At 42.3% G+C, this 115,343-nt stretch carries 87 protein-coding genes and 1 pseudogene (2 of these 88 running past the window's edge); 46 read left to right on the top strand and 42 right to left on the bottom strand.

All coding sequences use genetic code 11. The annotated features are described in order from the left end of the window. The 6 genes from ACL6C3_RS14085 to ACL6C3_RS14110 all read left to right on the top strand — a co-directional run. A protein-coding gene (locus tag ACL6C3_RS14085) for a CHAT domain-containing protein (protein WP_413167822.1) crosses the window boundary here: on the top strand, positions 1-2,654 show its 3' portion. It extends 523 nt beyond the left edge of the window; 2,654 of the gene's 3,177 nt are visible here — the last part of the coding sequence; its start codon lies off the left edge, out of view; its stop codon occupies positions 2,652-2,654. Positions 2,655-2,780: 126 nt separating this feature from the next. Then, positions 2,781-3,422: a type I restriction endonuclease subunit R gene (locus ACL6C3_RS14090; RefSeq protein WP_413167824.1), complete on the top strand. Its 642-nt coding sequence runs from the start codon at positions 2,781-2,783 to the stop codon at positions 3,420-3,422. Positions 3,423-3,494: 72 nt separating this feature from the next. Further along, complete coding sequence (locus tag ACL6C3_RS14095; RefSeq protein WP_413167825.1) at positions 3,495-4,847, top strand: hypothetical protein; 1,353 nt, start codon at positions 3,495-3,497, stop codon at positions 4,845-4,847. Between the two features lie 24 nt (positions 4,848-4,871). Continuing rightward, entirely contained in the window at positions 4,872-6,002 is a 1,131-nt protein-coding gene (locus ACL6C3_RS14100) for a DUF1822 family protein (RefSeq protein WP_413167826.1), read from the top strand. Positions 6,003-6,019: 17 nt separating this feature from the next. Continuing rightward, positions 6,020-8,422 carry a CHASE2 domain-containing protein gene (locus ACL6C3_RS14105; RefSeq protein ID WP_413167827.1) on the top strand — a complete coding sequence of 801 codons (2,403 nt, stop codon included), beginning with the start codon at positions 6,020-6,022 and terminating at the stop codon, positions 8,420-8,422. Further along, entirely contained in the window at positions 8,422-9,189 is a 768-nt protein-coding gene (locus ACL6C3_RS14110) for a hypothetical protein (protein WP_413167828.1), read from the top strand. The genes ACL6C3_RS14105 and ACL6C3_RS14110 overlap by 1 nt, the downstream gene beginning before the upstream one ends. Before the next feature lie 212 nt (positions 9,190-9,401). On the opposite strand, the gene ACL6C3_RS14115 is transcribed toward ACL6C3_RS14110, so the two are convergent. The 8 genes from ACL6C3_RS14115 to ACL6C3_RS14150 form a co-directional block, all read right to left on the bottom strand. Beyond that, a complete protein-coding gene (locus ACL6C3_RS14115) occupies positions 9,402-12,509 on the bottom strand; it encodes a CHAT domain-containing protein (protein WP_413167829.1) in 3,108 nt (1,035 codons plus the stop codon). Positions 12,510-12,925: 416 nt separating this feature from the next. Next, entirely contained in the window at positions 12,926-13,261 is a 336-nt protein-coding gene (locus tag ACL6C3_RS14120) for a XisI protein (protein ID WP_046278325.1), read from the bottom strand. Continuing rightward, positions 13,249-13,668 carry a XisH family protein gene (locus ACL6C3_RS14125; RefSeq protein ID WP_413167830.1) on the bottom strand — a complete coding sequence of 140 codons (420 nt, stop codon included), beginning with the start codon at positions 13,666-13,668 and terminating at the stop codon, positions 13,249-13,251. The genes ACL6C3_RS14120 and ACL6C3_RS14125 overlap by 13 nt, the downstream gene beginning before the upstream one ends. 46 nt (positions 13,669-13,714) lie before the next feature. Beyond that, complete coding sequence (locus ACL6C3_RS14130; protein ID WP_413168324.1) at positions 13,715-14,506, bottom strand: Uma2 family endonuclease; 792 nt, start codon at positions 14,504-14,506, stop codon at positions 13,715-13,717. A 25-nt stretch (positions 14,507-14,531) separates the two neighbouring features. Then, positions 14,532-15,302 carry a Uma2 family endonuclease gene (locus tag ACL6C3_RS14135; protein WP_413168326.1) on the bottom strand — a complete coding sequence of 257 codons (771 nt, stop codon included), beginning with the start codon at positions 15,300-15,302 and terminating at the stop codon, positions 14,532-14,534. A 42-nt stretch (positions 15,303-15,344) separates the two neighbouring features. Next, a complete protein-coding gene (locus ACL6C3_RS14140; RefSeq protein WP_413167831.1) occupies positions 15,345-17,612 on the bottom strand; it encodes a caspase family protein in 2,268 nt (755 codons plus the stop codon). A gap of 237 nt (positions 17,613-17,849) precedes the next feature. Then, on the bottom strand, positions 17,850-18,026 hold the full coding sequence (locus ACL6C3_RS14145) for a hypothetical protein (RefSeq protein ID WP_413167833.1): 177 nt from the start codon (positions 18,024-18,026) through the stop codon (positions 17,850-17,852). Beyond that, positions 18,023-18,178 (bottom strand): hypothetical protein, encoded by a 156-nt coding sequence (locus ACL6C3_RS14150; protein ID WP_413167834.1) that lies wholly within the window; start codon positions 18,176-18,178, stop codon positions 18,023-18,025. The genes ACL6C3_RS14145 and ACL6C3_RS14150 overlap by 4 nt, the downstream gene beginning before the upstream one ends. Before the next feature lie 105 nt (positions 18,179-18,283). Here ACL6C3_RS14150 and ACL6C3_RS14155 point away from each other — a divergent pair, with 105 nt between their 5' ends. Further along, a complete protein-coding gene (locus ACL6C3_RS14155; protein ID WP_413167835.1) occupies positions 18,284-18,472 on the top strand; it encodes a hypothetical protein in 189 nt (62 codons plus the stop codon). Between the two features lie 318 nt (positions 18,473-18,790). Here the strand turns inward: ACL6C3_RS14155 and ACL6C3_RS14160 are convergent, their stop codons facing one another. Both ACL6C3_RS14160 and ACL6C3_RS14165 read right to left on the bottom strand, forming a co-directional pair. Then, positions 18,791-21,916 carry a tetratricopeptide repeat protein gene (locus ACL6C3_RS14160; protein WP_413167836.1) on the bottom strand — a complete coding sequence of 1,042 codons (3,126 nt, stop codon included), beginning with the start codon at positions 21,914-21,916 and terminating at the stop codon, positions 18,791-18,793. A gap of 189 nt (positions 21,917-22,105) precedes the next feature. Further along, positions 22,106-22,246, bottom strand: a complete 141-nt coding sequence (locus tag ACL6C3_RS14165) for a CHAT domain-containing protein (protein WP_413167837.1) — start codon at positions 22,244-22,246, stop codon at positions 22,106-22,108. A 159-nt stretch (positions 22,247-22,405) separates the two neighbouring features. Between ACL6C3_RS14165 and ACL6C3_RS14170 the strand changes: the two genes are divergently transcribed. Beyond that, positions 22,406-22,723 (top strand): RNA-guided endonuclease InsQ/TnpB family protein, encoded by a 318-nt coding sequence (locus ACL6C3_RS14170; RefSeq protein WP_413168327.1) that lies wholly within the window; start codon positions 22,406-22,408, stop codon positions 22,721-22,723. Between the two features lie 101 nt (positions 22,724-22,824). Here the strand turns inward: ACL6C3_RS14170 and ACL6C3_RS14175 are convergent, their stop codons facing one another. Further along, positions 22,825-23,241: a DUF2225 domain-containing protein gene (locus ACL6C3_RS14175; RefSeq protein ID WP_413167838.1), complete on the bottom strand. Its 417-nt coding sequence runs from the start codon at positions 23,239-23,241 to the stop codon at positions 22,825-22,827. 448 nt (positions 23,242-23,689) lie between these two features. Continuing rightward, positions 23,690-23,953 carry a hypothetical protein gene (locus ACL6C3_RS14180; RefSeq protein ID WP_413167839.1) on the bottom strand — a complete coding sequence of 88 codons (264 nt, stop codon included), beginning with the start codon at positions 23,951-23,953 and terminating at the stop codon, positions 23,690-23,692. A 58-nt stretch (positions 23,954-24,011) separates the two neighbouring features. On the opposite strand from ACL6C3_RS14180, the gene ACL6C3_RS14185 reads away from it, so the two are divergent. Further along, positions 24,012-24,299, top strand: a complete 288-nt coding sequence (locus ACL6C3_RS14185; RefSeq protein WP_413167841.1) for a hypothetical protein — start codon at positions 24,012-24,014, stop codon at positions 24,297-24,299. A gap of 561 nt (positions 24,300-24,860) precedes the next feature. Here ACL6C3_RS14185 and ACL6C3_RS14190 read toward each other — a convergent pair. Next, positions 24,861-26,411 carry an efflux RND transporter periplasmic adaptor subunit gene (locus ACL6C3_RS14190; RefSeq protein ID WP_413167842.1) on the bottom strand — a complete coding sequence of 517 codons (1,551 nt, stop codon included), beginning with the start codon at positions 26,409-26,411 and terminating at the stop codon, positions 24,861-24,863. Positions 26,412-26,448: 37 nt separating this feature from the next. After that, positions 26,449-27,960: a hypothetical protein gene (locus ACL6C3_RS14195; protein ID WP_413167843.1), complete on the bottom strand. Its 1,512-nt coding sequence runs from the start codon at positions 27,958-27,960 to the stop codon at positions 26,449-26,451. Positions 27,961-28,246: 286 nt separating this feature from the next. Here ACL6C3_RS14195 and ACL6C3_RS14200 point away from each other — a divergent pair, with 286 nt between their 5' ends. Further along, positions 28,247-28,666 (top strand): element excision factor XisH family protein, encoded by a 420-nt coding sequence (locus tag ACL6C3_RS14200; RefSeq protein WP_413167844.1) that lies wholly within the window; start codon positions 28,247-28,249, stop codon positions 28,664-28,666. Further along, on the top strand, positions 28,651-28,983 hold the full coding sequence (locus ACL6C3_RS14205) for a XisI protein (RefSeq protein ID WP_413167845.1): 333 nt from the start codon (positions 28,651-28,653) through the stop codon (positions 28,981-28,983). Before ACL6C3_RS14200 ends, ACL6C3_RS14205 begins: the two co-directional genes overlap by 16 nt. Positions 28,984-29,060: 77 nt before the next feature. On the opposite strand, the gene ACL6C3_RS14210 is transcribed toward ACL6C3_RS14205, so the two are convergent. Further along, on the bottom strand, positions 29,061-29,678 hold the full coding sequence (locus tag ACL6C3_RS14210) for a GNAT family N-acetyltransferase (protein WP_413167846.1): 618 nt from the start codon (positions 29,676-29,678) through the stop codon (positions 29,061-29,063). A 217-nt stretch (positions 29,679-29,895) separates the two neighbouring features. Continuing rightward, the gene (locus ACL6C3_RS14215; protein ID WP_413167848.1) at positions 29,896-36,768 is read right to left on the bottom strand and encodes a S8 family serine peptidase; all 6,873 of its coding nucleotides are present in this window, start codon (positions 36,766-36,768) and stop codon (positions 29,896-29,898) included. A 419-nt stretch (positions 36,769-37,187) separates the two neighbouring features. Here ACL6C3_RS14215 and ACL6C3_RS14220 point away from each other — a divergent pair, with 419 nt between their 5' ends. After that, positions 37,188-37,334 carry a hypothetical protein gene (locus ACL6C3_RS14220; RefSeq protein ID WP_413167849.1) on the top strand — a complete coding sequence of 49 codons (147 nt, stop codon included), beginning with the start codon at positions 37,188-37,190 and terminating at the stop codon, positions 37,332-37,334. A gap of 102 nt (positions 37,335-37,436) precedes the next feature. Here the strand turns inward: ACL6C3_RS14220 and ACL6C3_RS14225 are convergent, their stop codons facing one another. Continuing rightward, positions 37,437-37,583: a hypothetical protein gene (locus ACL6C3_RS14225; RefSeq protein ID WP_413167850.1), complete on the bottom strand. Its 147-nt coding sequence runs from the start codon at positions 37,581-37,583 to the stop codon at positions 37,437-37,439. A 452-nt stretch (positions 37,584-38,035) separates the two neighbouring features. Between ACL6C3_RS14225 and ACL6C3_RS14230 the strand changes: the two genes are divergently transcribed. The 5 genes from ACL6C3_RS14230 (at position 38,036) to ACL6C3_RS14250 (ending at position 41,212) form a co-directional block, all read left to right on the top strand. Continuing rightward, positions 38,036-38,782 (top strand): transposase family protein, encoded by a 747-nt coding sequence (locus ACL6C3_RS14230; RefSeq protein ID WP_413167851.1) that lies wholly within the window; start codon positions 38,036-38,038, stop codon positions 38,780-38,782. A gap of 1 nt (position 38,783) precedes the next feature. Continuing rightward, the gene (locus ACL6C3_RS14235) at positions 38,784-38,915 is read left to right on the top strand and encodes a transposase (RefSeq protein WP_413167852.1); all 132 of its coding nucleotides are present in this window, start codon (positions 38,784-38,786) and stop codon (positions 38,913-38,915) included. Positions 38,916-38,947: 32 nt separating this feature from the next. Beyond that, a complete protein-coding gene (locus tag ACL6C3_RS14240) occupies positions 38,948-39,217 on the top strand; it encodes a transposase (RefSeq protein WP_413167853.1) in 270 nt (89 codons plus the stop codon). Continuing rightward, positions 39,201-39,359: a transposase gene (locus ACL6C3_RS14245; RefSeq protein WP_413168328.1), complete on the top strand. Its 159-nt coding sequence runs from the start codon at positions 39,201-39,203 to the stop codon at positions 39,357-39,359. Before ACL6C3_RS14240 ends, ACL6C3_RS14245 begins: the two co-directional genes overlap by 17 nt. Positions 39,360-39,805: 446 nt before the next feature. Next, positions 39,806-41,212, top strand: a complete 1,407-nt coding sequence (locus ACL6C3_RS14250) for a cytochrome P450 (protein ID WP_413167854.1) — start codon at positions 39,806-39,808, stop codon at positions 41,210-41,212. Positions 41,213-41,636: 424 nt separating this feature from the next. Here ACL6C3_RS14250 and ACL6C3_RS14255 read toward each other — a convergent pair whose 3' ends face one another. Further along, positions 41,637-46,085 carry a CHAT domain-containing protein gene (locus tag ACL6C3_RS14255; RefSeq protein WP_413167856.1) on the bottom strand — a complete coding sequence of 1,483 codons (4,449 nt, stop codon included), beginning with the start codon at positions 46,083-46,085 and terminating at the stop codon, positions 41,637-41,639. A 320-nt stretch (positions 46,086-46,405) separates the two neighbouring features. On the opposite strand from ACL6C3_RS14255, the gene ACL6C3_RS14260 reads away from it, so the two are divergent. The 4 genes from ACL6C3_RS14260 to ACL6C3_RS14275 all read left to right on the top strand — a co-directional run bounded on the left by ACL6C3_RS14260 (position 46,406) and on the right by ACL6C3_RS14275 (position 49,579). Continuing rightward, entirely contained in the window at positions 46,406-47,110 is a 705-nt protein-coding gene (locus tag ACL6C3_RS14260; protein WP_413167857.1) for a hypothetical protein, read from the top strand. A gap of 324 nt (positions 47,111-47,434) precedes the next feature. Further along, entirely contained in the window at positions 47,435-47,896 is a 462-nt protein-coding gene (locus ACL6C3_RS14265) for an AAC(3)-I family aminoglycoside N-acetyltransferase (protein WP_413167858.1), read from the top strand. Positions 47,897-48,040: 144 nt separating this feature from the next. After that, on the top strand, positions 48,041-48,400 hold the full coding sequence (locus tag ACL6C3_RS14270) for a DUF427 domain-containing protein (protein ID WP_413167859.1): 360 nt from the start codon (positions 48,041-48,043) through the stop codon (positions 48,398-48,400). Between the two features lie 669 nt (positions 48,401-49,069). Then, positions 49,070-49,579: a GNAT family N-acetyltransferase gene (locus ACL6C3_RS14275; protein ID WP_413167860.1), complete on the top strand. Its 510-nt coding sequence runs from the start codon at positions 49,070-49,072 to the stop codon at positions 49,577-49,579. A gap of 33 nt (positions 49,580-49,612) precedes the next feature. On the opposite strand, the gene ACL6C3_RS14280 is transcribed toward ACL6C3_RS14275, so the two are convergent. The 7 genes from ACL6C3_RS14280 to ACL6C3_RS14310 all read right to left on the bottom strand — a co-directional run bounded on the left by ACL6C3_RS14280 (position 49,613) and on the right by ACL6C3_RS14310 (position 58,622). Beyond that, a complete protein-coding gene (locus tag ACL6C3_RS14280; RefSeq protein WP_413167861.1) occupies positions 49,613-50,449 on the bottom strand; it encodes a hypothetical protein in 837 nt (278 codons plus the stop codon). Positions 50,450-50,515: 66 nt separating this feature from the next. Then, on the bottom strand, positions 50,516-51,169 hold the full coding sequence (locus ACL6C3_RS14285) for a 3'-5' exonuclease (protein ID WP_413167863.1): 654 nt from the start codon (positions 51,167-51,169) through the stop codon (positions 50,516-50,518). After that, positions 51,166-52,680, bottom strand: coding sequence for a UvrD-helicase domain-containing protein (locus tag ACL6C3_RS14290; RefSeq protein WP_413167864.1), 1,515 nt, complete (start codon positions 52,678-52,680; stop codon positions 51,166-51,168). Before ACL6C3_RS14290 ends, ACL6C3_RS14285 begins: the two co-directional genes overlap by 4 nt. Before the next feature lie 165 nt (positions 52,681-52,845). Beyond that, positions 52,846-53,661, bottom strand: a complete 816-nt coding sequence (locus ACL6C3_RS14295) for a hypothetical protein (protein WP_413167865.1) — start codon at positions 53,659-53,661, stop codon at positions 52,846-52,848. Between the two features lie 150 nt (positions 53,662-53,811). Beyond that, a complete protein-coding gene (locus ACL6C3_RS14300) occupies positions 53,812-54,885 on the bottom strand; it encodes a DUF1998 domain-containing protein (protein WP_413167867.1) in 1,074 nt (357 codons plus the stop codon). Between the two features lie 126 nt (positions 54,886-55,011). Further along, positions 55,012-56,733: a helicase-related protein gene (locus tag ACL6C3_RS14305; protein WP_413167868.1), complete on the bottom strand. Its 1,722-nt coding sequence runs from the start codon at positions 56,731-56,733 to the stop codon at positions 55,012-55,014. A 98-nt stretch (positions 56,734-56,831) separates the two neighbouring features. After that, positions 56,832-58,622: a DEAD/DEAH box helicase gene (locus ACL6C3_RS14310; protein WP_413167869.1), complete on the bottom strand. Its 1,791-nt coding sequence runs from the start codon at positions 58,620-58,622 to the stop codon at positions 56,832-56,834. 243 nt (positions 58,623-58,865) lie between these two features. Between ACL6C3_RS14310 and ACL6C3_RS14315 the strand changes: the two genes are divergently transcribed. Continuing rightward, complete coding sequence (locus ACL6C3_RS14315) at positions 58,866-59,462, top strand: REP-associated tyrosine transposase (RefSeq protein WP_413167870.1); 597 nt, start codon at positions 58,866-58,868, stop codon at positions 59,460-59,462. Between the two features lie 72 nt (positions 59,463-59,534). On the opposite strand, the gene ACL6C3_RS14320 is transcribed toward ACL6C3_RS14315, so the two are convergent. From ACL6C3_RS14320 to ACL6C3_RS14330, 3 genes are read right to left on the bottom strand one after another with little or no spacing between them, the layout of a single operon-like run. Next, on the bottom strand, positions 59,535-62,153 hold the full coding sequence (locus ACL6C3_RS14320; RefSeq protein WP_413168329.1) for an Eco57I restriction-modification methylase domain-containing protein: 2,619 nt from the start codon (positions 62,151-62,153) through the stop codon (positions 59,535-59,537). Next, positions 62,129-62,857 carry a hypothetical protein gene (locus ACL6C3_RS14325; RefSeq protein WP_413167871.1) on the bottom strand — a complete coding sequence of 243 codons (729 nt, stop codon included), beginning with the start codon at positions 62,855-62,857 and terminating at the stop codon, positions 62,129-62,131. The genes ACL6C3_RS14320 and ACL6C3_RS14325 overlap by 25 nt, the downstream gene beginning before the upstream one ends. After that, positions 62,823-64,514: a hypothetical protein gene (locus ACL6C3_RS14330; protein ID WP_413167873.1), complete on the bottom strand. Its 1,692-nt coding sequence runs from the start codon at positions 64,512-64,514 to the stop codon at positions 62,823-62,825. The genes ACL6C3_RS14325 and ACL6C3_RS14330 overlap by 35 nt, the downstream gene beginning before the upstream one ends. 8 nt (positions 64,515-64,522) lie before the next feature. Between ACL6C3_RS14330 and ACL6C3_RS14335 the strand changes: the two genes are divergently transcribed. Both ACL6C3_RS14335 and ACL6C3_RS14340 read left to right on the top strand, forming a co-directional pair. After that, positions 64,523-65,233, top strand: coding sequence for a hypothetical protein (locus tag ACL6C3_RS14335; protein ID WP_413167874.1), 711 nt, complete (start codon positions 64,523-64,525; stop codon positions 65,231-65,233). A gap of 45 nt (positions 65,234-65,278) precedes the next feature. Continuing rightward, positions 65,279-66,359 (top strand): annotated as a pseudogene (locus ACL6C3_RS14340) (IS630 family transposase). Here the strand turns inward: ACL6C3_RS14340 and ACL6C3_RS14345 are convergent. The 4 genes from ACL6C3_RS14345 to ACL6C3_RS14360 are packed head-to-tail and all read right to left on the bottom strand — an operon-like array spanning position 66,347 to position 68,627. Continuing rightward, complete coding sequence (locus tag ACL6C3_RS14345) at positions 66,347-67,318, bottom strand: hypothetical protein (RefSeq protein WP_413167875.1); 972 nt, start codon at positions 67,316-67,318, stop codon at positions 66,347-66,349. The pseudogene ACL6C3_RS14340 and the gene ACL6C3_RS14345 sit on opposite strands and share 13 nt — an antisense overlap. After that, the gene (locus ACL6C3_RS14350; protein ID WP_413167876.1) at positions 67,315-67,458 is read right to left on the bottom strand and encodes a transposase; all 144 of its coding nucleotides are present in this window, start codon (positions 67,456-67,458) and stop codon (positions 67,315-67,317) included. The genes ACL6C3_RS14345 and ACL6C3_RS14350 overlap by 4 nt, the downstream gene beginning before the upstream one ends. Further along, complete coding sequence (locus ACL6C3_RS14355; RefSeq protein WP_413167877.1) at positions 67,445-67,879, bottom strand: ISL3 family transposase; 435 nt, start codon at positions 67,877-67,879, stop codon at positions 67,445-67,447. Before ACL6C3_RS14355 ends, ACL6C3_RS14350 begins: the two co-directional genes overlap by 14 nt. Before the next feature lies 1 nt (position 67,880). Further along, positions 67,881-68,627: a transposase family protein gene (locus ACL6C3_RS14360; protein ID WP_413167878.1), complete on the bottom strand. Its 747-nt coding sequence runs from the start codon at positions 68,625-68,627 to the stop codon at positions 67,881-67,883. 220 nt (positions 68,628-68,847) lie between these two features. Here ACL6C3_RS14360 and ACL6C3_RS14365 point away from each other — a divergent pair, with 220 nt between their 5' ends. The 8 genes from ACL6C3_RS14365 (at position 68,848) to ACL6C3_RS14400 (ending at position 72,535) form a co-directional block, all read left to right on the top strand. Then, the gene (locus ACL6C3_RS14365) at positions 68,848-69,054 is read left to right on the top strand and encodes a hypothetical protein (protein WP_413167879.1); all 207 of its coding nucleotides are present in this window, start codon (positions 68,848-68,850) and stop codon (positions 69,052-69,054) included. Further along, complete coding sequence (locus tag ACL6C3_RS14370; protein ID WP_413167881.1) at positions 69,054-69,482, top strand: hypothetical protein; 429 nt, start codon at positions 69,054-69,056, stop codon at positions 69,480-69,482. Before ACL6C3_RS14365 ends, ACL6C3_RS14370 begins: the two co-directional genes overlap by 1 nt. A gap of 300 nt (positions 69,483-69,782) precedes the next feature. After that, positions 69,783-70,112, top strand: coding sequence for a hypothetical protein (locus ACL6C3_RS14375; protein WP_413167882.1), 330 nt, complete (start codon positions 69,783-69,785; stop codon positions 70,110-70,112). A 6-nt stretch (positions 70,113-70,118) separates the two neighbouring features. After that, positions 70,119-70,631 (top strand): hypothetical protein, encoded by a 513-nt coding sequence (locus tag ACL6C3_RS14380; protein WP_413167883.1) that lies wholly within the window; start codon positions 70,119-70,121, stop codon positions 70,629-70,631. Positions 70,632-70,698: 67 nt separating this feature from the next. Continuing rightward, entirely contained in the window at positions 70,699-70,824 is a 126-nt protein-coding gene (locus ACL6C3_RS14385) for a hypothetical protein (RefSeq protein ID WP_413167885.1), read from the top strand. Positions 70,825-71,015: 191 nt separating this feature from the next. After that, positions 71,016-71,405 (top strand): aspartyl protease, encoded by a 390-nt coding sequence (locus tag ACL6C3_RS14390; protein WP_413167886.1) that lies wholly within the window; start codon positions 71,016-71,018, stop codon positions 71,403-71,405. Positions 71,406-71,598: 193 nt separating this feature from the next. Then, complete coding sequence (locus ACL6C3_RS14395) at positions 71,599-72,075, top strand: hypothetical protein (RefSeq protein WP_413167887.1); 477 nt, start codon at positions 71,599-71,601, stop codon at positions 72,073-72,075. 10 nt (positions 72,076-72,085) lie between these two features. Continuing rightward, positions 72,086-72,535 (top strand): hypothetical protein, encoded by a 450-nt coding sequence (locus ACL6C3_RS14400; protein WP_413167889.1) that lies wholly within the window; start codon positions 72,086-72,088, stop codon positions 72,533-72,535. 3 nt (positions 72,536-72,538) lie between these two features. On the opposite strand, the gene ACL6C3_RS14405 is transcribed toward ACL6C3_RS14400, so the two are convergent. Then, entirely contained in the window at positions 72,539-77,059 is a 4,521-nt protein-coding gene (locus tag ACL6C3_RS14405) for a filamentous hemagglutinin N-terminal domain-containing protein (protein ID WP_413167890.1), read from the bottom strand. A 274-nt stretch (positions 77,060-77,333) separates the two neighbouring features. On the opposite strand from ACL6C3_RS14405, the gene ACL6C3_RS14410 reads away from it, so the two are divergent. The 3 genes from ACL6C3_RS14410 (at position 77,334) to ACL6C3_RS14420 (ending at position 79,993) form a co-directional block, all read left to right on the top strand. After that, positions 77,334-77,741: a DUF262 domain-containing protein gene (locus ACL6C3_RS14410; RefSeq protein ID WP_413167891.1), complete on the top strand. Its 408-nt coding sequence runs from the start codon at positions 77,334-77,336 to the stop codon at positions 77,739-77,741. Between the two features lie 271 nt (positions 77,742-78,012). Beyond that, positions 78,013-79,260, top strand: a complete 1,248-nt coding sequence (locus ACL6C3_RS14415; RefSeq protein WP_413167892.1) for a hypothetical protein — start codon at positions 78,013-78,015, stop codon at positions 79,258-79,260. Between the two features lie 583 nt (positions 79,261-79,843). After that, entirely contained in the window at positions 79,844-79,993 is a 150-nt protein-coding gene (locus ACL6C3_RS14420) for a hypothetical protein (protein ID WP_413167893.1), read from the top strand. 719 nt (positions 79,994-80,712) lie between these two features. Here ACL6C3_RS14420 and ACL6C3_RS14425 read toward each other — a convergent pair. Next, positions 80,713-83,016: a filamentous hemagglutinin N-terminal domain-containing protein gene (locus ACL6C3_RS14425; RefSeq protein ID WP_413167894.1), complete on the bottom strand. Its 2,304-nt coding sequence runs from the start codon at positions 83,014-83,016 to the stop codon at positions 80,713-80,715. 832 nt (positions 83,017-83,848) lie between these two features. Here ACL6C3_RS14425 and ACL6C3_RS14430 point away from each other — a divergent pair. Then, entirely contained in the window at positions 83,849-84,181 is a 333-nt protein-coding gene (locus ACL6C3_RS14430) for a hypothetical protein (protein ID WP_413167895.1), read from the top strand. Here ACL6C3_RS14430 and ACL6C3_RS14435 read toward each other — a convergent pair. Both ACL6C3_RS14435 and ACL6C3_RS14440 read right to left on the bottom strand, forming a co-directional pair. After that, a complete protein-coding gene (locus tag ACL6C3_RS14435; RefSeq protein WP_413167896.1) occupies positions 84,164-85,447 on the bottom strand; it encodes an alpha/beta hydrolase in 1,284 nt (427 codons plus the stop codon). The genes ACL6C3_RS14430 and ACL6C3_RS14435 overlap by 18 nt on opposite strands. 24 nt (positions 85,448-85,471) lie before the next feature. Further along, positions 85,472-85,927, bottom strand: a complete 456-nt coding sequence (locus ACL6C3_RS14440) for a hypothetical protein (RefSeq protein ID WP_413167897.1) — start codon at positions 85,925-85,927, stop codon at positions 85,472-85,474. A gap of 356 nt (positions 85,928-86,283) precedes the next feature. Here ACL6C3_RS14440 and ACL6C3_RS14445 point away from each other — a divergent pair, with 356 nt between their 5' ends. Then, positions 86,284-87,579, top strand: coding sequence for a phthiocerol/phthiodiolone dimycocerosyl transferase family protein (locus ACL6C3_RS14445; RefSeq protein ID WP_413167898.1), 1,296 nt, complete (start codon positions 86,284-86,286; stop codon positions 87,577-87,579). 61 nt (positions 87,580-87,640) lie between these two features. Here the strand turns inward: ACL6C3_RS14445 and ACL6C3_RS14450 are convergent, their stop codons facing one another. Both ACL6C3_RS14450 and ACL6C3_RS14455 read right to left on the bottom strand, forming a co-directional pair. After that, entirely contained in the window at positions 87,641-87,823 is a 183-nt protein-coding gene (locus ACL6C3_RS14450) for a hypothetical protein (protein ID WP_413167899.1), read from the bottom strand. 243 nt (positions 87,824-88,066) lie between these two features. After that, positions 88,067-90,280: a transporter substrate-binding domain-containing protein gene (locus tag ACL6C3_RS14455; protein ID WP_413167900.1), complete on the bottom strand. Its 2,214-nt coding sequence runs from the start codon at positions 90,278-90,280 to the stop codon at positions 88,067-88,069. Positions 90,281-91,358: 1,078 nt separating this feature from the next. Here ACL6C3_RS14455 and ACL6C3_RS14460 point away from each other — a divergent pair. From ACL6C3_RS14460 to ACL6C3_RS14490, 7 genes are all read left to right on the top strand, one after another. Next, positions 91,359-95,354 carry a hypothetical protein gene (locus ACL6C3_RS14460; RefSeq protein WP_413167901.1) on the top strand — a complete coding sequence of 1,332 codons (3,996 nt, stop codon included), beginning with the start codon at positions 91,359-91,361 and terminating at the stop codon, positions 95,352-95,354. Between the two features lie 52 nt (positions 95,355-95,406). Then, on the top strand, positions 95,407-95,607 hold the full coding sequence (locus ACL6C3_RS14465) for a hypothetical protein (RefSeq protein ID WP_413167902.1): 201 nt from the start codon (positions 95,407-95,409) through the stop codon (positions 95,605-95,607). 46 nt (positions 95,608-95,653) lie between these two features. Beyond that, positions 95,654-98,092, top strand: coding sequence for a tail fiber domain-containing protein (locus ACL6C3_RS14470; RefSeq protein ID WP_413167903.1), 2,439 nt, complete (start codon positions 95,654-95,656; stop codon positions 98,090-98,092). Positions 98,093-98,260: 168 nt separating this feature from the next. Continuing rightward, on the top strand, positions 98,261-100,087 hold the full coding sequence (locus tag ACL6C3_RS14475; protein ID WP_413167904.1) for an anthrax toxin-like adenylyl cyclase domain-containing protein: 1,827 nt from the start codon (positions 98,261-98,263) through the stop codon (positions 100,085-100,087). 58 nt (positions 100,088-100,145) lie between these two features. Continuing rightward, the gene (locus ACL6C3_RS14480) at positions 100,146-104,531 is read left to right on the top strand and encodes a DUF6603 domain-containing protein (protein WP_413167905.1); all 4,386 of its coding nucleotides are present in this window, start codon (positions 100,146-100,148) and stop codon (positions 104,529-104,531) included. Between the two features lie 23 nt (positions 104,532-104,554). Further along, the gene (locus tag ACL6C3_RS14485) at positions 104,555-106,693 is read left to right on the top strand and encodes a hypothetical protein (RefSeq protein ID WP_413167907.1); all 2,139 of its coding nucleotides are present in this window, start codon (positions 104,555-104,557) and stop codon (positions 106,691-106,693) included. 110 nt (positions 106,694-106,803) lie between these two features. After that, positions 106,804-106,980 carry a hypothetical protein gene (locus tag ACL6C3_RS14490; protein ID WP_413167908.1) on the top strand — a complete coding sequence of 59 codons (177 nt, stop codon included), beginning with the start codon at positions 106,804-106,806 and terminating at the stop codon, positions 106,978-106,980. Between the two features lie 129 nt (positions 106,981-107,109). On the opposite strand, the gene ACL6C3_RS14495 is transcribed toward ACL6C3_RS14490, so the two are convergent. Both ACL6C3_RS14495 and ACL6C3_RS14500 read right to left on the bottom strand, forming a co-directional pair. Continuing rightward, positions 107,110-108,486, bottom strand: coding sequence for a WD40 repeat domain-containing protein (locus ACL6C3_RS14495; protein WP_413167909.1), 1,377 nt, complete (start codon positions 108,484-108,486; stop codon positions 107,110-107,112). Positions 108,487-108,528: 42 nt separating this feature from the next. Continuing rightward, a complete protein-coding gene (locus tag ACL6C3_RS14500) occupies positions 108,529-109,827 on the bottom strand; it encodes a hypothetical protein (RefSeq protein ID WP_413167910.1) in 1,299 nt (432 codons plus the stop codon). A 234-nt stretch (positions 109,828-110,061) separates the two neighbouring features. On the opposite strand from ACL6C3_RS14500, the gene ACL6C3_RS14505 reads away from it, so the two are divergent. Then, a complete protein-coding gene (locus ACL6C3_RS14505; RefSeq protein ID WP_413167911.1) occupies positions 110,062-110,448 on the top strand; it encodes a DUF4087 domain-containing protein in 387 nt (128 codons plus the stop codon). Between the two features lie 63 nt (positions 110,449-110,511). After that, positions 110,512-110,721: a hypothetical protein gene (locus tag ACL6C3_RS14510; RefSeq protein WP_413167912.1), complete on the top strand. Its 210-nt coding sequence runs from the start codon at positions 110,512-110,514 to the stop codon at positions 110,719-110,721. A gap of 9 nt (positions 110,722-110,730) precedes the next feature. Here ACL6C3_RS14510 and ACL6C3_RS14515 read toward each other — a convergent pair whose 3' ends face one another. Beyond that, positions 110,731-113,466 carry a filamentous hemagglutinin N-terminal domain-containing protein gene (locus ACL6C3_RS14515; RefSeq protein ID WP_413167913.1) on the bottom strand — a complete coding sequence of 912 codons (2,736 nt, stop codon included), beginning with the start codon at positions 113,464-113,466 and terminating at the stop codon, positions 110,731-110,733. 105 nt (positions 113,467-113,571) lie between these two features. Next, positions 113,572-115,343: the 3' portion of an Ig-like domain-containing protein gene (locus tag ACL6C3_RS14520; RefSeq protein ID WP_413167914.1), read on the bottom strand. Its footprint extends 1,507 nt past the window's final position; only the last 1,772 of its 3,279 coding nucleotides appear in the window; the start codon falls outside the window, past its right edge; it ends in the stop codon at positions 113,572-113,574.

A 115,343-nucleotide genomic window follows, 5' to 3' on the forward strand; every position in this document is an offset into this window, starting at 1 on the left:
GAAAAAGGGATTTCATTTTTGCCGGGATTCTTGAAGACTTAGCAGCGCTCTACGGTGAGCAGGGACGTCTTGATGAAGCTGTAACTCTTGTACAGCTTGCATTAGCTATCTATGAAAAAAAAGACTATACCTTTATTGTTCCCAAGCTGATCCGCTTGGCAAAATTATACGAGTTTCAAGGACGCTATGAAGAGGCTGAATCCCTTTTGAAAAGAGCATTGACTATCGATGAAAAAGACTATGGAACAGAATCACCCCATATTGTTCCTAGTCTTAATAACTTAGTAGCACTTTACTATTCTCAAGGGCGTTTTGAGGAAGCCGAAGAGATTAAACAACGTTTGAGAGCGATTCAAGGAGAAGATTTTAAAGTAAGAAATCCCCATGAAGCGATTAGCCTTTTGTATTTAGCAGACAGTTATTCTGAGCAGGGACGCTACCAAGAAGCTGAGTTAATCTATCAACGTGTTCTAGCTTTTGCTGAAAAAGATTTGGGCGCAGACCATCCCACTGTTGCTGTTATCATAGAGAAATTAGCAACCCTTTACTATCAACAACTACGCTATCAGGAAGCCGAACCCCTCTACAAACAAGCGCTGGAGATGTATCAGAAACTGCTGGGTGATGAACATCCCAATGTAGCCCGAAGCCTCAACAATTTGGCATTTCTCTACCGTTCTCAAGGCGATATAACTCAGACAATTAACTTTCTGAGTCGAGGACTAGAAGTGGAAGAACAAAACCTGAATATTCTCTTAGAAACAGGTTCGGAACGTCAAAAACAAGACTCGATGAACACAGTTTTGGGTACAACTGATTTTGCAGTTTCTCTTCATCTTCAAGATGCACCGAATAACTCAGAAGCAGCTCGTTTAGCTTTAACAACTATATTACGTCGTAAAGCTAGAATTCTCGATACTGTCACCAATGAATTACAACTGATTCGAGCAAATATCACCCCAGAAAATCAACAACTCCTCGATAAATTAGACATAATTCAACAGCAACGGGCAAGTTTACTGTATAATCCCCCAGAAGATTTACCGCCAGAACAATATCGTCAGCTAACCGAAGATTTAAGAGCGGAAGCGGAACAGTTAGAAGCACAATTAGCTGAACGCAGTGCTGAATTCCGAGTGGAAACTGAACCAGTGACTATTGAAACATTACAACAATTAATTCCAGAAGATACTGCTTTAGTTGAGATTATTCAGTACGAACCTTTTGATGCAAAAGCTCAACAATGGGGTAAACCTCGTTATGCAGCCTACATTATTTCTAGCAACAGTATCAACTGGGTAGATTTAGGAGAAGCTGAACCCATAGACAAAAAAGTGAATGAATTTCGTCAAGATTTGGGCGAACAACAAGCGGGTATTGAACGTTCTGCCCGGGAATTAGATGAAATCATTATGCAACCGATTCGAGAAAAGTTGGGCGATAAAACTCATATTTTAATCTCTCCCGATGGTCAACTGAATCTAATTCCGTTTGCCGCGTTAATGGATGAAAATAACGAATATTTAGTTAAAAATTATCTGTTCACCTATCTGACCACCGGACGGGATTTATTGAGACTACAACTCGACGCCCCCAGTCGTCAAGACCCGGTTATGTTAGCTAACCCCAACTACGAGGAACCCGGTAATTCTACAGGCGTTCAACTGGCTTCAACTTCCCCTCGTCTCGAAGATTGTACGTTTAGCCCCCCTCGCCCCCTAGCCCCCGTGACCCCCAACATTGGGGGTAGTTTGGGGGGAACCGGAGTTCAAAGTCCCTCACAATTAGCGGGAAATACAGTTCAAAGTCCCTCATCTATCAAAGCCCCCAATGTTGGGGGTTTGGGGGCAGGGGATTTAGGGGGCAGAAAAGACGGGTGTACACAACCCAACACGACCAGAACAGCATCGAAAAGAGGCAGCAACCAACGTTCAAGCGACTTCAACAACCTCGCATTCGGCCCCCTCAAAGGCACCCAACTCGAAGCCGACGCCATTCAACCCATCGTCCCCAATTTACAAGTGTTCACAGGTTCAGAAGCAACAGAAAACCTCCTCGAACAGCTACAAGCCCCCAGTATTCTGCATATTGCGACTCACGGGTTCTTCCTCGAAGATATTGAATGTACTCCGATGACGGGAAGCCGAGGGACTCCAGATGGTGGCTTTAAGGTGATTCTCAACCCAGATTTTCAACTCGACTGCAAACCCACTCCCAGTAATTTAGAAAATCCTTTGTTGCGTTCGGGGTTGGCGTTGGCGGGGTTCAACCGTCGTGAAAGCGGCGATAAAGATGGGGTATTAACCGCTTCGGAAGTGACTCGACTAAAGCTTTATGGAACGGAATTAGTGGTGTTATCGGCTTGTGATACAGGTGTGGGTTCGGTAAGAACGGGTGAAGGTGTTTACGGGTTGCGTCGGGCGTTTGTGAAGTCGGGGGCGGAAAGTCAATTAATGAGTTTGTGGAAAGTCGATGACCACGGAACCAGCGAGTTAATGTCAATGTATTATCAACGCCTAAAAAATGGAGAAGCGCGATCGCAAGCCATGCGTCAGGTACAATTAGAGTTGTTACAAGCGCCTTTTTATGAACATCCCTATTATTGGGCTTCGTTTATTTTCTCTGGAGATTGGCGACCGATGAAGAGTTTTTAGTTAATTATTAGTTGTTGGGTTTCATTGTTTAACGGAGAGTTTTTAGTTAAAAGTTAATATATCAGTTGTTGGGTTTCATTCTTCAACCCAACCTACAAAATAATTCAATAATTCTACCTATTAATTATGACTCAAACCGTCGGTATTAACAAAGCGATTACCAATCTGTACGAAGCCCACGAAAAGTTCGGACTAACTCCCACAACTGATTCTCACTTTTTTACGGAATGGTTGGAAGAATTTCCCAAACTCTCCTCAACTGAAAAACAAGTATTAGACCGATTGAAAAATCGCTATCGTTATTATGAAGCAGACGGGGCGATAACCGAAGGTACTGTTAATTTTATCATGGTTTCTCCATTATTGGAATTGTTGGGATTGTGCGACCCCCCGTTTAAAATCCGTAGCGAGAAATTTGTACAGGTAGAAATAGAAAATGGTGACACAACATTGAGAGGATTAATTGATGTTTTGGTGGTTCAAAACAAATTGTGGTTGGTATTAATAGAAAGCAAACGGTATGGGTTTAGCGTCATGCAAGCTTTACCCCAAACTTTAGCTTATTTAATGGGGTCTAATTCTCAACAGCCTGTATTTGGCTTAATGACAACTGGGGAGGATTTTCTATTTGTGAAGTTGGATAGTCAACAAAAACAGTATGATTTATCCGATAAGTTCACCCTTTCCACCCGCAGAGACAACCAACTTTATACCGTCGTTCAGATTATTAAACGATTATTGGGCATCGGAACCCCTACAATTGCATAAGGTCAGTTCCCCCTAAATATGTAGAAGTGGCAGGGCAAAATAAGCGTCTATTTGGAGGTCATTCAAAATCTCATGGGTTCTGCATTGCGATATTGGTGTTGGGTGAGGTTGGACTCGGGAGGAAGGCGCCAGGTGGAAGAAATTCCCACAGCCAAAGCCTTCTTTCAACAGCAGTTTACCCAATTAATTAACCCGGAAGTTCCGGATGGTGTCATTCAGCGACAATTGGTTCATCTGATGCGTTCGGAAACAACGCCTGAAGATTCACAAACCCGACTCGGGGCTGAATTTTGTTTGCGATGTTTTATTTCTCAACAAATTGAACAAACCTGTTCGGAATTAGCGAGAAGATTTGGAGAAATGGGCGGTTTTAATCAAATAGATTTACTCCCTTTTGTTCTCGATGATTTTGAATTGCTTCCCCGTTCTACCTCGAAAACTGATACAAACTACGAATCTTTGGCGGATAAAATTCTCCGAACGTTCAACCCGGAACGGGGTCAACTCAGCACTTGGACGGCGCGACTGGTGAAGTCTCATCCTGAACTGAATCGCTTTCTTTGGGACTGTGGAGTACACTTACAAAGTGACTGGTCAATTCTCAATAATTATCACCCCAAACAGTTGGAACGGTTGCTTACAGAAGTCTACAACTATAGTTCGATTTTAGCACAAAAATCGGGGGAAATTTTAGACAGTTACCAAACGGTTTATTTAAGCGATCGCCTGCAAAAAAACCGTTCCCGTTCCCGTTCTCGCTGTCAGCCCCCCAACTCCGAGCAGTTAAATAGAATTATAGCAGATTTGGAGGAAAAAGGAATCAGAAATTATACTCCCGATGATCTGTTAGAAGAGTTGGAATCTTTGGCGGAGTTCATTCGGCGTTCGCGTCAACCCCAACGAGAACCTCTTGTCGATAATACCCCTCAAGAAACAATTGATGAAACTGAAGGGGAAATGGGGGAGTTTTTGCAGCGTTACCGTCAATTACTTCTCACCCAACTCGACCAAGCGATTTTACAAGTATTGAATGACCGTTTGAGTTATTTTAAAAAACGCAAACCCCCGAAAGATAAAATTTTTATTCAAGCCTTGCAACTCTATTGTCTGAGTCAACCGATGAGTGATATTGCCAAGAAAGTTGGGTTACAAAAACAATATCAAGTCACTCGTTTGTTACAGTTAATAACCCTGCGACAGGATATCCAGAAACGGTTACTTGTTATCTTGAAAGAACAAGTTATCCAACTCGCGGGTTATTATACGAACCCAACTCAATTGGAACATTTGGAACAGGCTGTAGCCGCAGAAATTGACCGAATAATTGCCGAAGCCGAGCGAGAAACGATGAGTTTTAATTGTTCCCGCGAGAGCTTATTTAATCGCCGTCTCTGTCGTCTTGTCGAATCACACTTTCAACTTTAAACACTAGAATTGGACGTTAAAACCATGAAAAACACAACTATGGAATATGACAGCATGAATCTCGGAAACTTCCTGACCGAAGACAGTATTTTTCTGACGTTAGAACAGGTTAATTTGGCGGCAGATATGAGTCAAACTCTAGCCACTCATACCAGAAAACAATGGCAAGCTTACCTAAATATTTTAGCACGATTGGGCATAATTGAATGGCTGCGTCAACGCGCTCCCGAATTATCGATAGAAAAGGATTCAACTCAGTTATCAAACTCGTCTATCCATCAGCTAAATGTAGGTAACTTCAGACTCAATTTAATTGTTACGGACAGTTCCCAGAATTCGGAAGTTTGTGTTCCCAGAGTGATTCTCGAAAATTCTCAACCACAGTCTAGTTTTTATGTTCTGATTGAAGTCATAGAAGATGTACCTGTTTTAGAAGACGCTGAAGAACAAGTGAATGTTTCCGTTTTGGGATATTTGACTCAAGCACAACTTAATCAACAGAATCCCATTATTCTCGATGACGAACTGGCGTTGTTTTCAACCGAGTGGTTTGAATTTAAACCGGATAACTTGTTGTTATATTTGCGGTGTTTTGAACCCGAAGCGGTTAGCAGTCAACAAAGATTATCTCAAGCCATTAAACCCGCTTTAAATGTGGGTCACTGGTTAAAAAATCAGTTGGGTCAAATCGCCGAAGAATTATCTTGGACGCTACTCCCACCCCTAAGTTATAGTTCCGCTTTTCGAGACTTAAGAAGTCCAATGGAACTGTTTACAGATGCGGTAACTGAGTTAAGAAATCAAGCTCAATTGGTGATTCCTCTCGAAGCTAGAACCGCTTATAGAGATTTAGTTTGGGGTGAGATTGCCATGCGGTTGTATGTGACAACTTGGCAAATTAATACTAATATAAATTCTCCCGAATGGACGCTATTACTTTTGCTTACTTCTCAACCCAGTTCAAGTTTACCTGTGGGAACTCAACTAACCGTTCGAGATGAGTTGCAGGTCTTAGAAGAACCTGTACTAACTAATCCCACACAAGACTACATTTATGCTCAAGTGATTGGGGCTTATAATGAACAGTTTTTCGTGACGATTCACTTTCCGAACGGAACGGCTATCACTTTACCGCCATTCACTTTTATTGGTTAGTTTATAGGTAAACTATCATGCTGCAATTGTATATTCAACAGGTCGAACAATCTTGTCTATTTGAGTTAACAACGCAATCCGGACAACGACTTTCTACTCAGGTTCCATTTCCGCAAACGTTAATGGTTCTCTATGAAGATTGGCGGAGAGCTTACATCAATTTCTATCAAGCTCAACCCTCATTTAATCGAGATGACACAGACGATAACTTGCGGGGGAAATCGGGCGGAAGTGGAACAATTTCACCCTCTGTAACCGATTGGAAAGGTCGTTTGGTGGAAGCAGAAACTCGTTTACTCTATGATTTTAATCAATGGTTACGCAGCCATCAACTGTTTGAGATTCGAGCAAAAATTGCTGAAATTTGTCGTCAAGACTCTCCTCATCAAACTGTTAATCTGTTTCTAATTTGCGGTTCTCCTGAATTAGAAAAACTCCCTTGGGAGTCTTGGGAAATTGGCGTTGAGTTTGCAACTTCTGACTTGCTCTACATTTCTCGAATTCCTAACAATATTACCGCCCCTCCTTCTCCTCCAGTTAAACGTTCTCGTCCGCGAATTTTGGCGATTATTGGTGGGGATGGTCATCTTAATTTTCAGCAAGATTTACTCGCTCTACAAAACCAACTGAAACCCCTAGCAACGGTTGAAACGGTAGGTTGGAAACCGGGAAAATCTATCCCGAAGTTGGAAACAGACATCAAGCAAGCCATTACCGATGAAAAGGGTTGGGATGTGTTGTTTTTCGCCGGACATAGCAACGAAACTCAGATGACGGGGGGAGAATTAGGAATTGCACCGGGAGAGTTTCTGCAAATTAAAGATATTATCCATCAGCTAGAAATTGCCAAGAATAACGGATTGCAATTTGCACTATTTAATTCTTGCAACGGCTTGAAAATTGCCGAGAGTTTGATTAACTTGGGATTGAGTCAAGTTGCGGTGATGCGGGAACCCATTCACAATCAAGTTGCACAGGAGTTTCTGTTACAATTCTTGCAAAATTTAGCTAGATACAAAGACGTTCAGGAATCCTTAACTGCGGCTTGTAAGTTTCTCAAAGTCGAGAAATCTTTCACCTATCCTTCGGCTTATTTAATTCCGTCTCTATTTTGCTATCCTAATACTCAATGGTTTCGGCTTCAACCTTCGGGTTGGCGAGAACTTTTGAAGCAGTTTTTTCGTCCAAAATGGTATGAACTTGTTGCTTTGGCGGGTTTGTCTATTTTAAGTTGGCAACTTCCAGTTCAGTATCAATTACTCGAACACCGGGTAGGAGTTCAAGCCGTTTATCGGGATATAACCGGACAGATTCCTCAAACAAAACCGTCTATTTTATTAGTTGAAATTGATGAACCTTCTTTGGTTGCTGCTGGATTTTCTGACCCTATTTTAATCAGTCGTAAATATTTGGCTCAATTGGTTAATCAGGCGACTCAAATCAATCGGAAAATAATCGGAATTGATTATATTTTAAATACCCCGCTGCCGGAAGAAGACCAGGTATTAGAAACGGCGTTAAATCGTGCAAAGTCTTTGGATACTCTGTTCATATTTGCAACAAGTCGAGGTACAAAACCCGGATATCGACTCTGGACATTAAACCAATTTACAACTCATCAAACTTGGCAAGGAGATACTCGTCTTTGGCGAAACGGTCGTTTTATGACACTTTTACCGCTCTCAACAGAGGAACGCCCTTTTCCCCTTAGTTATTTGTTAGCTTTGGCAAAGGTTTATAGTGAATCCGAAAATGATTTATTTTGGCAAAAAAAACCTATAGAATTAACCGATAAATTATTAAAAAATTGGATGCAGCCTTTGGGTATAACCCAGATAGGTTATGGTTTTAGGCAATATTGGCTTCATCCAATTACCGATTTTTCGATTCCAGCCCAATCTGTTTATGAAACTATATCCGCCCAAGATTTTTTATCAAGTGAACCCGATGAACTGCAACAAAAATATCAACAATCTGTCATTTTAATCATACCGGGAGGATATCGAACGGCGGGAATTAATAGTTTTGGAGAAGATAATTTACCTCCACCTCCAGCGTTCTGCTATTGGCAAAAAATATCTCAATCTCAAGAGTCCTGTCCTTTATTTGTTGGGGGTAAAGTTCATGCCTATTTATTTAACCATTTCCTTCAACAACGTTCCGTGATTTCTGTGCCAGACTTATGGCTTCTTTGGTTGTTTATTCCGATTGGTAAAGGTCTGAATATTCTTCTAAAAAAAGCCGAGTTTTCTCGGAGAAAGCTGATACTATTGGTAACGGGTGGAACACTAATTTATGGATGGATTAGTCTACAACTTTATGTTTCGGTTTCTATTCTATTGCCAATCTTGATTCCCGTAACAATGATTTTGGTTTATGCTGTACCTAACTTACTTAATCGAAAAAGGGGTAAACTCTGATGAATTTATATCAACTTATTCTTGCTAAAGTTATTGCTTTCTCTCTAATCTCTGTAAGTTTTTCAACGATTTTTCAAGCCGAAGTTTTATCCGAAACTTCCTGGATGTTTTTAAGTGGTAGTCAACCCAAGGATGAAGAAGGTTTTGAAAGAGAAAGTCTTTGGCGTCGATTTTTTCCTCGGAGTGAACCCCCGCCAGAAGAAGGGAGTGAAGGAGGGAGTAAAGGGGATGATTTCTGTCCCATTGCACCCAATCAATTTTCTGAGGTTGAACGGGTTTGGAATGAACGTCCGACTTTCACCTGGACGGGAGTTTTAACTAAAGTTGAAATTCGAGAACAAGGTAATGAAAAGGTCGTTTGGAGTCAAGAGATTTCGGCGGAAAATCAGATAGAATTAAATACTGAAACTGAATCTTCTACTCCGTTGAAACTTTATCAAGTTACGCTTGGAACTGTACTCAAACCCGGTCAAGTTTATGAACTTCAGGTTTCAACCAGCCCTCCGATTGATTATCGTCCGATTTCGTTGAGGATAATGACTCCCGAAGAACGGAATTCTATTACTCAAGATTTACAAAAGTTAGAGGAAGAATTGGAGGATAAAAATATTACAGGTGATGGGGCAATCTTACAACGGGCCGATTATTTTGCGAGTCAGAAACTTTGGTCTGAGTTTTGGCAGGAAGTGTTATCTGTTGAGTCTCCTTCTGAGGATTTGAAAGGGTTAATAAACGAAACGGTTAAAGAACTTTGTTTACCTTCTTAAGAACCTTTCCCCCAACCCCTCTCCTACGAGGCGAGGGGAGTAGAAGAAGGCGAGGGGAGAATCAAGAACCTCTCCCCCAACCCCTCTTGACCTCTCCCCCAACCCCTCTCCTACGAGGAGAGGGGAGTAGAAGAAGGCGAGGGGAGAAGAAATTGGCCTCCTCCTTTTAGGGGGAGGTTGGTGGGGGTCAAGGGTTAGGGAGAGGTTAATCTTTATTGTGCTTCTCCAACGAGGGTAAACGCAGCCCAATTAATGGGTTCGGGATACTTTTCTTTTGTTTCTAATATCGCCCGACGTAACGCAACAATTTTATCGGTATCTCCCGTCCAATATTCATAAAATTTAGTCATTAAAAACTGGGTTGAATCATCGGGAACTTTCCACAACGAAACGATTAAACTGGGAACACCCGCCTGCAAAAATGCCCGAGATAAACCAATCACTCCATCCCCCGAAATTTTACCCCGTCCGGTATCGCAAGCGCTCAATACCACCAACTCGGCGTTGAGTTTCATGTTATAAATTTCGAGAGAAGTTAACAGTCCGTCCGCATCTGCTGAAGGCGCCAAAGCAATCGCTCCCGGCGCATCCAATACCCCAGATTCTTCGGGAATACCATATTCTAACAGTCCGTGAGTTGCCAGGTGAATTAATCGCGCATTCCGCATTTTTTGTGTTACAATAGATTCGGTAGCCTCGCCCCAAACTAACGGTTTAACTTGGAACTTCTCGGCGATCGCAAAGGCTTCATCTTCCGCCCCTTGTAAAGCTGAAAGTTGTTCCATTTGATCACTATTCGGGTTCCAGACTTCGGGCATGGTTGGATTGCCGACAATTAACACTTCAGAAGCGGGATTGTTCTGTTTTTCGGTGTGGGATTGACGGGCAACATCCAGCAATTGAATTGAGGGAGAAGTGAGAATAGTGTGTTTTTCAATTAAGTATTGGTTCTGCTCATCCATCAACGCCGGAAACGGAACTAAATATAATTCGCCCTGCGGCATAAATACCACTTTTTCTGAAGGATCTGTAGGCAATAAATCGGCAATCGGTTGAATTAAAAGGTCGTGGAGTTGGCGGAGATTGGCGGTTTGTTTGGCGAGTCGTTCTTGTTGAGTCTGTGGAGAGAGTCTAACAGCAAAATCACCATCTCCGTTGCGACCCCTCGCACCAATATCAATCCGACTATTATCAACAATTTCACGGAGGGGAGTATTGAGAGACAATAAATTAACTTCTTTAAAAGTAACTTCACCTGTTGTTGGTTGAACTACCCAAATATAGAGTAGTGACGAAATATCATCATCTTGAGAGCGAATAATAGAATACTGAACAAATGTAGAATTTTTATTTTTAGCAATCTGCTGAATTTGCTCAATGTTGAGAGGTTCAGCTGTGGGAACTAAACCCGGCTGACCATCATTCAATCGTTCGGACATCAGTTCAATCAAACTTCGGGCGCGACCTTTTTCGGAAATCTCTAAAGCCGCATCAGTTTTATTTTGAGCGATTAATGCCATTTGAAGGGAGCGAAAGCTATCAAGATAGGTATCAAAAATCGAAACTTTATCTGAGTCCTGTTCTAAGTCGATTCGGAGAGATTCATAAACATCAATTGCTTTCCTCAACTCAACTTCTGCTTCTGCTGGTTTGTCAAGGTTGAGTAAAGCTGCACCCAAATTGTTCAGAGAAAGTGCTTCCCCATTGCGATCGCCGATTTCTCGTGCAATGGTTAACTGCTGCTGAAGGTATTCTATGGCTTTTTGATACTGCCCCAGACTAAAGTAAACATTGCCCAAACCGCCCAGAGAACGGCTTTCCCCTAAGCGATCGCCGATTTCCCGTGCAATGGTTAAGTGCTGCTGATGGAATTCTATCGCCTTTTGGTACTGCCCCAAATTACGGTAAGCACCGCCCAAACCGCCCAGAGAACGGCTTTCCCCTAAGCGATCGCCAATTTCTCGAAAAATGACTAAAGACTGCTGATGGAATTCTATCGCTTTTTGATACTGCCCCAAAATCTCGTAAGCACCGCCCAAATTGCCCAGAGATCTAGCTTCGCCATTGCGATCGCCTATTTCTCGGGCAATGGCTAAAGACTGCTGATGGTATTCTATCGCTTTTTGATACTGCCCCAAACTAAAGTAAGCACTGCCCAAATTGCCCAGAGAAGTCCCTTCCCCATTGCGATCGCCTATTTCTCGTGCAATCGTTAACCACTGCTGAAGGAATTCTATCGCCTGATGGTACTGCCCCAAAAATAAGTAAGCATTGCCCAAACTGCCCAGAGAATTGGCTTCCCCTCTGCGATCGCCTATTTCTCGTGAAATTGCTAAAGACTGCTCGATAAATTCTATGGCTTGCTGGTACTGCCCCAAACTATTGTAAGTATTGCCCAAATTGCCCAGAGAACCAGCTTCCCCATTGCGATCGCCTATTTCTCGTTTAATGGCTAAAGACTGCTGATGGAATTCTATGGCTTGCTGGTACTGCCCCAAACTATTGTAAGTATTGCCCAAATTGCCCAGAGAACCAGCTTCCCCATTGCGATCGCCGATTTCTCGGTTAATTGTTAACGACTGCTGATCGAATTTGATCGCCTGATGGTACTGCCCCAAACTGTAGTAAGCATTGCCCAAATTGCCCAGAGAAGCCGCTTCCCCATCGCGATCGCCTATTTCTCGGGCAATGGTTAACGACTGCTGATGGAAATCTATCGCCTGATGATACTGCCCCAAACTATGGTAAGCATTGCCCAAATTGTTCAGAGAACTCCCTTCCCCAAAGCGATCGCCTATTTCCTGATATATTTTTAATGCTTGTTGAAAAGACTGCAACGCTTCTCGAAATTGGCTTGTTTTATGTTGTTGAAGACCTTGTTGAAATAATCGATCTGCTTCGACCTTTTTCGGATTGCGTAGATTTTCTAATAACTGCAAATTATGTCGAGCTAATTTTTCCAACTCAGAATTATTGGTTTCTTGTGCAACTTTCAAAAATAATTCAAAAAGTTCACTTGCTTTTTCAGTCTCTCCGAGATAAGCATAGGCATTTGCTATTTGAACAGTTGCTGCTATAATTCCTTCAGTGTAAGAGATTTCACGAGAAAGCAGGAATGCTTGTTGAAAAGATTGTAAAGCGGCTTGATATTGACCCGATGCTAACTGTTGATCTCCTTGCTGCAATAATCGATCTGCTTCTGCTTTTCGTTCATCGGGGGTTTGTGCGAGAACTTGAGGTACATTCAGAACGTTCATCGATAGAACTGGACTCAACACACCCACAACAACCGCCAGGGTTAACGCTTTGAGGTTCAACATGGGAATTCCGACCGGGGTAGATATCACTTCACTTCTAACCTATTTTTGGGGTTGAGTCAGATATGCAGTTTTGATTCTTCTCAGCTAGAGGAGGTTTGAAAAGTATAAAATGTTTTGTGTTTGCCCCCTAAATCCCCGCCCCCTAAATCCCCGCCCCCTAAATCCCCCAATTCTGGGGGACTTTTAAAAATGGGGGACTTTGAAATTTCCCCCCAAAGTTGGGGGGACAAAGGGGGGCTATCCCAAAGTTGGGGGGACAAAGGGGGGCAACCCCAAAGTTGGGGGGACAAAGGGGGGCTATTTGAGATTACATATAACACTTTTAAAATAACCTCTTGAGTAATCTTTTTTAGGGTAGTATTTGGTAATGCCATATTTTTAAAACTCCATTTTCATTCCGATTGTAAATTAACAGCTTAGTGAGTTGCAAATTCTGTATATTTTCGTTCGGAAGGCGGCTTAAAACCCAAGACAATTTTTTCTTTCGGAATTCCGGCGGCGACTAACTCCAAAGCCACCCCGTCTTCAGTCCCATCATGCTGAATCCAAAGTTGATCGTCAATCACATCAATATGTAATACTGTTCCGTAAATGCGATAATCATTTTGCCAGCCTGTTTCGACCAACAAATAGCGATCGCGTTCTCGATCAAAAACCAGTTCAAGTTCTATTTCATCGCCGGCCAAAAACTCGGCATAATTTTTCAACAGGTTTTCAATTACATCACGATAGGAAGATTTTAGCGAATCCATTGAATAATCACCTCTAAAGTTGGATCGAAACTGAATAAGCGGATAATACCATCCTCAATTAATGTTTGACCTGCTTCTTCTTCAAAGACTGTTTTTCGGATGTTATCACTCACGGCTAAATAAAGAGTATAGTCGGGATAATAGCGCTTTAATAAGCGAGAATACAGAACAAATTGACCCACAGCTTCTTCAAGGTCTTTCATTTCGGAAGGACGGGTAAAACTCTTGACTTCAACGGCTATTTTTTCAGTATTGCGTTCAGCAGCCAGCAACCGTTCAGCACCCAGGTCAACAAACAGGTTTCTACCTCTTGCCAATCGAATTCGTAAAGGATCATGAGTGATAGTCCAGCCATCTTTTATCAGTGCTTTTTTGACCGTTTGATGATAAATATCCCTAGCAGGCATAGTATTTTGATCGGAGGATGAAATCACTATCAGAGGAACATAAAAATTACAGGGTGTCCGGATCAATATTCAATTCTCGCAACTTTGCAGCTAACCGTTCATTGCGATCGCGTTCGGCTTGTCTTTGTTGGCGTTCGGCTTCCAGTTCTTCCTGAGTTGTTCGGGTTGTTTCCTCCGCTTCTGACGCTCGTTGTTCGGCGATTTCTCGTTGCTGTTTCTCCATTTTAGCTGCTTCTTCGGGAGTCGGAACCAACTCACCTTCCGGTGTAAAAAACCTCAATTTTCCTTCATAAACTCCCAGAAATAAGTTTAATTGTTTGCTCCAAAGTCTGCCCTGTTCATTGGGTTGGAGTTCTTCATAAGTTCCCTGTAACAAACCAAAACCCTTAAACTCTAACGTCTCTGGAGAAAACCAAAAATATTCGGGAGTTCGGAAGATATCTTGATAAATTTCTTTTTTGTCGGTGCGGTCTACATTTGCCGTCGAATTTGATAATAATTCGATAATTAAATTGGGATATTTTCCCCCTTCTTCCCACACCACCCAACTTTTGCGGGGTTTGCGTTCGGTATTGAAAACTACAAAGAAATCAGGCCCTCTAAAATTCTCCGTTTTCTTTTGTTCGGGACTATAATAAATCGTTAGATTTCCCGCCGCAAAATAATCAGTTCGTTCTTGCCATAACCAGTCCAAACACTTCATTAACAGCAATAGCTGTTGTAGATGCAAATAACTTTCCAATGGTGGCTCCTTACTATCTAAATCTCCGGGTGGATATTCGATTTCCTCTAGTTGATTTTCCGGTTGGAGTGTTTCTAAATCTTTAGCAACAGTCATCATTTCCTCCAGTTCAATATTACTATTATAAAGTATCTGGATCAATATTTAACTCTCGCAACTTAGCCGCTAACCGTTCATTGCGATCGCGTTCGGCTTGTTTTTGTTGACGTTCGGTTTCAGCTATTTCCTCCGCTTCTATTGCCCGTTGTTCGGCGATTTCTCGTTGCTGTTTTTCGGTTTTCGCGGATTCTTCGGGAGTCGGAACTAATACCCCTTCGGGTGTGAAAAATCTCAACTGTTGTTGATGTATTCCCAAAAATAGTTGTAACTGTTGACTCCACAATTGTCCTTGTTCATTAGGATAAATTTCTTGATATTCTCCTTGAATAATCTCAAACCCTTGAAATTCTAAGCTATCCGGTGAAAACCAGAAATATTCCGGCGTTCGGAAAGTATCTTGGTAAATCTTTTTCTTCGTTGTTCTATCTACATTTGCGGTTGAATTTGATAACAGTTCGATAATAACGTTGGGATATTTTCCCCCTTCTTCCCACACCGTCCAACTTTTGCGGGGTTTGCGTTCGGTATTGAGAACCACAAAGAAATCCGGCCCTCTAAAATCATTGGTTTTGACCTGTTCTGTACTGTAGTAAATCGTCAGATTTCCCGCCGCAAAATAATCGTTTCTGTCTTGCCACAACCAGTCCAAACACTTCATTAACAGCAACAACTGTTGTAGATGCAAATAACTTTCCAATGGCGGCTCCTTACTTTCTAAATCTGTGGGAGGACATTCAATTTCCTCTAATTGGTTTTCCGGTTGGAGTGTTTCTAAATCTTTGGCAACAGTCATCATTTCCTCCAGTTGAATACTTTATAGTATAATTCATCCAAATCAAGCCGTGACTTCCAGCACAGCCGAAAGCACCGCCATTGTTGAGGTTTGATAGGGGATTGAACCTTGGCTACCCTCATCGCTTCCTTGTCGAAATCCACCATCTCCACTGCGTTTTAGTTCTGTTAAATCTCCCAGTAAACTATCAATTACCCCCAAAGATTCATCTCCTCGAAGACCTCCCAACCGACCCCGAGATTGTCCGCGACTGGCTGCAATTTGTTGTAAGGCTTTGAGGGTTTTTCGCAGGGGTTCTTGACTCGCCAAAATTAGAATTTCTGGAAAACCTGATGTTCCTGTTAGTTCCAGAGATTCTCCAGGAGGAGGTAGTTCTTTTACCTCTCCCGCACTGAATAACGATTCTTCTTCAGGCGCATCCCAGTTTGTTGGATGGAACGTGTTCATATCTCCTTGTGCGCTAATGAGTAAAATTGCTAGATAAAGATCCTGATTACTTTCATTACTGACTTGAACTTGTAACCGAGTTCCCGAACGAAATTGAACCGGAATATTTGCATTTTTAACCTCATCAATTCCTCGACTCGCTACTTCTAAGACTTGCCCACCTCCAGACACTTTTGCTTTAACTTTCAGCGTTGAACCTTGACCCGCATTCAACAATTGTCCTAAAATTTGATTGACTAATAACCGTTGAAATCTCGGCTGCAATCGATTAATAGCAACCACAATCGGTTCATCCAAACGACCAAAAGATTGACTCTCCGGAGTTAAGTCAGCTTGAAACAGTCCCACACTACTTACTGCTGGAAGTTCAAAGTCGGGATTAATTTCGCTTTGTTGCTGTTGATGTTCTTCGGTAAATCGTCCTAAGAAATATCCGCTCTCTGTGAGTTGATTTTGAGGAACTAATTCAATTCTTCGATTGGATTGCAATTCGGCCTGTGCCGTTGCTAAATCGGCTCTCAAAGATTCATCTAAAGCCAGTTCAAGCTTAGGATTTGCTGGAATTCCAACAATTTTTTCTCGTAATAGCCGACCCACTTTAATCGCTGATGAGTCTCCGGAAGTTTGTTTTCCGATTCCAAATAACCCTTCAACCCGAGAGTTTTGTTGAATTTCTGCTACTATCTGTCCCGACTCATCTAACACTGAATAAACTGCGCCTTCTCCTGAAGTTTTTAGGTTTTGCGATGCCACACCGCCCAACCAAAACTCTATTGTTTCTCCCTTTATGTTTGTAATTACGGCTTCAGCAGCGGGTGTTTTTAAGTCTAGAAAAAATAACGGCTCTTGCTTAAAACTACTTCCTGCTTGATATTCAAATGTTGGGAGTTGCTGTCTGATTGTGGATTCTTTTGCAGTCGCTAAACTGTTTGTACTCCGCTTCAGATTGACGTAAATTGCTTCTACGGGTTGCTCGGAGGTCAATTGCCAGAGATAACGGGTTAATAAATAAGTAAAGACTCCGGCATGAAACCCCTCAAATAGAGCATCAATTGCCAGTTGATTTCGTTGAGCAGAACCCAAAGCAATCCCTTTAGCAATTCCCGTTTGTCGCCGTTTGAGAAATTCATCTTCAGACCAATTCAACTCGGCGATAAGTTCTTTTTGTAGTTCTAATTCACTCGAACTCGGTACTAAGATTTGTTCGCTCCCAACCTGCCGACGTGCAGCCCGAACCACAACGTTTCCTCGTGTTCCTGCACCCGAATGACAGCTATCTAATATCATTGTAAATTTTTCGGTCTGAAGCAAGCTTGTCAACAAAAATAAGGTTTGTCCCATAATGTGGGAGACTTCTACTTCTGATGCTTCTATGTTTACAGGCTTGGCGTTTTGAGGTACGATTGTGCCATTGAAGCTACAGTCTCCGGCTAGACGACAAGCTTCAAAATCTAATGGAGATGGGTCTTTTATGCGATCGCCATGACCGGAATAATGAAACACCACAACATCATTAGGTTTGGCTTGTTTGATTAAATGTTCTCGAAAGGCTTGAATAATATTCTCACGGGTGGGTTTCATGTCAGAGTTATCCGACACAATTTTAATATCGTCCGATTTAAACCCGAAGCGATGAATAAGTAAATTTTTCTGTAACTCTACATCAGTAAGACAACCATTTAATTGATTGGCTCCTTGATATTCATTAATTCCTACTAACAATGCTAATTTACGGGGTGTACTTTGAGCAAGAACTCGACCATAACCTTCTGCATCTCGAAAAAAATCCAGTTGACTTAGACCTAGTGTCGCCAGCGTCGATCCGGCGAGTTGCAGGAAATGACGGCGTTTGAGTTGAGACATGGTTCCTCCGATACAACCACAACTTTTAAACCACAAAACTTTAACTGTATTATCACCTATAATCTATTTTTGAGGGTTTTCGGCTTATGCAATCGTTTTCTTGAAATTTTGTCAAATTAGAATACTAAAAATGAAGTTGGGCGCTGTTTCCACTCAACCCAACTTCTATGGATATTAACCCTGCCATTTTTCAAATATTTCAACAGTTTACGGTCGATTTCTCAACTCCCGAACAATTTATTCAGCCAAATTTTTTGACCACAACGAATCAAAAGGACAAAGAATTTGTCGGTTTTCCGGTGATATCCAAACTAACGCATCTTCTACGTCTGAGATTTGATAGGGTTCATTCAACAGAACACAAGTTAACAAGCGATGAACTGCATTAGCCTGTTCGTCTGTCAATACAATCATTTTTCTACCCTCCGTTTGAGAATTTTGGTTTTAGCCGTTTCCCCTTTCGACAACATGACCAACGCTTGATCGATATCGCGAACCTTGATCTGTCTGAGTGCGATTAGGATGGATTTGATCAACGCTGCTTCATCATCAGTGAGTGTAACCATCGGTTTAGCCTTGATAAGATTTTACTGATTATACACTTATAGTCACATAAGCACAAGTGACTAAGCTAATGTGAGATTATAGGTCAGTGTGTCTTTATACTTTTTATGTCTGCTGGTAAGAAAAGCCTGAGAATCTATCTCACCTCTGATATCGAGAGAATTCTGAGGGTTCTGAGTGCTATCAAAAATCAGAGCATTAGCGAGACGGTGCAGATTGCTCTAGAAGAACATTTCAGTAAACCGGATAATCAAGATTTAATTGAGCGTCATCGAATTGACGAAATTGAAGAGTAGATCAACTTATGCCGAGGAAAGCGGATCACAAGGAACTGAGGCTAACCGTGTCTCAGGAGGTTTACAGCCTGTTAAAGCGACTTGCTGGAGTTAAGGAAACTTCGATGAACAAGCTCCTGAATTTAGCAGTTGATCGCTTTTTGGAAGATGATGACATTCAAGAATTGATAGAGCGATACAATTTGGAAGAATAGCAATGCGATCGCCTGTTCGTTCGTCAATATAATTATCAATTTGTAGGGTGCATCAGACCGTTGATTAAATGTTAATATCATTAACCTCAAAATCTGATGCACCCTACGGTACTTTTATCAAAATTTATAAACCATTTCCAATTAATATAAACGCCGCCCAATAATAAGGATGACTGAAACTATTGCTCGCATTATTAATCGGCAATCGGGTTCTAGTATCGAGTTGAATAAATCCACCATCTCCCGTTCGTTCATTATTTTCTGTTGCGGTTTGACTCTCATTGATCAAACTTAATTGGGCAAATTGTAACGCTTCGGCTTTTGTTTTTCCATCGGATAAATAGCGGTAAAATTGTTGCATTAAACGGCTCGTCGCCGGGTCGTTAACCAGCCACAAAGAAGCCATTACCGCACTCGCACGTCCGGCTTGGAGGAAATAAGAACTAATTCCGGCAATTTCAATCCCCTCCGCATCCGGCCCGCCCAACGCCGTTTCACAGGCCGATAACACCACTAAATGAACCTCTTTTAACTCCGAACCGATACTATTAATTTCGGGAATAGTCAGACGTTCTCCGGTTCCTAAAACGATGAAAGAATTCTCGGGAACTCCGGGTTCAAATTTGCCGTGAGTCGCAATATGTAAAATTCGATGGTCGGCAACATTTTGAGCGAGACTATCGAAAGTAAAAGCTTGATTGAGATATTTTTGACCCCGATAAATTCCCTCCGGGTCCCTTTCATCGCTGCGAACAATTTTATTCAATTCGGTTTCAACATTCGGTAACGGGTCAAACTCAGCAACCGCATCAGACAGTCCCAACCCCAACACCGAGTTTTCTTCAATACCGGGAGAAAGTTTATCGTTCATATCGGTTAATTGGGCAGACAAAATCGAATGAATGGTGTAACGTTGAATCAGATATTGTTCGCCATCGTGCAATGCCGCCATCGGAATATAACGAGTCACCCGATCTTGAGCAAAAACTAACCGTTGAATCTGATTTTCTCTCAGTTCGGACTCTATCGGTTGAATTAACCATTGATAAAGTTGTTGGGCGGTGGCCTGTAATTCCTGTAGATTTGAATTGGGATTATCTAACAGCGCTCGAAATTTGACCACCATGTTTCCTAACTGTTGCTGACTGACGGGAATCTCTTTGCTTCCCGCCACATTTCCGGCAGTTGTCCACAGAATCCAGAGTTTATCTTCTAACACCAAAGGATAGATTAACACCGTTCCCGGTTGGGCTTCGACAATATCCCGGGCGGTTTCATTGAGATAACGCGGATCGTAGAAACTATCATCAGTTTGGCGATTTTCTCGAATAACGGCGATCGCATCCTCTATTTTTTGATTAAATTGTTCTGAAAGGAGGCGTCGCTGTTCTTTGAGTTGTGGCAATTGCTCACACCGGTTTCGTTCGCAGTCATAAACTTTGGCTCCAAACGCAATTAATGTACCGTATTCATCAATAATTTTCTGTTCAAAATCGTTGAGGGAAATACTCTCGGTAGACTCTCGAATATTGGTATTGCGGGTAAACTCTCGCAGTTCTTCAACTTTCAATAATTCTAAAACCTGTTGGGCTTCGGCAATGCGTCCTTGAGAGAGTAATAAATCGGCAAGACGACGATATCGACCCGCAACAGTATCAATATAGGATTGCTGCAACTCACGGGATAAACTTTGAAGATCTTCACGAATGGTTTCTGTGACGTTGACAGATTGCTTTAGGAATGTAATCGCTAACTCAGGCTGATTTTGTTGTTCTAGTAAACTACCAATATTGCTCAGAGACTTGGCAACCCCATTGCGATCACCTATTTCTCGTGCAATTGATAAAGCCTGCTGATAGAATTCTATCGCCTGATGGTACTGCCCCAAACGACCGTAAGCAATGCCCAAATTGTTCAGAGAAGCCGCTTCCCCCTTGTGATCGCCAATTTCCCGTGCAATGGCTAACTGCTGCTGAAGGAATTCTATCGCCTGATGGTACTGCCCCAAAAATAAGTAATCACTGCCCAAATTGCCCAGAGAAGCCGCTTCCCCTTGGCGATCGCCGATTTCTCGTGCAATCGTTAAAGACTGCTGATGGAATTCTATCGCCTGATGGTACTGCCCCAAATTACCGTAAGCAATGCCCAAACCGCCCAGAGATTTCCCTTCCCCTGAGCGATGACTGATTTCTCGTGCAATCGTTAAAGACTGCTGATAGAATTCTATCGCCTGATGGTACTGCCCCAAATTAAGGTAAGTACCGCCCAAATTGTTCAGAGAACTCGCTTCTCCTTCGCGATCGCCGATTTGCCGTGCAATGGCTAAAGACTGCTGATGGAACTCTATCGCCTGCTGGTACTGCCCCAAACTATGGTAAGCATTGCCCAAATTGTTCAGAGAAGACCCAACCCCTGAGCGATCGCCTATTTCCCGTCTGATGGCTAAAGACTGCTGATGGTATTCTATAGCCTGATGGTACTGCCCCAAATTAAGGTAAGTACCGCCCAAATTGTTCAGAGAAGCCGCTTCCCCCTTGCGATCGCCGATTTCCCGTGCAATTGTTAACTGCTGCTGAAGGAATTCTATTGCCTTCTGATACTGCCCCAAACTATGGTAAGCAATGCCCAAACTGCCCAGAGAAGCCCCTTCCCCTGAGCGATCGCCGATTTCTCGTGCAATCGTTAACGACTGTTGATGGAATTCTATCGCCTGATGGTACTGCCCCAAACTATTGTAAGCATTGCCCAAATTGCCCAGAGAACTCCCTTCTGCGTTGCGATCGCCTATTTTTCGTGCAATCGTTAACGACTGTTGATGGAATTCTATCGCCTGATGGTACTGCCCCAAACTATTGTAAGCATTGCCCAAATTGCCCAGAGAATTGGCTTCCCCCCTGCGATCGCCTATTTTTCGTGCAATCGTTAACGACTGTTGATAGAATTCTATCGCCTGATGGTACTGCCCCAAACCATAGTAAGCAATGCCCAAATTGTTCAGAGAAGCCGCTTCCCCTTGTCTATTACCGATTTCCCCATAAATTTCTAAAGCTTGTTGAAAAGACTGCAACGCTTCTCGAAATTGGCTAGTTTTGCCTTGTTGAATACCTTGATTCAATAATCGATCAGCTTCTATTTTGCGTTGCTGTTGAGTTTGGGCGAGAACAGGCGACTCAGAGAGAACGTTTGGGGGTAGAATCGGACTCAACACACCCATTACCACCGCCAGGGTGAGGGCTTTCGGGTTCAGCATGGGAGTTTGGCTTGGGGTAGATGTTACTTCACTTCTAACCTATTTTTCGGGGTGTTGCAGATATGCAGTTGGGGGGTGTCTGATGGACGAATGGGGGTCAAAACTGCGATCGCAGACCCATTTGAGTTTGACCTGTTCATCATCACCCAACCTGAACTCCCAACCTGACCACTGACGTTCCCTTACCAATTACTCAGCTTCACCGATTAAAGTGAAAGCTGCCCACTTCTTAGGGGTATCGGGGTATTGATTCTTCATTTTAAGCATAGCTTGTCGTAGAGATTGGGCTTTGTTGCCTGTTTGCTGGAACTGGCTATAAAACTCACTCATCAACTACTGTTGAGGGACTCGATGTCCCGAAAACAGTTGATAATCTCTGTGTGAATCAACAGTTATCATTCGGTCTGGTTGTGCTAAACTAGATTTGATGACACTAACCATATCGATCTAGGCTTAATAGATCTAATTGCAACATCAGATGGATTAACCATTCCTAGACCCAAGTTTTTTGTGGAATTACAAAGCCAGCTTAAATTGCTGCAACGTAGAGCCTCCCGCAAACAAAAAAGGTCTAAGAACTGGGAAAAAGCACAAATCAAAGTTTCACGATTACATCACAAAATCGCTAATATCCGCAAAGATTTTCATCTAAAAATAGCTCATCAACTCTGCGACCAAGCTGATTCAATATTTGTTGAAGATATTGACTTCAGAGTCATGGCGAAAGGGTTTCTGGGTAAGCATTCTCTAGATGCAGGTTTCGGTCAGTTCCGAGACTTATTGAAATGGGTATGTGGTCACTATTAAACAAAGGTGCGATCGCAATAGCTTCTCGTTCGGCTGAGTCTAAATTAGTTAACTTTTGAGGTTCTTCTCCATTTTGTGAGGGTATAGGTGGGATAGTTGGATTACCAACAATCAGAACATTTTCTGCTGCTCTTTGGTTTTCTTGCATCCCTACAATTTTCTCTCGTTGCTGGCGAGTGAATTGCTGATTCATACTCACCTTGATCGTAATAAGCTTTCCCAATATAAAAAAGTATTATACCTTCTTGCAGACGGTTAGGAATCTTTCGAGCAATACTCAGTGCTTGCTGATAATATTCCAATGCTTGTGGATATTGTTCCTGTTCCCGATAAACAAATGCAATATTAATCAAGCTAGTCAATATCTCTTTGTAGTCTTCAATATCTTGATGAATTACTAACGCTTGTTGGAAGAAAGTAAGTGCTTGATCATATTTCTGCTGATCATAATAAATCCGCCCAATTCTATTCAGAGTATAACCCTCAGAAGGACGATGACCTGTCTGTTGAGCTAGCATTAGCGCTCGCTATTGGGATATTGATTAATTCCAACTAACAATGCTAATTAATGTTTATATCTCCAGCTTGCGCTTCTATTGAACCCAGATTTATATCAATTCCAGCTTGAATAATACTATTGCTAAACATTTCAAAATTTCCTGCATTAATATTAATATCAATGATTTAATCTTAAAAAGATGATCTGATTATAAAACAAAATCTCTCGAATTAGGAATGGCTGACAACGCTCGCCGAAAACTCTTGTAGCCTCTAGAATCAAAAACAACCATTTAAATCGCAGCTTTTTTAAATTATCGAGCAAAACACCAACTGTAGCTTTCGCGAGATAGAGACCAAAAAGAACAATATTTTAACAGGCTAAAGCTTAAAAATATTTACCGGGCTTAATTTGACTCTATCTCATTTTATAGGTTTGGGTTGATTTCCCTGAATTGTTAATTAAACCTAAAATAAAAACACATTAAAACTAATAACTAAATCGCCAGAGTTGACACCCGGAATAAATGCAATCAAGTCATTTTGGTAATAAATTCCGGCACCTCCAACATCATTTAAAAATATGTCGAGGGGAGCCGGGATGAGATTGCTAAAAAAGTCATTTTCACTGATAGTAATGAAATCCTCATCGATGTTAAAATCGGCTATGAAAGCATAGTCCGCATCTCCTGAACCCACATAGTAAGATAAAGAATCATTGCCGTTCGTCAATGATCATCTATAAAATTAATAGTGAAGATGGAACTTGGGGGAATATTTAAAACATTCAATGATTCACGGACAATTTCGAGAAGATGGCGGTTTGATGTTTGAAGTCGGTTTGGTTACTTCCGATGGAGAAATATTAACAACCGATGTACTTTTAGATACGGGATTTACCGCAGGTTATTTAGCCATTGATAAGCAAGATCTTGAAGCCTTCGACTGGGAATTAAGCGAATCAGACGTGATGATTCCGATAGCCCAAGGAAAGGGTCGGTTTGATATTTACGATGGTCAAATTATTTTGATGGTAGACAGTTTGCTATCATTTTATTTTTTGTTTGATTCCGGGTAAACGTCGGTAATGTTGTCTATATATTTCAGACTTACATACTTCTATGTTTGGTTTTTTGACTTGTTCTAATGCTTGCATTAGTTGGTCATGTTATCCTTAAACCATTGCTCAAGATTTGGGTTAATTTTCTTCCACATAACTCCATGATAGGATGGACGCTTACATTCAATAACTATTATTACGATGCCAATTAATAGCCCTGTTCCCACAGCATAATGCTTAATTCATACATTAATCCAACGAGGCAGATTAATACATATAAAGAAGCCCAAATTAATTCAGGTATTCGGGAAACTCTAAATACATTGCAAAATAAAAAGAATTGAATAGCCGAACCCAAAATCATTAAAGATAATCTTTCATGTACTGACCACAAGCGAAAGCTTAACAAAGCAATACAGATGGCAAAACCTGTATCTACAATAGAAAGTCGAAACCCTGGACTAAATTTTGCAGTCATTCTATTTATGGATAACGAATCTTTAACGACTTTATCCCTGATTTATTATTTAATTCTACAATTGTTTGTTTGATTTTGTTGTAAGATTAAAGGATGTCGGCTTACAGTTTCCACCAGGGAAATAACTTAAAGAACTCCCGCGAAACTTTCTGATAAACCCGCAATTGAGGAGTTTGAATGTGGGCGACTCCTTCCAACCCCGGTTGCAGTTGGCGGTCATCATTATCAATTGTAATCCGAATTTGCAACACCGAGTTTTGTCCCGACTCGTCAGATTTAATCACGGGTTGAATATCTTCTATTTTAGCTTGATATTGGTCTACCGTCGCCTGACGGGGTTTGAACGTTACGGGTAAGCTTTGATGAATTAAATCAATTTCCTCCTGTTGAATTTCCACCAACCCGGTTAAACTCGATAAATTAACAACGTTCAAAATTTCCCGTCCCGCTTCTAACGTTTGGTTGTTCAATAAATCCAAGTCCGCTGTTGTAATTGTACCGGATACTGTAGCTTTAATTGCCAATTGTTGCTGCTGTTGTTCCAAACGGTTTAATTCAGCTTCCTGCTGGGATAATAAATACTGTTTGTCCGCAGTTTCCGCCAGCGACGCTTCCACTTCCCTCTGTGCCGATATTCGTTCAATAGTTTTTTGTTTGACGAAGTTTTCCGCCTCTTCCAACTGTTCTTCTAAGCTTTCAATAACTTCGTTAACTCCCTCCGACTTAACAGCTATTTGCTGTTGGCGTTGATTAATTAACTGTTGGGTTTGTAAAATCTGGTTCTGCTTTTGGTTGATTTTTTGTCGGTGAGTTTCTATCGAATTTTCTTCCCGTTTTATTTGAGTTTTTAACTCGGAAGCTTTCACTTCTAAATTCATCAATTCTGGAGAAGCCGAACCAATTAATCCTTCATCAACTAATCCCTGTCGCTTTTCTAAAGCCGACTCGACAATTTCTAACTGTTCGTTCAATCCTTCAATATTATTCTCGATTCCAACGAGTTCATTTTCCAAAGCCGCCCTTTCATTTTCCAGTCCCAATATTTGATTTTCAATCCCTCTGATTTCGCTTTCGATTCCTGCTTGTTCCTTCTCTATCGCCCGAATTCTAGCGGCTCCCGAAGAAAACTGTGCTTGGTTCAATTCCTGCCGTTTGCTGTTCCTTTGTTCTTGGGCAATTGATTCCAAACTCTTGGCAACTTCCAGGCGGGTTTGAGCCAACATTAACTGCTGTTGGGCAGAATTAACTGCGGTTTTTGCTTCCGCAATTCTTTGAGCGATTCCCGCTTTTTTATCCTGCAAATCCGAACTCGAAACCGTTGCTAAAACATCTCCGGGTTTTACGGTTTGATTTGAACGGACGTGCAGGGTTAATGTTCCCGTTTCCGGCATCGTAACCGATTGACGTTCGCCGACGGTTGATGTAATAATTGTTGAGCCGCTGATAGAATGGTTGACGGGAATCATTCCAATTCCACCCAGTCCCAATATTACAATTCCCCCAACTATCCATTGCGTTGGAAAGGTGGATTTTTTGGGTGTTTGTTCGACGGGATTTTGAACGGGTTTATCTTGGGGTTTGGCTTGTTCTGGAACCGTCGGCGGAACAACTTTAAGACGGGGTTGGGAGGAGTTTTGGGGTGTAGAAGTCATGGGAGTTAAACCGATAAACAACAAAAATAAGTAACAATTAGGATTTGGGTTCGGGTAGAATGGAATAAATTCCCCAAACGAGCAGTAAAATTAAACTCAGGGTGGGAATATTGGTAAATGACCAATCTGCAACTCGCACCAACAGAAATCCAAACACAAAGTAGATATATGCCAAGCTCAAGGGTGCGTAACAGGCTAAAATTAATGTGTCCCGTCGATTTTCTAAGTTGGGTTTTCCCGTGAAAAATTTTTGGTACAATTTAAAGGAACGGCTTCTGAGGTTGTTAATTCCGGTTGTAGCCGAAGCCAGATAGTAGCCGTCAAAACGCGCCAAAGGGTTGAGGTTCAACGCGACGGTAAATAAAGCCGCAGCCATCAATAAATAACTCGCCGTGTGTAGCCAACTGTTCGGGTTTGACCAATTCCACAGCAGCAATGCGATCGCCGCCATGATAAACTGTACTATAACCCCGGCTGCTATCACCAAAACCCGTTGATATCGTTTCACCAAACAGTAACTATCGGTGGTGTTGGTATAAGCCGCAGGCATAAACATCATAATTAACAGCCCAATTTCGGGTACAATACCGCCATAATTTTTTAACGTGAAAGCGTGTCCGAGTTCGTGAAGGGTAACAACACCCATTGCTAACAGTCCAAAAGGAATTAATAGAGAACCTCCCGCATTGCTTAACAGTTGAAGTCCCGTGTAAAGAATTTCATCTTTTTGGGAATAGCCCACAGTGGCGGAAGTCACCAGAAATATTATCAGGAGAAAAGCGGCGGGTTGAGTCCATATCCACCGCAGTTTGTCGATATGTTGGCTTAACCATTTGTCGGGGTTAAACAGGGGAATGCGAAAGAATAATAACTGCATGGGGTTGAACTTGCGTTTGGGGGGTTTTGGGGGTGAGGTTCCCTCCAACATTGCAGTTACCGTTAGTTTTTGCAGCAGCAGTTTGATGTGAGTTTGAGAAACACAAAATTCCGCAGCGACAACCGAAACGGGTTGATATTTGAGTTGGTCTATAATGGTTTTGTCTTGCTGTCCGACTTGCAGAAATTTAACGTCTTCGGGGTTGCGAAGTATCCAATAACCTTCGGGATGTTCTATCCAGTGAACGCAGTTTTTGAGTTTGAGTAAAATTTTTTCTGTATTCTCCCCCTTTTTTAAGGGGGGTTGGGGGGGATATTCTTTTTCATTCTCCCCCTTTTTTAAAGTTGAGTTATTGGGATATTCTTCCCCGTTATCCCAAGCTAAAATTTGCAGTTCTATCAATTTTTGTAGAAGCTTCGATACAAAATCTTCGGGGAGATGATTGAATTGTTTTTGACAGGCTTTTTGAACCTGTGGGATTGTAAATTTTCCGGTAAAGTACCGCAGTGCAAAACCTTCTTCGGGGGTTAACTGATGAGTGATTGAACTGTTTTTGGCTTTGAGAATGATGGAGTTGGAGGCTTTGGTTTGGGTCAATTTCCAATAAGGCGTTAAGTCGGGTAAGATTAACTCGGACTCATCGGAGTGAACCCTTTGGCCGTTTGATTTCATGGTGAATAAGTAGATGCCTTATGTTTATTTTATTCGCAAGTCAAAGAATTTATCAATCCGTAATGTTAACGATATTTGCAACTCAATAATTTCCGGTTTCGGTAAAAATACTGATGATTTAGGGGTAATAGTTTTTGATGGCAAAGTCAGATTAATAATATTGTCGGCGATTTTTGGATACAGAACGATACGGAATATACTGTCCGAGTCCTTTTTGAGCGGGGAAATGCGGCTGTAAAAACTTGAATTATGTTAGAGTGAACTGGCACTTAATCACAGTTAATGAATGCCTCGACTCGATCTTTATCATAACGTTGTCAGAGCCGCTTTGGTCAAAGATGGTTGGACAATCACTCACGATCCGTTTACAATTGAATTTGAGGATCTGACAGTTTATGCCGATTTGGGTGCCGAAAAAATGATCGCGGCTCAAAAATCCGGGGAAAAAATCGCCGTTGAGATCAAAGTATTTCGGAGTCCTTCACCCGTTACCGAGTTGGAACGGGCTATTGGTCAGTATTATTTGTATTTAACATTTATTAACCAGCAAGAACCCGATCGCAATCTTTATCTTGCAGTTCCCAAGCGGACTTACGATAACTTTTTTCAGCGTCCGTCAATTCAAATGTTTCTTAAAGAGCGTCAAATTACTTTTTTTGTTTTCAATCCAGAACGGGAGGAAATTGTCAAATGGATCGTCAAGTAGAGTCTTATCAAGCGATCGCACAAGAAATTATTAACGATTACGCCCGTTATCAACCCAGTCTGGGGGAAATCGAGTTGCGGGTGATCGCCGATGGCGACAGTTATTTGCTGATTAGTTTTGGGTGGAATGGCGATCGGCGGGTTCACAGTACAATTATACATTTACGAATTGTAGATGGAAAGTTTTGGATCGAACGAGATGAAACGGAGGAGGGCGTTACCCAAGATTTACTCGAACGCAATGTTCCTAAGTCGGATATTGTTTTGGCTTTTTATCATCCCGAAGATCGGAAGTTGACCGAATTTGCGAGCGCTTAGTTTGAGGGCTTGATTGTTGACAATAAAATTAAAAAAGGTTTGAAATTGAAAAAAAAATTCGTAAATTATCGGTTTGCTTATGTGGTATTCTCGGGGTATTTGATACCAACTAAGCGCTCATTATCGATAGGATTTTCTTGATTATGTTCGTTTATTTTTTCCATGACGGGTAGCATTTTAAATCCTAAACTTTGGTAAAATTTCGGAATGTAAGCATAGTTGGGGTTGTTGGTTGTCCTCAATACATAGGCGACAGAAGAATCAAAGTGAGAGAACAGGGTTTGGAACAGTTGTCTGGCGATTCCTCGGCGGCGGAATTTTGGATCGACACCTAGAGAGGCGACATATTGATGTTTGTCCAGACTGAGTTGAGTTTTTTGGGTGAAAAATTCTGGAGTTAAACAAATTTTTTCACCTTGATAATAGACCCAAGTATCGATGAATGAAAGTTCGCCAATGTTTTTTGTTTTGATTAGGGGTAGGGTGGCGACAAAGCCTATGGGTATACCCGTTTCATAAGCCAAGTATAGAACTCCTTGATTGACGTACTTGTGAAAATAATAGTTGACTTTTTCTCGTGTGATAATTTCGCTGAACGGTGGGACTGAAAAACAGTCGTAAATGGTTTGATAAAAGCCGGAGTCTAAAGCTTCGTTTATAGTGTCAACCGATTGAATTGGTTTGATGTTTGACAAAATCAGACCCCTCGGTTTGGGTTTGCTAATGAATGATTTTGAGAGGAAATATGTAGGGGCGATTCGCGAATTACCCCTACATTGGAGAATGGTTGAGATGCGATCACATTTTGGTAAGATTGAGAATAACACGAAGGTGATCGCTCTTTGGGAAAAATAGCGATGGCACTTTAGAGAAAAATGCGATCGTTCTCGTCAAAAATCACAGAAAAATTAGTTAAGCATTAGGAACTCGAATATATCGAGTAGGAGAACTCGCCGGAATTGTTCTGACCCAGTGTAATGTTCCTGTACCCCCGGCATCCCAATTTGTCCGGTAGTGGGACTCAGAAATTGTAATGGTTCCATTGGGGTGGACCGTTTCAACTACAGCGACATGATTCTGACCGTTAGCTGTCCATTGGGCAATATCACCGACTTGGGGAGATGAAACAATTCGGGAACCATTAGACATCTGATTATGCCATTGATTAGCATTGCCAGACATGGTTCGTAAGGCAGCCGGACTTTTACCTATTTCTAAAAGACGACCGTGAGCATACCAAGTACAATTACCTTCTGTATAGCCTCGCCCACCAACAAGACTAGATCCGTACATCGATTGAGCAAAAATGTTACCAGTCGTATAGAATTGAGGACGATTTCTGAAGTATTGGGCTGGTTGGCGATTGAGTAGGGGATTTCCGCTACTTCCACCATCAGGCTCCTTGCCTTCACTGACATAATAAGCTGCAACATAGCCAACTGTATTTCCAACCTTGACCTTATACCAGTCTGTCCGATTGCCAGGATAGTAAGGCTGGCCAGTGACTTTCTCGAGTATGGTCAACTTAGTGCCATTAGGCAAAGTTGATATTTTGGCTTGATTGGTACTCGGATCGCGACGTAAATTTAGACCGATACTAGAATTGACATATCCCGTCTTAGTCGAACTACCTCCACTGTTGGGAAGGTTTAACTTCCACTGATGGAAAGAGTTACCCGGTATGGGATTGGGGTGCATATATATGTGATTACCATTAGCACCACCTGAATCCAAGGCACGCCCCGTAGCTTTGTTAACAATAAGATAAGCATCACCCACTTTCTGGAGCTTCCAAAGTTGGTAAGAATTGTTCTTTTGAGGATCGGGATGTGCATAAGGTAGTTTTCCGCCATCTCCGCCCCCATCTAAGGCTTTCCCCGTAGCTTTGTTGATGATCATGTAATAATTACCGACCTTCTCAAATCCCCATTGGTGATACTCATTCTTAGAATTAGGCGATGAATGAGGATAAACAGAATTATTTTTGCCACCTGCATCTAGTGCTTTGCCTGTTGCCTTACTCACGACTGTCGAGAACTTTAACCCAGGAAAACGCTTAAGATTTCGGTCTCGCAACCACTGTGCTGAAGCAGATAGGGTTCGTTGACGTCCATCAACCGTTCCCGTGTTAAATAACGCCTTGCGATTCGAGGAATACACAACCAAATTACCATCGCCTTGAATAGCGAAATATGCACCTTTATTACCTGCGGTATTCGTTGCCCAAACTGGCTTACCACGATCATAAAGTACAACATTTCCATCAGTTTGTACTGAAAATCGATCAGCATTTGTGCCATGTGTTCCCGTCGCCCAAATTGCTTTTCCTTTCCGGTCATACAACACTAAGTTTCCATCTGTCTGAAACTTAAATTTATAACCTGTAGATGTAACCCATTCTTGACCTCGCCGGAAATCTAAGTTAGTGCCTCCAGGCTTAAGATTAAAAGAGGTTTGTGTTGGTTTACTAGAAGACTTGACATCAACATAGTAAGCCGCCACGTAGCCAGTCTTACCGTTGACCTCAATCTGATACCAGTCATTGCGAGAGCCAGTACCAGGGTTATAAGTTCCTCCCGTAACTGATTTCAAAATCTTGAGTGGTGTCCCTTTGGGCAAATTACCGATAATACTGGCACCAACAAAAGAACCAGAACGGAAGTTTAAGGGCAATGAACCAACCTTAGAATTGACAACACCCGATGTTGAGGATGGAGTCGGTTTAGGCGTGGTGGGATTGCTTGGCGGGGGAGTAGAACCTGTTACTTTACCCGTGAAGAATTTTTCAATTCCACGCGCCACAGCAGTAGCGGCTTTTTCAACGTTAGCACGGCTCATCCCAGGAGCGTCGATAAACAGAGATTCAACCAAAACCGCAGGAACATTGGTAGGAGCATTACGCAAAACGGAGAAATCTGCTTTCTTTGTGCCTCGGTTGGGAATAACGCGATCAGGGAAGATTGCATCTAACTCACTGTTAATCGCTTGGGCAAGTTGAGCATCTTTAGCAGGGGCGTTTGGATGAGAATAAACTTCGTGACCTTGAGCATTTTTGTTAAAAGCATTTTGGTGCAGCGAAACGAAAATATCATGTCCCGCAGCCCGTTGACCGATTTGTGCCAAAGATAAGGGTTCATCTAAAACCTTAACTTCTGCACCTAGCTGCCGTAAATGATTGGCAATCAGCTTCGCTTGATGTAAGTTCTCAGTCGCTTCGGTTGTACCATAACCAACAGCACCCGGATCGAATCCTGTATTAGTAATACCGTGACCGGGATCGAGGATAATTTTCTTTCCAGCTAAGGTTTTTACACTTTGAGTTGGTGTTCTTTGAGGCGTAGCATTAACAGAAGTTCCGGTTCCTTGTTGTGGTGCTTTTGAATTGAGAGTTTTATTAGCACTGTTGTAGAACTTCTCAAACATCTCTTTGAGGAAGTTTGACCACGAAGAACTCTGTAAATTCCCAAAAGGTTTCAAGAAATTATTCAGGGCTGCTTGTTTAACAGTATCGGAACTGGGTTGAGGAGTTGGCTGAGGTTGGGGTTGAGGTTGAGGCTGAGGAGTTGGCTGAGGTTGCGGTTGTGGATGGGGGTCATTTCCGGGTAAATAAATGGCTTGACCTATAGATAATCGTGACGCCTCTGCACTTGTAAATGGTGTTTTTCCTGCCGGATCTTTAGTGATTTCTGTCCAACGAGATCCATTGCCTAACTCACGCTGTGCAATTCCCCACAGTGTATCCCCCGCTTTCATTTCGTAACGGTAACGAACCGCACGTTCGGTTGGGGTAACTTTTCCCTCTCCACTCCAAGTGGTCGGAACAACTTGTAAATCGGGGTTATATTCTTCGGGTTTTGTTACCTTCGCCAAATGAATTGCAGCAGCAATATTGAGTAAACCCGCCCCCGTTTCAACATCCGGGTTGGCATCTTGAAGATCCGTCGCCGTTGCTTTGATAATATCAATAACTTGGCGATAATTTAACTCGGGATTGGCCGCCCAAACTTGAGAAATAGCACCTGTAACTTTAGCGGTGGCGACAGAAGTTCCATCCATTGCCCCAATACCATCGCCAACAGTAGAAATCACCGGATTCTCTAACGTTCCACTATCGGCAACAATGTCTAAACCGTTGCCATAGTTAGAATATTCCGCACGGTCAAATCCTTGCCAAACAGAAGTTTTACCATCGATTTTTTGGGCAGAACCAACGGTAATAATGTTATCAAACTGTTGGGAAGCTTGCCCCAAAGCAGACATCACGCCGCCCTCATTTCCGGCCGCAACCGCAACCAAAACATTATTTTGACGGGCGTACTCTAACGCCGCCATTTCTAGGGGTGTAAATTCGTAGCGGGTGGTGACATTTCCTTCCGCATCAATTTGGGTTAAATCTAAACTCAAATTAACCACCGCATTGGGTTGACCCGACTCCACCGCCGCATCGACAAACTCAACCAAAGATTCCGCCCAACGTCCCGAACCTATCGCCCGTCCCGCCCAAATTGGGGCGTTATTGTTAATCCCATCGATGCCAATTCCGTTATCCTGTTTAGCCGCAATTAATCCCAAAATATGGGTGCCGTGTTCGTTGCCTTCTCCGGGTGTTAAAGTGGGGTCGGAATCGCCGTCTACTTTGTCGCTTCCCCAGGTAATTCGAGAGTAGTCAATATCGGGATTATTCCCGCTAAATCCCGTGTCAATTATTCCAATTAATGGTTGATTTTCCGCAGGGAATTCAAAGTCAACGGGCGGTTCAACGGTTGCGGGAAGAACGGGTTGGGTAACTAATTGAGTTTCCAGTTGTTCGATTAACTGTAAGGTTGTCGAACTCACCGGAGGATTTGGATTGAATTCGGATTGAGTTTTCAAACGGTCGGTCAACTGTTCCAATTGTTGAATTAAATTGCTGTTAACGGGGGTTTCTGAAAGGGTTTGATTTTGTAAATTATAGGTCAGGTTTTCTAAGCGACTAACCAGAATAGCCGTTGGAGATTCAGAAGTTGATGTTGGCGAAGCTTCCGACCAATTATTTTCAACGTCTTCAAATTCAGTTGCATAAACGGGTAAAGTTGAAGTTTCGGAACTATTATCGACATCAACCAATTCCGTTTCTTCGGATTTTTCAACCCCAGAATTCTCTAAATTATCCTCAACCGCAACAGTTTCAGACTGTTCAAGTTCTGCAATTAAGGAAACTTCAGAAGTTTCCTGAAGTTCTGTTTCTTCTAATTCCGGTGAGAATTCTTCGGTAAGGATAGTTTCTAAATTGTTTTCGGTTTCCTCAACAGTTGAATTTTCAGAATTATCGACGATTTCAATAACTTCGGATTCTTCAGGTTCTTCTACAGTACGAGTGGATAAGTTTTCCTCAACAACAGGATTTTCGGAAAGATTTTCAATTTCAACAGCTTCGGATTCTTCAGCTTCCCCTACAACCGAAGTTTCTGAATTATCGACAATTTCAATAACTTCGGATTCTTTAGGTTCTTCAACCGTTAAATTTTCTGAACTTTCATCGATAACTGTTGGTTCGGTTGGGGAAGTAGAAGTTTCTGAATTATCCTCAATTTCAATAACTTCGGATTCTTCAGTTTCCTCTACAATAGAAGTCTCTAAATTGTCTTCTATTTCGGTAACAACAGATTCTTCAGTTTGTTGAAGGATGGGAGTGTTCTCACTCTCTTCGATTTCAATAACTGATAATTCTTCAGTTTCCTCTACAACAGCAGTAGATAAGTTCTCCTCAACTTCGGTTTCTTCTAACTCCGGTGAGGATTCTTCAACAACAGGAGTGTCTCCACTATTTTGGATTTCAACAACTTCGGATTCCTCAACAATAGGATTCTCTAAGTTATCTTCTATTGTAATAACTTCGGATTCTTCAGTTTCCTCAACAATGGAAGATACTAAACTCTCCTCAACCTCAATTTGTTCTGACTCCGTTGCGGTTGATTCTCCGATAGAAGCTTCTAAATTATCTACAATTTCAACAACAACAGATTCCTCAACAACGGGATTTTCTGAGTTATCTTCGATTTCAACAACTTCGGATTCTTCGACTTCCAATTCACTAGATTCTACTAATTCAGTAGATTCGTTTAGAGATGCTTCCTCCTCTAAAACTTCGACAATTTCATCATCGATGACTTCGGTTTCTACAACTTCAGAATTGGATACCTCCTCATCAATTTCAACTTCGGTTTCAGATTCTCCCTCATCGAGTAAACCTTCCAAATCAGTCAGGAGATTTGATAAATTATTTTCAATTTCAACAATCGGTTCATCCGGTGTAATATAAGGTTGAGCATATTCAATCAATGCTTGACCCATATCAGAAGAACGCCAATCTTTATTCGGATTGATAACTTCATCTAAATGAACCGCTTCTCCGCTTGCTCCCCGCACCTGAAAGATGATATCATTGTAGTCGCGATCGCTAGAATCATCTACTCGCCAATCTTCAAAGACAAAAGTATTTCCATCTCCGGTAACATCCGCAATTTGTCCGAGTTGAAAACCATCTTCGGGATTGGCAGTTGACAGTGAAAATAAAGGTCGAATACTTTCTTCTGCGTTGGGATTATCGAAGACTTGCTGCACTTTTCCATTGGGAACCAACATCACAGCAAATTTATCCCCCGGACGCATATTAAAGGTTTTTACACCCAAATATTCTCCCCGGTTAAAATCGGTTTCTCCACCCAATCCCCCGCTAAATTTTGCACCTTCGTTTCCATCAGAAATTACAACATGACCGAGTTCAGAATCGCTCAACGCTCGATTAGCCGCTTCTTTGATAAACTCTTCTAAACTTAGGTCTAATTCCTCCATTCCTTCCAAACTGAAGATAGCGAGTTCACCCCGTCCAAATCCTCCGCCATCAAACAAATAATCAATTCCGATTTCCCCGGTTTCTCCAACAGTAAAGATACCGGAATCAAAGTTAAAGTCAACGGGAGAACTGACGATTTCTTCGATAATTTCGCCGTTGCTATCGGTTTCGTTTTCGCTTTCGTTTACTGTATCGGTGTTGTTAGAGTTTTCTGTTTCAGAATAAGTCGATGATTCGGTTTCTTCTATTGATTCATCTACTTCTGATTCTGTAGTTATTTCTGCGTCTTCTGCTTCAGATTCTTCTAAAGTTGACTCATCAGAAATTTCTTCAAGTTCGGATGCAGTTTCTTCTGTTGGAGATTCTTCTAAGCTTGAAACTTCGGATGTTTCTTCGGATGAGTATACAGTTTCGTTTTGATTTTCGGTTGAACTCTCCTCAACTTCTGGTGAAGATTCCAAGTCTGATGAGGATTCTTCGTTAAGTTCAAGTGAGGTATTTAAAGTTGTTTCTGTTATTTCTGTTTCGGAATTTTCAGGTTTTTCTGATGAAGATTCGGTGTCGTCGGATGTAATTTCTTCGTTAGATTCTGCCAAATTTTCCTCGGAAGTCTCAGAATTATCTTCGATTTCTAATTCTTCGAGTTCGGTAACAAAAGGAATTTCAACTTCATCACCTTCATCAAGGTTAGAAACTTCGACGGGGGTTAAATCTTCTTCCGATTGGGTTTCAACCTCCGAGTTAAGTTCGCTTTCAATTTCATCCAATAATTCACTCTCAATAATAATGGGGTCAGGACTGTCATCTCCTCCATCGACCAAACCACTCGGGGTCAGTATCGGTTCCAAGATAAACGTTTCTTGGGAGGGAAGTTTTTTAGATTGAGACTGAAAACCCGATGCGGGTTGACGTTTACTGGAAGAACCGAGCAATTTTGTGAATAAACCCATAAAAATTTAGCACACCCTATAGGTGAGTAGTAGTAGTACCCTGTTGCTATTTCACCCCTTTGTTAGAAGACCCAGAACTTTCAATCAGATGCTCAAATACAATATCTGTTGGGAATTTTTTAGTTGTTAGAATTCCATTAACTTTATTTAAGCATATTTTCCGCAAAAATAGCACCGTATATTTAGGGATTTTTAAAGTTTTTTAACTGCCGGTAAATTTACGGAGTTTAACCGATTTTTTAGCTTGATAAAATTTATGAATAACTCAATTCATTAGTTGGACGCACTCAAAACTACCTCGAGTATTTTATTTTAACAAAAAGTTTTTTATATAAAAAAATATTGATTTAATTTACCATCTCAAATCACTTCAAGTTTTGATAGCATACTTAAAGCATACCCAATCAATTCAAGGTGCTATGGTTACAAAAAATATCAGAGCCGTTACCTACCTGCCACCGGAGTACCACCAAAAACTCAAGGACTATGCCAAACGGAAAAATTTAACCGAAAGCGGTGCCTTAGTTGAAATCGTCAAACATTTCTTTGCGAATAAAGTGAACTAAGTAATCGTGAACTAATTGATAGCAATCTTCGGGATTTTGAGGAATCTTTAAAACCAAACCCGAATTGACTAGCAGCGTTAAAATCAAATCTAACCTATCCGATTATATGTCAATAAACTCCTTAAGTTCAGAACGGGTTTTTAAAGGACGGGTATTGTTTTCATCGGTTAATAAATATAAAGCTAATTTGGCAAAACGTTCATTTTCTGAACCACAATCTTTGACAACATCTTCTAGAAAACGCCCCACAATGATTGAATCTCCAGATACTCCTGCAACTGTTCGAGGTTGCGCCTGACGCTTCAATCTTCATCTTCTCAAAAGTGAGGAGAGTTAATGATTATTCTAGGGTTAATTGGAGAGGAGAATTTATAAATAACGGTAAGAGATTTAGATGAGACGAAAAGTTTTTAAGATCGGGACTGAGAGACTATTCCCCAAGAGTCAACTTTACACAATACTCTTTGATGTAAACAACATTCATTTAGATTTTGAAGCGCAGAATGCAGACTGAGTGTGGACTGTAAGTTTCACAAATATGTTGTCATAAAAATCAAGAGTGGGATACTGGTTTGAGCGAGTATAATTGGAACACCAATCTCAAACCACCTCTGCACTTAAGTTGATTAAAAAAGATACAATATCGGTTCTTCGGTACTTGTTATGCTAAACTATTAGTAAGTTTTGTAAAACTACTAAGTATGAAACGAGAGCTAACTAAAATTCTTAATCTACCTGGAATAATAGTTAAATCTAAAAAAGAGATTGAAAAAACTCTGATTTTAGAGGTAGAAGCCAGCTCAAACACAGCTTGCTGTCCAGGTTGTCAAAAAGTGAGTAATCGTCTTCACCAAAACCACTGGCATTTGGTTAAAGACATGGCTTGGGCTGAAAAAGAAGTATTTTTAAGAGTAAATCGACGACAGTTCAAATGTGATTATTGTTTAAAGCCCTTCAGTGAGGAGTTGAGCTTTGTCAAGAAAAGACAAAAATACACGAAAAGATATGCTCGATTAGTTACTGAAGAAGTGATTAATAGTAACTTACTAAATGTAGCGAAGAGACATAACTTAACTGAAGAAGAAGTTGACCGTTCACGGGATGTAAAATCCCGTGCTTGCGGTCAACTCGATTCCCGAGTAGAATCAATGATTAATCAAGTGAGTCGAGAGATTTTTCCAATTAGTTTGAAGAACTTAAAAAGGTTAGGAATAGATGAGATTACCTTAGTCAAGGGACAAGGCAAATTTATTATAGTGTTAGTTGATTTAGATACAGGGAAATTAATTGGATTAATCCCAGAAAGAAAAGCTAAAACCTTGGAAAAATATCTAACATCTTGGGAAGAAGATATTTTAAATCAAATAGAAGAAGTCATCCGTTCACCGGATTTAAAATCCGGGGAAGCGCGGATGACTCGATTCCCGAGTAAGTATGGATATGTATAAGATGTATAAAACCGTTATAGAAAAGCTTTGCCCACAAGCTGTAATCACTGTGGATAGGTTTCATGTAACGAAGCTATTACATCAAGAATTGAATTCAGGAAGAATTGAGCAAAAAAAAGTGCTGAGTCTCTGAAAGCTAAAGAAAGGGAAAAACTATTTACTAATTTGAAAGGTAGTAAGTACATTTTATTGAAAAGAAAAGAGAATTTAAAAGAAGAACAGAAAGAAAAACTAGATACTCTCATAAAAGCCTCAGCATTACTGGCAGCAATGCACGAGCTTAAAGAAGAGTTTACAACGAGATTTGACTGTAGTAAAAATTTAGGAGAGGGAACTCTTAAGCTACTCGAATGGATGGTTAAGGCTAAACCATTTTTTCCGAAGTTTGTTTGCACTCTCAAAAAATGGTTTGTCGAAATTGTGGGTCCGGTTTGAAAAAAAGACTACTAATGCTGTTGTTGAAGTAATTAACAATCGATTGAAAGTATTAAAACGTTGTGGATTCGGGTTTAGAAATTTTGAGAATTTTAAGATCATAGCATTATTGTTTTGGCATCTAGGTAATAATTTAGCATAACAAGTACCGAAGAACCGGAAATGAAACAAGAAAACTCAGAATGCGTTTAGTTCTTTATCGAAATAAACATATTCCTTGGAACTATTCTAAATTTTTGAATTATGGAACAGAACGCTTGTTCTTGAAGCGGATGGAAAATAGGTATCAATTCATTCACGATTTGTTAAATAAACACTTTGCAAATCAATATTGATTGGCTAGGAATTAGTCAAAGAAGGTTGCACATTCGATGAAGATTGGGGAAAAATACTAATACCACTCCCTTCAAATCAATAAATCGTCTAAACACCAGTCCCGACAACTCGAATCTTCCGGTCTTGCTTACCCCGTTTGAACAATACGACTCAGACTGTCCTTTGGAGGCTCACAGAGTAACAGTGAGGGAAATTTTGGTACTGTTAGGGATGAATAGGTTTCAAGTTAGCAAAGATGGGTCAGGTGAAATTATGGAGCAGCAGAAGGGTGAAGTCACAATTGTCTCCGATGGACAAGCTACGCCAGCAGGAATTCTTACACCACCGAGGGAAGGGAGGTGGTACGACACATTTAGTTATATCGCCAATCCCGAACGATTTTGTCGCCAGAATCTAGAAAAATATGGAGCAATTTTCAATACAAGTGTTTTTGGCGGTACAACCATCTTCGTTGGTTCGTCTGGGGCAATTCAAATGGTCTTTAACGGAGACTCCAAATATACCGAAATTGCCTTACCGGAAACGACGATGGATATGTTTGGCGAGTACAGTCTGTTTCAACATCCCGAGCTACACAGAGAACGTAAAAGTGCCTTAAAGCCCGGACTTACTGGTCGAATTTTGGAAGGATACATACCTCGGATTAATCAAATCATTATAGATGGCCTGAGCAATTGGAGTGATGGCGTCAAAGTATCGCTCTACCCGGCAGTTGAAACAATTTGTTTTCAGGTACTCGTTCCTCTATTGTTAGGAGTTAATTTAGATGAGATTAACCCCAAAAGTTTTGAGGGATTGCCTTTATCAAACTCTCGCGAACTAAAATCGCTTTACAAGACTTATTTTGATGGTTTCTATGGGTTGTGGAAATGGAAATCTCCTTTGACTGCCTACGGCAGAGGACTGAAAGCCCGAGCCAAATTGCTGGAGTTTATGCGAGCGGTGATTCGGCGACGGCGAGCATCCCAGGAACCAATCAATCCCGAAGCCAATTTCCTCTCGATGATGCTGGCTACTCAGCAGCAAAACCCCGACGGGATTTTCAGTGATGCTCTCATCGAAAACCAATGTCTGTTGCAGTTATGGGCATCCCATTATGAAATTTCTGGGCTTGTATCTTCCCTAATCTATCAGTTAGGAAGGTTTCCACAGGTATTGGCTCAACTACGGTCTGAGCAGGTAAAGATAACGGGTGAGCCAAGTCAGTTGAATACCCTTCTACCGGAGCAGTTGAAGCAAATGGTGTTTTTAGAAGCGGTAATCAAAGAGACTCTGCGAACCTTGCCTCCTAGCTCTACAGCTAATCGTCGTCTTACCAAATCCGTAGTTTTAGATGGAATGCTTTATGCCAAAGGCTGTACTATTATTGCCGAACCGCGATTGGCTCATATCATGCCGGAACACTTTCACCAACCAGAGATGTTTGCTCCCGAGCGTTTTCTACCTCCACGAAATGAGGGAAGGATGTATGAGTTTATTCCTTTTGGTGGCGGCGTACACGCCTGCTTGGGAGCGCAGATGGCAATGACGATTACGAAGATATTTGCCAGTCATTTCATCTATTTGTTTGACTGGCAACTGACGGGTGAAGCTTCTTTTGTGCAGTTTCCTCTGAAGAAAATCAAGAATAATTACCAAATTCTTCTTCAAAAGCGTTAATTCCATTGATGGTTTGGTCGTCAATGTGTTAAATGGAGTTGGAGCCAATGATTGTTTTATTTAATGAAGGACTGCACTCGGTCTAGTCATTAGCCTTCGTAAACTGCAAACACCCCTGCAAGTCCTATTGTCTACCGAAAGCCCCGTTTAATAAAGTTCTCATCGAACCAACAGACAACATTGGTTTCACTCCTTCGTTCAAGATGAAACTCCTCTAACCAGACAATACCGCAAGAATTGAACGCTTTTAAACTTAAATCATCAACTTATTCTAACTGGAGTTTAACCCCTGAAACTCTTAATCTTGTCTTGACAAAAACAACCACGTTCCGACTTCAAGATTCTCCTCTATTTAATAGTATAGCTCAAGCCAACGAAGTTGTTAATATTGGGTTGAATGTTGGGTTTCGTTCCCCAACCCAACCTACTGAGGTTGAGAATTCCATTCCCCCTGAAACACAAACGGCGCCCAAAAGAAAGGTGCATTATAATTATCAGACTGAATCATTTCTAACTGAACTTCTCGCATCGCTGTGGCGGGATTTGAACCTGTTTCTAATATTTTTCGATAATAATTTTGCATAAATTCCGAAGTCGAATTATCAGCAACCGCCCACAAACTCACCACAATTCGTTCCGCACCGGCATACATAAATCCCCTCGTTAAACTCACCAATCCTTCGCCCCGAATATCCCGACCGACTCCCGTTTGACAGGCACTTAATACCACCAAATCGGCGGAAAGGGTTAAGTTAAAGATATCATTTAATTGTAAAAATCCGGGTTTTTCTGTTCCTTGTTCATCGTAGAGAGAAAACACCAATCCTGATAATTCCGGTTGGGTTTCATTTAAGAGTCCGTGGGTGGCAAAATGAACGATTTGATATTGACTTAAATTGGAGTCGGTTGCGGTTTGACGGTTAGCATTAAAATCTAAGGATAATTGTTCTAAATTATCGGGAACTAACGCTAAAATTGCTTCGGCTTCTTGTCGAGTGTGTTGTAAACGACCAAAAGATTTACCCAGAAAATTTTCTAGAGATTGTCTTAATACGATTGTATTAACATTATTTGTTTCGGTTTTTGTTGATGATGCAATTTGAAAACGGGGGTCATTTTCTTCAAAAACGGGGTCAGCAATAACAGCAACTTTTTTCGGGGCGGGTGTTCGTCCTTGAACTTGTTCTCTGAGAATTGCTAAACTGGAAGCGGAAGGCAATGTGATAATTTCATGTTGAACAATTAACGGTGTGTAACTCCTATTTTGACTTACTTTGATCCCCCCTTCCCCCCTTAAAAAGGGGGGTGAGAAAGAGGTTGGGGGAGAGGTCGAATTACCCCCCTCAGTCCCCCCTAAAAGTCGGGAAGAATTATCATTTTGACCCCCCTCAATCCCCCCTGAAAGGAGGGAAGAATTATCGGTTTTCTGACTCCTCTCGCCTTCTAGGAGAGGGGTTGGGGGAGAGGTCGAATTACCCCCCTCAATCCCCCCTGAAAGGAGGGAAGAATTATCGGTTTTCTGACTCCCCTCGCCTTGTAGGAGAGGGGTTGGGGGAGAGGTCGAATTACCCCCCTCAGTCCCCCCTGAAAGGAGGGAAAAATTATCCGTTTCCCTCTCCTCGTAGGAGAGGGTTAGGGAGAGGTCGGGAGAGGTCGAATTACTGGCAGAGGTCAACGGTAACGCCGCAAACGGAACGGTTTGTAAAATCCCATCCCCAACGATCGCTAACCGTTTATTTCCCAACTGATTAATAACCGGAGATAATAAAACTTGACTCAACTTTTCACCCGAGGGCGGAACCACAGCTAGAGATTGAATTTCTTCTAAAAAAGAGGTTGCTAACGCTTCTATTTCCTCACGTTTGGGGAGTTGATAACTTTTAACTTCCGTTGTACTGACCAACCATAAAAAACTGCGTTCGGTTCCCAACGAATACACTAATAAAACCGTCTCATCATCGAGAACTTGTTGTTGAATTTCCGAGGCGGTTAAGGGTTCGGGATAGTTTAAATTGGCATATTGGGGACTATTGCGTTTAATTTCAACTTCTAGGGCTTGTAACTCACGCCGAACCGCTTCAATTTCTTGCTTTAATTCCTCAAAATCTCTTTCCCCTGGATTGAGTTGTCGAGATTGGTCTAACGCAGTCAATCGTTGCAGTAATCTCTGTTCTTCTGCCAGCAATTGCGGGTCAACCCCTTGTTTAATATCCGCCCCCGACTCCGCCAAAATATCTAATAAACTTCTCGCCCGACCCCGTTCGCTGGCGTGTAACGCTTTGGTATCATAGCCTTGATTGGGGTTTTGTTCGTGCAACTCCATCAATAAATCAATATAAAATTCATAATAACCATAAACGGTAGAAAAGTAGGTTGTTCGTAGGTCTTGACTAATAATTTTGGTGCGGAGTTCTTCAATGATATTAATCGCTGATTCTATATCGGTTAAGGCTTCGGTGAGATTGCCTTGACTACGTTTGAGGATGGCAAAACTAAAAAGAGCGAGTGCTTCCTGTGCCTTATCCCCTAGTTGTCGCGTTAAAGGAAGAGATTGGTTGAGGTAATCGAGTGCCTGTTGTTTGTATCCTAAATTCGAGTAGACATAGCCAATATTGTAGAGAGTTCTCGCTTCCCCCGCCTTATCCCCCACCTGTCGCGATAAAGGAAGAGATTGGTTGAGGTAATCGAGTGCCTGTTGTTTGTCTCCTAAATCCGAGTAGACAAGGCTAATATTGTTGAGAGTTCTCGCTTCCCCCGCCTTATCCCCCACCTGTCGCAAGAGGGCAAGGGATTGGTTGTAGTATTCGAGCGCCTTCTGTTTGTTTCCCAAATCCGAGTAGACAAGGCCAATATTGCCGAGAGTGGCGGCTTCCCCCGCTTTATCCCCCACCTGTCGGCTTAAAGGAAGGGATTGGTTGTAGTATTCGAGCGCCTGCTGTTTGTCTCCCAAAGCAGAGTAGACACCGCCGATACCGTTGAGAGTGTTAGCTTCCCCCGCCTTATTCCCCACCTGTCGGAATAGAGGAAGGGATTGGTTGTAGTAATCGAGGGCGGTTTGTTTGTCGCCTAAATCTGAGTAGACCAAGCCAATATTGTGGAGAGTGTTAGCTTCCCCCGCCTTATCCCCCACCTGTCGCGATAAAGGAAGGGATTGGTTGAAGAAATCGAGGGCAGTTTGTTTGTCTCCCAAAGCAGAGTAGACACCGCCAATATTGTTGAGAGTGGTCGCTTCCCCTGCAATATGTCCCACCTGTCGGCTTAGGGGAAGGGATTGGTTATAGTAGTCGAGTGCCTGCTGTTTGTTTCCCAAAGCAGAGTAGACACCGCCAATATTGTTGAGAGTGGCGGCTTCGCCCGCTTTATTCCCCACCTGTCGCTCTAGGGCAAGGGATTGGTTGTAGTATTCGAGCGCCTGCTGTTTGTCTCCCAAAGCATCGTAGACAAGGCCAATATTGTTGAGGGTGGTGGCTTCCCCCGCCTTATCCCCCACCTGTCGCGATAAAGGAAGGGATTGGTTGTAGTATTCGAGGGCAAGTTGTTTGTCTCCTAACGAGTCATGGATTGTACCCAGTCCTAACAAACTAAGCGCTTGTCCTTCCAAGTTTCCCGCTTGCCGATAAAGTTGTAGTGCCTTTTCCCAAACTACAATTGCCTGTTGATAAGATTCTGCTGTCCCTTGTTGAAACAGTTCAACTCCCTGCTGCAATAATCTATCTGCTTCTACATTGGGGTCTGTAGAGTTATTTTTTCCGAGATCTCTAATAAGAGCAAGAACTATACCTTCCCCCCTTAGATTCCCCAGTTGTCGCCATAGGGAAAGAGATTGATTGTAATAATCGAGAGCCTTTTGGTTGTCTCCCAAATCTGAGTAGATTCTACCCAGTCCTGACAAACTAGCAGCTTGTCCTTGCAAGTTTCCCGCTTGCTGATAAAGTTGTAGTGCCTTTTCTAAAGCTACAATTGCCTGTTGATAAGATTCTGCTGTCCCTTGTTGAAACAGTTCAACTCCCTGCTGCAATAATCTATCTGCTTCTACATTGGGGTCTGTAGAGTTATTTTTTCCGAGATCTCTAATAAGAGCAAGAACTATACCTTCCCCCCTTAGATTCCCCAGTTGTCGCCATAGGGAAAGAGATTGATTGTAATAATCGAGTGCTTGTTGTTTGTCTCCCAAAGCATCGTAGACAAGGCCAATATTGCTGAGGGTGGTCGCTTCTCCCGCTTTATCCCCCACCTGTCGCCTTAAAGGAAGGGATTGGTTGTAGAAGTCGAGTGCTGTTTGTTTTTCTCCTAAAACATCGTAGACACGGCCAATATTGTTGAGAGTGACCGCTTCCCCCGCCTTATCCCCCACCTGTCGCCATAGGGGAAGGGACTGGTTGTAGTAATTGAGTGCCTGTTGAAAGTCTCCCAAATCTGAGTAGATAAGCCCAATATTGTTGAGAGTGGTCGCTTCCCTCGCCTTATCCCCCACCTGTCGCCATATAGGAAGGGATTGGTTGTAGTAATTGAGTGCCTGTTGAAAGTCTCCCAAATCACCAGAAATTGTACCCAGTCCTAACAAACTTAAAGCTTGTCCTTCTAAGTTTCCGGCTTGCTGATAAAGTTGTAATGCCTTTTCCAAAACAGCAATTGCTTGTTTATGAGATTCTGCTGTCCCTTGTTGAAAAAGTTCAAGTCCCTGCTGCGATAATCTTTCTGCTTCTACATTGGGGTCTGTTTGGGCGATGACTTCTCCCCGATTAAGGACTGTGGGTAGGGTTAACAAAGGGAAACCCAAGTTCAACAGAAAGATGCTGTTAACGCTGAGAATAGATAGCCACTGTTGGGGTAGACGCATGGATGGAATTTCCTCACCGCAAGAACCACTCATAAACAATATATCTCTGATGTTCGGGAGGTTATGCAATTGAGTTGTACCGCCATCAGTTTTGGAGACATCTCGTAGCCGATGTTTGGGTCGCGGGTTGCCATCTATAACTAACGTCTTTCCCGTTGAAATTGAGTATAGAGGTTGACAAATCATCCCCCAGGTTTTCGTAACTTATCGGTTGGGCTACTCCCGATTGGGTTTCGATTTCCATTGAATTTGCATAAGCTCCTCAAAGTGGGAAATAGGTTATTGTGAGCGAACAGATGTTCAAACCCACATGATATTTCGCTCCGACTTTACTTCTACAACGGATCTATATTATGTTTTTCTCCAAATTTCTAAAAGTAGCCACAATTACTCTATTGTTCTCCAATCCCTTCTTGCTCGAATCTCTCGGCAGCCATCGGTTTTCGTTTGTAGAATCTGCGGCGCAAGCCCAAACCGTGTTTACCTCTTCATCGCAGGCTAAACAATGGCAAACGATGACTTCAAAAGAAGCTAATTTTACCGTTTTGATGCCTCCGGGAAATCCCCAACAAGAAACGCTGGAAAATTCCGAAGGTCAATATCAATTTCAAATTCAAAGATATATTCTCTCCGATGAAAACGGAATTTCTTACTTGGTTGCCTATACAAACGAGCTTTCCTTTGTCGCCAAATCTGTGACTTCCGAGCAAGCCGAAATTTTCTATAATAACTTTGCTGAAGGTCTGCTCATCAACGACCCCGGAGCGAAAATTATTTACCAACGCCCGATTACTTTAAAAGGTGTTGTCGGTCAAGAAATAGAGATAGAAACCTCCGAGGGTTCGTTACTTCAGGCAAGAGTTTTTTTGACTAACTCCCGTCTTTATGTACTCCTGGTAGGAATGCCGACTCCTTCACTTGCCAAATCGTCGAATGTTGCCCAATTTCTCAATTCTTTTAATTGGGTTAACAATCAAGCTCCGGTCGTTTCTCAAAAAAGCACTTCAAAAAAGCCAACCCCAGTTGATTATATCGATAAATCTATGCAGTTGAAATGAGGGGAATATTTGTTAGCAATCCTCATTTTTTAGACGATACAATTAAGCCGATCAAAAAATCGAGGGTTAATCATCTCTCCATCAAGGAATGTTCTTCGGGAAGTGATTACGGATAAAGATTCAAAAACCGTCAGTAAATAAAGGGTTTATGCTGCTGAAAAACAACAGTGCAGTAAAAAGGAAGTTCAATTCATTTTGAATTAACTTCCTTAATCTTTTTTCCGAACGGTTTCTGAACTTGAATTTCTGACCCGGATTCTCACTTTGTGCCTTCAGAAGATACAATAAATCCTTAGAATCTAGAGTTATGCGATATATATTAATATGAGTTCCACAGAAAAGATCACCATTCAACATCTTTCGGAGAAAGACATAAAACTCATGCGGGACTTGCTGCGGGTTTTTGGTGATGCGTTTAACGAAGTAGATACTTATTGCCAAGCCCAGCCCGAAAACGATTATCTTTGTAAGCTTTTGGGCAAAGAGCATTTTATCGTGTTAATCGCATTAAAATATGGAGAGGTGGTGGGTGGTTTGGCCGCATACGAACTTCACAAGTTTGAGCAAGAGCGCAGCGAGATTTATATCTATGATTTGGCGGTATCGGCCGAACACCGTCGGCAAGGTATAGCAACGTCGCTGATTGGCGAACTGAAGAATATAGCCGTTAATCGGGGAGCTTATGTAATCTTTGTGCAAGCCGACTATGGTGATGACCCTGCAATAGAGCTATATACAAAAGTTGGTGTGCGCGAAGATGTCCTACACTTTGACATTTTAGTATAACATGATGAGTAAAACATGACGAGTAATGGTAAAAAAGAAATTAAAGAATATGGTGAATCGAACTCTAAATCAAGCCAATTGAATGCTTAATATTCTCAGCGTTCCACAATCTGATATCTTGGAAATGTTGTAGTTAATCAGCCAATGAAAATTCCAGGCGCAAATCATCTAATCAAAATCGCTCCTCAACCGAAGCGAGTCAAAGTCACCTTTAACGGACAGACGATAGCAGACACAACCGAAGCTTTGGAACTGAGGGAAGGAATGTCACCACCCGTGCAGTACATTCCTCGCGGCGATGTGGCAATGGAACGGTTACAGCCAACCCAACATTCCACCCACTGCCCTTTCAAGGGAGATGCTAGTTATTTCAGCATTACGGTCGATGGTAAAACTGCCGAAAATGCCATTTGGTCTTATGAAAACCCCTATCAGGCGGTTGAACAAATCAAAGAGTACCTCGCTTTTTATCCCAACCGTGTCGATGGGATTGAAATGATTTAGGAGTATCTATCTTCAATTCTAGACCCAAGCAAAGCGATCGCAATTTGAGAATAAGTTGGGGGCGGATAGCGATCGCCGAAACGTGGGTTGTGTTGACAGACGGGTTGGCAACTTGCAGTTAATCCGCTTTTAGCTATTCGATAAACAGAAGCGATCGCATCAATCGACTTGAATTGAATTCACACCTCCAAAAAGATGGCGATGAGATTTGAATTGCAATAGACGAGGACATAATAACGTGAAAGATGGGAAATTCTGCGATCGCTGAAAATGCAGACAAATCGACCACAAATCGCTTTTCTTTTTTCCGTCACTCGTTCGTGCGACTGTCAGAGATGATGCACTTGGTACCATTGTTAGAAAGACGTTTTGCCTAACGATTCTGGCTAATGCGCTACCCCGACTAGCAAAGACAGCAATGTGTAAATAATTTTGCACAGGTACTTAGAAAATCAAAACTACGCAGTTTCCACAGAAATACTAACATTGAAGTCAACGATATTACCGTTAGAATTAAGATCTATCAGTCACCCGAAGCGCCGAAGCGCGGACGATTGGCTCGATCAAACGCGCTCCCCGCGCAATCGCAATCGTGTCAAACCCGTCCAAGAAAGATTAGGACTTCACGACTTCTGCCATAACGCCTAATTGAGCTTAAACTTCCTTGGTATGGACAACTTATCACCTCAAACACTTTCAATTCGTACCGCTCAACCGGATGATGTCATTCATCTGTTGCGGATTCAACTTGATGCTCTGCGTGCGCTGTGCATACACGACTATACCCCCGAACAAATTGAAGCGTTGGTAGGGCGAAATATTCGTTATTCCAGCTTGGGAGGCAATCGCCGTGAAATCACTTTGGTGGCCGAGGTCGATGGTGTGAGGGTGGGTTTGTGTAGTTTATTGGGCGATCGCATCACGGCTCTCTACGTTCACCCCCAATTTGCCCGCCGAGGTATTGGCACTCAACTACTGAACGCTGTTGAACGGATGGCAAAAACTCACAACATCAAAATTCTCAGGGTGGCCGCTTCCCTAACCGCACGACCTTTCTACCAAGCTAACGGTTATCGAGTTGGGGGCGAGTCTTATCTGGTTGCCGATCGCGGTCTGCGGATTCCTTATATTAATATGAAAAAATATTTGCTATTTTCTTTTAATTTGATGGAATTTTAACGAGTATTTCATGTTATTGCCTTTCTCAATTGGCTATGACTTTGACTGTTGATCGAAGAGTAATTCCTTCAAATCATCCTTTTGATTCTCCGGTTTGAGGTACAGCGAACAAATCCTTTCAACCTCGTCAGGAACAACTTGATGTTGCTTACACCAGCGATCTAGGCAAATGTCACTAAGGTTTTCAACCTGTTCAAAATCAACATGAGCAACTGGCGTATCTTCATCGCAGGCAATCTTGTTTAAAAGTGCAACAGTATTGGGTTCGGTGACTTTTTGGGTCACGGGATCGTAGAAAATACCCCGGTATTTATCTTGATGAAGTAATAGCATATAAAGTAACGGCTTCTTATCGGAATGAAGCTTGCTGCTAATCAAATCATCCGGCAAGGTTTCGGCATAATCTCGGTTCGTCTGAAGTTTTGCAGTATGTTGGTAATAAGGATAAATATCTAAATCTGCCATAGCATTTAAGTCAATTTCCCCCGACTCAATTGTAACTTGAGATGCCATTTCCGAGAGATCAATTTCCTGAATATCTGCGGCCGTTAAAACGGGCAAGTCAATAACCTTTCTTGATTCCTGATGGCGGGACATTAAGTTGTTCCATCGCTTCTGAATTTCCAATAAATCGTAATTAAATAGATTTTTATTGTATCGATTTCTAAATTCATGGCTTTCGTCTATGACCAGAAGCCAACGCTGATACTGCACTTCTTCTAAGATTTCGTTAAATAATTCGAGTTGGCGATACTGTCTGGAATTATCTTTTTGATCAAAGGTTTGCCGAACAAAATACTCGCAGGATAGCCCCGCCTCCCGCATTTCCTTTCTCCAAGTATTGGAAACGGGCTTGGGGCCAATAATCATAACGTTATCAATTAAATCTTCCTCTCGCAGGCGCAGGGCGACATGATCGGTCAGACGGGGAAAGTCCTAACCCCCCGTCGCCACCCCACCCGCACCGACTAACAGCGAACTGGGCTGACCGTAATAAGTCACAATAACCTGCTTTTTGGCCCGGGTAGCTGCAACGTGTAACAGACACCTTTCCCCGTTGATAAACCGCTCTTGAGAAGCCAAATCCGCACAGTCATTTAACCCCTTTTGCAGGGGCAAACTGTTGGAATTTAAACCCGGTATAAAAACATAATCAAACTGCAATCCCTTAACCCGGTGCATCGTTCCCATGCGAATCCCAGGCTCCAACGGATTATCGGGCTGATCCCGGTGTATTTGCTTAACCGGAAAATTCAAATTCTTCAGAGCCGCTTCGTACTGCTCTAAAAATTCTTTGGTTCTAAACACCATGCACGCCCCCGAAAAATTGCGATCGCCGTCCGCAATCTTTTCCAAAAATTGCTGAAAATAAACCAGTTCTTCGTCAAACGTACCAAACCCCTTAACAATCGGCTCATCTCCGTGCATCAAAGAGCGATAATCCTGCAAAGAATCGACGCCGCCATCGAGATCGTCAATCGCCACATTTGCCAACACCGCAGTTGCCCACTTTCTCGTTTCGTCGGTGGTGCGATAATTGAGGCGGAGTTTGCGAGAACGCCCCCGAATATCAATATCGCAGTGACTCAAAGTAACGCATTGCCCGTAAATACGCGCTGGTGAGCATCGCCAACAATAAATAAATCGTTGGGTTTGGCATCTCCGGCGATCGCCCGCAGCAAACAAAAAGCCGCCTTGCTCATATCCTGAGCCTCATCGACGATCACCGCTTGGTAGGGCAAACATTCCCTTCCTTTGGCTCGAAGAATTTCAACCGCATCCCGCATGGCATCATCGGGTTCGCGAAGTCCTCCCTCCCTCAACAAATTGCGATACTCCTCAAAAACCATCCAAATTTGCTGGCGCTGTTTTCGACTCAAACGGGTTCCCCGCCCCAAACGTCGGGCGGATAAATAATCCCTCAACGTCTTGCACTGCTCGTTTTGAACAACCTCCCGCCATTCTTCCCGATAAAAGCTGATGGGCAACCCCAATTCGGACGGTGCCAGGGAATAGGCTCGGCTCCAAAACTCATCCGTATCCGAACCGTAAACAATCCGGGTTTCTATTCCCTCTTCCTTCAAAAACCTCGTCACCCAAGAATCCAAATTGATCACCGAAATTCGCCCCATCAATTCCGGCGAACAAATGGTTTTCAAATTGGCTTGAATATCGACGGCGAGATTGCGGGTAAACGTGGTAAATAAAATGCGATCGTTGGGATTATTAAAACGGTTTTGGGCCAACCATTTGGCGCGGTGGATCGCCACAACCGTTTTCCCCGTACCCGCTCCCCCCAGAACCCGCACGGGTCCGTTCCAGTCCCGCTCGACCAATTTTCGCTGGCTAGGATGGAGAAAAACCCGCCATTTCTCCAACGGTGCCGCCAACATTTCTTCTAACTCGCTGTCATCCGTGACCACCATAAAACGGCTGAGAGTATCCTCATTTTTTAAAGCCGTTTCCAAATCTTCGGGGTCAACTTTTTGCCGCTTCTGAGTTTTGTCGAGTTGTTGAAAAATCTCCGCCAATTCGTACCCAGAAGCCAACATTAACACCGCATCGCTCGCCTCTCGGGGAAGATGGGGCAACAATTCTTCGACATCTTCATCCGTCACCACTTGGCGGAGGGCGGGTAACAAAATTTCGGGAACGCCCAACCGCATTAAATCTTCATTTTCAACAAAATCAAAGCGCCCCGTTTGCTGTTGATTCTTCCTCTGAGAAAGCTTTTCCGTCGTTTCTTCAACCTGTTCAACGTCGATGATTTGCAAAGCACCGGAAACTTCGTTGACCCGGCAAATTTTGCGCTTGGCCCACTGGTAGGCATCATCATGTTTATCGACCCAAAGCAACAGATAAACGTTTCCAGACTCGGGTTTGAGAATGATCGCCCGATAATCGCGATCCACCCGAACCGATTTTAAACGTTTTTCCCGCCCGTCGCGGATGGATTCGTAATTTAAACCCGAACGGGTCGGCCCCAAGCGAAAGCGATTTATGAGTTCAGAAACTTTATTTCTAATTTTTCGGGGCAACTCGTTGTATGCGTTCAAAAAATCATTGGAAATCGCCAACCGAATCGAATGCTGTAAACTCATTTTTTGCCATCCTTTTTAAGTGTTTTCGTGCCGATTTAGCGGAGATAAAGCGCTTATTTTTGCCGTTGTTTTTACCGAGTCGAATGCTGTAAACTCATTTTTGCCATCCTTTTTTTAGTGTTTTTGTGCCGATTTAGCGGAGATAAAACATCTGGGATTTTACCGTTATTCTTTTAACGTTTTGCCGAGAGTATCCAGAGAAGATAAAAAGTCTTCGACCTGCAAAACTTTCCAACCCGCATTCAAAAAAGCCTCCCCATCTTCGGGGGTTAGTGTCACGGCAATTTTGGCATCCGTCCAAGCCAACTCCGCGATCGCAATTCCCGCCCCCTTCTCGTTTTCTAGTTCGTAACCCGGTTCGGGAACGGGCCAACCCTCCCGGTTCATGCGGTCGAGGGCGGGTAACAGATCATCTTCTAAAACCAACTCTTTCAGTTCTTCCCACTGTGGATTATTTTGATGATTATTTTGACCAAAATCCCGAGCTTTGTTAGAAAAATTCGCCGCCGTTATCCGGGGAAAATCGGGCGTTTTACGGCCATCAATATCGGTTCCCGTCAGCGCATAAACGTGCGGCAAAAACTGATAAAAATTGAGCAGCCTCAACGCCGCCTGCCAGTCCCCCTTCAAGTCGTTATCGTCCGAACGGTTGAAATCGTCAAGGTTGATAAAAACCAGGCTACCCGTCGGGTTTAGCTGTTGGTGGCGGCCGAGATCGACTGCGGTTAACAGCGTTAACAGGGGCGAAACCCGAACTTCCGCGCTGATCACTTTGGGCGGAACTTCCCACCGTTCGAGCGCTTCTGGGGATAAATGATCGCCGATATTTTTTAACCGTTTTTCTGTTAAATTTTCGCCGGGTTTGCTGTCGGTTTGGGCGAGGGTTCGCAGCAGCGCCCAATTTTGCCACTGTTGAAAATCCGGTTGCGCCAAATAGTACATCAACCATTCAAAACTCCCCGCACTTTCCAGGGGTTGCATCGTCGAACATTGATACCGCTGTTCAATAATTGATAATTAATAATGGATAATGGATAAGTAATAATGGATAATGGATAAGTAATAATGGATAATGGATAATGGATAATGGATAATTAATTAATCAGGTTGAAGACCTCTCCTTATCAATTATCAATTGTCAATTATCCATTGATAAAACTGCTGGGAACCCTTCTGATACTGGGCGTTTAGCTGACAAATTAAACCGTCGGGGGGGATAACGGCGCTGCGGTGACTGGGATTAACTTGCTTCATCACATCGTCCCAGGTCAAAGACCAACACCAAAACTTGCCGCTTCTTAAAATAGCCGTCCGCTGCTCGAAGTCCTCCCCAATGCGATCGCGGTGGTATTCCCAGCCGTCGGTAAACACGACGACGGGCAAGCTGGAAACCCGGCCCGAGGCGGGGCGAATAACAAAGTCCGCGCGGCAGGGTACCTTCACCCCGTCAGACTCGCCGAGGGTGACTTGCGTTTCTACCGTCCAGGCGCTCTTGCCTATTTTGAGATAATATCCGGTTTTACCGTTAAAAATTTCCGGCTGAAGCAGGGGCGGACTCCCCTTGTAAACGCTTCCCCGATAGCGGCGTATGGCGTCAATAAAATGCCGCTCCAATTCGCTTTCAAAATTACTATTAACCCGAATTGTAGATAAACCGGACGGTGTTTCTTGCAACTGCGGCCAGTATTTTAGCAGCTTGCTTAAAAGATTTTCCGCCGTTTTCCGGCTGGTACAATCCTGATAAAAACTGTTGCGGTAGGCAAACAAACACTTATAACAGCCATCTTCCCCCCGCTCCTTGCAACTGCACGCCCTCACCGTTGCCAGCGCCCGTTTAAACACATCCTGCAATTCTCGGGGGTTGCGGATGAGTTGTCTGAGATAACCCGTTCCGCCCGGTACGCTGTCAAACAGGTAGAGAAATGATTTTCGCTGCGTCGAATAACCCGGTTGGGGTTCCTGGCTGACGGTGGTACTGAGATGATCGATTTTGCCGCCAAACTTTTGCTTTAATCCCAACTGAAGGGCGGCAATAAACGAGTGCAACCCCTGGGGCTTCGAGAAAGTTTCATCGGGCATCAACAAACGAATCGATTCCGATTCAAATTCGCGATAAAGATAAAGAACCTCTAGAACTTTCGCCTTTTCTGGTTTATCCCGCCACTGACAGCTAACGGTGTGATCGGCTGAGGTATTTCCCTTCATTACTTTACCACAATTTCGGCAAACGCGAAACCCTTTGGTTGTAAACTTTTGCCCTGCAATTTCTACGGTTTCTCCGGTTCCTAAAGATTCCCCTAAATTAATTTCTCGGAATTTGGTACGCGAGATCTATTCAAATCCAAACGGAAAATCTTTGTCGTCAACTACATAGGTTTTTTCGCAAAATTCCGGGGCAAAATCCACCAACAAATGGCGTTCAAAAAAGGAAACGTTGCGGTCTTCGCTATCGTCACCAAACCGACTTTCTTTATCCGAAGTGCTTGCCATCACCTGACGCAAGCGCAACATCTGCCTCACCCGACCGCGATCGCTCCACATCCCATCCCCGCACCGAGGACAAGTTTTTTGATGGGCTTCCGGTTCAAAATTTTGGACTGCGTAGTTGCAGCTTCGGCAAATTCGCCAATCTTCCGGCTGGGATAATTTTAGGTCAATTTGGTCAATTTTTACCCGCCGACCTTCCGCATAAAAAACCCCGCTCGGAACCAATTCTCGAATTGCCAACTGGCTCGAACGTTCGTAGGTCATCGTAAACGTTTCGTATCGCTTCCCATTCTTTTGTTCTGCGGGTTGAAGTCTTCGCCACAAAATAGAACGGAGGGTAACTCCGGCTTCGGGAAACGAATAATTGGGCAGCAAACCTTCGTCCGTCAAAAAGTTGAAAATATTTTTATCTTCTATCATCTTGACCAGGGCTTGAAACCCCTCTTTTTCTCTTTTCAACTCCTCCAATTTTTCCGCCTCTTGCAGGGCTTCGGGTTGCTCTTTAAATTCTTTGATTTTTTTGGAAAGATTTTGGATCTGGCTTTTGAGTCGGGTTTGTTCGTTTTTTACCCCTTCCAAGCGGTTGAGAATGCGATAGCGCAGTCCCCCTTCCGTCTCCTCGCCCCGCTCCATAAACCGCTTTAACTGTTCTTCGGTTCGCGGTTCTATCGTGCCGCCAAACAGCCTTAAAAACGCTTCCAAAAGTTCGCCTTCGCGCCGTTTAATATAATCCAGCCAGTTGTAAGGAAAACGGGCTTCATCGCAGTTTTGAATAACGTTGAGAATATCCCTTAAATGGGGGGAAAAATTCGGGGGATTAACATCCGCACTCACCCAACAGTCAAGACAAAAAGCCGTGAGTTGACGCTCCAAAATAGCCGAAGCATTCAAATAGCATCCCGCCGTTTCTACACTTCCGTCCAACATCCGGGTCGGGTCGGCGTAGAAAAACAGGTCGTGGGGTTTTCCGGCGGCGACCACACCCACAAAGGCGTTACCGTCCCGGCGTCCCGCCCTCCCGATGCGCTGCTGAAAGTTCGCCAGACTCGGCGGGACCGAACACAGCAACACACTGGAGAGGTCGCCAATATTGATCCCCATTTCCAGGGTCGAGGTCGCCGAAAGCAGGTTGGGATCGCAGCGGCGGTTATTTCCCAGAAAGCGCCGTTCCAGACGTTCCCGGTTTGGGCGGGTCAAAAGTCCGGTGTGTTCGGCGGCGACGATCCGCCTGACCTCTCCCCGGCGGTATATTTCTCGATAGTAGGCGAGTCCCGTGCGGGGGTCTTTTTGGTAGCGTCCGCCGCATCCCAAACTGTGACAAACCGAAAAGTCCGACGGTTGGGAGTCCGGGGAAATGGTAAGCTGGTGGTGGCAGCGATCGCACAAATAACGGTCAGGTTCTCTCAGTTCGTAGTTGGGCTTCAGCCCCAATTCTTCTGCTAGCGCTGGTGAGGCTGGCGGCTTGCGCTCCCAGGATCGATAAACCGTTGCGACTTTCGCAGAAGGGACAGTCGGAGGAGGAAACTGACCGGGTTTGACCGTTTGGGGTTTCGGTTTTGACGACATCGGGAACCCGAACCGGAATCAGATTTTCTTCATTGCAGGAGTAACAGGACCGGACGCCGGGCAAGTTCAGGGTCAGGCAGCGGCCGCACAAATAACGGTCAGGTTTTCTCAGTTCGTAGTTGGGCTTCAGCCCCCCTTGAATTTTCTGCGCTCTTTGCGCTATTATGACCCAATTCTTCATGCGCCGCATCGCTACTACGATCGCAAGGAAACACAAACGACACTAACGGTTTGTGACTGAAAAACGCCTTGTAAAAATTTTTCAGGTCGTTGGCGGTCAGCCTGTTGGCATTTTGTCCGGGCTGCACCCCCGCCCAACCCGTCGCGCCGCAGTCCCGACAGTGAACGACGGGGAGGGTTTTCACCTTTTCCCGCTTCTCCGGGGCGAGGTCATCGGAAAACAGCAGTTCGGGTTGGGCCGCAACCGAGGCTACCATGCGCTTGAGTTCTCGAAACCACACCTGAACCCGCAGCGTTACCCAGGGCAATATTAACTTGCCGTTGGGACGTTCCACGCCGCGCCGGGCCGTACCGATGAGGGCAAAAATGCTGTCGAGGAGAAGCTGACAGTATTCCGGGTGTTCTTTTACCGGGAGGGGTCCGCGCCGGCCGAGGGTTTCCAGGATCTCGCCGTAGGTGCGGGAACCTTGGCTTAATATGCGGATCAGGTTGTGAACGATGGGCAGGCTTTTCAGTTCGTTCCCCAGTTCGACCCGCCAGGCGTCTTGCAGGGGGGCGTTGGGGTCGGTTTGGGCGAGGGTTAGCTGTTGGGGTTCTCCAAGGGGAAGGGTTTTTTGTTCAAAGCTTGCGCCCAAACTCATGGCGAGCGCCCCCTCCCCAGAAAACGGCGATCGCAGCCACAGTTGCGCCTGGGCGCGAATGTAAGCCTCCGGGGTGTCGTAGCTGTCGGGTTGCAGTTGGGCGATCGCATCCAACCCCGGTATCGGCAAAACGTTCAGCAGGGCATCGGCTAAAAACTCGGCGGCATCGAGGCGATCTTCTTCCACCAAACCGTCCCCGTCGAAGGGTTCTTGAAATATCGTTTCGGCGTATTTGAGGATATCCCCGCGATCGCTGTGGCTTCCGAGGGTGGCGGAGGTTCCCACGCAGGCAAAATGGTTTTCCGGGGTTTTCAGGCGGTGCTTGAGGCGGCGCAGCAAACAGGCCAGGTCCGTACCCTGGGCGCCGTCGAAGGTGTGAAACTCATCGACCACCAAATAGCGCAGGGTTTCCGGTTGGTTGTGGTGCCACAACTTTTGGACGTCGGGCCGCACCAGCAGATAATCCAACATTTTATAGTTGGTGAGGAGAATATCGGGGGGCGACTCCCGCAGCAGGCGCTTGTCGGTGATAATTTTTTCGGGGGTCATCGCCGAGGTGGGCGTTTCGTCCTTGTCTCCGACGTACAGCCCCGCAGTTATTTTTCCGGCGAGGGCGGGGGTTTTGTGAATGAGTTGGGCGATGCGTTTGGCCTGGTCGGTGGCGAGGGCGTTCATGGGGTAAATTAAGATCGCCTTGATGCCGGGTTTTTCGCGATGCTGGCGGCAGTGTTCCAGCAGGGGCATCAGGAAACATTCGGTTTTCCCCGAACCCGTTCCGGTGGCGATCAGGGTCGAGCGGTAGTTGGGGGGACGGAGGCGCTCAAAGGCTTTTTCTTGGTGCAGAAACGGCGCAAAGTTCAGGGGTATTTCGGGGAAGTAGTCGGCGCCGGCGGTTCCGGTGCGAAAGGGCAAACCCAGGGAGATGTAGGGGCTGCGATGGGCATTTTCGGGGTTTTCTAAAAACCTTTCTATCAAACTCTCGAAGCCCGGTGTGGTCGGGCGAAAGGTGGTGCGGAGGTAGTCGGAAACGCAGTTGCGGATCTGGCCTGCGACAACGGATGGAATCATGGGATATATTGAGTTGTACTGAAAGCCTTATTCTGAAATAATGCCCAAAAAATGCCATAAACTAACCGTTCGTAGTTGGGCTTCAGCCCTAATTCTTCAGACACCGCATCGCGACTACAAACGAGTGAGTAGTTGGGCTTCAGCCCCCTTGAAGATTCCGGGCGAAAGCGCGACTACAAACGAGTGAGTAGTTGGGCTTCAGCCCCCTTGAATTTTCTGCGCTCTTTGCGCTACTACTAACTTATGTATCAATATCGTCATCTCACACCCGAACAAAAAGCAGAAATTTTACAATACCGGAAACAACAGGGCTTTCCGCCCCATTCTCCGCCCCATCCCGTTCAAGATCAACAGTTTTATTTGCTGAGTGCTGCGTGTTACGAACACAAACCCCGTATCAATACCCTCTCCCGCCGTCAGGAAATTCTCAACCAACTTTTTACCCATTTTATCGAAGCCGGAAGCGAAATTCTCGCTTGGGTGATTTTAGCCAATCATTATCATCTTTTGGTCGAAAACATAGAATTCAAAAAAATCAGTGAAATCTTACGTTTTATTCATGGAAGATTAGCCCGTCAGTGGAATCTCGAAGATAATTTAACTGGAAAAGTATGGTATTCTTATTCTGACCGTGCTATTCGTTCGGAACGCCATTATTATGCAACTCTAAATTATATTCACTACAATCCGGTGAAACATAATTATGTCAAATCTCCCTACGATTGGGAAACCAGTAGTGTTCATTGGTATTTGCAGGAAAAGGGACGAGACTGGTTGAGAAGTTGTTGGGTTGAGTATCCCGTGCGAGACTACGGTAAAGGTTGGGATGACTTAAGTTAGTAGTAAGGGCTTTAGCCCCTCTATAGAAGAACGCGCCGCATCGCTACTACGAGCAAGGTTAGTAGTTGGGCTTCAGCCCCAATTCTTCATGCGCCGCATCGCTACTACGAACTGGTTCCAGGCGGTTCGATAGTCTTCAACGCGATCGCACTTGACAAAAGGAGCTTTATATGTTATGGTTCGCTCGATAGGGCCGTCGGGGAGGGTGTCGTCTTCAACGCTTATTTCAACGCTTCCGCTTTCCATGTTTTGAACGTCTTCCCAACCGATAACGCCTTTTTTGCTGTTTCCTTTCCGGGGTAAACCGACTCCCGTTAACCCTTTGCTGGTGGTGAATACGATGCGTCCGTTGAGGTCATAATAGGTTTCTCGTTCGTATTGTTGCATCACCGGGAACTGGACTTGGTAAATGGTTATCAGTTCCTCTAGGGTTAGTCCCAGCGCTATCGCCGCTAACACGTCTATCTCTACCAGCGCTTGACGCCGTTCGTAGTCTGTCCGCAGGGCGTTGTTTCGCTTCCACTCCCCCGTCAGTTCCCCGAAGTAGTTCCCGTTTAGCCGGGGGTCTTTCCCTTTTGTCCAGGCGTCTTCCCTATATTTCTCTTCCCAACTCTCTTCCCACAACTCTTTATAATATTTCGTCACGCAGTTTAATCCTAATGTACGAATTTGTAAAGCGGGTTGAATTTCAGGAAGGGGTAACAACCTTAATATTGACTCGTAAAGGTCACTTTTTCCTGTTGTTTTAATGTAAAAATCATAAACAACTGAAGTACACAAACCACAAAAATTAATGAGGTTTTTGTTGCCTGCAAAAGTTGTTGAAATTACTGGGTGAATATGTGCAGAATATTTAGGTGCAATTGCAGGAATTAAAGTTCGTTCTCCTGATTGACTTAATTGACGACGACACACTAACCTATAAAACTCAGTAACGGGTTTTTTATCATCCCAAGGAACACAAGGAGTCCGGCGACGGTATTCAGTAGGTGAACAGTCGGGAACGTAGTTGGTTCGGGGGAGATAATTGTCGGGAATTTCTGTTAAGTCGATAACATCATAATCGCTATTAAGCTTACAAACTTCTCTGGGGGTTTTGTTTAACGGTGTTCCCACAAAGAAATGAGGCCCAGACAGGATTAATTCTTGGGGAGATTTGGGAAATTGAGTATCGCGGCGAATGGTATTATCTTTTTGGGCATTAACTTCATTCCAACAAGTTGACGGAGTTTGATAACATACCACATCAGTTAAATGCTTTTCTTGGGCTGCAAACTTTTCTAATACACTCACTAAATTTTGAGAATGTAAAGCGGGTAAACGGGCTTCTACTGCGGGAGTTCCTTCGGGGTCGTAAAGTTGAGCAAATAGCTGTAAAGTATTCAAATCAACACTAATAATTCTTGCCGGATGCCCTTTTGTTTCCCATTTGCTGTTTTCGTCTTTTATCCCTGGGATAACGCCACTAGCGGGAGATTCAAAGCACTCAAATATAGTTTTGGTGCTGAACAAGTTAGCAATATGAATAAAGCGAATAACGCTGTTTTTGGTTTGCGACGGATTTTGATAAATATTGATGCTGAATTTTGCGTGATGATCGACATCTGCAAAAAGATTTAACTCATTTTGTAATTGAAAATGGGCTTTCAGATAGCGATAAAGTTCCCGTCGCAACATACCGCCTTTGGGGTCATCATAAACGCCTTCGGGATGGAGGAAACCGGAAACGCCCCCGGGTTTGCTGAACATCCAGGCTTGGGGAAGAAAACACTTAAATAAATTGGTTTGCGACCCTTTTAACAGGGGATAATTCTGTATTGCATTAAGGAAATTTTGGGTGGCGTCGGATTCTTCGTACTCCTGCAAATAACCCCTTCTCAAAGCCGGATATTGCTCAAACAAATCCTCACGGCGCTGGGCTAATTTACTCGCCGATAAATTGCGAATAACCGTCAACGGGTCAAAATCGCCCAAAACATCCCCTTCTGTCCACTCAATCTTAATCCAAGGGGGATTTCCTATCATTAAATCAAACCCGCCATTGAATAAGAAAACATCCGCAAATTCCAACTCCCAATGAAAAAAGCGATACCGTTGCGCCAACTTTTCGACTATCTGTAACTGAGGCTTAAACTTTTTCAACTTATCCAGGTCTACAAACCCCCAATTTTCCACAAACTCTTGACTTTGTTCCGGGGTTTGGGTTTCAGGAAATAGCGATAACTGCACCGCAGCAGGAACCAACATTTCCGTTTCCCCCAAAATAGCCCCCACATCCTGCAAAAACTGTTCACGGGTGGGTAACTCCTCCGCCTCTGTTAACGGCCAAAACCACAACCCACACCAGTAGTCCATCACTAATTTTAGGCGACGGTAAGCCCCAGAATTAACAATTCCTTGAGATAGCTTTTCCTGTTCATAGATTTTATCCTTTTGTTCCAGGGGAGTCTCGCCATTAGTTTCCGGTTGCTGTCCCCATATCGTCAGACTGTCGGTGGTGCGATCGCGTATTTTTGCGATATCCTGGGCGTAGGATTCCCACAGTTTGGCGATGCGGTGGCTGAGAATAACAGCATAGTCCGCCTGTTCCGGCGTGAGTTCGGTTTTACAAAACTCCTTTTGCCATTCGTTAATCGTTTTTACGGCATCGGGTTCGAGTTTTTTAATCACCTTATCGGTATAGTTTGCCATACCCGGATCGCCCAAGAGAAAATGAAAAATACCATCATCGGGTAAAGCTTCCCCCAAAGGTATCCGCAGGGGGTCAAATTCGTGCCACTTCGCCACTTGTTTTTTACTTCCGGTAACATTTTGGCGGCGATAAATTTGCCGTCTCGCCCCCACCAAAGAGTTCCCGCAGTGGAGTTGCAAACCGAACCAGGGAATGAAAACCCGCTCGTAGTTGCGCTTGAGCGCACCATCAAGTTCGTAGTCGCGCTTGAGCGCACCATCAAGTTCGTAGTCGCGCTTGAGCGCACCATCAAGTTCGTAGTCGCACTTGAGCGCACCATCAGCAGGGGGGCTGAAGCCCCTACTACGAACGGCTTGAGCGCGGACTCAGAGGGGGCTGAAGCCCCTACTACGAACGGTTCTCCGTAAATAGAGTTTAGCCACAGGGAAACCTCCGCCAACTCCATCGCGATCGGATTTTTGTCTATACCAAAGACATTGCGATCGGCGAGAAACATTTTCACCTTTTGTTTTTCAAGAGTTACCCTTTCGTGGGGAATTCGCTGATTCAGTTCCTCCTGTTTGCGTTCCAAATAGGCTTCGGCGAGTTGGTCTACGGCTTCGTTCAAAAAAGCGGCGCTTCCCATTGCGGGTTCGCAAACGGTCAGCTTTAAAATGTCGTCGGCGGCTTTATCTTTTAACAACTCTTTGAGGGCGTATTTCACCAAACATTCCGTTAAAGATTGGGGCGTGTAATAGCTGGCGCTTTTTTGTCGGTCCCGCCCCGCAAGCACGAAAGATAAACTTACCCTGTTCGTGCTTGCGGGGGTCTTTTTTAGTTTCGGGATCGATCACCAATTCCGACTTTTTAAACTCGTCCAAGCGGCGGGCGGGAACAAAGTAACCGACTTCGAGTTCGCTGCGTTCGTCGGGTTCTTTTTCGGGTTTAACTTCGTAGAGGTCTTCTTCGGCAAAAAACGCCGACAAACTCAACAGCCCTTCGTAAACTTCCCCGAGTTGGTTCACCCCCAACTGGGCGTAACTAATTCTACCCCGCCGACTTTTGCCCTTTTGGGAGAGCGACATTAGCTCCAAAACCCTTTGCAGTACCCGATTGCGAAATTTAACCCCGTTGAGCATTTTCGTGCGTTTGGGGTCAAACAAATGGCTTTTCAGGGCGGGTAAATGGAAGGTATTGTGGATGGGTTGGGCAGAAAATTCGCCCGGTTCCAAAAGGTTTAACTGTTTGGCTTCTTCGGGATAACCCGACCACAGCAAAGCGAACAAACGGCGAATACAGGTATCAATATAATAGCCGCTTTCATCCTCGGTTGATATCAATTCAGTTTGTTCCAAATCCCGCAAAGTTTCCAAACTGTAGCCCTCCCGGTACACGTCGGAACCCATCGGGGCGTAGCCGAGTTCGGGGCGGGCTTCGATGTAGAATACAAACAGCAGGCGGTACACCCACCGCAGGCACTCTATTTTTAACTCGTTGGGGTCGATTTCTTGCTCCCCCCGTTCCTTTTGTTCGTCGCTGGAAAACACCTGTTTTTTGCTGACGGTTTTCCGGTATTCTATCGCCTCATTTCCCAACAGTTTAATCGCCTCTCGGAGGGCAAACTTTAAGCTTTCCGAAACGCTATAAGTGTGGCGGTGGCTGTTTTCGTCGAGGGTATCGAGTAAAGCGGTCCCGTCCGCCGGACAGGTGTGATTTCGATGTAATAAAGTCGCCGCCGCCAGGAGGGAATCCTTATCTTTTTCTTCGAGAAGTTGGGCGAGATCGAACCGCAAAAGCCGGGAAGCGTTCCACTTGTGGCGGTCTATTAATACCAGTTGGTCTAGGCTGATTAAAATCACCCACCGGGGCGGGTTATCTTCGGCGAAAATGTGGTCGGTTAGCAGGTCTTCGAGGGTCGAGTTTTCTAAGGTGTCGCCCTCCAGATTTTCGGCGAACTGATACTGTTCGTTTTGCAGGGTTAAAGAAAGAACGTCGAGGGGTTCTGAAGTGTTGTTAAATCCTTCTATTACCCAGAGTTTTTGGGTGCCGTTGTTGCGGGTGACTTCTGCAATAATCGGTAAAAAATGATCGGAATCTAAAACCTTTAATTGCGGTTGCCACTGATAGCCCAAAATTGTTAATATTTGTTCAAAAAATGCCCGCTGCTGCTGAAGCTGTTCGGCGGGGTCGTCCAAACGTTTGAGTCGGTCTAGCAGGCGAAAATAGTCCGGGCGGAGGCGACCCAGGGCTTTATCGGGCGTTTTCTCGTCGGAAGTTTCCAGCCATTCTTTCGCCACCCCTTTCAGGTCTTGGGTGAGAATAGCATCGAGGTAGTGATCGGAGTAAAATTCGTTTTCGTTGGCAATTCCGGTTAAAGGCATGGGTTTGTTTGGTTAGTAGTTGGGCTTCAGCCCGATTTATTGGTGTGCTAAAGCACGACTACGAGCGGGTTAGTAGTTGGGCTTCAGCCCGATTTATTGGTGTGCTAAAGCACGACTACGAGCGGGTTAGTAGTTGGGCTTCAGCCCGATTTATTGGTGTGCTAAAGCACGACTACGAGCGGGTTAGTAGTTGGGCTTCAGCCCGATTTATTGGTGTGCTAAAGCACGACTACGAGCGGGTTAGTAGTTGGGCTTCAGCCCGATTTATTGGTGTGCTAAAGCACGACTACGAGCGGGTTAGTAGTTGGGCTTCAGCCCGATTTATTGGTGTGCTAAAGCACGACTACGAGCGGGTTAGTAGTTGGGCTTCAGCCCGATTTATTGGTGTGCTAAAGCACGACTACGAGCGGGTTAGTAGTTGGGCTTCAGCCCGATTTATTGGTGTGCTAAAGCACGACTACGAGCGGGTTAGTAGTTGGGCTTCAGCCCGATTTATTGGTGTGCTAAAGCACGACTACGAGCGGGTTAGTAGTTGGGCTTCAGCCCGATTTATTGGTGTGCTAAAGCACGACTACGAGCGGGTTAGTAGTTGGGCTTCAGCCCGATTTATTGGTGTGCTAAAGCACGACTACGAGCGGGTTAGTAGTTGGGCTTCAGCCCGATTTATTGGTGTGCTAAAGCACGACTACGAGCGGAGAACGGCTATCAATTTTATATGAAATCCGGGTATATAATAAACGTATATAGAAGCGATCGCAGGCAATATTGACAGATGCGCTCAAAGAATCAAAATAGCCGCTCACCTGAGTGTCAGTCAACTACACTCCAAGTACAGAGAAGCGAAAAATCCTGTAGCTCGAAGCCAGTATCAGATTCTGTGGTTATTAGCGAGTGGGAAAAAAACGGAGGAAGTAGCGATTGCAACAGGATATTCAGTGCAATGGATCAGAAAACTAGCAGGACGTTACAATAGTATGGGGGTAGAAGGACTTAGCGATCGCAGACAAAGCAACCCAGGAGGCAAACCTCTTTTAGACGAAATTCAAATGGCTCAATTATTACAAGTGATACAACAGCCAGCAGCTGATGGTGGATTATGGAATGGTAGAAAGGTAGCTGACTGGATGAGCGATCAATTGGAACGCCCAGTCTCAGCGATGGCGAGGTTGGGAATATTTAAAAGCAATGGAATATCGTTTGAGGATGCCTCGACCGGAAAATCAACAAGCTGACCCCGTAGAACAAGAAGCTTGGAAAAAAAACTCTCAAGTCAGTTAAAAGAATTGCAGCAGAAGTACCCAAATTCAGAAGTTCAGCTCTGGGCAGAAGACGAACATAGAATTGGATTAAAACCAATATATAGAAGAGTTTGGATACCTTGGTCAGAAGTACCAACAGCTCAAATTAAGTGGCAATATAAATGGGTATGGCTTTATGGTTTCGTCTGTCCCGAATCGGGGGAAACTTACTGGTGGCTATTACCCAAAGTTAATACAAAAATATTTGGTCAAGTTTTGGAAGATTTTGCCAAGTATTTCGGTTTAGGAAAAAACAAACAAGTTCTTTTGGTTTTAGATGGAGCGCTCCGGGCACACCAGTAAAGCTTTAAAAGTACCTGAAGGAATACATTTAGAATTTTTACCATCATACTCTCCTGAATTACAACCAGCAGAACGACTTTGGCCTTTAACAAATGAACCCATAGTTAACAGATCTTTTGACACAATAGAAGAATTAGAAGAGGTACTACTGGCTCGGTTAAAAGTGTTAATGGAACAACCAGAATTTATTCATGGGTTAACTTGTTTTCATTGGTGGCCTAAAATCCAATCTTACGAATACTGATTAACCGGATTTGATATTATATAGGGTTCCGGCTCGGTTGTCATTGACAAATTCACCCAATCTTCGTAATCTTTAAAAATGTTTTCGATGCGGGTTTGTTCTCCCTGTCGGCGCTGCTGTTTGATGGTTTGCGATCGCGTATCCTGCTCAAACTTCAGTTCCAACTGTTCAAAGTGGCATCCCCGCAACTGTTCGAGGCGGCGTTTTTGTTCGTTCAGTTGTATACTCAGTTCGGCGTCGAAAGTTTGGCGCTCTTTTTGCAGGTGGGTCCGGGCCTGTGCGATCGCGGTCGAACGCAAACCCAACAGGTCTTCGACATCCACCTTACCGGGGTTGGGTATCGAATGTTTCCCGAGTTGGGTCCGCTCGAGGGTTTGGCTGAAGGGTTCTGTGCTTTCAAACTTGCCGTTTTTAAAGATAACCGACACCCAACGGTTCAACACCGTCGAACCCCTGCGGTTGGGAAAGCTTCCGAAACAGATAAATATAGCCTCTCCCGGTGCCATTCCCTCCGCGAGTTGAATGACCGGAGCCTGGTGGCGTCCGAAGTGGAACAAACAGCGATCGCCCAACCATTCTACCAGAGGATGCAGTTCCCAGAGGTACTGTTTGACGGGCCAGCGGTCGTCCTGACGGCGGGCTTCGACCATCGCCGCCATGATCTCCCGGGGGTTCTCGGTTAAACTCAGCAGGGTCTTTTCGTCGGGGCGAATTTCTTTGGGAAGGCGATCGTAGCGGGGTTTGAGTTCCTCGGGAAGTTGCAGTTCTATCGAGCGCTCGGTTTCGCTGACGTTGAGGTTGGGAACGGGAAAATCAAAGGCGTTGAGGGCGGCGATCGCAAAGTCGAAGGTGGAGGGAAACAGGCTCAACAGCGTCCCCGTGTCGGCTTGAGGTTCAGGGGCGGTGGTTTCTTCTGGGGTAAAGGTGGTTCTCCGATACTTGTTATGCCAAATTATCACTTAAATGCCAAAATAATAAGGCTCTTTTTTTGAAATTCTCGAAACTTCGCGCATCCAAATCCACAACGTTTCAATACTTTCAATCGATTGTTAATCCCTTCGACAACAGCATTAGTAGTCTTCTGTTCAAACAGGACCAACTATTTCGGCAAACCATTTCTTGAGAGTGCGGACAAATTTTGGAAAGAATGGTTGAGCCTTGACGACCCACTCTATCAGCTTAAGAGTTCCTTCTCCTAAATTTTTACTTCGGTCAAAGATCGCTGTAAACTCTTCTTTAAGCTCATGCATTACTGCCAGCATTGCTGAGGCTTTCTTTAGAGTATCTAGTTTTTCTTTTTGTTCTTCTTTCAAATTATCTTCTCTTTTTAGCAAAATGTATTTGCTGCCCTTTAAGTTAGAAAATAGCTTTTGTCTGGGTTTGGATTTTAGAGATTCAGCACTTTTTTTTTGCTCAATTCTCCCTTGATTCAATTCTTGATGTAATAGCTTAGTCACATGAAATCTATCGACAGTTATTACAGCTTGTGGACAAACTTTTTCTAGAACAGTTTTGTACATCTTATACATATCTATACTTACTCGGGAATCGAGTCATCCGCGCTTCCCCGGATTTAAAATCCGGTGAACGGATGACTTCTTCTATTTGCTCTAAAATTTCTTTTCCCCAAGATGTTAAGTATTTTTCTAGAACCTTAGCTTTTCTTTCTGGGATTAATCCAATTAATTTTCCCGTTTCTAAATCAACTAACACTACAATAAACTTTCCTTGTCCTTTGACTAGAGCCATCTCATCTATTCCTAATCTTGTTAAATTTTTGAGTGGAATTGGAAACACTCGGGAATCGAGTTGACCGCAAGCACCTGATTCGCAATCAGGTGAACGGTCAACCTCTTGACTCACCTGATTAATCATCGATTCTACTTCTTTCTCTGTTAAGTTATTTCTTTTGGCTGCACCCAGTAAATTACTATTAATAACTTCTTCGACAATGAACTGAGCATATCTTTTTGTATATTTTTGCCTTTTTTTGACAAAATTTAATTCTTCACTAAAGGGTTTTGAGCAAAAATTACACTTAAACTGTCTTCGATTAACTCTTAAAAATATTTCTTTTTCTCCCCCGGGTAGATCTTTAACTAAATGCCAATGATTCTGATGAAGACGATGACTGACTTTCTGACAGCTTGGACACCTAGCTGTTTTTGAGCTAGCTTCTACCTCTAAAATTAGAGTTTTTTCAATTTCTTTCTTAGATTTAACTACTACTCCAGTTAGATCAAGAATTTTAGTCAGTTCTCGCTTCATGCTTGCCTATTTTACCGTAATTTTTAATAGTTTAGCATAATAATTACCGAAGAAACTAATTTTTTTAGAGTTTTAATTTAAGATTTTAAAATTATATTTTTAATTAAAATTAAAACTCTATTTTTTCAAAGAATGGCTTTATCTTGACTTCTGACTTCGTTACAACGTTGGTTCATTCTTTTCATGCGAACAATAAATTACTAAGGAATTAAACTTAACGATGAAGCCACGTTACGATGATGAAGAAAATATATCCCGTCACGCCGCCGCCGACGATGAATGCTGTTACGAAATGGCATCCAAGTATAATTGGCAATTGCTGGATGTAGAAAAAACGGGCAACCCCATATTAAGCGTTGATTGCGTATTCGGTGGACAAACCGAATTTCCCAAATCGTATTATGAAACAGAAACGGAGGAAGACTAATGCGAAAATGGATTATATTTCGAGCCGAAAAACGTCAACCGGGATGGCAGGAACGCAAATATGCTCATACCGGGTCACTGACAAAAACCCTGTTTGAACATTACGACTGTTCGGACAGTCCCCTACCTGAACCCGGATACCGACCCCCAGAATTTATCAAAGTTGAGCAATTCTCCGATAGTCAATATCCCGAAGCTAAGACTCATCACCGCCAAAGCGACTGGGAAGTTTCGCGGGTCGAAGTCTATTCGCCAGATTTACCCGTTGGAATGGACTTTGACATGATCGTGATTTGCTATTGTCAGTATAACCCCATCAACGCCCCCCTGAACCCCATGCCGGAGCGTCAAGTCTCGATTGATTCATTTGGTGGAAACCAAGAAGCCCATTCCCAATGGGTTGAACGGGAGCAAAAAGCCGAAGTCTAACCCAAGTTTCGATACCCGCTCATACCGAGGGGCAGGTATTATTGAAGTCAGAAGTTAGAAGTGTGAAGTCAGAAGTTCAAAAAATAATTTGGCAAGCGGACTTGTCAATGAATAACCCCGGATAAATTCCTTTAATTATTCTTTCGGCAATAATGCGTTCCTGTACGCAAGATTTGAATATAATTAATAGAATTTCCGCACAATTAATTATAAATTGTCGCCCTTTAATTTTGGCTATAATTATTTTTTATAAGCGCAAAATTTTTATTGATGTTGTATAATTGGAGTAAAAACTTTTCAATGAGCCAGTATGATTTTTCACAAATTTTAATGATGATTGATGAATGGGTTAAAAGTTTAGAAGATTATCAACTCAATCAACAATGTCGTCAATCGGGAAAAAGTTTCTTTGATTTTCTTAAAACTAAAGGATGTCGGGCGGATATTCTTGCTAAAATTATCATGGATGCAACGGGCTACAATCCCGCACAACTTTGGAGAATCGAAGATGCTCAAAAACTTAAGTCAGCAATTTTTAGCTACGAATCTTGCGGGGCTGATATCAGGTATCATCAAATAGAAGATGTACGAGAAATTTATGAAACGACAGAATTTTGGTTTCGAGAGTAATGAGCTATGAATGAAATTGTCCTAACTTATCACCGCATTATAACTTGGAGTGATGCCAATCATCAATCGTTTGACCCGATGGAAGATTGTTTACCCGACTGGTACGAAAACACCTGGACGGTCGCCGAACAGATGATTACATCGGGGCAAACCTATTGGGAGCATCGTCAATTTTGGGAAGATCTGGAGATGATTTTTTCAAGTTGGTTGCAACGGGGATATTTAATTAAAGCCCAACTCATTGCTCAGTGGTTATTAAGTAATTTTCCAGAGAAAATACTCAGTCCAAAAACTAAACCTATTTTGGAGTTGATTTCTCAGGAAAAATGTATTGAAGCTTTGAATTTACTCCCCGGTCATCGACACCCTTATTCTCGTTGGCCTAGACGGGCAGAATATTATTTTAAAACACTGCATTGGAATTTGGCAAGAATCGCTTTGGAATCGGAAGAGTCGGAATATTTATGGGCAGCTTCTCGAATAAAAGCAAAACAGTTGGGCGTGAATTCTGAAGTATGATTTTAAATTAATTTAGTGACTCGTATGATCAAATAAAAACAATCGATTCAGTTCATCAAGAAAAACGATGTTCAAAGCAAGTTCGCTTCCAAGAAGCACCCACCCCGGAGGTTTATTTGAAGTTAATCCCCTTTCTGAAACCTCCTTCAAAGAGCGCCACTCAGAAGCCCGTCAGCGACTCGATAAAGCTTGAATTATACTCCAACGAATTAAGCCCAACTTAAGAAAACATTATTGCGATTGGTATATTGCTATAGATCCTGATACGGGCGTTTATTTTTTAGATTCGACCTATACGGGAGTTTGTTTGAGGAGTCATCTATACTTTCCGAAGACTATTTTGTGCATCTACCAGTTAAATCAATCGGGGTTTGTCGGACAAAAATGATTAATGGCAGAATTACTAGGCAAGGAATTTATTTTGAAATAGATTTAATAACTTCAGATGGTGAATTGATTCCAGTTGATGCTTTATTTGATACGGGCTTCACATCGGGTATCTTAGGAATTCATGCTCAAGATGTTGAAGCTCTAGGTTGGCAATATATCGCTACAGAAAGGGGAGTACCCACTGCGAATGGTGAAGCTGATTTTTTAATTGATCGGGGACAAGTTTTTGTTGATGAGCATCAAATAGAAGTTCCCGTTTTTGTCGGACAATTCCCAGAAATAGACCGAGTAATCTTGGGATACCAAGCGTTAGAACTGTTCTATATTACGTTCGACAATAAACAGAATATTGCAACTTTAGAAGTTAAATTAGCACGGCAATAATCTTAATAAAAACTTAAAATTTTTCTTGTCTATTTAAAACAAAAATTAAAACAACTTTATCCGCAAATATTTTATTATTTAATCTGTTAAATTTATTTTGTTCAATTTTTTTTGATTTAATTTTTGAGGTTAAAATCTCAAAGAAAACCGGATTTAAATCTATAGTATTTAACTCTATAAGTAGGTACAATAAATGAAGTCATCAATTCCGAAATTTAAAGTAAAACCTGGCTATAAACCGCAATCACCAGACACAACTCCCGAAGTGGATTTATTGGGATTTGAGTTGTTGAAAAAACGTTCTCCCTCACAGCGTTTGGTAATGGGAGCCGAAATGAATAAAAATGCTCGTCGGTTTTCTATCTCCTGTTTTAGACAACATTTTTCTCAGCTATCTGATGCGGAACTGGCTCAAAAACTTGCTTTTGCTTGGTTGGGAGAGAATGATTTTCCCGGTTTGACTTCTACTCACAATCAAATGAATTGGATTCAAGATTCAATTGCTTTAGCTGAAAAATTGCACCCCATTTTTGAATTGCTAAATATTCCCTATTATATCACCGGGGGTGTCGCGGCGATTGGCTTCGCCACTGCGCTAAAGCGCAATCGCTTACGGGGAAGTTCGGACAACTCGGGATGTCGATATCGTTATTTTTATTCAACCTGCTGATATTATTGTATTGGCGACCGAGTTAGAACAAATGGGGTTTTATGTTCCGGGTGTAGAAGATATTGTTGAAGGTCGAATGCGAATATTACAAGTTACCGATATTGAAACAATTTCCCGCGCCGACCTAATTTTAGCAAACAATGATGAATTTGAGCGCATTCAATTTGAACGGAGACAGCAATACGAAACTCCGGGTAATATTATGGTTAATTTAGCCTCTCCAGAAGATATAATCCTCAATAAACTTCAGTGGAGCGGTGCGACCCTGCGGATGTCTCATCCGCTAAGGAACGCGCACCAAGAGAGAAGTTCGGGTCAGTCGGACAAACAGTGGCGGGATATTTTGGGAATATTAAAAGTGCAAGGGGAATCCCTGGATTTTGATTACCTAAACTCTTGGTCGAATCGCTTGGGATTTCCCCAAGATTTACAACAAGCGCGAATGGAAGCCGGACTTTGAATTTTATTTGATGGGATTGGGATTACATTGATTAATTGGAGATTGTTGACGAATAACTCCCGTTTTTGTAGGATCATAACCCACCAAAATAACCTCTCCTTCTTCGGTTCTTATCCATCCCCTCGCCGGAACAATCGTTCTAGAATCAATGGGATTTTTTTCTCGGTTTTGTGATATTTGTTGAGGAGGTTGTGATAAATTATTGGGTTGAGAAATAACGGGTTCAATCAGGGGAGATTGTAATTCAACTAACCGGGGAATTGTCGATGAATCTTGAACGGGGTTCGGCGCTATTCCTCCCCGACCCGTTATCACAAATTCGCTAGTTCCTCTTTGTTTGCAGGGGTCTTGAGCGATTAATTCCGCCGGGTCAACAACTGTAACTTCTAGTGATTCTGGGGGGTCAAAATTAAGCGTTGTATCGATAGAAAGATCTCCAGCAGCGTTAATAATACTATTTTGAGATTGTAAAAGTCCGAGTTCCGAATTTCCAAAAGGACGGATATTAATATTGCTCCCTCCCGTTGGGTCAAACGCACTGGTAACAATTTCACTATTTTCCAATAACACTAACAAATTAGAATTAATATCAATATTTCCATCAAACGTTTGACCGCTTTCGCTTCCGGCTGCCGAAATTGAACTTCCACGCCGCACGCTAATATCCGGTGAATTGATAGCAATATTTCCCCCTTCACCTGTTACTGAATCTGCAACTAGACCTGCTTGTTCCAAACGAACTTGGGAAGCATTCACTTCCAAATTTCCGGGATTCCCAACACCGTCGCTGTTTACAAAAATAGCAGATTTATTTCTAACTGTTAATTGTTCAGCATCAACACTAACCGTTCCTCCATTTCCGACCCCCGTTTCTGAAACGTTCGCAAGGATAAAAGACCTGTCTGCTAATTGAATATTTTCGGCCTCTACATTGACCGAACCCGCATTTCCAATTCCTGAAGTTGATGTAGACAAGAAAGCTTGATTGCTCAAGGTTAAACGTCCGGTTTCAATAATGATATTTCCACCATTACCTATAGCTCCTTCTTCATTAACTCCAACGATAATTGATGTTCCTTCCCCATCAAGAGCAAGTGATTCTGAGGCTTTAATGAAGACTGTTCCTCCTCGGCGATTAGGGGGAATTTCAAGAGCAGGGGTTTCGGATTCATCTGGTAACGAAATTCCTGAAAAAATTGTGGAATTATTTTGCATTGTAAGTTGTTCCGTTTCAATAGTAATATCTCCTCCATTGCTCGCTCCTGCCGTTCCACTAGAAACAAAAACTTGGTTGTCAAATGTAACCTCTTGAGCTTGTATTGTAATTGAACCTGAAGAACCCGTTCCCGAACTATTAGTACGAATTACTGCTCCATCTTGTCCGACTAATCTCTGCGCGGTAATTGAAATATTTCCGGTGTTGCCCCCGTTACCAGCTTGAGCGACAATTCGACTACCCAGTGTGGATGGTTCTCCTGTCAATGAAGTAATAATCCTTTGAGTTCCTCTACCGCTAATTTCGATAGTATTGGCACGAATATCAATTGAACCCGAACTGCCTACATCCCCTGAAAAAGTTAATATCAGCGCTCCGTTGAGTATTCTTAATTGGTCTGCTTCGAGTGTAATACTTCCCACGCTAGTACCGCTAAATTCTAGATTAGCAGATGTTTCGTCTGGTAAATTATTTGTTGCTACAGAAATTAGACTGGGAGATACTCCCCCCCCGATTAACTCAACAACAGAAGCTTGAATATTTATAGAGCCAGCGCTACTACCGTTTAGACTTCTTACTGATATTTCGCCTCCATCTCGAACAGTTAATCGTCCGGTTTCTAAATTGAGAGTTCCTGCGGTTCCTTCACCAGTTGTAAAAACACTTAAACCGCTTCTTGAGTTGAATTCACCCAAATTTAACTCCCCTGCTATCTCTACTTCGTTTGCTTTAATTTGCAGAGAACCTGAACCCCCCTTTCCTGAAACAGAAGTTTGGATGAATCCTCCATCTCGAATTATTAGTTGATTCGTTGTGATAAAAACATCTCCAGCTTGTCCTGTGTTGAAGCTATTCGCAAAGATGCTTCCTGCCCCTCGAACAGCTAATCTCGGAGTATTGATTATAACGCTACCTGCATTACCACTACCATTTGTTCGAGTATTAATTCGACTAATAACCCCAGTTATTGTTCCCGTTACTTCTACAAACTCGGAAGCATTAACGGTTATATTTCCCATTGAGCCTGTTGATTCTTCATTGACAGCAAGCCGAATATCAGCACCATCCTGAACAACTAAAGTTCCGGTATTAATGGTAAGATTTCCGACATTACCTGTTGCTGAAGTTTCACCTGCTACAATAGAATCGGAAAGATAAATTTGCTGTGCTTCAATCTGAATATTTCCTGCGTTTCCGTTACCTAATGCAATCAAACTAATCTGTCCATTTATTGCATTAAGCGATGAGGTTGAAATTTCAATATTTCCTGCATCTCCAACTGCATTTTCCGCGAGTTCACCCAAAATAGAACTATTTGATAACTCCACCAAATCGGTTGCAAAAATCGATATAGAACCCGCATTTCCTATTCCAAAGGTACCGGATTGAATTCGCGCTCGCTCTGTTAATCTTAATTGTCCGGTTTCAATTTGAATATTTCCTCCATGACCCATCCCTGTGCCATTTACATCCGCAGAAAAACCACTCCGAATTTCACCATCTGGTGTTGTTCCCGTAAGTTCAACAGTTGCAGCTTTTACAATAATACTGCCTGCATTTCCTTCCCCGGAAGTGCTAGTAATAACTTGTGAACCTTCAGATAGCAATAAATTCCCCGTGTTAACTTCAACTATTCCTCCATCACCCCTTGCACCTTGTTCAACATTGCTAAAAATATTACCACTTGATAATTCAACAGAATTGGTTGCTGAAATTGATACTACACCTGCATTTCCTTGTCCGAAGGTACTACTTTGAATAGTTGCTCTATCCGTCAATCGTAATTGTCCGGTTTTGATTTGAATATTTCCTCCATGACCCACCCCTGTCTCATTAACATCAGCAAAAAAAGCACTAATCAACTCACCATCAGCCGAAGTTCCTGTGAGTTCGATATTATCAGCTTTTACAGTTATATTCCCTGCATTTCCTTCCCCGGAAGTGCTAGTAATAACTTGTGAACCTTCAGATATTAATAAATTACCCGTATTAATTTCAATTGTTCCCCCATTTCCAACTGCACCTTCTTCGACACTACTCAAAATATTACTACCCGATAACTCAACAGAATCCGTTGCTGAAATTGATACTACACCTGCATTTCCTTGTCCAAAAGTCAAAGCACCAAGTCCGGCTTGATTACTCATTACTAATGAGTTTGTGACTATATTAATATTGCCTGCATTTCCTTGTCCTAAAAGAACCGTACCGAGAAATGCTCCATCATTAAGTGTAAGTGAGTGAGCAGTCACATTGATGTTTCCGGGTTGACCAATTGCATCAATGTCAATACTGTTTCTAATCGAACTTTCTGCACCTGTTATCAAAACGTTTTCTTGAGCATTAATATTAACATCTCCGCCTTGTGCTTCTAGAGAACCTAATCCTTCATCTATTCCCGCTCGAATAACACTATCACCCGAGATTTCAACATTTCTCGCATTAATATTAACGTCTCCGCCCCCATCTGCACGAACATTTATCTGTGATTGGTTGGTTAACCCCACATTTCCCCGTAGAATATTCTCGGGAAAGGTTAAACTATTATCGGGGTTAATTTGCACAGTCCCCGGTTCAGATAATCCCCCCAATTGAATTCGACTCCCCGGAGAAATTGCAAAGCCATTATTAAATAATACATCTCCACCAACCAATGCTAATGTTTGATTTTGAGGAACGTTTAAGCCTTGCGGAATCAGAAATCCTGCATCATTTCGTAGCGAACTCCCATCCAACCGAACCAGTTGCGGTGCGGCTTGATTAACAATAGTCCCAGGATTTTCTCGAAGGTTTAACCCGATGGGAATATTTATGGTTAATAAGGGCGGGGCTGCTGGGTTACTTGCGGCAAATTCAAAGCCATTTTCAAATAATATTCCATCGGCTGTTGTGGCAAAAAATGAACCGCCTACATCTAATCTGGCGTTTGGCCCAAATACAATTCCATTGGGATTAATTAAAAATAAATTGGCATTGCCTAAAACGCCTAATGTTCCCAAAATTTCCGAGACATTCCCTCCCGTAACCCGAGTTAAAATATTAACAATATTGTCGGGGTTGGAAAAATAAGCCCCCCGTCCTTCTCTGATGTTAAACTCCTGAAAGCTATGAAATAAGTTCCCACCCCTCACCGCACCCCCGTCAATGCCATCGCTCGATATCCCTCGAATATTTTGATTGGGAACAACCACCGAATTTTCCGAACCCAAACTGTTATCGGGGACAATTTGTGCCACAGTTGCCAGTGGAGTCAGACAAAAAACTGTTGTTGCACCCACGACTGAAAAGGTAGATAGACGAAAATTCATAGGTTGATTAATAAAGCAATGGTAATTGATGAAGCTCTTTGGAATTATAAACTAAAACTCTTGAACTTTCCCAAATCAATTTTTGTTATTGTTAACACCCGTTCGCCAAATCTTAGAATAGAGTTGACGAGCGTTTTCCAATTGATAATTAATTTTGGCTTCAACATTTTCTTTTAAGTTTTACAAATTAATTTTGTTCAAATTTCGATTACAGTTAAAAATATTCACCTCATATCGCGCAGAAATGGACAGCAATCAATCAAGCTTTATCTCAATGTTCGAGTCCAAAAATATTTCACTCGTTCAGATTTGCGAACAGATTCATACCGGAAAAATGCAGATTCCTAACTTGCAACGCAGCTTCCGATGGAAAAGTGAACTGGTATCAAGTTTAATTGGCACTATCTGTTCCGGCTTGCCCATCGGATGTATTTTGATACGCGAATGCGGCAACTCCAACGGACATTTTTCACCCCGTCCGATAGACGGTGTAATCCTAGATAAACCCGCAGACCCCGAATATTTAATCCTGGACGGACAGCAGCGAATGACCTCATTGTATTCGGTTATTTACTCCCAAAACCCGATTAAATTCATCACAAAAACCAAACGTAAAATTGAATATTATTGGTATTATATCGACATTAATAAAGCCCTAGATCCCTATTATTACCTAGAATAAGCCGTTGTCATCAATGGATAATTGACAATGGATAATTGATAATTAATGAGGTTTAATATCTCTCCTTTAAAGGAGAAAAAAGAAAAAATATTTCCTCTCTATCAATCCTCTTCATAATGGTCGAGGTAATTATCCATTATCCATTATTAATTATCAATTATTGAACTTGCCCCTATCAAAAAAGAAAGCAAGTTATTTAGACCCGAGCCAAAATATTGATTGCTCAACCTCCGAACAAGAATTTGAATCGTTAATGTTTCCCTGCAACTTTATGTTTAATTTTAATCAATGGCGATCCGATTTTTTCCGCCATTGGAATTACGCCCCGGCTAAAACGGAACTCCTCGATAAATTTGAATGGGAAATTATCAAAAAAGTTGAGCATTACCAAGTTCCCTCGGTGTGTTTAAACAGCCAACTCTCCAAGCCCGGAGTTTGCAAAAGCTTTATCGACGTCAATACCAAAGGTTTCCCTTTAAATTACTTCGATTTAATTAAATCTACGTTCGATTCTCACGATTTTTCATTGGGACAAGATTGTGAAAAGCGGCTTTCTCGACTGTCAAAGCATAAAGTTTTGGAGGAATTGCGAGATACTGACTTCCTTTCCGGTATCGCTTTTGTCAGCACCCACCACCAACGCTTTGAAGTGCTGAAGGGGGCGATTTCTCCACTGACAACATTACCCCGTGTGGGTGGTAGTCGCCGCGAAGTCATGGAACTGACCGTCGAAGAATACCAGCAGTACAGCCCCCAACTGGAATCGGGTTTTGAAGAAGCCGCCCGTTTTCTCCACGCCCAAAAAATCTTTTCCCCCGAAGACTTGCCCTATCAAATCCAACTGGTGGTGTTGGGGGCGATATTTGCGGTGGTGGGTTCCCTCGACTCTCACTGTCGTCGGAAATTGGAGCGGTGGTTTTGGACGGTCGTTTTAACCGAATTTTATTCGTCCTGGTACGAACAGAGGGCTGCCAAAGATATGGCTGAGGTTCCCCACTGGTTATTGTACGGCGGAAATTTGCCGACGAGCTTTCAAGAATCCCAATTCAAACCTTCGCGACTGCTGAAAATCACCAAGCGACAGGGGGCTTTTTACAAGGGAATTAACGCTTTATTGCGTCAGAATGGGGCTATAGATTTTTACACCGGAGAATTGTTATCGGATGTCAATTATTTTGCCCAACCGATTCAAGCCCACCATATTTTTCCCAAAGCTTGGTGTCGCAAGATGAAAATTAATTCGGGACACTACAATTGTTTGGTGAATTTAACGCCACTCGGCGAACCCACTAACCGCTTAATCGGCGGACGTGCGCCTGCGGATTATTTGGAAAGGCTCAAAGAGCAGGGAATTTCTCACAAACAAATAGAGCGGATTTTACATTCGCATTTAATTGAACCTGATACTTTGTGGAATAATGATTTTGATAGTTTTTTGAATCGACGACAAATCGATTTGGAGAATATGGCAAAATCGGCTATGGGGTGGCTAAACGATTCTCAACTTGACGTCGGATAAGTTTTGAATTAAATTTCTAATAAAGTGTTTGAGTTTAAAAAATATTGTGGTTAATTACCCGAATATTTTAACCCGAGAATATAAAGGTTGAGTAGCACCGAGTAAAATTCTAAAAATAAGGGTTTTGTTAAGGTTCTGTTGCACTAAAAAATAAGTTTGCAACAGAACCTTTATCAATCTCAATAAAAATGCTCCCTCAGCCTCAATTTGATTTCAAAAATTGCCGATAATTTTGAGTTGATAACTTTGCTGTTTCACGCCTATCAGTGGAGTATTACCCCCAAGTTAGTACACAAAATTGAGTAGAAAATTAAGAGATTTATGATTTTAGATATTGTTGTGTTTTGCTGCGACTTTAAATTTAATATTTTTATTTATTTTTTATTAGATTCATTAATTTTACGCCTCAGTCTACAATACCAAGTTCTGTTAGGCGAGATTGAAGCTATTTTCCATCCCAAGTTTTGTTGTGTTCTTCGTAAAGACAATTTATGTGTTTGATGAAATTAATTGCACGGAAAATCACTTCGGCATGGGGGGCGAAAATCGTTTATTATAATTATAAACTACAGGAACATCAACGATGGGACTTCAATCTAGTGAATTATCAAAGGCTTTAAAAACCCGCCGTCTTCCCGATATTCGTTCAACTTCAGTTGAGTCGCTCAATCAGCACAAATTACACCAAAAGCAACGCGAGCGAAAAAACCGCTCAAATTTTACAGAAAATTAAACCCAGATTGCTCTCTAATTATTTGAATTGGTACATTGCAATTGATTCTGAAACGGGAGTTTATTTTCTCGACCCGGACTATACGGGTATATTTTTCCGCAGCAAAATTTATTTTCCCAAAAGCACGCCCGAGCATTTATAAACTCAATCAATCCAAATATTTCGGAAAAATTTAATTAATGATTCGAGGACAAATTACGGAACGGGGCATTTATTTTGAGATTGAATTAGTAACTTCCGATGGCGAACAAATTCCGGTTGACGTAATAGTTTGATTCCGGTTTTACATCGGGAATTTTGGCGATTCATGCTCAAGATATTGATGCTTTTGGATGGGAAAATTTAGACCAAGATTTAGAAATTCCCACGCCCTGGCGGTTTAAGTCAATTCACCGCTTATCGGGGTAATATTATTATTGATGATCAAAGGCTAACTTTACCCGTTTTGGCGGGAGATTTGCCCGAGGAAGATAGGGTTTTATTGGGGTATCCAATTTGAAATATTTTTAATTTAATTTTGGATACTGAGAGGGAAATTGTTACTTTGACATTTATTGGACAATCAAATAGCTGTGTTCTGCGGGATTAATGTCCCGTTTTTGGTTGTTTGAGAAGATTGACTCGTTCACCGCCTGCTTTTACTTGTACCAATGAAAGTATCCTGGTTGTTAGCGCAAAGAGGGACAAAGTGGAGAGGGAAATAATAATAAAATTTAAGGCTAACATTGAATTGAACGTAGTCGCCTGCGGTGAACTCCCGTTTTGGTGGGGTCGTAACTAACAAGAATGACCTCTCCTTTTTCATTGCGTATCCATCCCCTCGCCGGAACAATATCCAAACTGGAAACGGATTGATTTTGGATTGGGGAATCATTGCGCTGCACTCTACTTTTCTGGGAGAATGTATCATTGCGGCGGGACTCAACTTCAGGGGGCAATTCCATTAAGGAAACAAACGTTTCTTCGCTGCGTACACTTTCTTGAGGACTAGGAGGCAATCCCCCCCGACCCGTAATTACAAATTCGCTCTCGATACCTTGCCTACAGGGGTCTTGAGCAATTAACCGGGCGGGGTCAACAACAATTTGAGGTAGCTTAATTAATCCGAAACTGGGGTCAATTTCGGTGTTGAGTTCAACAGTTCCGCTGAATTCGGAGCCGAGTTCAGAAGTTGCTGTAATATCACTAGCATCCGTTTGTTCTTGACGAAATTGGGTTCCTAAAACTGCATCTGCATTAAGAAAAACTTGACCTCCAAAAGCTTGTTGAGCGTTGGCAGAAATATCGCTATTTTCAATGGCAATTAAATTCTCGGTGTTAATTTCGATATTGCCTCCGGTTGCAACTCCGGTTGCATTGGTAGTAATGTTGCTGTTGCGGCTTAGTCTGAGGTCATCCGTATTAATGATAATATTCCCCTGACCTGCGCTTGTTTCTGCGTTCAAACTAGCTTGGTTATAGAGAAGAATTGATTGAGCATTGATAATTAAATCACCTGCGGCTTCTGTGCGTTCAGAACGAACATCAATTGTTGCTCCATCTCGAACCGACAGATTTTGAGTATTAACGGTTAAAGTACCTCCATTCCCCGTAGCTCCCGATAGAACTGAAGCTCTTAAAGCGCTGGGTAACTGACCGGCACCAACCAATTCTATATCCGTAGCGGTAATCGTTAAGTTTCCTCCATTACCCCGAGCAAAAGTCGAAGCTGTTATTAGTGCGCCATCGCGAACCAACAAACGTTGAGTATTAATATTAATAGTTCCTCCATTTCCTGTAGCTTCGGGTGCAACTAAAGCTCCCAAAGCACTGGGAAATTCACCATTAACAGATTGACCAACCAGTTCCACATTAATCGCCGTAACCGTTAAATTTCCCCCATCTCCATTGCCAAATGTATCAACTGCTATTTGTGCGCCATCCGAAAGCGACAGATGCCGAGTATTAATGGTTAAATTTCCTGCATTTCCTGTCGCCTCCTTTGCAACTGAAGCGCTCATTAGACTGGGAAATTGACCGCCAGCAGTAGTACCAATTAGTTCAATTGATTCTGATGCTCTGACAGCTATTCCTCCGGCGGACTCAGAACCGAGTGTTTGTGATAACATTGCCGAACCATCTAGCAATTCCAGCCGTCCAGCTTGAACATTGATGTCACCTCCACCATTACCACTCACATCCACCGAAGCAGCCCGAGACAGTTGAATCCTGCCAAATGTAGAGAATTCATCATAAATCAATGGCTCATTGAGTTGAGGAGCAAGTGTTACTGTTCCAGAACCCACGACGCTACCAAGTTCAACTCGTCCCTCTGCCGCAGTTAAATTTCCTCCCTCCAGTGAGATATTACCTCCTATTAGAGCCAAAGTCCGACCGTCGGAAACTTGTAATCCAACAGGTCGATTGTCTCGAATTTTTGCCAAGGTCTCGAAATCAAAACTTAAATTATTACCAATCCCTTCGACTCGAATTTCACCGGGGTTGTTTCTAAAGTTTAACCCGAGAGGAATATTAATGGTTAATAACGGGGGAGCTTTCGGGTTAGATGCGGCAAATTCAAAGTTATTCTCAAACAAAATTCCATCGGCAGTTGTGGCAAAAAATGAACCGCCCACATCCAATCTTGCGTTCGGCCCAAAGACAATACCATTGGGATTTATAAAAAATAAATTGGCATTTCCCAAAACGCCCAGCGTTCCCAGAATCTCTGAGATATTATTACCCGTAACTCGACTCAGAATATTAACAATGTTATCGGGATTTGAAAAGTAAACTCCCCGTCCCTCTTCCACGTTAAACTCTCGAAAACTGTGAAATAAATTACTTCCCCTCACCGCACCCCCGTCGATGCGGTCGCCATTCACTCCGCGAATATTTTGATTGGGAACCACAACCGAACTTTCATTTCCCAACGTATTATCGGGGACAATTTGTGCTACTCCGGGGAAGGCGGCAAACAGAACACTCAGAAAACTTGCCCCGGTCAACCAGATGCGGCACAAAAAAACGAGGTTATTCCACATAACTAGATGCACCAGAACAGATGAATATTGGCAGAGCAAACGCCCGCATTCACAAAGGTTTTCGCCCGAAAAGTCAATAGGATTTTAAAGAAAAAAATCCGCAGTCTGTAACAATATTACCAAAAAAAAATGCTGCCACATTGCTCAAATTTTCGCTCTTGCCAAAATTATGGTCTTATGCAGGCTCGAAAGCACAAAAACAATGGATTTGGCTTTCCATAGATGCGACCACACGAGAAATTATTGGAGTATATATTGGCGTTAGCGAAGCGTCTCCGCAGGGGAATCACTCCTGCCAATCAGCAAGACAGTTATGGCAATCCCTTTCTCCAGTTTATCGTCAATGCGCTATTTATTACACCGAAACTTGAATGATTAATTAATTTCGACAATATATTTGATTCTCTCATCCGTATGAACTGGGGAATAAACCCGGAGGGATTGGTTAATTGAAGTTTAAAATTTCTTCATTACTTTTGACTTTTTTTTATATAAATGATTTTTCTTTCGGAGCTTCTAAAAAATCTCGAATTCCCGAAAAAAACTAGGGCAAGTTCAGAAACCCATACAAAAGGAGAATGCTTTCTTGTTGTCGGTGTGGGTTGTTATACCGATCCAATTTGTCTATTTAAAAATTATTTAAGCGCACATAAATATGCAAACAAGTTTAACTTTGGGGAACCGTTTTTAGAAACAAAAAAATATCAAAATTGGCAAAAAAAAGCGCTTGACTTGAGTTAATATTGATGAGATTGTTATGACTGTTACGAAGCACGCTGAATTTTTGGGTCAAGGAAAAACTCACTTTTTCTAATTGGGAAGATAGGCAACAATGCAAAAGTTACCCCTAACATTTTTAGGAACGACGTTTATAGCTTTGGCAACTTTCGGTACAGCCCCAGCTAGGGCTGCCCTACTAAATTTCAACTTTACAACTGAAAGTGGCTCAACGGGTTCTTTTATTTTGGATACGGACACTGCTTCCGATCCCGACCCGGCAATCGGTGTTACCGCTGATGGAACTACGGTTGAAATCGGGTTAGCCTATCCGAATGCTGTTTCTGACTTTTCGCTTGCAACAACAGGTACGGTTTTGAGTCGGCAGGTTGAAGGAGGAACCCCCCCGCTTCTAGCCGTGGGGAGGATATCAGAAAAACACGGTTAATTGTTCTGCCGCTGCCAGGAGCAGGGTATACGCGATCGCCACTCCTGCGGTAAAGGAATAGTAAAAGCGACGGGTTTTGCCCCAGTAGGATTGCTTCCAGGACAGGATGGCAAAAACTAGCATCCCGATCGACACCCCGGCAATGCCAATGGGAAGGAAATAAATCCAGGCATAGCGGCGATCGATGCCTATTAAAAGCTGCTCAAAGCCATAGTCGCCATGCCCAGATAACAGCGTTGCGCCCATTGCCAACCCCTGAGCCAGAATCCAGCCCAGACTGAGGACTGACAGCAGCACACCCAGCCAAGATGCCCAGCGTGCGCCCACCGGAACCGGAGCCGAAGGTTTGCCACTGCTTCTCCGGCGCAGCGATGCCACCCACATCATCCCCAGCCAGACCACCGGAAACAGGATTAACACCAACAGCAGCACCACCCGCCGAAGAATCGCCTGCCAGCTTAAATCGAAGAACGATTGTCCGAGCCAGCGGGTTCGCGGCGCAATCAGGGTATTTTTCTGGGTGATAAACTGCACCTTTTGCTCGTTGACACAGGCAGTGTTTGGAGCCTGGTTAGGATTTGCCAGAAACTCTGCCATGATCGAGTTAGCGCAGGGAGTCCTGATCGCTCCATGCCCATTAGCGGGAAACTCAACAAAGAAATGATTTTTCAAGCCTTTCGCCACCGATTGCCCAAAAATGGGCGGTGTAATTGGGTCAAAGTGACCATTCAGCAGTAATGCTGGAGTATCGCTAATTACGGGTTTGCGGGCGGATGGGTCAAGGACGGGAACATCCCACACTTTACATTTATCGACTTCTGATTTCAGTTGCTTGTTGCCCCAATCCTGAGCAAAGGCAGGCAACCCCTTGACCTCCAAAGCGCCCGTATATGGAACATCTTCAGAACATTTCACAGAAAAGTAAGTTCCCTGGGTAGTCCCCCCTCCTGTCAGCATCGACAGGTAGAGAAGCGGCGCTACCAAGGTAAAGTTACCCTCATTTGCCTGGTCAATCAGGGCAGGCAGCACAAAGGGCGCACCGCTACTATAGGCCATCTGAAACAGGACAGAAGTAAAGTCATCGGCAGTGACCTTGAAGGTCTTGATTTGCCCCTTGGTGTTGACGAATTTAACGGACCCTGGTGTTTGCTTCAGGCGATCGTGGGCGGCGATAAAGGTGCCTTTGACATCGGGATAGAGGGCGTTACAGTCGGGATCGGCAGCACAGGCGGCATCCACCTGCGTAAGCAGTCGATCCAGAATCACACCGAAACGGCTAATGGCTGTAAATTACGGACATCGGTAACGCACGAAGCCGGGGTTGCCATTGGTTATATCTGTTAGAGACTTGCGATCGTCGGAAAGCCGGAAATACCTGTTGGAAAGCCAAGTCTGTCCTTCGCCGGACAACTCAACGGTCAACTCCAGGTCAAATTTGCCATGAGTAACGATCTCGCTAATGGGACCTGAACTTTCATAGAACTCGATACGGTCTGGACTCATGAAAAGCTGTCCTTGAGATCCACGAGAACCGCAGCTTTCCAAATTGTCGCTCCATTCCCCTTGAAATTGAGCCGGGACGACCCGTTGCCGCTCCGTTGCCGTTGCGATGCCAGTCGCAAGCATAAAAGCAAGTATAAACGATCCGATCGCCTGATGAATTCCTGAATCTTGGGGCTTGGAATTGTTCGTTATCCGTGCGATGTAATCGGCATCAATTATTTGCGAAAAACCTCGTAATTTCATAATTCTCACTGTCGTGTAAATTTTGGGCGGGTTTTGTTCTGTTAAGAATCTAGTCTAGTTTGGCTCAAATTTTATTAATTTTCAATTGGAATTGAATTGGGTTATTGATTTATTGTTTAACTTCGGGTTTAAACTCCAGGAAAGTAGGGGTTATGTTGCATCAAACAAGGAGTTGGCAACAGAACCTTTCTTTAAGTCAACTTTAACTTGCCCTTGCCTCCTCAATATAGTTTCAAAAATATGGAGTAATAAGGGGACAATTCATGTGTTAACGTAACGTTTTTTATCAAAGCTTAATATTTTCGCTTTTTCATGTTAATTGTTAAATGGAGATTCGGGAAAGAATTATTAAGTTTATGAATAATAACAGGGTACTTTCAGGAACCGAACAGGCAATGGAGCTATTGAACCGTCAAAATGGTTCATTTAACATAGTCACAATCGCCCGAATAAAAGGGAAAATTAGCGAAGAATTCTTAAGGAAAGCGTTAGAAGGAGTTCAAAGGATTCATCCTTTACTAAATTGTCGAATTATTGAAACGCCGAACGATCTCGAATTTACAACTGACGGAACCGAAAAAATTCCTTTGTCTGTAGTTTACCCTAGCCAAAAAGAAAATTGGCAAGATGTTGTTAGAGAAGAATTAAACAAGACGATTGATAGCAATAAAGTTCTGGTTAGGTGTATCCTTTACAGCAACTCGGAAATAGATAGCTATTTAATCACAACCATACACCACGCCATAGCGGATGGCTTATCTTCTCTAAACTTGCAGTCACAAATTTTGAACTTTTATAAAATAATAGCCTCTGGAAATTCCATCAATGCTGATTGCTTATCTCCCCTTCCATTTTTGGATGAATTATTACCCAAATGGATGCAAGGAAATAAAGGAGTCAGCAAGGGAAAATGGTTTTTGTTAAAATTAAAATTAAAAATGCTATTCCATAAACCGGAACAATTAAAGCCAGAAAAGACCGTCCCACGAGAATCGCGCAGTTGCGGCATGACTCATAAATACTTGGAAAAAGAGTTAACCCAAAAATTGGTTGAGCTTTGTCGGCAAGAAAAAACAACGGTACAGGGCGCTTTATGCGCCGCAATGTTACTTGCAGTAACCAATAAAATTAGAATGGGAAGCCCCAGAAAAATTAACGCTTATTGTGGCTCATATATCGATTTACGCAGGCGTTTGGAACCCCTCATTAGCAACAAAGATATGGGCATTATAACTTCATCGATCACTTCGCTGCATCAAATCAAGCCCCAGATGTCCTTTTGGGATTTATCGAGAGATGTTTCTAAAAAGATAGAATTGGGTTTGAAGAGAAAAGATATATTCAAGCCCGTAATGATATTCAAAAGAATTATTGAATACTATATTGAACATCCCGATTTATCTTTTTTGACCGTTTCAGTTACCAATGTCGGTCGGGTTAATATTCCCGCTCTCTATGGAGGTTTAGAAATAGAAGAAATAAGTTTTGTTCCGTCCAACACTATTTTTGGTAAAGTATTTACAGTTGCGGTTGCAACATTTAAAGAAAAAATGCTTCTTAATTTTATAGCATCCAAACCTTCAGTTAGTCAGGATACAATAGAGATGTTGGCGAATAGTGTTATCGATTGCCTTGAAGAAGTTTGTCAATAAAAAGTGATAATAGCTGTCACGAAAAAGACTATTTGATAGCCCGCTTTCCGTTTAGAACAACCTACCCAAACGGTTTACCCCACCATTTCCAACACTCCTTAAGAGTGATAGGAATTCTTTGGACTAAGTAGGATAAAAATATTGCCCGAGTATAAACCTGTTTCAAGTCATCCAAACGAGCCGAAAAATCTTGGGAAGCTCGACGTTCTATAGCGATTTGTTCTCCTCCCTCGTACTCCTGCAAGGGTTAATTTTTGTAAGGGCGATTGTTGAACGAGGGCAGAAGGCAGAAGGCAGAGGGCAGAGGGATCGTGCGCGTGGGGGATTCCGACCCACCACTAAACGCAAACCACCTCGCACGAAGTTTTTGGTGGGGGTCTTAAACCCAAAAGTAAGAAGGTAGAAAATAAATCAAACCTTCTGCCATCTGCCATCTGCCCTCTGCCTTCAAGGGCGAAGCCCGATAAACCACCCCAACTCAGTAAAATTAAGCAAAAGGAACGGAGAATACATTACCGCCCTCGGTATAAGGCAGGATAGCCTCGAACTGAATACCCGGGAAGTTTCGCTCTGTCATCTCGCTGTAATTCCCCACTGCTGAAATTGCATTTAAAGCAAAATCATTCGACAAACCGAGACTTTCTCCCACATTTCCTTCTACTCCCAAAAATCGGCGAATAACCGGGTCCGAACTCTCAAGTTCAGCCGTCACATTTTCCGAAGTTAAACCCAGTTCTAACGCTTCCGTAACCGCATAAGTTACCCCAGAAACTACATCTTTCCACTCGGATTGATTCTCATCCACAACCATTGCTAAAGGTTCCTCTCCCAAGACTTCTGGAAGCGGTCGAGACAGGCTTCTAAGTTCGGGAGGTAAGGTGAGAATACTGGAAACAATTAAACTACCATCTCCCGTTATCGCATCTAATTCCCCATTGATATAACTGTCAAATAGGGTCTGGAAATTATCCAAAGCCACGACTTCCGCATTAATACCCAAAGAGTCAAGTTTTTCACGCAACCGAGTCTCAGAAGTTGTACCCGCACTGACACCAATTCGACGACCTTCAAGCTGTTCAAAAGAGGTAATTCCGCTATCACTTCGGGTGTCTACAAATTGAGCATCATAAACATTAATCGGCGCAAAATCTACCCCCAACAACGCATCCCGTCTGAGGTTGTGAGTTGCGTTCCGACTGGTGACATCAACAACACCATTAGCAACATCACTAAAGCGCTGAGAACCCGTTGTTTGAATCACAAATTCAACCGCATTGGGGTCGCCAAATAAAGAAGCCGCCAGCACCCGACCGAAATCAACATCAAACCCGGTTAAATTACCATTTTCCTCCGCAAAACCCAATCCTTGGGCATCATTCCTCACCCCAACTCGCACAAAACCCCGGTCTAAAACTTCCTGCAAAACATTACGATTGTCGTTATCAACCAACGGCACAGTCACTTTATCGCTACCGGAAAAAGGAGGATAATAAACCAGACCTCTTTCCTCAACAAACATCAATTCATTGAGATTTCGAGGCAGCGCAGTTTCATCAAAATTCCGATTATAAATTTCTTCGTAATTCCCAACTTGTTGAATGATATTCAGCGCAAAATCATTATCAACTCCCAGAGATTCTCCCAAGTTCCCTTGCACGCCCAAAAAGCGTTTGATGTCGCTATTTCCATCCAGAAATTCATTTACATTCTGAGAAGTAATCCCGAAGAATTCCGCTTGAATGGGAGCGTTAACCACCCAACGCACCACATCGGCAAATTCGGACTCATTTTCGGGTACAATAAAAGCCAACGGTTCTTTGCCAATATTCTCCTCTAAAATGACTTGATTTCCCGGATTAGATAACGTGGGAATGCGATTGCTAAGAACGCCGCGATTAATGGAAACTGCCCCAATTTGCCCCGCATCATAAGCGGCAAATAAGGCATCTTGAGAGGAAAATGTTTGGATATTTAAGGTAATTCCGGCACGTTGGGCGGCATCTTCTAAATTTTGTTGAGAACGGGTTCCTGTTAATACGCCGATTGTGGTTTCTTGCAACTGTTCAACCGAATTAATTCCGCTATCGCCCCGCACCAAAACCCCTTGAGTATCGAAGAAAACTGTAGGGGAAAAATCTACTCCCAAAGTGGCATCGCGGAGAACGGAATGAGTGGGCAAAGTGGCGGCAATATCGACGGTTCCACTGGCAACGCTGTTAAAATCTTCGCCCGCTTCAACCACTACAAATTCTACAGCATTGGGGTTATCAAATAAAGCTGTAGCTAATGCGCGACTGTAATCAATTCCAATCCCGGTAAAAGAACCGTCGGCTTCTTGGTTGCTAAAGCCAATGGCATCATCGTTAACAGCAACCCGCAGAAAGCCCCGGTCTAAAATCTCTTGAAGTTGGGAACCTTCTCGCGTCTCACTGCCAACAGACGCCCGATTTTCTGAGGCTCCAAACAAAGCATAATGTTCAAAACCCGTCGCAAAATTACCGTTAGTAACAGCCTCGGTTACATCGGGGTGAAAGTCGAGATAAAACTGTTCGTTAAAGGGAATTTGTGGGGTTCTACCTTCGTTGAAACCAAACTTTACCCAGTGTTCAAAGCCGCTTCCTAACCGTCCGTCGGCAACGGCTTCGGCAACGTCGGAATGTTGTTGGAGATAGGTGTTTTCGTCAAAGTTGAGGGTAGTCATAATTGGGTTAATTTTCTAAATGAATGCACGAAACAGTTTGACTGCAATGCGCCAGGTAAAACGCCCGGAGCGTGGGCAATCAAAAATTAGTGTGTTGATGTAGAGCCTGAATGAAACGTTTGGCGAGAAAACTTGATACCACTTCTCCGTGAAGATGCGCTTAGTACAGTATTGTTAACATAAACCCCATAACCGATGAGGGACAACTGTTAACCGCTTTTTGACGGATAAATGTATGAGCTTTTCTGGCGATTTGTTCACTACAAATTAACTTAGCATTCCTTTCTTCAAAAAAGTATCCGTGAGACTACGGAATTAAGTTAGTTTATATCTCCGTGTTTTTACGGAGTTGTCAAATTGACAGTTTGGGATGTACAGAGATAGGACTCGCGCACTGGTATATTGACCGCATATTTTACCGAAAAGATGACAAACTCAGCCTAGTAAAACAGGAAATAGTTTGACTAAAATCGGAGAACCGCTATCGATAAAAATCATCTTGATACTTCGCCAAAACTTGGAACTTATATCTGCAAACCCATTCGTTTTTGATACACCTGAGCGCTAAGGTTAGATAATTCCTATAAATTCAGCGACTTGGGAAAAATTCCGATGGGCGCTTTGGAGTTGGGAGGGTTCAATCAAATTCAGGAGCCGAGGAACGTTGGAAACTTTAAAAAAATATCCAGTTGAGATACCAGCGATTACTTTTTCAACAAATGTCGCTCACAAATGCGACTGTTAAAAATTTGATGCCGTTGTTAAGCTGGTGTTGAAAGATTGCAGTTTTCAGTTTCACCCAATCGGTATGAAGCATTTTACGACAAAGTTTTTGAGGGTTAGCCCGTTTATTTTTACGCTGTTGCGGAATTTTATCTCAATGGCACGCTACTGTAAACCTTAAGTAATATAAGTGTCACACGAATAAGTGAGTTGTCAATAAACCTGAGTGGCTCTAAATTAGGATTAATGCTGAAGTTTTTTACTCACTGGAGTTTAGACAACTCTCCGACAAGGAGTTGTTCTCTAGTTCATTTCAAAGGAACTAGCATTTTTGTCATAGTCTGATAAAAATAATATGAATAAATTGTTATTGATTCCTATACATCTTGATGCCTTACATCTCAAATACGGAACGAGCGTGGCAGAAGCAATGGTGGAATTTAATCGTCTTCCCTACTTCAGCGGAAAGCGGGATGTAAATCCTGATACTGTTAACTTGAGCGAATCTATCGTTTCTCAGCCCTTTCAAAATAAAAACCTTTATCTAAAACCAGGAATTCACCTCCATTGGGCGTTACCGGATGCACTGACTAAAGAAAGTGACAATGGTATTTTTCCTGCTGTTCCTAATCGTTGGCTGGTCACTCGTCGTGACAAGGACGGGACTGAAAATTGGATTATTGAAAGTGATTATCTGTATCCGCCAAGTGCCGGGTTTCAGGAGGATAGCGTCACCTATCCTTATCAAGATGCAACGAATCAAGATTTACCACGATTCCGCTATCTGGGACGAAAACTGACTTTAGCAGAATGGAAGAATAAACAACAAGAAAAAAACTCAAATGCCAAGTACCTGGAACGTTTAACTGCGGTAGGTTATGGTGAACCAACTTTTGCCGCGTTTTATCCGAATTGTCGGAGTGTGTTTGGTTTTCACGATTCCAAATACGATGATACTACTGCTTTACCCGATGGTCTCCAATACGATGTTATTGGCTGGTATAGTGACCCCGAAAAGAACTATTTTAGTGAATTTATTAAAGACTTAAAAACAAGCTTCAAAGAGGATTTTCCCACAGAAGAACTCACTTCTGAAGTTTTCATTAATGCAATTAAAGAAGAATTCAAGTGGAAATTGGATTGGGGAAATGAGACCTTTACTGCCGATAGTGAAGCCCCCCAGATTATCTGTTATTCTCGGTTAACCTTCAAGCCACCTGAAGGCTACTCAGGACAACCTCCCTTAGAAAAAGCGAATATTAGCCTAGCCGTTGCGAATACAGGAACAGAGGCATTATCGGCTTATCTAGCTGAAACCATTGATAAATCTAAAAAAGCTATCATTGAGGAACAATTAGAAGCCCTACAGTTTGCAGAAAACTTAGAAAATCAAAAATTAGATACGGTCGCAAAATTTCAGGAAATTCGCCACGAAGCTGGATTTAACGCAGTTTCCGGAGGATTTTTGTGGAAAATTCGGTTGGAAACACAGCAATCTAATTCAGAAAATAATACTAATTCGCAAACGAAACTTGATTTACCCCTAAATATTACATTTCAACTCAATACTCTCAACCAGAAACAGCAAGAATATGATTCGGCTTTAGCTGATATTAATTTCGGGCGCAGACAACTTTTTTCTGACTGGTACAAATATATGGTTTCTACCTATCCTCCGGAAGATAGTTGGGATGACTATCCCGATATTGATGAAGTAAAATACTATATTCAAAAAAAAGGACTTGAACCTTTACAAGACAAGTTAAATGCAACCGGAAAATTGAATTTATTTCAAGACGATACCGGAAATTTGAGTGGTGCATCAGGTTCTGATTATTCTCTATCATCTGAACTAGCAGGGGAAATTAATAGTTTAATTACTGTCATCAATACCCATCATAAAAAGCTTGAAAATGAATATAATAAGCTTGATAAAAAGGAAAGAGAAAAATTACCTTATCCTCAAAAATATAGTTTAGAAATCGTTGGCAGCCCTCGTTACTGGGAAGCCAAAGAACCGGTTGTTTTAATGGTAGGAGAAGATGTAAAAGCAAGTCAACGGCATGGTCAAGATGGTCGTTTGAGTGAGGATGGGTTACTTGAATGTCAAATAATAGCCAATCAAACGATTAAAGGTTTAATTCAAGAAAATTTTCAGACTATTTTTGATAAGATTAATGAACTTGAACCTCAAGAAAATCAAGAACGTACTGGCTTTAGTATTTGGAAAAGTCAACCTTGGAATCCTATTCTATTGGAATGGTTGGTTGAGTTATTTACGGTAGCTGATGGAAGCAACAAAACTTCTACTAATCGCAAATATAGCAGTGATTTTCTGACCAAAAATTATTCCCTTGAGACAAACGATGTAGATTTATCGCCCAAATCTGCTCAATCTGTTGTCGATGATACAGCAAATAATCGCATTAAAACTGACCAAGATTCTAATATTTACAGCGGCTTTAGTATTTTAACTCCTTACGCTAATTCTTTGTTGCAAAAGCGGATTGAAGAGTATTTAGATAAACATGGCGATCATGGGGAAGCAACCATTACTAATCCTGTTGTTACAACAGCTAAAAATGCTAAAAAACTACTACAAAAACTCAATTGTTTATCTCAAGCCCTCGGTGGATTTAATCAGGCTTTGCTAATGCACAAACAAACCTTGCAACTAGCAATTGAAGATCCGATTGGTTTTGCAGATTACCAAAAGTTTACAGACGAAGTTGAAGCAGCAGTCGCAGGTGAAATCAAAAGTGCGCCCCAACCTTTAGATGATTTTAGTCCGATTCGTTCTGGGGAAATGCGGATTATTGACTTGCAATTAGTTGATACTTTTGGACAAGTTAGAAATCTGCATTGGAAGGTTGATTTAGAAGAATATGTGATTAAGCCGGAGAGTATGAAAGCCAAGGAGAATAATCGCATTACCTTTCCCCCTCGCTTTGTTCAACCTTGTCGGATTAATTTCCGTTGGTTATCAGCAAATAACCGAGATAATCGAGAAACGAATGATGCTCCAAATACAACTCCAATTTGTGGGTGGATACTTCCTAATAACTTAAATGGTAGCTTGATGATTTACGATAATGAAGGTCAAGCTTTGGGGTCTATTAATATCAATGGAGAATGGGATAATGCGCCGGGAAACAGTCCGCTACCTACCACAATAATAGATGGGCAAGAAGTTCCCAATATATCGAATACCCATTTGCATAAAATGGTAAAAACTATAATTACTTTGGGAAGAGATTTTGTCAAAAACTTTAATCTTTGTCTGAACAATGCTCTCAATAATATCGATCCAGAAAATTTTGCTCAGAACCAAAGTTTAGCATTACTGATGGGTCGTCCCATCGCCCTAGTACGAACATCAGTAAATCTAGAGTTGCAAGGACAACCCGCTATTAACCAAGATTGGCATATTTTTCGTCAAGAAATGCAGCAAATGCGATCGCTTGAGGAAAGAGATACTAATGACTTAACTGAGATTAAGGTTCCAATTCGGATTGGAGAATATCGACAACTCAATGATGGGGTGATTGGTTATTGGAAAGAACGGATCATAGCCGGAGAAGACTATGAGTATGAAAATAATATTTTTTATGCTCAACAAAGCGATCTTAATGAATCTGAAAAGATTGAAACTCAATTTATAGATCCGGATACAAATCCAGAAGTAGCAGAAGGTGCAATTAATATTATTCAATCTATTAGTAGTCCTCACCAAACTTTAACCATGTTAGTCGATCCGCGAGGAGTCTTTCATGCAACATCGGGGATTTTGCCTGGTAAAGTGATTAATATTCCTCCTGAACATTATACTGAGGCATTGGCTAATATTAAGGTGACATTCCTAACGTCTCCTATTTTGACAGAACAAACTAACCAAGGTAGTCTCAATCTTCCTTTACCAACAGTTCCCGATTCTGATTGGGTTTGGTTGGAGAAAAAAGGAAGGGAAAATTGGTCAGAAATTTTGACGACTCCAGCGATTGAAAAAATGGCTTTCATCCAATCTTATTCTGAGAATAAATTAGAAATAAATCCAGAACCAGAAAAAGTTTGGGAAGAGTTATTCAATCAAAACTGGCTAAAAGCTTTTACTGAAAATGAACAATCCCGGAACCAAGCTAAAATTGTATCCAAAGACAACAGACAAATTCTTACAGGAGATTTGGTAAAATTGGAGGATCTGATTAACAAGATATTGGATTTACAGGAAGTCAGTATTAACTCAGTGTCTTCTCAAGCCACTTTTTCTGGCTCTCAAGAAATCCGAGAGGGCTGGTTAGTTTTAAGTAAAAATCCAGATTCAGGAGGAACACAGACAGAACTACCTTCATAAAGCTGATTGACTTTTTGTTGACATCTATCATTAAAAGAACTAAACTAAACTCATGGAACAAATCACTATTAATTTGACACTTGAAGAACTCAATAAAATCCTAGAGTCTCTGGGAGAGCGTCCCTACGTCGAAGTTTTTCAATTAATCAATAAAATTCAAGCTCAGGCTGAGGCTCAGTTACAAGCGAAGAAAATGCGAGAGCAAGAATTAAATCAACAACTCAATCAGCCTGAAATAAGGCTTGAAAAATAACTTGATTATCGATTCATTCACTTAATTACAATTAAAGGATTCTCAAATGACAAGTTCAAATGGTAACGCTACAACTTTAACTGCTGTCCGTCCCGATATTTTTCAGATTTTCTTACAGGATGAGGACGGACAAAATATCCTCAGTATTGATGACGGTGCATTGAGGCAGTCGCTACGAATTGAGATTGTTAATACTTCTGGGAAAAGTATAGAATTTCAGTCAGTTGATAATCAAGCTACTCTGGAAAACTATCATTTTTGTATCTCATTCAGACCTGGCACGTTATTATTGACTGAAGACGAAGACAAACAAATTACTCTGAAAGAAAAAGACAAAGGTTGGCAGATGCAGCAGCAGGATAGTAGGTTTTATCTGTTGCTAAATAGTGCTGATTCTAGAGTGATTGAAAATGGCGAAAGGATTACTCTAACTCTCGAAAATATTGGTGCCGCACCGGGGGGCGGTTCACGGGGAACACGAGTAGAAATTAAATATAATTATCTTCAGTATCAAGGTTCTAATGAAAAAATTAGTGGAAATCGTTTACAATATCTCAACATTGTTAATCAGCGGGGTAAAAAACAAATTCCGCTCTATGTAGGATTTTTGGGTTCTAATACAATTCTCAATGATGGTAGCGAAAATGAATTAACTCTAACAATTCAAAGCTTGCCCAATCCAAGTGCTTCATTGACTTTTTTAGAATCTCCTGAAATAACAGAAACGAATACAACAAGATGGGAGGAAGATATTGTTCAGTTTCTTCAAGAGAAAATTTCTAACTTTGGTGCAGTTCTCAAGGAATTAGAACAAGACACAAGCTACAGAGATCAAACTAGAAATTTTTTCGGTAATTTGGATTCATTGATCGAGTCAAATCCCTCGGAAAAATCTCTTTCTTTCAAGCTGTTAAAGGAAGAAGTAGATCAATTTAATTTACAAGAGAATGACAAAAGTGAAATTGCTACAATTATAATTAATAGTTTGGGTATCGTCTCACAGGATGACCTCAATTCCATCGCAACAAAGCTGGGAGAATTATTATCTTTTGATAATCTAACTCAAATACAAGAAGTAATACAACAGTCAACAACCTTACAAGTAATTAAATCTGAATTGAATCAGAACGGATCATTAGGGTTCAAGGGACTTGATAGTGAAAGCACTTTCGATCAAGCTGCTAAGTTCACGATCTCTTTTGATGTTGCAATTACAGAGAATGATGCAAAACACTGGGCTTTAGTTGAGAAAACAGATGCAGATAATCTCCACCTAATTATTGAGCAGGGTCAACAACATTGGGTTTTTGGAGGGAAAGAAGAACAAGGAATAACCCCAAGGTGGAATTTTATTTGTAAACAGGGATGGTCGCTGCAAAAGGAAAATCGCGAAGAAATTTTAAGACTCAAGATTAGCAATCTGAAAACTAAACTCCTTTCTGGTTATGCCAATCTTTATGTTCATTATGAGAATATTCCCGGATACTGGGATGGATATATTACCGTCCCCATTCATAAAGGTCCTCTGGTATATCGGGAGAAAACCTCTGGTAATAATAAGGTTGGTTGTGTAGGAATTGGCACTGATGAACCAGAAGCCAAGCTTCATGTGAAATCTTCTACTGGGGTTGATGGTTTGAAAGTACAGGGAAATACAGCGATCGCAGGTAAACTCTCTATTACTAATGCTATACAGCCAAGTGTTGGCAATTCAGAAAATAACGGAATAATGTTCCCGAAAGATCCATTTGGAGGAAGTGGTGACAAAGCTTGGATTCGTTATTATCGACGTGGAAGTAGTGGAGAAAATACGGTCTTTGAAATTGGAACAGCTAATGATGCTGGAGATCATATTGCGCTTATTCCTAACAACGGTAATGTTGGCATCGGCACAAATACGCCCACCCAGAAACTAACTGTAAGTGAAGGTCACGTTCAAATTGATACTAACAGAGTTATGGGACTTAATCCCAACGACAAGTTTACCTATGACGGGAAAAGCATGAGCCACTACAGCATTGGCTGGTTCAGCGACTCCTGGTTTCAATGGGGAGCAACCAGTTGGATTTCAGGCTACGGAGGGTTCAAATTTTTTACAAACGGCTCGCCAAAGTTAACGATAGATTACCACGGCAACATTCGGTACACTACCAGTCTGGCAAAATCTTCCTCTAGAGAGATAAAAGACAATATTGTTGATCTGTCCATCAAAGAAGCGTTTGCCACATTAAACGGACTGAACCCAGTTAAATACACCCTAAAAGCAGATGAGCAAAAACAGCCACAGCTTGGTTTCATTGCCGAGGCAGTTCCTGACATAATTTCATCTCAAGACAGAAAAGCAATCAATCCCGACAATATTATCACCGTGCTTACTTGCGTCGTCAAAGAACAACAACAGACAATATTAGCATTAGTGGAAAAAGTAAACGCTTTAGAGGAATTAATAGATAAATCTGTTTTCCATGCCAAGCATAATGAGTAATGGAAAGAGTAATGGAAAAACAAAAGCGATCGCTGTTACAACAGTTCCTATTTCAAGAAGAGATCGGTGATGAATAGAACGGGCGATCGCATATCTTCAATTAATATCGCTCTCTGATAATTACCTGCTAATTCAAGATTAAAACTCTACTTTAGGATAACAAAAAAAATGACGAGTAAGTGGGAATTGAAAAGCCACGGTATTTGGCAAAAGAAAAATCAGCAAGTAATCCAACCTACACCTACTGAACCCGATCCAAAATTGGTTGAGGAAGGTTTTCCGAAAAAGGTATCAGAGGCGTTTCAAAAGGCCGCAGATCAGCTAAACTGTGTGATCTGGAGCCGAGTACCTGGTAAAGCCTGCACGACGCTGATCGACGAAGGCTATAACCTAAAGCCTTTTTATGTTCATGGGAAATCCTGTAATTGGGGGCCGATGGCGGGGTTTGTCTGTCAACTGCCTGTCTTGAATAAGGCAGGTACTAGCAAGATGGCTTACAATCTTAAACAACATATAAATTCTTTGGAATGGTTAGAAAAAATACAGAAGAGGGAAAAGGAACAGGATAAAGTTGCCGACTCTCTTTTTCTCCCACTTTTGATATCGGATAAACGCAAGCAAGAACTTATTACCGATGGATTTCTGCCGAATCACAAAATCATTGACAATAATTTGATATGCGGTATCGCACAAGATAAAGATAAAACAGTTGCGGTCGAATACTTGATGAAGAAAAGAACCAATGGTTCTAACTTGTGGGATATCTATCATAGAAATATTTACATTAAGGACGAAAAAAAATCTATCAGCTACCTGCAAGAAAACGGAAATCAGTTCTCGATTGATCGGGAGGATGCAAATCAAAGAAACGTCGAAATTTTAGCATCCTACAACAAAGTAATTAAAGAATCTATAATCCCCGCGAATATAGAAGCAAATAAAATAACTCAAATCAATCAAGAATTACATCGAGAATTACAACGCCTCGGCATTATTCCTGCAACAAATAAACCCTTGGATAATTTTTATGCTGTTAATGGCATTCAGAGTCCATACCTGGCATACAGAGACGAAAAAAACCTTTACAAAAATGCAGTATCAGGTGACTACGATTTGTTTGCAGTCTGGCCGTTTACACCCAACGCCTCATTCGAGATGACCACTCGCATTTCAGAGATCGAGTCTGAACAATCAGAATCCGATCAAAGTCAAAATCTTTTTATATCGGTTGAAACGAAAAAAAATGCGGTGGAGATCACCAAGTCTAGAAACGTGTTTATTGAATTCATTGGAACTTATCAGGAACTCGACGGGAAGGAAGATCCTGAAATTGGCAACATAAATGATCTCGTGTTTTTCACTGCTCAGACGCTCAATTCGTTAGTCCAGGCTACCTACAAGAGTGCGCCAGATCAAGGGCAATTTCCTAATCGGGCTTTTCATAGTGACGAAGGTGGGCGACCTGGGGTGAATGATATAGATTATCCGATCGCCTTCTTCATGCCCAAATCGCTATGGAAGGATTTAAAGGGGCAGGATGTAAAACAAAAAAACATATTAAAAAATACTGCGTTTGTGGTCGAGAGCCACGTTGTATTTCTTTCTCTGATCAAATTGCTGAGAAGGCGGTTCTACGTTTTTCTTCACGATGGGTGGGTCATGCACTTGATGTGTTTAGCTGCTGGAAAGAAACAAATGGAAAGTCTTGTAAATAGAATAGATTTGCCAAAGGAGGGAAAAAAATATTTTGAAGCTCGAAACAAGGAGATAGATGGATTGGGTGATTCCTTAAAAGATATACAGTTGTTATTACAAGAACTACTAACTTCGACTTCTCTTCCAGAGTCAGCAACAGCATCCAATCCAACTCCAGAATCCAAGGCTTTTCAAGACGCGATTGACAATTTCATTGCATTTGCCACTTATGCAAAATTCCCCCGTGCTGCCGATCGAAAAGGGCTGATCTTACCTTTAGAGATCAAAATACCTCAATAGTCTCAATCTATTTGAAGTCTAAGCAAACTATAAATGTAAGCGAGGGAAGTCACATCCGATGACAACAAACCTAAGTTCAGCACCATCTATCGTTCTCAATCAAGACAATCTCAGCGAGGCTTGCCTTGATGACCTCCAAAAGTATTTCTGGACTCGAAATATCGAGCTTTTTGAGCCAGAACAAGATGAAAACGATCCGCGAATTCACCGAGGTACAGGAACGTTACTTAACGTTAGCTGCCATATCGAAGCCTTACTCAATGCAGATCGCTCTTTACTGATTCTCTGTGCTAAACCGGATGAGGATTGGAACTTCGGAACCTGCTTTCCCCTGATGCCGGGAGAATCGGAAACAGGTAATTCCGTGGGAACTTTTTTACTTCGATTCATCACAATCCAAGACCCGATTTGGATCTACATATATTCGGCTTCAGAAATAGATGAACAGACATTACAAACAGAACTAGACAAACTGCTCTTTTGGAATCAGTGGTCAGATCAAAAAAATCCAGCTTTAGTAACCAAAAATGGATTGTATATGTGGGGTGGATTGCCCAACAATCTGCCGGAATTGCAAGAACTCACGGATTTTATTGAGATAGATCTATCAACGTTTATCTTGCGGGCGAGTCTCACTTTTCCAGACGGTTTTCCGATACTGACGCTGCAACTTCCTTTGGGAGAAGATGGATGTAAATTTGGGCCTGGCAGACTAAAACAAGCAGCGATTGAGCTTTGCTCACCCTTATATTTTTCACCTAATAATTCGCGGATTAGTCTTATAGGTGCTTTAGATCTCAATGATAGTCAACAAATCGCTATCAACATTGATTTTCCGCTAGATAACGATCTAATTACTGCAACCGGAACCTATAGTGATAATAACATCCCATTTGTTAACTCTTCCGAGCTTTCGGATTTGCCTTCGCTTCAACCGCAAGGGGCAGTCACATTAGAACTTCAATTTTCCAAGCGTGAAAAAAGCCTCGAAGAAGTTAGCTTTTCTATTGACTTAGAAAATTGGACTCTGATTGACAATATTTTGACTTTACAGAGACTTTCTTTTGCATTTTCTGTCTTTGATCCGTTAGGCAGCAAAATGGTAATAGCATCCATTGCCGCTCAAGCATCCCTTGGCAAAGAAAATCAAATTAATCTCCTCTGTGGCGGATATTATCCCAGTAATCAGTTTGATTTTAGCCTTGACTCACAAACTCCACTAAAGATCGCAGATTTAGTTGAAGATCTAGGAGCGCAGTCTGATGGCATACCCGATCTTGAAATTAACGATCTGAGCGCCGAATTCAACCTTAATAGTAAGGATTTTGCAACAAGGGTTGATGTTTCTGGAGTCTGGGAAATTATCAACAATGTTGAGTTGAATGATCTTCGCTTCAAGATTTATGGACGAGTTGCCTATAGTTGTGAAATAGCAGCCGAATTTTTTATTGCTGGTGTAACGCTTAACCTCGAAGCCTATTACAACGGTGAAGGTTGGCAATTTAATGGCAGCACAGGATACGGACAAGAAATTCCCATTGGCAACTTAATAGAAGATCTTGCTAACTTATTTGGTGAAGTTCCCCTACCCACAGCCATAGAAGAACTCACCATTCAAAATCTGGGTATCTCCTTCAACACCCAAACCAAAGATTTTACCTTCACCTGTGAATCCAAATTCCCGGTTGATAGCCAAGAAGTTGATATTACCGTCACCATTGAAATTACCCGTCAAGAAAACAATTCGTTCACCAAGAAGTTTGGCGGCTACATTATTATTGGCGACTTACAATTTAACCTCATCTTTAGCAAAGACAATACCGCCAAAACCTTCCTCGCCACTTATAATAACCCCAATAGAGATTCCCTTAAAATAAAAACCCTCGTCGAAGCAGTTTCTGACGATATTGCCACCTATATCCCCGCCACCCTAGAAATTACTCTCCAAGATGCCTTATTTATCTATAGCAAAAACCAGACCAAATCTAACTTCATCTTCGCACTCAACCTCAGTTCCCAAATTAACCTCTCCAACCTCCCCCTAGTGGGTAAACAATTCCCCCCAGAACAAAGCGTAGGTGTTGATGAATTACAATTTCTCATCGCCTCCCAAAACCTTAACTTTGACCAAGCAGACAACTTTAACAACCTCATTCCCGACAACATCACCAAACTTCCCCTACAACCCACCGGAAACAACGCAAGCGTAACAGTTGTCAAAAAAGGTTTAAACGTATCGGCAAACCTACAAGTCGGCAACACAAGCCAAATTCTTGCCTTACCCATCGCGCCTGACAGTCAACCGACAACCCCAACCCGAACCCCCTCCGACACTCCCGTAACCACTCCTCCCCCAACTCCCGTAACCGACAACACCCAATGGTATCCCCTCAAAAAACATTTGGGAACTCTATACTTTGCTAGAATTGGCATCCAATACAAAGATGCAGTCCTCTGGTTTCTCCTCGATGCTTCCATTTCCGCAGCCGGACTCACCTTAAACCTTGAGGGGTTATCTGTTGGTTCACCCATTAAAAAATTCGAGCCAAAATTCAATCTCCGGGGTATTGGCATCGAATACGAAAGCAAAGGAAACATTTCTATTGAAGGAGCATTTCTCAAAACTACAATTAATGGAAAAGACGATTACTCTGGTGCCGTAATTGTTAAAACTAAAACCTTTACTATATCCGCTATTGGTTCCTACACCACAACTGACGAAGGTCATCCCTCCCTCTTCATCTATGGCATTCTCGACAAACCTATTGGGGGTCCCCCCTTCTTCTTCGTCACAGGACTCGCCCTCGGTTTCGCCTACAACCGCAGTTTAACCTTACCTACCCTCGACCAAATCCCCCAATTCCCCCTCGTTAAAGCAGCTTTAAATGGCGCGAAAGCCAATCGAGAAGGATTAATTGCCATTCAGCGAGAACTACAACCCTACATTCCCCCGAAAGTTGGGCGTGTTACGCTAGCTGTCGGGATTAAGTTTACTTCCTTTAAGATCATCGAATCATTTGTGCTTCTGGTTGCCAGTTTTGGCGATCGCTTTTCCCTAGAATTACTGGGTATCTCAACTCTCATTTCTCCATCCACCCTGCCGCCAAACAAACCCCCTTTAGCCCAAGTCCGTTTTGCTATCCTCGCTCGTTTTGTTCCCTCCGAAGGTACACTCAAAGTTGAGGGAAAAATCCTACCCGATTCTTATTTATTTGATCGCAACTGCCGACTCAGTGGTGGATTTGCTTTTTACAGTTGGTTTTCTGGGGAACATCAAGGAGACTTTGTACTCACAGTTGGCGGCTACCATCCCCGTTTCCAAATTCCCCCTCACTACCCCAGAGTTGCTCCCATTGCCCTCAATTGGCGCATTAGTAACAACTTAAGTGTTAAAGGGAGTCTTTATTTTGCCCTCACCGCCTCAGCAATTATGGCAGGAGGGCGACTGGAAGCGGTTTGGCAGTCCGGCAGTATAAAGGCATGGTTTATTGCCAACGCCCATTTTATCGTCGCTTGGCAGCCCTATTTTTACGATGCTCGGATTGGTGTTAATCTTGGGGCATCCTACACATTCAAGATATTCCGTTGGCGTAAAACCATTTCTATAGAAGTGGGAGCCGACCTGCATATTTGGGGACCCAAATTCTCAGGAACAGCTAGGATTAAGCTTGCTATTGTTTCCTTTACTGTTCGCTTCGGCGATCGCTCTCGGAAGAAACCGAAGCCGATTAATTGGTCACAGTTTAAGCAGTCTTTCTTACCTGCTAAAGAAGAAGTTTGTACCGTTGGGGTTGAGAGTGGACTCATCGGCAAAATAGGCGAAGGTCAATCCGAAATTTTTATTGTTAATCCCAAAGAATTTACTTTGACCACTGGCTCTGTCATTCCGATTAAAAGTGATTCCGAAAATCAGAAAATTGGCATCGCACCAATGGCTGTTAACAGTAGTCAATTTGAGAAATCGGAATATATTATTGCAATTTCTCAGGGGACAGAAGACATAACCGATAAATTTGAACATCTTCCCATTTATAAAAACGTGCCTACAGGATTGTGGGGAGAATCCAATAGCAACAATCCCAATCGGGAAAGATTTATTAATGATGTATTATCTGGATATAAGATTAAGCCTGCCAATCCTCCGATTCCTGGCGAAACTCTAGAGATTCCCCGAAAAAATCTAGCTTATGATACAGAATCAGTAGATAATGCCTATCAATGGGAGTCATTTTCTCCGTTTTCCAAAAGTGAAGAAACAGATGAAGATACAAGAGAAAGAAATATTGGTGAAAGTATCAATTCTGAAGCGGTCACAAACGCAAGGAATCGCTTGCTCCAAAGCTTAGGGTTATCGGATACCGATATTGATTTAGAAGAATTTAAAACAGACAAGGGAATAGAGCAAGCATTTATTATTGCTCCTCGACTTCAAGAAACAATGTAGTCCTTTTACTTTTAATTAAAACTATGAGTGGTAAAGTTACTGATACAACAGCCAAGGGGCAAATCCAATTTATTCAAAGTCATCAAACACCTTTAGATGCTGGAGAATATCAAATTGAGATAGAGCAAACTGTCAAAATTGATAATATTGATGAAACATTTGCCTCTAATCTTACTTTTGTTGTTCAAGGAAATCGCTTTGAGTTCAAACCCGAAGAAATTCATGCTGTTTTCCCCCCGGCAGGTAGCTTCGGCGACCATTCTCATGTCCTCCCGTACATTGCCCTGAAAAGTAGCACCTTACCTTGGGAAAGATTAGCACAATCAGGAAACCAAAATGCTCCTTGGTTAGCCCTAATTGTTATCCATGAAGAAGAAAAACTCTTAATAACTACTCAGAAAGAAACGATTTTAGAAACGACTTTTTCTGATTCTCAAAACCAAGAGCTTACCCGAGAGCAAAAAGAACAATTATGGCAGCACCTTTTATCTGGTAGTGTGGGCTGGATAGAGTTAATAGATAACGAAGCAATTATCGTTGATAAAAGTGAGAGAAAGTCAGAAAACCTTGGGGGTAAATTTGCCGAAATAGAAGAGCAAGTCGAAGCAATTTTAGCTCGCTCTGGAAATCCTAAAATCATTAACCTAAAAAAATTACAGCAACCTACTACAGGTACTATAAAATGGCCCGGTGTAACCTTAGAAACTGGGCAACAGGAAGACGATCAAGTATCCGTTATTGATGTATCCAAAAAGCTACTCTCAGAGATATTGCCCACAACAAAAGATTTGGAATACTTGGCTCACGTTCGTCAAGTTACCGGAGATACAGAAAATAGTGAACCTTTATCCTTAGTTATTAGCAATCGACTGCCCAAAAAAGAGGGAATTAGCACGGCTTATTTAGTTTCCTTAGAAAATCGATATAACGATAATGATGAATTTAACGATCAAAATGCCACAGATGATGATTATATTCGTCTAGTTGTTCTAAAAAGTTGGAGCTTCTCCTGTACTGAACCCGAACAAAATTTTACGGGATTGCTTAAAAATATCAACAAAGATACCCTAAAACTGCCAACAGAAAATAGTTCTGAAGCGGACCAATATCTGAAAAAAGGATATCTTCCCTTTCCCCATTATCTCCGACAGGGTGGCAAAACCGTTTCTTGGTATCATAGCCCTCTAATACCAGGAGAAAATCCGACAAATTTATCACTTTCTCAACTTTCTGTTCGCAGTGCAGACCAACTTATTGCCTATAATAAAAACACTGGTTTATTTGATATCTCCTATGCAGCAGCTTGGCAACTCGGTCAACTATTAGCCCTGCAAGATAAGCAATTTGCCATTCGCCTTTTTAACTGGAAACGTACCAATGCCCAAAAACTAGCCCAAAATAATCAACAGGCACTTTTTCCCCATCTCTTCCCTGAACAAGATAGTAACTCTACTGATAATGATTTTCCTGAAGATATAAAAACCCGGTTTCAGCAACTAGGATTGTTATCTGGTATTCCCTTTAACTACTTAGTCCCCGATGAACGAATGTTACCTACAGAATCAATCCGTTTCTTCTGGTTAGATTGGCTTTGGGTAGAATCTCTGCTGGATGGTGCATTTAGTATTGGTAGAGTGCAAGACTCAGACTTACAACAGGATAGTAATAATAATCCTCTAACGGGTGAAGTAAAGCAAATCACGGGTTTCTTAATGCGCTCAGAAGTCGTTTCAGGTTGGCCCGATTTACAAATCGATGGCTCCGAATCTTCCATAAATGGGGATTTACCAATGGTCGAGGATCAGAAATTAAAAATTTTACGTCGCGATCGCATTTCAGAAGACGTATTAATTTGTCTGTTTGATGGAGAGATTAAGACAGTTGATATCTCCCTCAAACCTGAAGGGCTTCATTTCGGTTTTAATAATGATGATGCTAACAATCTATGGCGAGAGTTAAGAAAGCTAGATGGAACAGAAATGAGCGAGTGGAAAGTTACAGCTATTCCTCGGAAAGATCAAAGCATGAAGGTAGTTAATATTGAGAATTTAGTCGGTGAAATTAAGAATGAATTGAAAAACAAAAACGAGATAGATGACCCGGCCCCCTTTTACCTCGGCTCAATTTGCCTTGCAGATGGTTCAAGGAGCAGAGAAAGTTAGATTTATAGCAAGCAACTGACTGGGGATTTGATTTGAAAATTTAACAAATAGTCTGAACCCCAGTAATAAAATAGCTGTGTTCTGCACGCATTTTACAACCGGGAGAAGCGGTGAGAATACAGCCTTTGAGTCCGGTGATGCTATCGAATCGGGGCGGGGTGATTAGTCTCTGCGAGAAACCCCAACCCAATCAATCGAAAGGTAGACGGGTTGACCGGGTTCAATACAGTCCAAAAGAAGCCGAACAACAGGGAATTCCCGTGAGATTCTTGTACCGGGATCGTTAACAATGGCGCTCGGGGATTATTTCCCCTTGTTGGATTTCGTTCAACCTAGAGCTTGGTATCGGTTAACCCGCTTTTGGACTTGAGAAAGTGACGGGACTATTAATTAGTCGAGAGGGGTTGGGGGAGAGGTCAACGCAACCCCTTCAACTCCTCATCGGTCAACGGATTTTCACCTTTTTTCAGAGACTCTATCCAACCTTTTCGCTGTGCTTTATCCTCCTCATCATTCGTCCATTGAACATACACTTCAAAATCCTTAATCGCCCCCTCAAAATCACCCGTTAACGCCCTGGCAACACCCCGACTATTGATAAAAGTTTCATTTTTAGGCGCAAGTTTAACGGCATTTTCACAAGCCAACATCACCTTCGACCCTTGTTTATTCAGGCTACCTTCCCAACACAGTTGATTCCAATACCAAGCATCTATTTTTAAATCAGCATCTATTTTTTGAGCGTTTTCAAACTGTGCGATCGCTTCATCTATTTTACCATTTTCTGCTAAATTACTTCCTTCTAACAACGAAGCAATAGCATTGGCTTTATTCTCCGGGTTAAACGTTAAACTGGGGTCAAATTCTAACGCCGCTTGAAACGCTAAAATCGCTTCATCAACTTCATCACTCCATGCGAACCACTCTCCACTTCTGACTAAACTCGCTGCGGCTAAATTTAAACTGAAGTTGGGGTCAAGTTTGACCGCTTGTTTAAACTGATCAACCGCTTCATCAATATTACCCTGTCTTGCCAACTGTTCGCCCTGCAAAAACCAAGCCGTTGCCGAAGCTTCTACCCCACAAAGACGGCGTTCTTCTTCGGTGACATTAGGGTTATTTTTCAGGTAGTCACTCACCACTGTACAACCTTCTGCGATCAGGTCATCGAGATCATCAACCGTCCACAACAACACCGTCTTGTCAGAACCGGCAGTTGCAATCATTTCCCCGTCTCTGCTAAATGCCACACCGTAGACACTACTCTCATGCCCCTCCAAAGTCTTCACCAAAGTGCCATCTAGATCCCACAGTTTCACCGTGTTGTCATCACTCGCAGTTGCAATCATATCCCCGTCTCTGCTGAATGCCACACTGTAGACATAACTCCCATGTCCGCTAATGCTATTCTGCTCTTGGGCTTGATCGAGAACTTCGTGAAAGACTGACATCACGGTTCCCTCTGTATTCACTTCTGACCATAGAGAAGTCGGTACTTTTTTTAGGTCTTGGCTTGCTTTCAGTGCTGTGATTATTGATTGGAGTCCTTGACCGGAGGCGAGTAATTCCTTTGCATTCGCACTGTTGAAGTGAATTTCTGCTAACTTGAGATTGTCATCCGCTTTTTTAATAGATAAAACTGCGATCAGTGAAGATAAACCCAATATTCCTATCGTAATCAAAGAAATCAGAGAAGCGCGTTTTTTGGCTTTCGTTAAAACATCATTGGCCTGTTTTTCTGCGGCTAATTTCGCCTGAATTTCTTGTTTATCTAGTTGTTCACTGGCTGCCAAAAACTGATCATCTTGGTCGCTAATGATTATTTATAGTTGGAATTAGGAATCCCAACTCGCCCCATAAGCTGGAATTTTTAGATCCAAACACGCCTTGACGACCGCCCGAGTAATCGGAGGATTAGAAACACAAAATACCGCTTGGGCGCGAAATTCGTGGCACGTTTTAACCGCCAGTTCGCCGACATTCGGTCTGCCCAATTTTCCGGTATCATAAAGTTGAATCTGGGGATATCTGGAAACTAATGACCAAATCCTTTTACCATAGGTTTCTCGATGATTATTCCCAATCCACAGAACATAAACTTTATGTTTGTTTCCAAGTAAATAAGGTAAAACCGGCGCAATTCCCGCTCCCGTTGCTACGACAACGACCCGTGAATAAGCATTAATTGAAAACATAAAACCCGGAGGCTTCACCCGGCGAACCCAAAGAGATTTGGGAAAAGATCCGGCTTGAACTCTTTTAATTAAGTTTCCCGTCCAATCTCCAGACACTCCAATAATAAGCTGTATTTGGGGTTGATTTGTTGTCCAATTAAATGTTTTTCCAGCCACAGAAAAAGAATGCCATTCGACAAAATCCGTACTAATTCGCGCAAAGGTTCCAACATCAGCTTTACCCGCAACGGTCAATACAGCCACCTTGGGAGACGGACAATCTATTGTAAACTCTTTAAATTTTTGTACGGTTAACCAAGGCAATGATATACTAAAGATTATCAAGACAAGCATCCAGAAAACCGGATCGGTAAAAATTTGATTCGGAGAAATCGTTTGATTGGGATTGACAGTCAACCCCGATAATAAATAAAAAATCAGGAGAGCCAGACAACTCCATCCGACATAGCGGTGAATTTTCTCAAAACTATTATGAAAACGTTCTCGGAATGGTGGCGTTGCGGTTATAATTATAATTAGTAATAAGGCGGTTAACAAAGAAGCCGTTGTTAAAATCAGCCAATTTGTAGAACTGTTAAACTGTTGGTAAAGGTCAAGACTCAGCCAAATCAAACTCCAAGTTGCTGCCGAAGCGTGAACTCCACCAATATAATGAACGCTCGTATTAATATAATATTTGGCAAACTTTAAACGTTTTGAAAGTTCAACGGCTAAACGATAGAGACCATGTAAAATGAGTTCATTCCTGACCAAGACAGCCAGACAAAGATTTCCCATTGTCAAGGTAGTGTTTGGGGATTTATTGTAGAGAGTACATAACAGCAGAATATTGAAAATCGAAAGAACAACCCACCAGAAATGGTGCGGATTAAAACTTGGGTTAGCCAACCGAACTTGAGTCAGAATTTTGTGAGGAATGTAGGAGTAAACTTCACTCATAATCTACTTTCTTGAAGTCAACTGTTGTCAGGGTTAACAAATAATCTTGATTCCCCTTTTGACAAACTCGTTCAATCATAAAAGTAAACCTCCGAAATGTCCCCATCGTCAAGTTGAGTCTTTAACTGACCTTTGGGTGGGGAGAAAACCTATCCTTTTGGCTAGGTACAAGCTAAACTATTAATTAATTCAACTTCTGAGAGTGGAAACAGTAATTTTTCCGGGAATAAAGGAATGAAAATTCAGAAAATTATCCGGCTTATACCTGCAATTGTGTCTTGTTTTTCTCTAAATAGTTTTCCGGCTGATGCGCTCGAAACTCGCTGTGGTTGGTTAACAAATCCCACACCTGCCAATTGTTATTTAAAAGACACTGATGGCAGTTGGACTCTTTCGGTTCAAGGGGGATATCAGGCAAGCGGAAAGGTGTTCGGCCGATACCGCATCCGTAATGACTCCCCGAAGAACATCCCTCACAAGTGTCTGGAGTTTAGACCCTTTATTGATTTTAGTACCGATCCCATCGTTGCAGGTGCGATCGCCGGAACGAATACAACTATTGTCACGGGAGAAGGAGATTCTGACCGGGGTCAAATTTGCTATACCGTTAATATCATTTAATCCCAAACGCTCTGACCTATTCTTTTCTTTTTAATCCTAGTCTTCGGATCTGGGATTTTGTTTATGGAAGTTCCGTTAAAACAATTCGGCTCTGTACGCTTCTCAGTTGGCAAAAAGTTTAGGATAATTTTCGCAGAGGAGTTTCATTTTGAACGTTTGATGATTGGCGATCGCACTGAGGCGGCTAACTTTTTGACCGATATGGGATTTTCAACAATTTGTATAAACGGTAGCTTTGTAGGAGAAAGTAGTCCGAGATGGAGAGGGGAATAATAAAAAGATTCAAAGTTCACATTGAGTTGAACGTTGTCGCTGACGTTGAACTCCGGTTTGGGTGGGATCATAACTAACAAGAATGACCTCTCCTTTCTCGTTGCGTATCCATCCTCTAGCCGGAACAATATCTAAACTAGAAACGGGTTGATTATAATTTGTAGAAGTATTTGACTGTACTCTACTTTTCTGAGATGGCGTATCATTGCGACGGGAATCAACTTCAGGGGGTAACTCTATCAAGGAAACAAAAGTTTCTTCGCTGCGTACAGTTTCTTGGGGACTGGGAGGTAAACCGCCTCGACCTGTAATTACAAATTCACTATCAGCACCCTGTTTACAGGGATCTTGAGCAATCAATACCGCCGGATCAACAACGGTTTGAGGCAGGTCAACTAACCCCTGTGTGGGGTCAATTTCATTGTTTAATTCAACCGTTCCGCTAAATTCTGCACCCAGTTCAGAGGTTGCGGTAATATCACTGGCTGAAGTTTGTTGAGTACGGAATTGGGTTCCAAAAATGGCATCTACATTAATAATAACTTGACCGCCCAACCCCGCTTGAGCATTGGCTGAAATATCGCTATTTTCAATCGCAACCAACTGATTACTATTAATCGTAATATTTCCGCCCGTACCCGTTTCTAAGGAATTTGTTGTAATTTTACTCCCCCGACGCAGTAGAATATCGGGCGAATTTATGGTAATATTTCCTTGAGTTCCCAATCGGGTTTCTGCCTGGAGATTGCCATGATCAAGACGAATCGAATTCGCTTCAACGGTTAAATTACCCGCCTCTCCCGTTCCCGTCGAACTCACATTAACTTCTCCGCCATTGCCAACGGTTAAATTCGGCGTAAAAATATTTAAACTTCCGGCTTCTCCCGTTCCTTCTGCTAAGGTAAATAAGCGGCTATTTTCAAGATTTGAACCAATCCTATCTGTACCCGTAATTTCTACAGAATCAGAAGCATTTACGGTTAGCGTTCCACCCGAACCTCGTTCATTCTCTATCGGATTGCTTCCTAATAGAGAACCCGCTCCAATTTGCCCCCCATCTCGAATCACTAACCGAGAAACATTTAAGTTAACATTACTTCCGCCACCCGTCCCAAAATTATCAGCAGAGATTCTCGCCCCATTTTCAACAATTAATTCGGGAGTATTGATAATTAATTCTCCAGCATCGGCAGTCGTAATAATTAAATTACCCGATTCATCTTGAAATGCAGGCTCGGCCGAAACAAAAATCCCGCTTCTTTGATTTTGCTGCGGTTCTGAAACAGGTGCAGTTCCGCTCAAAATTACCGCATTATTAGCATTAATTGTTAAAATTCCAGCCCGTCCAATATTCCGAGCCGTTGTGCTAATTTGTCCGCCCTCACTTACAATTAATTGATTCGTATTAATCGTTAAATTACCCCCATTTCCAGTACCTCCCTCATCCACCTGAGCATATAAACCGCTGGCAGAACGACCATCTACCGTAGAACCAATAACCTCTACTTCCGAAGCATTTATAAATAAATCACCCGCACGACCAAAACCCAACGTATCGGTTGAAACCTGCGCCCCATTCCGAATCGTTAAACGGTTGGTTTCAAGGATAATATTACCTCCATTTCCCGTCGCTCCCGCTTCCACTCGGGCAAACAAACCACTGGGGCTTTGTCTGTCAGGTGCTTCTCCAACGAGGTCAATTGACTCCGTTGCTGCGATCGCCAAGTTTCCCGCTTGACCAAAACCCAAGGTTGTAACGGAAATTTGCGCCCCGTTGGTGAGTGTTAACCGTCTTGTTTCAATGGAAATTGTTCCGCCCCGACCCGTTGCATTGGGACGCACCTCAGCAAATAAGCCACTTTGTTGTTCGGTAATCGTTATAGAATCAGAAGCAACGATGAAAATATCTCCACCAATTCCCTCACCCGAAGTAGAGGAAATAATTGCAGAATCACCCGTTAAATTCACCTGTCTACCTTGAATTTGAATCTTTCCGCCTTGCTCTCCACTGGTATTTATTGTGGCTAAAGCAGACAAACGAATCTCTTGAAAATTTTGAACTTCATTGTAGTTTAGAGCAAATCCTTCCGACTCAGAACTAATGCCAATAAAGTTATTTCCGGCTACGCTCCCCAACTCAATTCGTCCTTCTGAAGCCGTTAATTTTCCACCTTCTAAACGGACATCTCCACCCACCAAAGCTAAGGTTTGTTCGGATGCAACTTGTAAACCCGGAGACTGAGAACGATTGACAATAGATCCGGGATTTTCGCGAAATCTTAAGCCGATAGGAATGTTAATGATTAATAGCGGTGGACTGTTGGGGTTTGTTGCTCGAAATTCTGTTCCGTTCGCAAAAACAACACGGTCTGCACTGGTCGCAAAAAACGAACCGCCAATATCAAGAGAGGCATTTTCACCAAATATAATTCCATTGGGGTTAATCAGAAATAAATTAGCAACACCGTTAGCTTTGAGAATCCCATTAATCTCAGAAATTGAACTCCCGGTAACGCGAGAAAAAATATTCTGAATGTCAACAGCGTTATTAAAAAAAGCCGTTTCACCCGTTGGCACAGAAAACCGTTCAAAACTGTGAAATAGAGTATTTCCTCTTCTCGTTCCCCCGTCAATTTGTCGGATATTCCCTTGGGGAGTTACAGCGGAGTTTTCAGGTAGAGTGTTATCTGGAATAATTTGTGCAGAAACGGGTATGGAAGCCAGTGAAACACTCAATAAGCTCACTTTAGATAGCCCCAGATAGAATCCCCTAATCAAGTTTTGAAACATCATATCATAAAAAAATTGAACATTGACTAGAAAAAAATATCACTTGAATATCAATCTAATTTAATCTTCAGGATTAACAAAGCTTTCACCGTTAGAACGTGCTTCATCGAGGGTCAATTCTCCTAAAATTACTTGGATTGCATCGTTCTCCTTCAAAGCAAAGCTAAGTAAATCCTCCTCGATAATGCTTTCTAGAGAGTTGGTTGCTAAATTAATCTTATCAGATTGCTCTAAGGAATCATCGGTAAATACAGATTCTTCTAGTTCTAGGTCTGGAAACTCATTGGTGAACAAAAACAGTTTTTGTTCTTCTAGGACAGTTTCTGTTCCAGTTTCTAGGAATTCATAAACGATAATTTCTCCTGGGAATGAGTCGTCAATTTCAGTGTCATCGGGTAGTTCTAATTCAGTGATGATATCATCTCGTTCAATTAATTTGCTGACCCTCAAATCTACAACTGGGGTAATTTCTGTTTCTACCTCTACTCCTGTAAAGATAGGCTCTCCTTCGTCGTTAAAACTCAGAGTAGTACCTTCTTCAAAAAGTTCTGTCTCACGATTAAAGTTAATCCTTGGAGTAGAATCATATTCATCAGCAGCAAGCTGAATACCATTGTTATTATTGTAAGTAATAAAGTCTTGAATGGCTTCTGGGAATAAACTTCTGGTATCACTATCATCTTGATCGTCAATAGTTTGATAGTTATCTCCGTTATTGGTGAGTAAGAATGTTGTTAATACAGTTGTTTCATCATCTCTTTGAGAATAAGTTTGTTCTTCAGGTGGCGGAAGTTCTGCTTCTTCCAACATAATAAATTCTAACGAATTATTTGCATTACGATATAACTCTTCTCTCTTGTTTTCTACATCGTCTTTACTTATAATATTCTCGTCATTAAATAAAAATCGAAGAGTAAAACTAGACTTTTCCTCAGTATGGAGTAGTAAGTTTTGCTTAATAATATATTCTAGAGAGTTAGTTGCCAGATTGTAGTTAATGGGTTTGTTAGGTAAATCAGTATTGGGAAAGTCTGTGGACAAAACGAGTTCTTCTACAACCTTATCAGTTCCGCTTTCAAGAAATTCATAAACGATAATTTCTTTCTTAAAGGAGTCCTCAAGTTTAACAATAGGATTTGCTTGAGCATCAGTTAGATCAAGTTCGTTAATTATATCATTTTTTTCAACTAATCTAACTCTCAAATCTAAATCTACTGGAGTAATATCTTCGATGTCTATATTTAGTCCTGTAAAAATAGGCACTCCCTCTTTCTCATCAAAACTAAGAGTAGCATATTTGTCTCCAGATAGTATGTTACCATCATTATCAAAATTTAGGATTTGTGTTTCTTTCTTAAAATTGATTCTACCCCGATCATCAGAATAATCAAAACTACGACTCCCAAGCGTTATAACTGTGCTAAGACCACCATCTCCCATCGTCTCGTAAGCGATAAAGTTTTGAATTGCTTCCGGGAATAAACCTATTATGTCACTATCATTTTGGTCGTTAATAATTTCATCGTTATTTCCGACATTGGTGATAAAGAATGTTCTGAATACTTGTGCCTGATCTTCACTTCTATGAGAGTAACCGTTTCGGTGTCTGGTCTGTTCTACTGGTGGTTCTTCTACATTAATCGTAACGGTTGCAATATTATTGGAGTCAGATTTACCATCATTAGCAACGTAGGTGAAAGTGTGTTCTCCCCAGAACTCGGGATTGGGTTTGTCATAACTAAATGAACCATCGGGATTAAGGGTTACAAAACCAGTATTGATAGATTGATTAACTAATATTGCTGTTAAAACATCTCCATCTAAATCCGTAT

The organism is Capilliphycus salinus ALCB114379 (genome assembly GCF_047276495.1).
GTDB classification, from domain to species: domain Bacteria; phylum Cyanobacteriota; class Cyanobacteriia; order Cyanobacteriales; family Microcoleaceae; genus Capilliphycus; species Capilliphycus salinus.

What these genes read in the sequence shown, in the direction of transcription:
- ACL6C3_RS14120 (WP_046278325.1), bottom strand. Translation starts at nt 13,261, where the DNA reads ATGGATTCGCTAAAATCTTCCTATCGTGATGTAATTGAAAACCTGTTG.
- ACL6C3_RS14255 (WP_413167856.1), bottom strand. Translation starts at nt 46,085, where the DNA reads ATGAGTGGTTCTTGCGGTGAGGAAATTCCATCCATGCGTCTACCCCAA.
- ACL6C3_RS14470 (WP_413167903.1), top strand. Translation starts at nt 95,654, where the DNA reads ATGACAAGTTCAAATGGTAACGCTACAACTTTAACTGCTGTCCGTCCC.
- ACL6C3_RS14110 (WP_413167828.1), top strand. Translation starts at nt 8,422, where the DNA reads ATGAATTTATATCAACTTATTCTTGCTAAAGTTATTGCTTTCTCTCTA.
- ACL6C3_RS14430 (WP_413167895.1), top strand. Translation starts at nt 83,849, where the DNA reads ATGCAAAAGTTACCCCTAACATTTTTAGGAACGACGTTTATAGCTTTG.
- ACL6C3_RS14485 (WP_413167907.1), top strand. Translation starts at nt 104,555, where the DNA reads ATGAGTGGTAAAGTTACTGATACAACAGCCAAGGGGCAAATCCAATTT.
- ACL6C3_RS14395 (WP_413167887.1), top strand. Translation starts at nt 71,599, where the DNA reads ATGAAGTCATCAATTCCGAAATTTAAAGTAAAACCTGGCTATAAACCG.
- ACL6C3_RS14415 (WP_413167892.1), top strand. Translation starts at nt 78,013, where the DNA reads ATGTTTAATTTTAATCAATGGCGATCCGATTTTTTCCGCCATTGGAAT.
- ACL6C3_RS14235 (WP_413167852.1), top strand. Translation starts at nt 38,784, where the DNA reads ATGTATAAAACCGTTATAGAAAAGCTTTGCCCACAAGCTGTAATCACT.
- ACL6C3_RS14300 (WP_413167867.1), bottom strand. Translation starts at nt 54,885, where the DNA reads ATGAAGGGAAATACCTCAGCCGATCACACCGTTAGCTGTCAGTGGCGG.
- ACL6C3_RS14370 (WP_413167881.1), top strand. Translation starts at nt 69,054, where the DNA reads ATGCGAAAATGGATTATATTTCGAGCCGAAAAACGTCAACCGGGATGG.
- ACL6C3_RS14260 (WP_413167857.1), top strand. Translation starts at nt 46,406, where the DNA reads ATGTTTTTCTCCAAATTTCTAAAAGTAGCCACAATTACTCTATTGTTC.
- ACL6C3_RS14510 (WP_413167912.1), top strand. Translation starts at nt 110,512, where the DNA reads ATGGAAGTTCCGTTAAAACAATTCGGCTCTGTACGCTTCTCAGTTGGC.
- ACL6C3_RS14465 (WP_413167902.1), top strand. Translation starts at nt 95,407, where the DNA reads ATGGAACAAATCACTATTAATTTGACACTTGAAGAACTCAATAAAATC.
- ACL6C3_RS14330 (WP_413167873.1), bottom strand. Translation starts at nt 64,514, where the DNA reads ATGCCTTTAACCGGAATTGCCAACGAAAACGAATTTTACTCCGATCAC.
- ACL6C3_RS14420 (WP_413167893.1), top strand. Translation starts at nt 79,844, where the DNA reads ATGGGACTTCAATCTAGTGAATTATCAAAGGCTTTAAAAACCCGCCGT.
- ACL6C3_RS14410 (WP_413167891.1), top strand. Translation starts at nt 77,334, where the DNA reads ATGTTCGAGTCCAAAAATATTTCACTCGTTCAGATTTGCGAACAGATT.
- ACL6C3_RS14175 (WP_413167838.1), bottom strand. Translation starts at nt 23,241, where the DNA reads ATGCTAGCTCAACAGACAGGTCATCGTCCTTCTGAGGGTTATACTCTG.
- ACL6C3_RS14440 (WP_413167897.1), bottom strand. Translation starts at nt 85,927, where the DNA reads ATGAAATTACGAGGTTTTTCGCAAATAATTGATGCCGATTACATCGCA.
- ACL6C3_RS14220 (WP_413167849.1), top strand. Translation starts at nt 37,188, where the DNA reads ATGGTTACAAAAAATATCAGAGCCGTTACCTACCTGCCACCGGAGTAC.
- ACL6C3_RS14380 (WP_413167883.1), top strand. Translation starts at nt 70,119, where the DNA reads ATGAATGAAATTGTCCTAACTTATCACCGCATTATAACTTGGAGTGAT.
- ACL6C3_RS14355 (WP_413167877.1), bottom strand. Translation starts at nt 67,879, where the DNA reads ATGTACAAAACTGTTCTAGAAAAAGTTTGTCCACAAGCTGTAATAACT.
- ACL6C3_RS14265 (WP_413167858.1), top strand. Translation starts at nt 47,435, where the DNA reads ATGAGTTCCACAGAAAAGATCACCATTCAACATCTTTCGGAGAAAGAC.
- ACL6C3_RS14200 (WP_413167844.1), top strand. Translation starts at nt 28,247, where the DNA reads ATGCCTCGACTCGATCTTTATCATAACGTTGTCAGAGCCGCTTTGGTC.
- ACL6C3_RS14135 (WP_413168326.1), bottom strand. Translation starts at nt 15,302, where the DNA reads ATGACTGTTGCCAAAGATTTAGAAACACTCCAACCGGAAAACCAATTA.
- ACL6C3_RS14360 (WP_413167878.1), bottom strand. Translation starts at nt 68,627, where the DNA reads ATGAAGCGAGAACTGACTAAAATTCTTGATCTAACTGGAGTAGTAGTT.
- ACL6C3_RS14095 (WP_413167825.1), top strand. Translation starts at nt 3,495, where the DNA reads ATGGGTTCTGCATTGCGATATTGGTGTTGGGTGAGGTTGGACTCGGGA.
- ACL6C3_RS14160 (WP_413167836.1), bottom strand. Translation starts at nt 21,916, where the DNA reads ATGCTGAACCCGAAAGCCCTCACCCTGGCGGTGGTAATGGGTGTGTTG.
- ACL6C3_RS14295 (WP_413167865.1), bottom strand. Translation starts at nt 53,661, where the DNA reads ATGCAACCCCTGGAAAGTGCGGGGAGTTTTGAATGGTTGATGTACTAT.
- ACL6C3_RS14310 (WP_413167869.1), bottom strand. Translation starts at nt 58,622, where the DNA reads ATGATTCCATCCGTTGTCGCAGGCCAGATCCGCAACTGCGTTTCCGAC.
- ACL6C3_RS14425 (WP_413167894.1), bottom strand. Translation starts at nt 83,016, where the DNA reads ATGTGGAATAACCTCGTTTTTTTGTGCCGCATCTGGTTGACCGGGGCA.
- ACL6C3_RS14385 (WP_413167885.1), top strand. Translation starts at nt 70,699, where the DNA reads ATGTTCAAAGCAAGTTCGCTTCCAAGAAGCACCCACCCCGGAGGTTTA.
- ACL6C3_RS14445 (WP_413167898.1), top strand. Translation starts at nt 86,284, where the DNA reads ATGAATAATAACAGGGTACTTTCAGGAACCGAACAGGCAATGGAGCTA.
- ACL6C3_RS14315 (WP_413167870.1), top strand. Translation starts at nt 58,866, where the DNA reads ATGTATCAATATCGTCATCTCACACCCGAACAAAAAGCAGAAATTTTA.
- ACL6C3_RS14480 (WP_413167905.1), top strand. Translation starts at nt 100,146, where the DNA reads ATGACAACAAACCTAAGTTCAGCACCATCTATCGTTCTCAATCAAGAC.
- ACL6C3_RS14250 (WP_413167854.1), top strand. Translation starts at nt 39,806, where the DNA reads ATGGAGCAGCAGAAGGGTGAAGTCACAATTGTCTCCGATGGACAAGCT.
- ACL6C3_RS14115 (WP_413167829.1), bottom strand. Translation starts at nt 12,509, where the DNA reads ATGTTGAACCTCAAAGCGTTAACCCTGGCGGTTGTTGTGGGTGTGTTG.
- ACL6C3_RS14305 (WP_413167868.1), bottom strand. Translation starts at nt 56,733, where the DNA reads ATGTCGTCAAAACCGAAACCCCAAACGGTCAAACCCGGTCAGTTTCCT.
- ACL6C3_RS14145 (WP_413167833.1), bottom strand. Translation starts at nt 18,026, where the DNA reads ATGATTGTATTGACAGACGAACAGGCTAATGCAGTTCATCGCTTGTTA.
- ACL6C3_RS14275 (WP_413167860.1), top strand. Translation starts at nt 49,070, where the DNA reads ATGGACAACTTATCACCTCAAACACTTTCAATTCGTACCGCTCAACCG.
- ACL6C3_RS14365 (WP_413167879.1), top strand. Translation starts at nt 68,848, where the DNA reads ATGAAGCCACGTTACGATGATGAAGAAAATATATCCCGTCACGCCGCC.
- ACL6C3_RS14505 (WP_413167911.1), top strand. Translation starts at nt 110,062, where the DNA reads ATGAAAATTCAGAAAATTATCCGGCTTATACCTGCAATTGTGTCTTGT.
- ACL6C3_RS14375 (WP_413167882.1), top strand. Translation starts at nt 69,783, where the DNA reads ATGAGCCAGTATGATTTTTCACAAATTTTAATGATGATTGATGAATGG.
- ACL6C3_RS14100 (WP_413167826.1), top strand. Translation starts at nt 4,872, where the DNA reads ATGAAAAACACAACTATGGAATATGACAGCATGAATCTCGGAAACTTC.
- ACL6C3_RS14230 (WP_413167851.1), top strand. Translation starts at nt 38,036, where the DNA reads ATGAAACGAGAGCTAACTAAAATTCTTAATCTACCTGGAATAATAGTT.
- ACL6C3_RS14500 (WP_413167910.1), bottom strand. Translation starts at nt 109,827, where the DNA reads ATGAGTGAAGTTTACTCCTACATTCCTCACAAAATTCTGACTCAAGTT.
- ACL6C3_RS14390 (WP_413167886.1), top strand. Translation starts at nt 71,016, where the DNA reads ATGATTAATGGCAGAATTACTAGGCAAGGAATTTATTTTGAAATAGAT.
- ACL6C3_RS14190 (WP_413167842.1), bottom strand. Translation starts at nt 26,411, where the DNA reads ATGACTTCTACACCCCAAAACTCCTCCCAACCCCGTCTTAAAGTTGTT.
- ACL6C3_RS14150 (WP_413167834.1), bottom strand. Translation starts at nt 18,178, where the DNA reads ATGGTTACACTCACTGATGATGAAGCAGCGTTGATCAAATCCATCCTA.
- ACL6C3_RS14290 (WP_413167864.1), bottom strand. Translation starts at nt 52,680, where the DNA reads ATGAGTTTACAGCATTCGATTCGGTTGGCGATTTCCAATGATTTTTTG.
- ACL6C3_RS14475 (WP_413167904.1), top strand. Translation starts at nt 98,261, where the DNA reads ATGACGAGTAAGTGGGAATTGAAAAGCCACGGTATTTGGCAAAAGAAA.
- ACL6C3_RS14195 (WP_413167843.1), bottom strand. Translation starts at nt 27,960, where the DNA reads ATGAAATCAAACGGCCAAAGGGTTCACTCCGATGAGTCCGAGTTAATC.
- ACL6C3_RS14140 (WP_413167831.1), bottom strand. Translation starts at nt 17,612, where the DNA reads ATGTCTCAACTCAAACGCCGTCATTTCCTGCAACTCGCCGGATCGACG.
- ACL6C3_RS14185 (WP_413167841.1), top strand. Translation starts at nt 24,012, where the DNA reads ATGATTCACGGACAATTTCGAGAAGATGGCGGTTTGATGTTTGAAGTC.
- ACL6C3_RS14215 (WP_413167848.1), bottom strand. Translation starts at nt 36,768, where the DNA reads ATGGGTTTATTCACAAAATTGCTCGGTTCTTCCAGTAAACGTCAACCC.
- ACL6C3_RS14130 (WP_413168324.1), bottom strand. Translation starts at nt 14,506, where the DNA reads ATGACTGTTGCTAAAGATTTAGAAACACTCCAACCGGAAAATCAACTA.
- ACL6C3_RS14455 (WP_413167900.1), bottom strand. Translation starts at nt 90,280, where the DNA reads ATGACTACCCTCAACTTTGACGAAAACACCTATCTCCAACAACATTCC.
- ACL6C3_RS14155 (WP_413167835.1), top strand. Translation starts at nt 18,284, where the DNA reads ATGTCTGCTGGTAAGAAAAGCCTGAGAATCTATCTCACCTCTGATATC.
- ACL6C3_RS14280 (WP_413167861.1), bottom strand. Translation starts at nt 50,449, where the DNA reads ATGATTATTGGCCCCAAGCCCGTTTCCAATACTTGGAGAAAGGAAATG.
- ACL6C3_RS14405 (WP_413167890.1), bottom strand. Translation starts at nt 77,059, where the DNA reads ATGAATTTTCGTCTATCTACCTTTTCAGTCGTGGGTGCAACAACAGTT.
- ACL6C3_RS14270 (WP_413167859.1), top strand. Translation starts at nt 48,041, where the DNA reads ATGAAAATTCCAGGCGCAAATCATCTAATCAAAATCGCTCCTCAACCG.
- ACL6C3_RS14125 (WP_413167830.1), bottom strand. Translation starts at nt 13,668, where the DNA reads ATGCCTGCTAGGGATATTTATCATCAAACGGTCAAAAAAGCACTGATA.
- ACL6C3_RS14320 (WP_413168329.1), bottom strand. Translation starts at nt 62,153, where the DNA reads ATGGCAAACTATACCGATAAGGTGATTAAAAAACTCGAACCCGATGCC.
- ACL6C3_RS14460 (WP_413167901.1), top strand. Translation starts at nt 91,359, where the DNA reads ATGAATAAATTGTTATTGATTCCTATACATCTTGATGCCTTACATCTC.
- ACL6C3_RS14090 (WP_413167824.1), top strand. Translation starts at nt 2,781, where the DNA reads ATGACTCAAACCGTCGGTATTAACAAAGCGATTACCAATCTGTACGAA.
- ACL6C3_RS14205 (WP_413167845.1), top strand. Translation starts at nt 28,651, where the DNA reads ATGGATCGTCAAGTAGAGTCTTATCAAGCGATCGCACAAGAAATTATT.
- ACL6C3_RS14105 (WP_413167827.1), top strand. Translation starts at nt 6,020, where the DNA reads ATGCTGCAATTGTATATTCAACAGGTCGAACAATCTTGTCTATTTGAG.
- ACL6C3_RS14165 (WP_413167837.1), bottom strand. Translation starts at nt 22,246, where the DNA reads ATGAGTGAGTTTTATAGCCAGTTCCAGCAAACAGGCAACAAAGCCCAA.